Genomic DNA, 88,402 nt, shown 5'->3' with positions numbered 1-88,402 from the left:
CGGGAGAGGGGCTTGAGCAAACAGCCCAGGCCCTGCCATACAACCAATGACCAGCACCCGCCAAGAACAACGCGTGTTGCAACTGTCGATCGCGGCAACCATCGTTGTCGCTGCGATCGGCTTCTCCGGCGGCATGCTGGCGCGCTCACAGGCCATCCTGTTCGACGGCATCTACAGTCTGGTCGACGTCGCACTGACGCTGGTGGCGTTGGCGGTGCTGCGACTGATGGCCAACGAACAGAGCCCTCGCTTTCAATACGGCTTCTGGCATCTGGAACCCATGGTGGAGGCGCTGGGTGGTGCCATTCTCAGCTTGGCCTGCGTTTACGCGCTGGCCAATGCGGTCATCGGTTTCAGTGACGGCGGCCACGACGCCCGGCTTGGTCCAGGACTCGCATGGGCCGCACTGCTGGTCGTGGTGGATCTGGCCATGGCGATATGGATCGGCCGACATGCGCGGAAGCTGCAATCGGGGCTGCTGGCGCTGGATGCGCGCGCGTGGTTGTTGACGGGCCTGATGAGCCTGGCCGTGGTGCTGTCCTTTGTCATCGCCCTGGCGCTGCGCGGTGGTGCGCATGAACACTGGATCCCCTACATGGACCCGCTGGTGCTGGCCTGCATCAGCCTGGCCGCCCTGCCAGTGCCGCTGCGTGCGGCATGGAAGGCAGCACGCGAAGTGCTGCAGGTCGCCCCGGATGAGCTGGATCAACAGGTACAGACGGTGATGCAGCAGTTCATCGCCGAACATGGCTTCGAGGGCTTCACCAGCCATGTCGCCAAGATCGGGCGCATGCAGTTCATCGAGATCCACATCCTGACCAAACCGGAAACCCAGCTCGGCAGCATCGGCGATGTCGACCGGCTGCGCGATGACATCGCCACCCGACTGGATGCACGCTCGGGACGCTTCTGGCTCACCATCGACTTCACTTCCGATCCGGCGTGGACATGAGCCAACCTGCCCCGCAGAAGATGGGCCTGACCATGGCCACCATGCTGGTTGCCGGCAACATGATCGGTACCGGCGTGTTCCTGCTGCCCGCCAACCTGGCCACCGTGGGCAGCATCTCGTCGTTCGGCTGGCTGATCGCCACCGCCGGGGCCATCGCCCTTGGCCTGGTGTTCGCACGCCTGTCGCAGATCAATCCGCAACCCGGTGGCCCGTATGCCTATGCGCGCGACACCTTCGGCAACTACATCGGCTTTGTCAGCAACTACGCCTACTGGTTCGGCAACTGGATCGGCAACGTCGCCATTGCACTGGTGGTTACCGGCTATCTGAGCCATCTGTGGCCGTGGCTGGAAGGCATCTACCCGCGACTTGGCTTCACCCTGGCTGTGATCTGGCTGCTGAGCCTGGCCAATGCACGCGGCGCCCGTTGGATCGGCGCGCTGGAAACCGGCACCCTGCTGCTGGCGCTGATACCGATACTGAGCATCGCCATCGCCGGCTGGTGGTGGTTCGATGCGACCTTGTTCAAGACGGGCTGGAACGTCAGCGGCATGGAAGACAGCGCGGCCATTTCGCGCAGCGCCTCCATCGCGCTCTGGGCATTCATGGGGGTTGAAAGCGCCGCGGTGTCTGCGGATGTCATCGACAACCCCAAGCGCAACATTCCCCTGGCAACCCTGATGGGTCTGGCACTGGCAGCGGTGATCTACATCAGCTGCTCGCTGGTGATCATGGGCATCGTGCCGATGGAACAGCTGCGTGATTCTTCGGCCCCGTTTGCCGATGTCGCCCAGCTCATGGTCGGTCCGTGGGGCGTGGTGGTGATCGCCCTGTGCGCGATCTTCAAATCCATCGGAGCCCTCGGTGGCTGGATGCTGCTGGTCGGGCAATCGGCAAAGGCGGCGGCCGAGGATGGCCTGTTCCCCCGCGTGTTCTGCAAGCTCAACCGCCATGGCATGCCCGGCACCGGGCTGATGATCGTGGCCGTGTTGATGAGCCTGCTGCTGTTTGTCACGTCCTCACCGACGTTGGCACGGCAGTTCGACCAGCTGACCAACATCGCGGTGTTGCTGACCATCATCCCCTACCTGTTTTCAGCCGGCGCCCTCGCCGCCACCACGCTGGAACGCAACGAAACCGGCCTGCTGCGCGCCGGCTGCCTACTCACTGCCGCCGGTGCCGTGGCCTATTGCCTGTACGCCCTACTCGGCGCCGACGCCCAGTTGCTGGCCTATGCCACGGTGGCCCTGCTGTTCAGCGCGGCGCTGTACCCGTTCTTCCGGCAGCGGATGCTGGACGCGGCCAAGGGCGGGTGACTGCGGTCCAGTCCGCCCCTGCTCGTGCACTTCGTACTGCGGGGGACCTGCCCCTACAATGTCGCCTTTATGGCAGCGCTCCTGCCCGGCAATCGAAGTGGAAACCGCGTGACCGAGAAAAAGCCCGAACACACCCCGTTGATGAAGCAGTTCTTCGCAGCCAAGGCCGATTACCCCGACCTGCTGCTGCTCTTCCGGATGGGCGATTTCTACGAGTTGTTCTATGACGATGCGCGCAAGGCCGCGCGCCTGCTGGATATCACCCTGACCCAGCGTGGCAGTTCCGGTGGCGCGCCGATCCCGATGGCCGGTGTGCCGGTACATGCCTATGAGGGCTACCTGGCACGGCTGGTCGCGCTGGGTGAATCGGTGGCGATCTGCGAACAGATCGGCGACCCGGCGCTGGCCAAGGGTCTGGTCGAGCGCAAGGTGGTGCGCATCGTCACCCCGGGCACCGTCACCGACGAAGCCCTGCTGGACGAGCGCCGCGACACCCTGCTGATGGCGCTGTCACGCAACAAGGCCGGCTACGGTCTGGCTTGGGCCGACCTGGCCGGTGGCCGCTTCCTGGTCAACGAAGTCGACAGCGACGACGCGCTGGAAGCCGAGCTGGCACGCCTGGAGCCGGCCGAGCTGCTGATGCCCGACGAAGAAGAGTGGCCGGAATTCCTGCGTCAGCGCGTTGGCGTGCGCCGTCGCGCGCCGTGGTTGTTCGATGCCGACAGCGGCCGTCGCCAGTTGCTGAACTTCTTCAAACTGCACGACCTCAGCGGTTTCGGTCTTGACGACAAGCCACGCGCCACCGCCGCCGCCGGTGCCCTGCTCGGTTACGTCGAGGAAACCCAGAAACAGCGCCTGCCGCACCTGACTTCCATCGCGATGGAAAATGCCGGTGAGGCGATCGCGATGAACGCGGCCACGCGCCGTCACCTGGAACTGGATACGCGGGTTGACGGCGATACCCGCAACACGCTGCTCGGCGTGCTCGACAGCACCGTCTCGCCGATGGGCGGACGCCTGCTGCGCCGCTGGCTGCACCGTCCGCTGCGCCTGCGCAACGTGCTGCAGCAACGGCATCATGCGGTCGCCACACTGATTGATCGCGGCACCGATGCGGATCTACGCGAAAGCTTCCGCGCGCTCGGCGACATCGAACGCATCCTCACCCGCATGGCGTTGCGCTCGGCACGCCCGCGCGACTTCTCCACCCTGCGTGATGGTTTGGCGTTGCTGCCGGCGATCACCGAACAATTGCAGCCGCTGGATTCCCCTCGCCTGCAGCAGCTGCGCGCCGAACTGGGTTCGCATGATGAAAGCGCCCATCTGCTGGCCAGCGCGATTGCCGAGCAACCGCCGCTGAAGTTGTCTGACGGCGGTGTGATCGCCGAAGGCTATGACGCAGAGCTGGACGAACTGCGGCGCCTGTCCACGCATGCCGACCAGTTCCTGATCGACCTGGAACAGCGCGAGCGCGAGGCCAGTGGCATCGCCACGTTGAAGGTCGGCTACAACCGCGTCCACGGTTACTACATTGAAATCAGCAAGGGCCAGGCCGACAAGGCGCCGGTGCATTACACCCGCCGGCAGACGCTGACCAATGCCGAGCGCTACATCACCGAGGAACTGAAGAGCTTCGAGGACAAGGTATTGTCCGCGCGCGAGCGTTCGCTGAGTCGTGAAAAACTGTTGTACGAAGGGCTGCTCGACATCATTGCCGAGCACCTGGAACCGCTCAAGCGTTGTGCGGCCGGCCTGAGTGAACTCGACGTATTGGCAGCATTCGCCGAACGCGCGCAGGCGCTGGACTGGTCACAGCCACAGTTGCAGGAAGCGCCCTGCCTGCGTATCGAACGTGGCCGCCACCCGGTGGTGGAAGCCGTACGCGATGCGCCGTTCGAGCCGAACGACATCGACCTGCATCCGGACCGCCGCATGCTGGTCATCACCGGCCCGAACATGGGCGGTAAATCGACCTACATGCGCCAGAACGCCTTGATCGTGCTGCTGGCGCACATCGGCAGCTTCGTGCCGGCCAGCCGCGCGGTGATCGGCCCGATCGACCGCATCCTGACCCGCATTGGTGCGGGTGACGATCTGGCCAAGGGCCAGTCCACCTTCATGGTGGAAATGGCCGAGACCAGTTACATCCTGCACCACGCCACTGCGCACTCGCTGGTGTTGATGGATGAAATCGGCCGCGGCACATCCACTTATGACGGCCTGGCATTGGCCGATGCGGTGGCACGTCACCTGGCGTACCAGAACCGCTGCTACACGCTGTTTGCCACGCACTACTTCGAGTTGACCGCCTTGGCGGATGAAAGCCACGAAGGCGGCGCCAGCGGCATCGCCAACGTGCATCTGGATGCGGTGGAACATGGCGAGAGCCTGGTGTTCATGCATGCCGTGAAGGATGGCCCGGCCAACCGCAGCTTCGGCCTGCAGGTGGCTGCCCTGGCTGGCTTGCCGCGCTCCACCGTGGCCCAGGCGCGACGTCGCCTGGCCGAGTTGGAACAACGTGGTGGCGAGACTCAGAGCGCTGCGATGGCACCACAGGCATTGGATGCGCCACAACAGTTTGGTTTGTTCGCTGCGCCAAGCTCGGCCGCATTGGACGCGCTGCAGGCGATCGACCCGGATGAGCTGACGCCCAAGCAGGCGTTGGAAGCGTTGTATCGCGTGAAGTCTTTGCTGTAACGAAATGCCGAGGGCCGCGAAAGCGGCCCTCGGTGCGTCCAGACGAGCTTCGCGCCCGAGGCCACTCCTAGCAGACGGGCTCAGGCTGCACGGGCGGTCACCAGCGCATCATCCAGCTCACCCGCACGCACCGACGCCGGTCGCTGCAGATGGACTGCGCAGTAATCGGTGAACACCGGCTTGGCCTCAAGCTCGCCGACGCGCATGTAGTAGCTCAGGAAGGAGGCCATATACAGATCGGCGACGGTGAAGCCATCGCCGACCAGATAGCGCTTGCCGGCCACCGCCGTTTCCAATGTGTGCATCAGATCCTCGACGGTGCCATAACCCGCTTCCATTGGCGGTGCCAGCGAGCCATGACGACGATCGGTGACGAAAGCCTCCAGCGGCCCGGCCGCAAACAACACCCAGCGGTAGCAGGCACCGCGCTCGGCGCTGCCCACCGGCGGCAACAACCCCTTCCAGGGTGCCAGATCCGCAAGATGCAGGCAGATCGCTGCGTTCTCGGTAATGACCGTACTACCCTGCAGCAACGCTGGGACCTTGCCCATGGGATTGAGCGCCAGGTACTGCGCGGACTTCATGCTGGTGCCGTACTCCAGTATCACCGCGTCGTAGCGCAGGCCCGTTTCCTCGAGCATCCAACGCGTGATGCGCCCGCGCGATTGCGGATGGGTATGGAACGTTAGCGTGTCGGACATGTCAGGCACCTGCGTTGTAAGGAGCCTGCAGTGTGCGCAGGGGCTGCTGACAGCTGCTGTCAGCAGTGAGGCTTCAAGCGTCGGTGATGCATTGCGCACGCCAGCGCTTCAACAACTGATGACGCTGCGCCGGATAACGTTGCGCCGTGTCTTCCAGTGCCACCAGGCGGTCGGCGCGGAAGTGACGGAAATCGCCGCGCATCTCGCACCACGCCGCCAGCAAGCGGACCTCACTCAGAAACGCCATTGCAAATGGCCAGATCACCCGCTCGCTGCTTTGTCCTGCGGCGTCGCGGTACTGAATGCGTACAGTGTTGCCCGCGCGGATCGCGCGACGCAGTGTCGGCAACCATGGCTCGGGTTTGACGGCATGCCATTTCGGCGCGAACAACGCGCTGGTTTCCACCTGCAGGCGCAAGGTCTCCGGCAGCACGCCGGTCACGCGTTCCAAGGCGGCATTGGCGGCGGCCGCCAGTTCGGGGTCCGCGTGCGATGCCACCCAGCGCGTCCCCAGCACGATGGCTTCCAGTTCCTCGGCCGAGAACATCATCTGCGGCAACAGGAAACCGGCGCGCAGTTGATAGCCGATGCCCGGGTCGCCGGCGATATCCGCGCCCTGCCCGCGCAATGCATCGATGTCGCGGTACACCGTGCGCAGGCTCACCCCAAGGCGCTCGGCAAGCTGTGCGCCGCGCACGGGCTTGCGACGACGGCGTAGTTCATCCAGCAGATGCAGCAAGCGGGTGGCGCGTTGGGTCATTGGGAGAACCGCAGTTCGTGGGCACGCAGCATAACGGGCGAGCCGCATGGTCCGCCGTTCGGGCTTGATGACAGCAAGGCTGTCGCAACGGGAAACATTGCTTATTCATCCCGGGCCATTCAATAGGCAAACCCTATGGATGCGAGCAGATCATTCGATTAGGCATTTCACCTATTCATGCCTACAGTCGGTTCAAGATAGACCCCTGAGCCAGCTGGAGCCAGCCATGAGCAGCAACGACAAGCCAACCTGCCCGTATCACACCGCGCCCTCGCCCGAGCAGGCCGCCCAAGCACAGCGCGACACCAGCACTACGCCAAAGCAGAAGCAGGGCGATGCACCGGTGACGCCGATGACCACCGCCTTTGGCGCGCCAGTGGTGGACAACCAGAACAGCAAGACCGCCGGCCCGCGCGGGCCGCTGCTGATGGAAGACGTGTGGCTGCTGGAGAAGCTGGCCAACCTCAACCGCGAGATCATTCCCGAGCGGCGCATGCACGCCAAGGGTTCCGGCGCGTTCGGCACCTTCACCGTGACCCACGACATCAGCAAGTACACCCGCGCCAAGCTGTTCTCGGCGGTGGGCAAGCAGACCGAGATGTTCGCCCGCTTCACCACCGTGGCCGGCGAGCGCGGCGCGGCCGATGCCGAGCGCGACATCCGTGGCTTCGCACTGAAGTTCTACACCGAGGAAGGCAACTGGGACCTGGTGGGCAACAACACCCCGGTGTTTTTCCTGCGTGACCCGCGCAAGTTCGGCGACCTCAACAAGGCGGTCAAGCGCGACCCGCACACCAACCTGCGCAGCGCACGCAACAACTGGGATTTCTGGACGCTGCTGCCCGAGGCCTTGATGCAGGTGACCGTGGTGATGAGCGACCGCGGCATCCCGCGCAGCTTCCGTCACATGCACGGTTTTGGTTCGCACACCTACAGCTTCACCAACAACGACGGTGAGCGCTTCTGGGTGAAGTTCCATTTCCACAGCCAGCAGGGCATCGAAGCGTTGACTGATGCTCAGGCCGAAGTGCTGGTGGGCAAGGACCGCGAAAGCCATGGGCGTGATCTGTTCAAGGCCATCGAGCGCGGCGAGTTCCCGAAGTGGAAGCTGTTCGTGCAGGTCATGCCGGAGCTGGAAGCGGAGACCTATCGCATCCATCCGTTCGACCTGACCAAGGTGTGGCCCAAGAGCGACTACCCGCTGATCGAAGTAGGCGAGTTCGTGCTCAACCGCAACCCGGACAACTGGTACCAGGACGTGGAGCAGTCGGCATTCGCACCGAGCAATCTGGTGCCGGGCATCGGCCCGTCGCCGGACAAGATGCTGCAGGCGCGCCTGTTCGCCTACACCGATGCACAGCGTTACCGCCTGGGCGTCAATCACCACCAGATTCCGGTGAACGCCGCACGTTGCCCGGTACACAGCAATCACCGCGACGGCACCATGCGCGTGGACGGCAACTACGGCGGCCTGCCGCATTACGAGCCCAACAGCTATGGCCAGTGGCAGGAACAACCGCAGTTCCGTGAGCCGGCATTGAAGATCCGTGGCGATGCCGACTTCTGGAATTTCCGCGAAGACGACAACGACTACTTCAGCCAGCCCGGCGCGCTGTTCCGCAGCTACAACGCCGAGCAGAAGCAGCGCCTGTTCGACAACACCGCCCGTGCTCTGGGCGACGCGCCGGACTTCATCAAGCAGCGCCACATGGACAACTGCAACAAGGCCGATCCCGCCTACGGTGCCGGCATCGCCGCCGCGCTGCAGAAGCTGGCCTCCTCGGCGGCACCGGCAGATCCGTTCGCACCGCCGCCGCATCCGGGCAGCGATTTCCCCGCCGCCACACCCGGCGCCGAGGACATCGAGCTCTGATTCACCGGCCCCGCCTACAAAGCGGGGCTTGCTGGTTCCATCAACGCCCGGGGTGCACGCGATGCATCCCGGGCGTTGATGTCAGGCTCCACGCAAACACCCTTCCCAGAGTTAACATCCCGCTCTGCCACCCATTGCAAGGAATCCAGAACATGAGCCTGACCGACGACCTCCTCTCCCAGCTGCAGGGTGCGCCCCTGCAACAGGTTTCCCAGCAACTGGGCATCGACCCGCAGCAGGCATCCGGTGCGGTCAGTGCGGCACTGCCCTTGTTGATGGGCGCCCTGGGCAACAACGCGGCGCAGCCGCAGGGTGCGCAGGCGCTGCTGGGCGCGTTGCAGACCAACCACAGCGGGCTGGATATCAGCAGCGTGCTGGGTGCGGTACTCGGAGGTGGTGGTGGTAATCCGGCTGCCAACGGCGCCGGCATTCTCGGTCATATCTTTGGCGGCAATGAAACCCGTGCTGAAACCGGCCTGGCCCAGGCCACCGGCCTGAGCCCGAGCAGTTCAAGCCAGTTGCTGAAGATCCTGGCCCCGATCGTGATGGCCTTCCTGGCGCAGCGCATGGCCAGCGGTGGCAGCCAGACCGATGCAGGCGGCCTGGCACAGATCCTGGGTCAGGAAAAGCAGCAGGTCACCCAGGCCGGCGGCATCGGTGGCGGCCTGCTGGGCAGCGTGCTGGACCAGGATGGTGACGGCCAGTTCGGCGTCGGCGATCTGATCAAGCTCGGTAGCGGCCTGCTGGGCAGCGGAAAGCGCTGAGTCCAGCGCTACGTGTTTCAAGCCTGACGAAAACGCCACCCTTGCGGTGGCGTTTTTTCTAGCGGCAACGGATGCAATGCCGAGCCATGCCCGGCATGAGGCTGTACAGGAAATGCTCCTTGCCGAGCTTGGCTCGGCACTACTGCTGTCGCGTTCTTTCCATGCGCTGCCTGAGATCACAGACATTGCCTGTATCTGTCGAATCCCGGCTTCGCGGCCAAGGCCGCTCCTGCGAATTACAACGCGTCCAGATCACCCAACGCGCGGATCAGGCGGCGGGCACGCTTGTCGGGTTTGTGTTCCGGTGCGCGGTAGCCGGTGCGTTCGGCCGCACGGCGCAATCTCACCTCCTCACGCGCCTTCTGCGATGATTCGCTTTCCTCGTACAGCGCCTGCGCGACCGGCGCCGAGCCGCGTGTTTCGCTCAAGCCGCTGACGCGCAGCTCAAACACTTCCTCACCGCGCTGCACGCGCATGGCATCGCCGATGCGGATCGCACGCGAGGATTTGGGACGCTGCCCTTCGACCTCCACCTTGCCGGTGTCCACCGCCTGTTTGGCCAGGCTGCGGGTCTTGAAGAAACGTGCGGCCCACAGCCATACATCAAGACGAATGCTGGGGACGGGTACGGCTTCTTGGTTCATCGTATTCCTGTTGTCTCCGTTCAAAACGCCGCGCACCAAGGGTTGCCGGGATGCATACCAATGGTCGGCGCCGTCACCTGCAAGATGCTAGTGTGCCTGCCTCGTTTAAAAACAGCGGCATCCAATGTCGAAAGCCAGCCAAGCCCGCTCCCTCACCGAAGGTCCGATCGGGCGCAGCCTGCTGCTGTTCTCGCTGCCTATTCTCGCCGGCAACATGGCGCAGTCGCTGAATGGGTCGGTCAATGCGATCTGGGTAGGCAAGTTCCTCGGCGAGGCGGCACTGACCGCCACGGCCAACGCCAACAACATCATGTTTTTCCTGATCGGTTCGGTGTTCGGCATCGGCATGGCCGCCACCATCCTGATCGGCCAGTCCATCGGCGCCAAGGATCTGCCGCAGGCACGTCGGGTGATGGGCACCAGCGCGACCTTCTTCATCGGGCTGTCGGTGGTGATCGCGGTGGCCGGCTGGTTCCTGTCGCACCGGCTGTTGCTGGCGATGGGCACACCGGCCGAATCACTGCCAATGGCCGACGCCTACCTGAAGGTGATATTCCTCGGCATGCCGCTGATCTACGCGTTCGCCTTCCTGACCGCGGCCCTGCGTGGTGCGGGTGATGCACGCACGCCGTTCCGCTTCCTGCTGCTGTCGGTGCTGCTGGATATCGGCATCAATCCCTTGTTGATCTTCGGCCTGGGCCCGTTCCCGGAACTGGGCGTGGCCGGTGCGGCGTGGGCAACCTTCTTCGCACAGGGCCTGGCGCTGGCGGCGATGCTGCTGTACCTGCGCAACAAACGCCACATGCTGTGGCTGGGGCGCAAGGATGCAGCGCTGCTGAAGATCGACCCGGTGATCCTCAAGGCACTGGTCATCAAGGGCGTGCCGATGGGCTTGCAGATGGTGGTGATCTCGCTGGCGATGATCATGATGATCTCCATGGTCAACGCCTACGGCGTGGCGACCGCCTCGGCTTACGGCGCCGCCCTGCAGCTGTGGACCTACGTGCAGATGCCGGCGATGGCCATTGGTGCGGCCTGCTCCTCGATGGCCGCACAGAATGTGGGTGCCGGCCGCTGGGACCGCGTGCATGCCACCGCACGCACCGGCGTGCTGTTCAACTTCCTGCTGACCGGGGCGCTGATCGCACCGATCATCCTGCTTGATCGCAGCACGTTGGCGCTGTTCCTGCCCGGCGACAGCCCGGCGCTGGAAATCGGCCGCCACCTCAACCACATCTCGGTGTGGTCGTTCCTGTTCTTCGGCGTGACCTTCGTGGTGTCGGGTGTGGTCCGTTCGACCGGTGCGGTGGTACCGCCGCTGTTGATCCTGGCAGTGGCGATGTGGGGCATCCGCGTGCCGTTCGCCAAACTGCTGCAACCAGAGTTTGGCGTGGACGCAATCTGGTGGAGTTTCCCGGTGAGCGCGTTCTGCTCGATGCTGATGGTGATGGCCTATTACCGCTGGGGTAACTGGCGCAAGGCCAAGATGCTGGACAGGCACGCGACCGACACGCTGGCCACGCCAGCGGAGGTGCCCTCCACGCCCCCCTCACCCGTGGCGGATGCCAATCCGGAAGTGGAGGCTGGTGTTGATGAGGTGGCTGAGAGCGCTGTCCGGCGTTAGTGCACGAGCGCTACCGCTCCGCAACCCTCGCCTTGCCATCGGCAAAGGGAGGGGGCAAAAGCATGCCCTCCCCCTGGGATAGCGCTTTAGTACTTCCCGTCGAACGCGAAGATCGGCTTGCGCTGCTGCCACAGGCCCTTGGTGAAGTCCGGGAACTCCAGGGTCTGGAAGCTGTTGGCGATGGACTGTTCGGACAACGGAGTGATCGCACTCCAGGTCACTGCATCGTAGATGTCGATGGGCATCGGCGCCCTGGCCTTCAGCGCCTCGACAAAGGCGTGGATCACGAACCAGTCCATGCCGCCATGGCCGGCGCTGGCAGCGGTGTCGGCATGCTGCTTCCACAGCGGATGCTCGTACTGGTCCTGGTAGGTCTTGAACTCTTCCCACTGGTGCGGCGGGCTGCGGCCTTCGATGTGGATGCCGTGGTTGACGTCCATCCACAGGCCCTTGGTGCCCTGCACGCGGAAGCCCATCGAGTACGGGCGCGGCAGCGAGGTGTCGTGCTGCAGCAGGATGGTCTCGCCGTTCTCGCAGGCCAGCGTGGTGGTGACGATGTCACCCAGCTTGAAGTTTACCTTGGTGCTGGGATGCGTGGTGCCGCCGCTCTTGGCCACGGTGTACTCATGCAGGCCGCGCGCCTTGCTGGCAAACGCATTGATATGGGTGAAGCGATTGCCGCGATTGATGCCGGTGTACATCGCGCACGGGCCGATGCCGTGGCTGGGATACAACTCTCCATTGCGCTGCACCGAGTGCTCGGTGCGCCAGCGTGCTTCCGACCAACCCTTGGCGCCGAACTCCACGCCACTGTCGTAGGGATGCTCCGGCGTGCCGTCGTTGAACTTAACCCCGCGCAGATCGTGCTGGTAGCCTCCCTGCAGGTGCACCAGTTCGCCGAACAGACCTTCGCGCACCATCTGCAATGCAGCCATCACATCGCGGCGATAGCAGACGTTCTCCAGCAGCATGTACGGCGTACCGGTGCTGAGCTGGGTGTTGAGTACATCCCAATGGTCCTGCAGGGTAATACCGGCAACCACTTCGCAACCCACCGCGACCTTGGCCTGCATCGCGGCAATCGCCATCGGTGCATGCAGTTCCCATGGGGTGGCGATGATCACGCCATCCAGGCCACGCTGCTCCAGCAGGCGCTTCCAGGCATTCATGTCACGGTCTGCGCCGTAGGCTTGCGGTGCAGGTTTGCCGGCCTTGGCCACCATGTCCATGGCGCGGCCGAGCATGATCGGCTCGATGTCGCACACGGCAACCACTTCCACGTCATCGCGGCGCACCAGTTCCTTCAGCAATACCAGACCGCGCATGCCGGTGCCGATCACACCCAGGCGCACCTTGCGGCCACGTGCCCAAGCCGGCGTGTTCGGCAGCAGGCTGGTGGCGGCCAGGGCCGCGCTGGCCATGATGAATTCCCTACGCTTCATTGTGTTTCCTCTTTCAGGGGTCGTGCCGGTCATGGCAGGCGTGCCGCGACCGTGCTGACGGTGTCACTGTCTTCCCCCTCATGCAATGCATGAGGGGGAAGCGCTGCTGCGGTGGATCAGAACTTGTAGGTGGCGGTCACGCTGTAGATGCGACCGAAGTTGTTGGCGTAGCCGGCGAAGTTCATCCAGTCGTTCGGATCGTAGAACGGCAGGCGGTTGAACAGGTTCTTCACGGTCACGCCGACGCTCAGCTTCTCGATCGGACGCCAGTTCACGCTCAGGTTGGCCGTCCACCACGCCGGTGCGCCGCCGCAATGGCCGGGGGCCAGGTCGAGGTAGCTGCCGGTGCAGGTCTCGGCGTTGTTGTCCTGCGCATCGATGCGGTCATAGGCCCACTTGGTGCCACCAACATAGTTGACGTAGAAGCCGGTATCCCACTTGCCATACGTCCAATTGGTGTTGAACGTGGCGCGTACCTTGGGGTTGTTGTAGTAGCCAACCAGGTTGCCGTAGTACCAGCCGTCACCGTTGTCGGAGTTGTACATGTTGCGGTTGGCGATGGTAGCTGCCACGCCGATGTTCAGACGGCCCCATTCGCCCAGGTCGAAGCGGCTGCGCAGATCCACATCGAAGCCATCGATCAGGGTGCGGCCACGGTTGCTGTACTGGCCGATCACGCTGGCCACGTTGCCGATGCTATAGCCCGGCAAGGTACCCGGACAGGTCACGCCGCTGGCCGGATCACTGCACATGGCAGCCAGTGCCGCCAGATTGGACTTGTCGGATTCGGTGATCGGGAAGCGGGTCATCGAGTCGATGTCCTCTTCCTTGCTGTAATCCGGCGCGACGATCTCGTCGCGGCGGTAGACGAACCAGTAGTCGGCCGACACCGACAGCCAGTCGGTCGGTTCCAGCACGAAGCCCAGCGTCGCGATCTTCGCCTTTTCCGGCTTCAGGTCCTGGTTTGGCTGGGTCATGCGTGCCACGTTGCGACTGCAATCACTGTTCCACAGGCTGTTGCCGAGATCCTGATCGACGCCGCGGTTGGACTGCCGCAACAGACCAGCGATCGCATTGGTTTCCGCGCAACGGACTTCATCGCGGTAACCACCGATCTGCGCATACACGCCACCACTGCCGGCCTCGGCCAGACTGGGTGCACGGAAGCCTTCCGAATAGGTACCGCGCAGCATCAACTGTGGCAGGGCCTGGTACTTCAGGCCGATCTTCGGTGCCGCGTTGGCGCTGAAGCCGGGGTACTTGTCCAGGCGCAGCGCCAGATCCATTTCCAGCTTGTCGGTGAGCGGTGCAACGGCTTCGGCGAACAGCGCATAGGTGTTGCGCTTGCCGTCGAACCACGAGCCGCCCTGCTGGGTGATCAGGCCATTGGCGGCATCCGGGTTGCCCGGTGTGTAGAAGGTCTCGCGGGTGGCATTGAAGCCGAACGCCGCGCGCACTTCGCCGGCCGGCATGTTGAACAGCGGGCCCTCGATCTTGCCGTCCAGGGTGTGCAGGCGCGTCCACGACTCGATGTCGAAGGTGGGGAAGGCTTCGCGGATCAGCGCCGCATTGGCTTCACTGATCTCGCCGAACTTGTAGGCCGGGTGATCGGAGATGATGACGCGACCGGTGCCCGGATCGATGGTGTACGGACCGAAGGCTTTCTCGAAGCCCTTCAGGTTGACGTTGGTGGTCTGGTAGGTGACAGAGTGCGAGCCGGCGGTCGCGAACGCCGTTTCCCAGTTCCAGTCGCCGGCAGCACCACGCAGACCTGCCACCACACGGTAGCTGTCATCGGTATTGCGCTGGCCGAAGTGGCCACCGCCGACGTCCTGCAACAGGTAACCCAAACCGACCACACCACCCATCATCGCCTTCAGCTCCGGGCTGGCGTGGTTGTATTCGTTGTTCGGGCCCAGCCACGGGGTCAGGAACTGATTGACCGTGTTGCCGGTGTTACGCGAGAACCAGCTCTGCGGATTGCCGGTGGTGGTGCCGTAGGCACGCGGCGTACCGCCATTGGCATGCAGATCGATGTCGGTATAGGTGACTTCGGCAAACGCCTCGGTGCTGTCATTGAGCTGGTAGTGGCCATTGACGTAAGCGGTGACGCGCTTGGAATCCGCGCCGCCGTTGATCTGCCGGTTCATCCAGGTCTGCCAGATGCAACGGGTACCGCTGCTGACCTGCAGCACGTTGTTGCAGCCCGGTGCTGCCTCATCCCTGCGCGCACCGGTGACCGGATCGATGGCGTAGTAATAGCCCGGGTTGAACACGCCCGGCGCACTGCCGGTGTCCAGTCGCAGATTCTTGATGTAGTCCGGATTGTTGACGTAGAACTGGCCCGGATTCTTGAGGTACCACTCGCTGTCCGGGATGCCATCACGTTCATAGAGATTGACGCTGGCATAGACGTTGTAGCCGTCCTCAGCCATGTCGCCGAAGCCGCCGGTGACGCTGGCCTGCTTTTCGCCGAAGGAATCAAAGCGCGAGGCGGTGTCCCAGGTGCCGCTGACTTCCAGCCCCTGGTAGCTGCTCTTGGTGATTACGTTGATGACGCCGGCCACCGCGTCGGTACCGTAGACGGCCGAGGCGCCATCGGTCAGCACTTCCATGCGCTCGATGACGGCGGCGGGAATGGCATCGATGTTGACGAACTGGGTCTGGAAGCCCGCCGGTGCGCCGTAGTACGACAGGCGACGGCCGTTCAACAGCACCAGCGTGCCCTGCGCACCGAGGCCACGCAGGTTGGCCTGCGAAGCGCCGTCCGAACCGGTGAACAGCGACTTGGAATCGACCTGCCCCGGTCGCGCTGCAGGCAGATTGTCGAGCACCTGCAACAGCGTGCGCGCGCCCATGTTCTCGACGTCCTGCTTGCTGATCACCTGCACCGGCGATGCGGTTTCCACATCGGTACGGCGGATGTTGGAACCGGTGACCTCGATGCGGGACAGCTCGGTGGTCTTGTCCTTTTCCTTTTCAGCCTTGTCCTGCGCGAACGCAGGTGCGGCGATGGCGAACAACACGCTGGCAACAGCCAACGATAACGGGGCTGGCAAACAGCGTTTGGCACTGCGATTGGCGGGCAACATCGGGTTCTCTCCTGGCAAGGTCACGCAAAAAGGAAACAATTGGCGGGGCAAAGCGATCCCGGCCCGCGCCCCCTGAGAGCGCAGTCGGTGTGTTGCGGGGGAGCAGCGGTGTTACGAGGTGGCGGTCATCGGGCGACGAATTCGGCGCTGTCGCCCTCCTCGCCGATCAGCACGGCGTTGGCCCAGTTGCCACAAACCTGGGAGGGTTGCTTGCCCTGCGCACCCAGCGTGCGCAGGCTCAGATGGGTTAGACCGCGAACATCCAGCTCCGGCTTGACCACGCCCGGGGCTTTCACCAGGCCGCTGTCATACAGCAGGCGGTCGTCACCCCATACCTGGAACTGCATGCCGCCAGCCTGGCGGCATTGGTCATCGATGCCCAGGTCAGCGCGCAGCAGCTTCCAATGTCCCTTCATGGTCAGATCAATGCGACTACTCGCGCCGACACCCAGTCCGCGACGGAACTGCAGGCCGTTCATGCGCATCGGCACATCGGCACTGAACGCACGATCGGCGTGGACCGATGCGGCCAGCGCGGCCGGCAGCGGCAGTTGGGAGAGGAACTGCTGCTGCGCCGGCCGCTCGGCCGCTTGCTGCTCAAGGATATGGAAAGTGGACAACGCAATCGGGCCAACATCACGCGGCTGCAATGCATCCACCGCACGCGCGGCATTGCCCTGCGCAGCGGTCACCATCGGATCGTTGGCCGCAGCACCGTCACCGTCCGGGTTCTGCACGCTGAGCACGCGGAAGCGCAGCAGGCGGCCAGCGTGTGCCGGGAAGTCGATGCGCTGCACGCCTTCCTTCAGCTGTAGATGGCCACGTGCAATCGGCTCACCCCACTCGCCGTTGCTGTCGCCCATGTAGATTTCATAGTCACGGACCTGGCCGTGCTTCCAGTGCTTGTCGTTGCGTGGCGCCAGTTCGATGCCGTCGATCAACTTGCGCTCGCCAAAGCCGACCACCCACTCGTGCGCACCGGTACGGATGGCTTGATTGCGCACACTGCGGAACCACGTCGATGGATCATCGTCGAAGGCGTTTTCCAGCGGATGGCCCGATTCTTCGGCAGGCCGGTTGACCACCAGCAGGCTGTCCGACGGCAGTGCGCGCCCCAGTTCCGGCGCGGCCGGGAACACGTCATCGGCCAATGCTGCGGCCACCGGGAAGTCCAGCTGCAGTTGCAGCGGCTGGCGGATGTCCTGCGTGGCAGTACGTACATGCAGCGTGCCCTGACGCTCGGTCGCATCGAAGTACCAACCTTCCGCCGCGCCCTGCAAGGCAGCAGCATCGGTCAGTTGCGTCAGGGCACGCCCATCCACCTGCACCGCGCGCGGCGCCTGTCGGTTCAACACACGCAGGCCGTAGCGCCGCTGTGGCAGCTGCCCTTGGTACTGGCCCTGCACCGCGTCGATGTGCACCTGCACTTGGCCGCTGCCCTGCGCCGGCGCCTGCACACGGACCTGCTGCGTGCTCGATTCGCCCTTCTGGTAACGGCGCGTGTTGCCGTCATCCTCATACAGCGTGTAGCTGGATTCACCCTGCGGATAAAGATCGAACGTCACTTCATCCAGCGGTTTTTCACCGTCGAACAGCATGCCCGGATACATCGGCACGATTGCGCCGGCGCGCACGAACACTGGAAGCGTCGCCAGTTCCACCTTGCGGTCCAACTGGCGGCCAGCCGCCGGTGCCTGCACATGACGGCCATCCCAGTAGTCGTACCAGCCGCCAGCCGGCAGATGGATATCGCGACGCCAGCCACGGCTCGCGGCTTGGCTGCGGTAGACCGGCGCAACGAGCAGGTCGCGGCCGAGCAGGAACTGGTACTTGTAGGTCTCATCCTGCGCGTGCGGATCCTGCGGGTAATCCCACATCAGTCCACGCACCGGCGGCGCGCCGCTCTGCGCGGCGTCATGCACCAGGCCGTACATGTACGGCGTCAGGCGCATCTTCAACTTGAGGTAATCGCGGTTGATCGAACGATAGGGTTCGTCGAACCACCACGGGTGCTTGCGCGCATTCGACGACCAGCCAGACATGCCCATCAGCACCGGCGTGAACGTTTTCCACTGCAGGTCGCGGGTGAAGGTTTCCGCGCTGCCGCCGAAGATCGCATCCACGTCGCCGCTGGCGTAGGCCATGCCGGACAAACCAGAACCCACCAGGGTCGGCACGTGCCAGCGGATGTAATCCCAGCTGCTGCTCTGGTCGCCGGTCCATGCCACCGCATAACGCTGGATGCCGGCCCAGCCCATCACCGTCCACAGGAACGGGCGTGAGTCGGAGTTGTCGAGGATGCCGTTGAACGCCTGTTGATTGGCGTCCATCGCGAACTGATACCCCTGACCGGTCCAGGCCACGTCCAGCTTCTGCACGCGGCTGCCGGCCTTGCCCACTTCCCAGGCGATCTTGTCGACGCCGTTCTCGGTCCACAAACCGGTTTTGAAGCCGTACTTGGCCAGCCCCTGCGCGGTTTCCGGCAACTGCTTGTAGCCGCAGCCATAGCCATCGTTGGGCAGGATCCAGCCGCCCGGCATGTCGTACTCGCGGTACTTCGCCGCGACGCTGTCGACCACATCCGGCGTGGTGCCGGTAGGGCCGTCGCTCCAGCCTTCCGGCACGCTGCCCGGCTTCTTGATGTTGTCGCCGTCGTTGTAGCAATCGGCATCGCCGTAGGACAGCGCCCAGCGCGCGACCATGTTCGGGCGGCCAGTCAGCTGCGTGTAGCGCTCCAACAGGCGCTGCAGATCGGGGCCGACGAAATAGTAGGCATCGAAGCGGTCTTCACGATGCAGCAACGTGGCCTGGTCCGGCTGGCGCAGGTCATAGCTGCCGTCGCTCCACGTATTGCGCAACATGCCCCAGCCGCGGGAACTGAGCAGCATCGGCGCCGGGCTCGGGCGGTCGCCCTCTTCCCAGCCACCGGAATACGACACCTCCAGCTCGCGGCCCTTGAACTGGAAGCGACCATTCTGCTGGCCGCCGCCGTAGAACGCTTCATCGGCCTGCGAGGACAACACCTGCACGCTTTGTTCGGCATCCAGATCCAGCGGCTGCAGTTCCTGCCACATCGGTACGCCGCGCTCACCGTCCAACCGCTCCAGGCGCAACTGCAGTGGCTGCCGCTGCACGTGCAGTACCAGCGACGGCGTACGCACGCGGATTTCGGCGGCGTCTTCTTCCAGCTGCGCCTGCACCGACTGTGCCGGTTGCGGCAGCACGATGGGCGCGGCCTTGTTGCCGGGGCCAGTGAGCTTGCCCTTGCGACCGGCCTGCACATGCACGATGTCGTTGGCCAGCACATCGATGCGCAGCGTGGTGCCGGCATCGGTGAGCAGCTCCCAACCGCGTACGCCGTCCTTGCCGTCACTGGAAGCCACCGAGCGCAGATTGCCCACCGGCTCGGCCCGGGCAGGCAAAGCCGGCAGCAACAGCGTCGATAGCAGGGCCAGCAGCAGCGGCGAACGACGATTGTGGTTATGCACTTTGTCCCCTGGCCCGTTCATCAGGCATTTCGAAATGCGGTTGCGGCCGACTCTAGGGCAGCAAATCGAAAGATGTCAACAAAATGAAAGCAAAAAGTAAGAAGGATTTCTTGCAATCGAAAGATGCTGCATGGCACCACTTTCCATTGCCCCGAAAATTGGCTATTCACCTGCTGCGAAAGGGTTTTACGAGAAACCTTTCGTTCGTGCCAGGGTTCACAGCAGGATAGAGGCTTCGCTCAATTTCTTTTCTTTTGCTTTCGATATTTGACATTCCGAAAGAAAACGAAGATGGTTCGCAGGCACAACAGGAACCAAGAATGGATCTCACTCTGCTTTCCGACCGGTCCAGCTGGCAGCAGCTGGGCGGCACCGATACCGCCACCGAAATCGCCCAGCAACCCCAGCTGTGGGAAACCCTGGCCAGCAACCTCGCCGACGACTGCACGCGCGTGCAGGCTTTTCTGGGCGAACGCCTGAATGATCCGCGGCAACGCGTGTTGTTCACCGGCGCCGGCAGCTCCGGCTTCATCGCCGAGATGGTGGCCGACACGATCAATGCGCAGTGGCCGGCCGAGGTGCGCGTCGTGCACACCACCAGCCTGCTTACGCACCCGGCGCTGTACCTGCAGCGCGACCGCCCGACCCTGCTGGTGTCGTTCGGCCGCAGCGGTTCCAGCCCGGAAAGCGTGGCAGCGGTGGAGCGCGTGCGCGCCGACGTGGACGACGCCCGCTTCCTCGACATCACCTGCAATGCCGACGGTGAGCTTGCACGCCGTGGCGCGGGTCGCGATGACACCTGCACGCTGCTGATGCCACCGGCCAGCTGTGACCGTGCCTTCGCCATGACCAGCAGCCTCACCTGCATGCTGCTGTCCGCACTTGCGGTGTTCGACCGCGCGCCGTGGGACGAACGCCTTGCACGTCTGCAGCAGGTTGCAGCGCTGGCACGCACCGGCATCGGCCAGTGGGATGCTGCCGTGGCGGCACTGGCGCGCGAACCTTTCAGCCGCGTGATCTATCTGGGCAGCGGCCCGCATGAAGCGCTGGCACGCGAAGCCGCGTTGAAGGTGCTGGAGCTCACCGCCGGGCGCGTGCTGGCCATCGCCAACACCCCGCTGGGTTTCCGCCATGGGCCCAAGTCCACGCTCAACAGCCAGACCCTGGTCATCGTATTCCGCAGCGTGCAGCCGCTGGCGCGCCGTTACGAACAGGACCTGCTCGAAGAACTGCGCAGCGATGGCGTGGCAGGCAAGGTGCTGTCGATCGGCCCGCAGTCGGACATCGGCGCCGACGACTACACCCTGCCGGTACCGGCCATCGAAGACAGCTGGCTGGCGCCGGTGTGGCTGACGTTCGCGCAGTTGTATGCGCTGCAGCGCTCGGCCTCGATGGGCCTGACCCCGGACAACCCGTTCCCCGACGGCACCGTCAACCGTGTCGTCAAAGGCGTGACCATCCACCATGACTGAGCCCACGCCACACGCCTGTTACGGCATCGACATCGGCGGCACCAAGATTGAACTGGTGGCCTGCGATGCCGCATTGCAGGTGACGTGGCGCAAGCGCATCGCCACGCCGCAGGGTGACTACACCGCATTCCTGCAGGCGGTGGAGGAACTGGTTGCAAGCGCCGATGCCGAACGCGGCAACGCTGCCGCATCCATCGGCATCGCCCTGCCCGGCGTGCGCGACCGCCGCAGTGGGCGCCAGCTCAGCGCCAACGTTCCGGCGCTCACCGGCCAGTGCGTGGCGCAGGATCTACAGGCACGCCTGCAACGCCCCCTGCGCTTCGGCAACGACCTGCAGTGCTTTGCCTTGTCCGAAGCACACGGCGGTGCGGCCGATGGCTATGCCAGCATGTTCGGCGCCATCCTCGGCACCGGCGCGGGCGGCGGCTACTGCGTACAGGGCCGGCTGATCAGCGGCTTCAACGGCCTGGCCGGTGAATGGGGCCACTGGAGCGTGCCGGCCAATCTGCTGCAACGCCATGGCCTGCCGTTGCTCGACTGCGGCTGTGGCCTGCGTGGTTGCGTGGAGCGCTATGTCTCCGGCAGCGGTGTGTCGATGATCGAACGCCACCTCGGCGGTCACGCCAACAATGCCAGCGATGTCATCGCCCTGGCCGAGGCCGGTGATGCGCGCGCACGACAAGCCCTGGACATCCACCGCGATCTGCTCGGCCACAGCTTCGCCGCATTGATCCTGGCACTGGACCCGCATGTGATCGTGCTCGGCGGCGGTCTGTCGCAGTACGCACCGCTGTACCAGCAGTTGCCGGCTGCCATTGCCACCCATCTATTTGCAGGCGTGGAAGTACCGCCCATCGTGCCGCCGCGTTTCGGTGATGCCGGTGGCGCACGCGGTGCCGCCCTGCTTGCCTGCCAACCCGCTTTTTCCTGACTTCCGGGAGTTCGTCATGTCCTCGCTGCAATCCCTGCTCACCGCCCATCGCCTCGGCCAGAATGTCGGCCTGTACAGCGTCTGCTGCAGCAACGAGCAGGTGCTGCGCGCCGCCATGCAGGTCGCCGCGCGCTACGGCACGGTGCTGCTGATCGAGGCCACGTCCAACCAGGTGGATCAGTTCGGCGGCTACACCGGCATGACGCCGCCGCAGTACCGCGACTATGTGCAGACGCTGGCCGACGAAGAAGGCTTCCCGCACGAACGGCTGATCCTGGGCGGCGACCATCTCGGCCCCAATGCCTGGCAGAAGCAGCCCGCCGCCGAGGCGATGGCCAATGCACGCGTGCTGATCGAAGCCTATGTCGCTGCCGGCTTCAACAAGATCCATCTGGACTGCAGCATGTCCTGCGCCGACGACCCGACGCCGTTGCCCGACGCCATCGTCGCCGCACGCTCGGCGGAATTGGCTGTCATCGCCGAGCGCACCGCCGCCGCCCACAACCTCCCGCTGCCGCTGTATGTGATCGGCACCGAAGTGCCGATTCCCGGTGGCGAGGCATCGCTCGAAGGCGGCCTGGCCGTCACCACGCCGGCTGCCGCCGCGCAGACGCTGGCCATCCATCAGCAGGCGTTCGATACCCCGGACCTGCGCGATGCATGGCAGCGCGTGATCGCCATGGTGGTGCAGCCCGGCGTGGACTTCGACCACAGCAGCGTGCACGACTACGACGCAGCAGCGGCATCCACGCTGGCCGACTTCCTGGAGCAGCAACCGCGCATCGTGTTTGAAGCGCACTCCACCGACTACCAGCGCGAATCCGGCCTGCACGCGTTGGTGCGCGATCACTTCGCCATTCTCAAGGTCGGCCCGGCAGCGACCTTCGCCTACCGCGAAGCACTGTTCGCACTGGCCGCGATCGAAGCGGAACTGTTGCCGGCAGCGCAGTGCTCGCAGCTGCCGCAGGTGCTTGAGCAAGTGATGACCGCGCAGCCGAAGTACTGGCAGGCGCACTATCACGGCGACGACGCCACGCTGCGCCTGCTGCGTTCCTACGCCTTCAGCGACCGCTGCCGTTACTACTGGGGCGAGCCGGCACTGCTGCAGGCCGTGCAGACTTTGTTCGCCAATCTCGAACAGCACGCACCGCCGCTGGTACTGCTCAGCCAGTACCTGCCCGAGCAGTTCCGCGCGGTGCGCGCCGGCCAACTGGTCAATACGCCGGCGGCGCTGGTACAGCACCATATCGGCCTGTGTCTGGGCGAGTACGCGCGGGCCTGCAGCGCCAACCTCGCAGGCGCTCGCAAACAAAACGAAAGCTCACAAGCTTCCGTTCTTGCGAACGGTTAATCTCCTCTTTCATTCCACAGAGAGAGAGAAGAGATGGCCATGCGCAATACACGCTCCCGCCGCCAGCAGATCCTGCAGCTCCTGATCGAACAGGGCACGGTGCAGGTCGCCGAGCTGGTCGAACGGTTTGGCGTGTCGGCAGTGACCATCCGTACCGATCTGGGCCAGATCGAAATCCAGGGCCTTGCCACCCGCACCCACGGCGGTGCGACCCTGGTACGGATGCCACCGCTGGAGCAGGACATCCATGAAAAGGACGCGCTGAACCTGTCGCTGAAGGAATCCATCGGCATGCGCGCCGCGCTGCAGGTGCATGCCGGCGAAAACATCATCATCGACTCCGGCTCCACCACCATGACCCTGGCCCGCCATCTGCACGGGCACCGCGATGTCACGGTGATGACCAACGGCCTCAACATCGCCTGGGAGCTGGCCAATGCTCCCGGCGTCAACGTGCTGCTGACCGGCGGCCTGCTGCGCAAGCAGTCGCTGTCGCTGCAGGGCAGCCAGGCCGAAGCCAGCCTCACCTCCTACAGTTTCGACACCCTGTTCCTCGGCGTGGATGGGCTGGACCTGCAGTTCGGCCTCACCACCCACGACGAAGGCGAAGCCCGTCTCAACCACCGCATGGTCGAGCGCGCACGGCGCATCGTGGTGCTGACCGACGCCTCCAAGTTCGGCCGGGTCAGCCTGCACCGCATCGCCCGCCTGGACCAGATCCACGCCATCATCACCGACCCCGGCATCGATGCTGCCACCCGCGAGGGCCTGCAGCAGCAGGGGATCGAGGTGATCATCGCCGAGCCGCCACCGCCATGACCGACACCCGCTCCCTGCACGGCCGCATCCTCACTCCGCTGGGGTGGCGTCGCGGCCATGTTCACTTCGACCAGCACATCCAATCACTGGACGTCGAAGACCACGCCGGCGATGCCACCCAGCTGCCGGTGATCCTGCCCGGCTTCATCGACCTGCATGTGCACGGCGGTGCCGGCGTTGATCTGATGCAGGGGGGCGAGGTCGCCCGCACCATCGCCCGCACCCACGCCCGCCACGGCACCACCACGCTGCTTGGCACCACCATGACCGCCGCGTTCGAGGAAATCGAAAACGCACTGCGCGGCCTGGCCCAGGTGATCACCACACCGGATGCGGACGCCGCGCAGATCATCGGCGTGCACCTGGAAGGCCCCTTCATCAGCCCGCAACGGCTTGGCGCACAACCACCACGCACACTGGAAGCGACGTTGGAATCGGTGCAGCACCTGCATGCCCTGGCACCGATCAAGGTGCTGACCATCGCCCCGGAAATCGGCCAGCATGCCGCGCTGATTCCGGCACTGGCAGCGATGGGCATCCGCGTGCAGGTCGGTCACAGCGCCGGTACCTACGAAGATGGCGTGGCCGCGCTGCAGGCGGGTGCCAGCGGCTTTACCCACCTGTTCAACGGCATGACCGGGGTCGATCACCGTACTCCCGGCATCGCCGCCGCCGCGTTGGCGCATGCGCAGTACGCAGAACTGATTCCCGACCTGCAGCACGTGCATCCCGGCGTGATCCGCATGGCGGTACGCGCCATTCCGCGTCTGTACGCCGTCACCGATGCCACCGCCGCCACCGGTATGCCCGACGGCGAATACGCGCTGGGCGAACAACGTGTGCACAAATGCCTGGGCTGCGTGCGCCTGTCCAGCGGCTCGCTGGCCGGCAGCGCGCTGACCATGGATCAGGCGCTGCGCAATCTGGTCGACGTCGGACTGGAACTGGCTGACGCATCGCATCGTGTTTCCACCTTCCCCGCCGATTACCTCGGGCTGGAAGACCGTGGCCGCATCGCCCCGGGGCTGCGCGCGGACCTGGTGGTGCTGAGTCCCGACCTGCAGCTGCAACAGGTGTGGATCAACGGCCATCCGGTCGATCTGCACGCACCGCATCGCTGATCCCGCACGCGCTTCACCCACGCGCCTTCCTGCTGCACCCGCGCTTCATTCTGGAACGAGCCGATGACCGACTCTGCCTTCGCCACGCCTGCCGCCGATGCCGCTCCCCGCTGGCCGGTCCGCTACCTGCTTTTCATCGCCGGCCTCGGTGGCCTGCTGTACGGCATCGACATCGGCATCATCGCCGGCGCCCTGCCCTACCTCGAAGCCACCGCCAGCCATGCCTGGCAGTTGAGCAGCCAGCAACTTGGCTTCGTGGTCGCGGCGGTGCTGCTGGGCAGCGTGTTGTCGTCGCTGTTCGCGGGCCTGATCGCCGACCTCATCGGCCGGCGCGGCGCGATGCTGCTGGCTGGCGTGCTGTTTACCGCCAGCATCCCGGTCATGGCGCTGGCTTCGGGCTACACACCGCTGCTGCTCGGGCGCCTGCTGCAGGGCATCAGCGGCGGACTGATCGGCGTCGTGGTGCCACTGTATCTGGCCGAAGTGCTTGCACCCGAACGTCGCGGCCGTGGCGCTGCGATGTTCCAGCTGCTGTTGACCATCGGCCTGGTGCTGGCCGCACTGATCGGCCTGTACCACGCGCATGCAGTGGATGCCGCCGCCGACACCGTGCGCAACATGCCATTGGTGCAACAGGCGCAGGAACTGTTCGCGGTCAAGGACCATGCATGGCGCACCATCTTCTGGAGCTGCCTGCTGCCGGGTGTGATGTTCTGCGTGGGCGTGCTGTGGTTGTCCGAATCACCGCGCTGGCTGGTGCAGCGCGGCCGCATCGATGCCGCCCGACAGAGTCTGCAGCGCACGCTGCCGGCAACGCAGGTGGAAAGCACGTTGCAGCAGATCCAGGCACCAGTCGCCGCGCAGGCCGATGGCAAGCGTGACCGTTTGTTCAGCCGCCGCTACATGGTGCCGTTCCTGCTGGCCTGCGTGATCCTGGCCTGCACCCAGGCCACCGGCATCAACTCGATCCTGGCTTACGCGGTCAACATCCTCAACCAGGCCGGCCTGCCAGGCTCCGCCGCCAACAGCGCCGACGTCGCCATCAAGCTGCTCAATGCATTGATGACCGTCGCCGCGTTGCTGCTGGTGGACCGCAAGGGTCGCAAGTTCCTGTTGATGCTCGGCAGCGGCGGCATCTGTCTGGCCCTGCTCGCCCCGGCAATGTTGTTCTTCAAGGCCGAACAAGGCCGCGCGGACGTGCAGCCACTGCTGCAGCATGCCGTGCTTGATGATCGCCTGCAGCTGGATCTGGACGCCGCCCAATGGCAGCGACTGGCCGGTGCGCGCATGCACGGCCAACAGCCGCTGCAGCTGACGCTTTCCTATTCCTATGGTGGCTTCAGCGACGTGCGTTCGCTGCGCAGCGACAACGCCAGTGATCATCAGTTGAACCTCCAGCGCGACGCCACCGTGCGAGCTGACAGTGTCATCGGCAGCTTCTTCCGCCGCCTGCACCTGAATCCCTTCCCGGATCCGGCCGTGGCGGCGGATGCGCCACTGAAAATCGAACAGGCCTGGATCGGCCCGGTGCCGACGCCCGCACATGGCTGGGCAGTCGCTGCGTGCATCCTGGTGTTCGTCGCGTTCTTCGCCGTCGGCCCCGGTGTCTGCGTGTGGCTGGCCCTGTCCGAACTGATGCCCAACCGCATCCGCTCCAATGGCATGAGCATTGCGCTGTTGATCAACCAGTTCGTCTCCACCACGATCGCCGCCGTGTTCCTGCCCACCGTCGGCCATTACGGCTACGCCAGCATGTTCCTGTTCTGGGCCGGCTGTACTTTCGTGTTCTTCCTGGTCGCAGCGTTCTGGATGCCGGAGACCAAGGGCAAGACGCTGGAACAGATCGAAGCGCATTTCCGCTGAGCGGTTAGAAGCACGCCCTCATCCGCCCCTCTGGGGCACCTTCCCCCGCGCGCGGGAGAAGGGATGCAAGAGCAGTTGGCTGCTTGCGGCGCGATTCCGGCGCAGAGCCCCGGGCCGGGCGACGTCAGTGCACAGAAATGCCCGACACCCCCTTCTCCCGCAAGCGGGAGAAGGTGCCCCGAAGGGACGGATGAGGGGAAGGTGCAAAGCACCGCAGCTCTGGTCTTTCAAACTCCCAGAATCACCATGCTCCAAACGCAAACAGCCGCCCAAAGGCGGCCAAACTGATCGCGGGAAGCATCCTGCGCGAACCCCAGATCATTCATGCGCGCAGAGAAGCCGAATCCAGCCCGTCCCCTGCCTACGGGGTAACGGGCATGCGACTTACAAGTCAGGGCCCCGTACATTACTGAACACCGCGCACGCTGTGCCTGGCCGGCGGGCGGCCCCAAGGAAGCGATGGGGAAGCGGCCCAAAACACTGCAGCCCTCGCCCTCCAACCCCCAAACGCAAAACGGCCGCCCGGAGGCGGCCGTTCTTTGCAGACAGGCAAGAAGCCTGTCGGCGGGCTTACTCGGCAGCAGCAGCGTTTGCTGCGGCCTTGGCGGCCAGACGAGCAGCCTTGGCCTGCTGAGCAGCGGCCAGATCTTCCTTGATGCGAGCAGCCTTGCCTTCCAGGCCACGCAGGTAGTACAGCTTACCGGCGCGAACCTTACCGCGGCGCTTCACTTCAACCGAGTCGATCACGGCGCTGTGGGTCTGGAAAACGCGCTCGACGCCGTAGCCGTGCGAGATCTTGCGCACGGTGAAAGCGGAGTTCAGGCCGGCATTCTTGGTGCCGATCACGACGCCTTCATATGCCTGCAGACGCTCGCGGCTGCCTTCCTTCACCTTCACATTCACCACGACGATGTCGCCCTGGCTGAACTTCGGCAGTTCGCGGGTGACCTGGGCGGATTCAAACTCCGCGACGATGGACTTGTTCAGCTTGCTCATTGGATTACACCGATTTGTTCGGGTGGGCGTGTCATTCGACAGCGGAATCTCATGCAGTCACCGAATTGCGCTGCACGTTTATTGTTTTGTTTCCAACGCCAACCACAAAGGGCTGACGGGAACTCGCAATTCTAGCCTATTGATCGCCCTTGGCGCCAGTAGCTGCTTGATCAGCCTCAGCCAGCGCTTCGCGGGCTTCCGCCAGCAGCTTGCGGTCGGCCTTGCCCAACCCCGCCTCATCCAGCAGGTCAGGCCGGCGCAGCGCGGTGCGCAGCAGGGATTGCTGGCGGCGCCAGCGCGCGATCGCGGCGTGATTGCCCGACCGCAGTACATCCGGCACGTCCCCCAGCGCGTGGCTGGATGGCTGGCTGTAATGCGGGCAATCCAGCAGGCCGTCACCCTCGAAGCTGTCCTGAACCGCGGATTCAGCATCGTTCAGGGCCCCCTCCTGCAAGCGGGTAACCGCATCGATGATCACCGCCGCGCCCAGCTCGCCCCCGGACAGGACGTAATCCCCCAGGGAAATCTCTTCGTCCACCTCGGACGCCAGGAAGCGCTCATCCACGCCTTCATAGCGGCCGCACAGCAGGATCATCCGTGGCAACGCGGCCAGTTCCCGGACCTTGGCCTGGGTCAACGGCCGCCCCTGCGGGCTCAGATAGATCAGCGGCGCCGGCTGCGGATCGGCCGCACGCGCGGCGGCCAGCGCGGCGCGCAACGGCTCGATCAGCATCACCATGCCGGGACCACCGCCGAACGGACGGTCATCCACCCGCCGGTAGTTGCCCTCGGCGAAATCACGCGGGTTCCAGCCATGCAGCTCCAGCAGACCCCGCTCCTGCGCGCGGCCAACCACGCCCAGCGCAGCAGACTGGGCGAGGAATTCCGGAAATAGACTGATGACGTCGACGCGCACCGGGTTTAGAACTCCGGATCCCAATCGACCACGATCAGATTGGCGTCGAAATCGACCGACTTGACGAAGTCGCCCATCACGAACGGCACCATGCGCTCGCGGTCACCCCGCACCACCAGCACATCGTTGGAGCCGGTACTGAACAGGTGCGAAGCCTGGCCAAGCTTCACGCCGTCCACGGTCTGCACGTCCAAGCCTTCAAGATCGACCCAGTAGTACTCATCGGGATTCGGCGGCGGCAGCGCGCTGCGGGCGATGTAGATCTCGGTGCCGCGCATCGACTCGACCACATCGCGGTCGGTCACGTCCGGAAACGTGGCCACCAGATGCTTGCCCGAATCGCGGCCACGCACGCCCGAAATCTCGGATTCCTGCCCTGCGGGAGTGCGCAGAATCCAAGGTTGGTATTTGAAAATGGCGGAACGCGGCTCGGTCCAGGACTCGAGCTTGAGTTCGCCGCGCACACCAAAAGCGCCGGCAACCCTGCCAAGCAGGATCCGGCGCTCGGAATCTTTCTTCATATCGGAAACCGTCGGGCCGCGCTTGCGCGCGGCCCGTCAGGATCAGGCCGCGACGGCCTGGGCCTTGGTCGCTTCCTTGTACAGGTTGCGAACCTTGTCGGTCAGCTGGGCGCCATTGGCAACCCACTTGTCGACAGCGGCGATGTCCAGCACGATGCGCTGCTCTGCACCCTGGGCGACCGGGTTGTAGTAGCCGACGCGCTCGATGTTGCGGCCGTCACGGGCGCTACGGACGTCGGTCACGATGATGTGGTAGAACGGACGCTTCTTGGCGCCGCCGCGGGTCAGTCGAATCTTGACCATGGTGGTTTTTCCTCTATTGCCCAGTCGCCAGGATGGCGCGGTAAGCCGGCGATTATAGCGACGCCCAAGACCCATTCCAACCCCGCCGCCGCCCGCCAAGCTGAACATGGTGGTGGTTCCGGGTGCCTGCAGTCCCGTGAATCCCGTGATCTGCCTCCATTGCCACAGGCAAGGGGCGGCTCGGGGAGAGGCCGCTGATTGCTTCCACACCCCGGAAATCACCGCCCCCGACTTTACGTCTGAAGCTCCTGCCAGGGCGTCTGGCCCAATGCCTGCTGCAACAACTGCAGCAGCCGGTCCGACTGCTCAAAGCGCGCCGCGTCAATCCGAGCCACCGGCCACAGCCCCGTGGCATTGCACGCCACAGCGCCGCCGAAGCGCGACAAGGCATCCACGCCGATCTCGCACGACGTATGCGGCTGACCCAACCGATCCAGTCCGGCGATCAGCAATCGCTCGGCAACACCCCGCAGCGCGGCTGCCTGCGGCCACACCACCTGCGCCCCATCCCAGAACGCCAGATTCCAGGTACTGCCCTCGCTCACCCTCCCAGCTTCATCGACGAACACCACATCGTCGAACCCCTCGCGCATGGCATGGCGACGGTGATGGAACAACGGAAACGTGCCGACATGCTTGATATGCGCCAGCTCACGCTGATAGCGCAGCGACATCACCGCGCGCGCCGTCGCCGGCGGCGCGACCGGTGCAGCGATGCCGACCAGCACATCCACCGGCACCGCATGCAGCGGCTGGCGGAAATCAAACGCGCGCGAAAAAACCGTGATGCGCACCGAAGCATCGCGCATGTCGCATTGCGCCAGCGCATCGTTCAACCACACGCACAACTGCGCGCCGTCCAGCGTCGTGTCGAACAACTCATGCGTGGCCTGCTGCAGACGCTGCAGGTGCAACGCCCATCCCTGCGCCGCGCCATTGCGCACCTGCAAGGAAGTGAAATGCCCGTAGTTGACCAGAGCCGCTCCCAGCGCGGCAGCATCGGCCGGCTGTCCGTTGCAGAACAAGCGGCTCATGACAACGCCTGCGCCTGCGCCCACATCGACCGCATGATTTCAGCGGCAGGGGCGCGACGCGCCAGCCATGCCGACTGCCCAGCCCACGCCTGCATCGCATCCAGATGATCGGCAGCATTTGCGTCGCGGCGCATGCCGGCGGTAAGCCCCCGCTGCACGGGATACGGGCGCGGTTGCGGCGCATCAGCGGCTTCGGCCGCACGCACATACGGCGTATCCAGCGCCCGCCCCAGACGACCACTGAAAACCCGCGTGGCGCGCGTTCCTTCCGGTTCGGCATCGGCCAATGCGTGCCGCCAGACCTGCGGGATATCGGATTCATCCGCGGCAAGAAATGCGGTACCCACCTGCACTGCACTGGCGCCGAGCAACAGCGCCGCCGCAACGCCGCGGCCATCGGCAATGCCACCGGCGGCAATCACCGGCACCTGCAGCTTGTCGGCCAGGCGCGGCAGCAGCGCGAACAACCCACTCATCTGCAGTTCGGCCTTCGCTGCGTCGAACGCACCACGATGACCGCCGGCCTCCATGCCCTGCGCAACCACAGCATCCGCTCCGGCAGCCTGTGCCTGCAGCGCTTCATCCAGCGTGGTGGCGCAGGCAAACCAGGCAATGCCCGCGGCTTTCAAGCGCTGCACCTGTGCTGCGGAAAACACCCCCATGATGGTCGAGGCCACGGCGGGCCGCGCGTGGATCAGCGCATCGAGCTGGGCATCGAAATCGGCCGGACCGGCATCACCGGCAGTGGCCGGCACCTGCGGCCCCCACTGTCCGAGGAACTCACGGGTAGCCGCCTCGGCGGCGGCATCGCGCAGCGGTGGCGGATCGGGCACCCACAGGTTTATCTGAGCAGGGCCATGCGACTGCGCCCTGAAAGCCTCCATCCACTGCCCGATCTGCTCCGCCGTGGACAGCACTGCCCCCATCGCGCCCATGCTGCCGGCATTGGCAAGCGCGGCTGACAACGGCACCGGGCAGGCGCCCGCCATCGGCGCCAGCAGGATGGGGAGCTCAACGCCAAAGCGTTCGCAGAACGCCTTGGCCCGAGAGGAAATGGCAGGGGTATGCATGGCGGTCGGATTGCCGCCGGGGCTTGCCCTGCTCAGCGAAGCGAGAGGGCGTAGGAACGCACCAGCTGGCTGTCCATCTCTTCGTTGAAAGTGAAGTTCACATACTGGGCGCCATCGGCTGCGAAATCCACATCCACCCGCGAGCGCCCGATCTCGGTGCCCGCCTCATCCAGCGCACGCGCCATGAAGGCGCCTTTGTAGGGTTTGGTGGCGACCACGTAGACCGACGCATCCTTTGACCCCATGCCGCGACTCTTGCCCAGCGTCACGGTCATGCCATTGCCCGCGACCGACGGGTCAACGTCCAGCTTCAGCGACATGCGCTTGTCCACGCCCTCGCCCAGGCCGGCGACGAAGTCCGTGGCCGTGCCGCTGATCGCGCTGCCCGCCTTCTGCGACAGTGAGCGATCTTCGCCACATGCGGTGAGAGCCAACATCACGGCTACCAGGCAAATTCCTTTCTTCATGCGCATTTTTCCATCCACTGGTTTGAGTTCAATTGCCTGATCAACGGAACGGCAGACCACCCTTGCCACCCATGGCGCCGAGCATGCCCTTCATGTTGCGCATCATGCCCTTCATGCCACCGCCGGCAAGCTTGCTCATCATCTTCTCCATCTGCATGTACTGCTTCATCAGCTTGTTGACGTCAGCCGGCTGAGTGCCGGAGCCGCGGGCGATGCGGGCGCGGCGCGAACCATTGAGCAGGCCCGGGTTGCGACGCTCCTTCTTGGTCATCGAGCCGATGATGGCAATCATGCGCGGCACTTCCTTGCTCTGCGTGGCCTGCTGCTTGAGGTGCTCGGGGATCTGCCCCAGCCCCGGCAGCTTGTCCATCAGGCCGCCAATGCCACCCATGTTCTGCATCTGCTCAAGCTGGTCACGCATGTCGTTCAAGTCGAACTTCTTGCCCTTGGCGACCTTCTCGGCCAGCTTCTGCGCCTTGTCCTTGTCGACCTGCTGCTCGACCTGCTCCACCAGCGACAGCACGTCGCCCATGTCGAGGATGCGGCTGGCCACACGCTCGGGGTGGAACACATCCAGCCCGTCGACCTTTTCACCGGTACCGGTGAACTTGATCGGCTTGCCGGTGATGTAGCGCACGCTCAGCGCGGCACCGCCACGGGCGTCACCGTCGGTCTTGGTCAGCACCACGCCGGTCAGCGGCAGCGCTTCGCCGAAGGCCTTGGCGGTGTTGGCGGCGTCCTGGCCGGTCATCGCATCGACCACGAACAACGTCTCGGCCGGGTTGACCGCTGCGTGCAGGGCCTTGATCTCGGCCATCATCGCTTCGTCGATGGCCAGTCGGCCTGCCGTATCGACCAGCAGCACGTCGACAAAGGACTTGCGCGCGTCATCAATGGCAGCACGGACGATGTCCACCGGCTTCTGCTCGGCGGTCGACGGGAAGAACAGCACGCCGACCTGATCGGCCAGGGTCTTCAGCTGTTCGATGGCGGCCGGGCGATAGACGTCGGCCGACACCACCATCACCTTCTTCTTGCGCTTTTCCTTCAGGTGCTTGGCCAGCTTGCCGACCGTGGTCGTCTTGCCCGCACCCTGCAGGCCTGCCATCAGGATGATGGCCGGTGCCGGCACATTGAGGTTCAGGTCGGTGGCCTGCGAACCCATCACCGCGGTCAGCTCATCGCGCACGACCTTGATCAGCGCCTGGCCCGGGGTCAGCGACTTGAGCACTTCCTGGCCAACGGCGCGGATCTTGATCTTCTCCACCAGCGCCTGCACCACCGGCAGGGCCACATCGGCCTCAAGCAGGGCGATGCGGACTTCGCGGGTTGCCTCGCGGATGTTTTCCTCGGTCAGGCGGCCGCGCCCACGCAGACGCTCGATGGTGCCGGAAAGGCGCTGGGTCAGTGACTCAAACATGCGATGGGACCTGCGGAAATCGTGGAAACAGAGAAGGCAAGTATAACGGGCGGCCCCGCTGCCCGCCGGTTCACATCGCCAGCGGCAGGCCCGTGTGCGAAACTCACGCGATGACAATCGTTCTCATCGCCGCATTCCTGTATCTGCTGGCCACCGCCCTGCTGGTGCGCGCCCTGACGGCTGACCGCTCGCCGCCGCCGCGCCTCTGGCTGTTGCCCGCAGTGGCTGCGGCACTGTTGCACGGCGGTTACCACCTGCTGGTGGCAATGCGGACCGAAGGCGGCCCGGACATGCACTTCTTCGCCGCGCTGTCTCTGGTCGGCCTCGGCATGAGCGTGCTGACCGCACTGGTAGGCGCGCGCGGACGCATGGCGGCGCTGGGCGTGGTGGTGTTCCCGATGGCCGCCATCCTGCTGTTGACCTACCACGGCTACGGCCATGAGCCGAGCAAGCTGCTGGGCTGGCGGCTGGCCACCCACGCATGGCTGGCGCTGCTGGCCTACGCCACGCTGAGCATCGCCGCACTGCTGGCGATCATGCTGTGGCTGCAGGAGCGCGCATTGCGCCAGCGTGATTTCCGCCCTTGGCTACGAGCACTGCCGCCGCTGAGCGATCTGGAAACACTGCTGTTCCGCACCATCGCCGTCGGCTTCAGCCTGCTGACGCTGACCCTGCTGACCGGCGTGCTGTTCGTTGATGACCTGCTGGCGCAGAAGCTGGTGCACAAGACCGTCCTCAGCGTGCTGTCGTGGATCGTGTTCGGCACGCTGCTGATCGGCCGCCGCCGGTATGGCTGGCGTGGCAGCAAAGCCGTGCACTGGACCTTGAGCGCAATGGCGCTGTTGCTGCTGGCGTTCTTCGGCAGCCGATTCGTGATTGAGCTGGTACTGGGCAGCAACTAAGCCATGGCCTCGTCGTGCCGAGCCATGCTCGGCACGAAACATTCCCGGCAAAGTCCCCGGCTGAGTGTGGCTCCGCTCCACCGCCTATTCGGCGGCCGCCTCCAGCGCCTCGGACAACCGCTCCACCGCGATCACTTCCATACCCTTCACCGAGCCGGTCTTGGGCGCATTGGCCTTGGGCACGATGGCGCGCTTGAAACCATGCGTGGCCGCCTCGCGCAAGCGGTCCTCACCATTGGGCACCGGGCGGATCTCGCCGGACAGGCCGACCTCACCGAAGGCGATCGTCTTCTCGGCCAGCGGCCGGTCCTGCAGCGAGGACAGCACCGCCAGCAGCACCGGCAGATCCACCGCCGTCTCCTGCACGCGGATGCCGCCGACCACATTGACGAACACGTCCTGGTCGCCGACCACCACGCCGCCGTGACGGTGCAGCACCGCCAGCAACATCGCCAGGCGATTCTGCTCCAGCCCCACCGCAACCCGACGCGGGTTGGACAACGGTGATGAATCCACCAGCGCCTGCACTTCCACCAACAGCGGACGGGTTCCTTCGCGGGTGACCATCACACAGCTGCCGGGCTGCCGCGTACTACCGCCGGACAGAAAGATCGCCGACGGGTTGGGAACTTCCTTCAGGCCCTTGTCGCCCATGGCGAACACGCCCAGTTCGTTGACCGCACCAAAGCGGTTCTTGAACGCACGCAGCACCCGGAAACGGCTGCCGCTCTCACCTTCGAAGTACAGCACCGCATCGACCATGTGCTCCAGCACGCGCGGACCGGCAATGCCCCCCTCCTTGGTGACGTGGCCCACCAGGAACACGGCGGTGCCGGTCTCCTTGGCAAAGCGCACCAGGCGTGCAGCACTCTCGCGCACCTGGCTCACCGAGCCCGGCGCGGCGGTGACGGATTCGGTCCACAGCGTCTGCACCGAATCGGCCACGATCAACTTCGGCCGCGCACTGGCGGCATGCTGCAGGATGTTTTCAACCCCGGTTTCGGCCAGGCCATTGAGGCCCTCCAACGGCAGATCCAGGCGCACCGCGCGGCCGGCCACCTGCGCCAGCGACTCCTCACCGGTCACATACAACACCGGCAAGGTGCTGGCCATCTTTGCCACCGCCTGCAGCAGCAGCGTGGATTTGCCAATGCCCGGATCGCCACCGACCAGCACCACCGCACCTTCCACCAGGCCGCCACCCAGCACACGGTCGAACTCGCCGATGCCGGTCGATACGCGCAGGTGTTCGGTCTGCTGTACATCCTTCAACGCGGTGATCTTGGGTGCATCGACCTTGCCTGCCCAACCACTGCGACGCGAGGCCGGCGACTTCGCGGCGGCAGCACTTTCCAGCACGATTTCACTGAGCACGTTCCAGGCGCCGCATTCGGTGCACTGGCCCTGCCACTTGCTGTATTCGGCACCACATTCCGTGCAGACGTAAGCGCTGCTTCGGGTCTTGGCCATGGAGGTTCCTGCCTGCGGGGAACCGCAGGATAGCCGAGCGCGGTCGCAACGGCTGCGACCGTGCGCCGGCGATTCAGCCCTGTGCGGCGCGGGCGGCGATCATCGCCCGGTACTGGCGCGGCGCCATGCCCACTTCGGCCTTGAACTTGCGGGTGAACGCACTCTGGTCACTGAAACCACATGCCTGACCGATACTGGCCACGCTTTCATCGCCATGCAGCAGATGCAGCGCGATCTGGATGCGCAGCCGGGTAAGCACCTGCTGCGGGGTCATCTGGAACACCTTGCGGAACGAACGCTCCAGCTTGGACAGCGAGAATCCGGTGATGTCCAGCAGCGTCTGCATGCGCACGTTTTCAGCGTAATGCGTGTTGAGATAATCCAATGCCAGCCGCAACGGTTCGTACTGCGATTCCAGTCCACCGCGCTGGCCAAGGTCACGGGAAATACCGATCAGTCCGACCACGCTGCCATCTTCGATGATCGGACGCTTGCAGGTCAGGCACCAGCCGGGCTGCTGGTTGGCGAGCAACTGCAGCTCCATGACGTTCTCGATCACTTCACCGGCCAGCACCCGTGCGTCCTGCTCGACATAGGCCTCACTCATGCCAGCCGGGTACAGCTCATCGGCACGCTTGCCGATGACTTCGCCGCGTGACTTCACCCCCAGCCGGTGCATCATCGTCAGATTGACGTGCGTATAGCGCCCCTGCATGTCCTTGGCGAAGAACAGCACGCTGGGAATGGCATTGAACAGGGCTTCGATTTCGGCGGGGTCGATTCGCATCAGGTCAATCAGGCTGGCGGCAGGATGAAACGCCGGCCCATTCTAGCCAGCACCGGGGTCTCCCTGCCCCGGCCATTGGTCTGGGTGCGCCCGTGGCTGCTCGTGACAACCCGAACCACTCGGCCAGCCTTGAATCACGCGCGGAGTCTATCGCCCGCACCCCGCCCCCCGGGCAACGGGCAACGTGCTCTACATCGGGACATGATTCTGCTCGACAGCCGACCCGACAAAGCAAAGCCCCGCCGAAGCGGGGCCTTGTTTCAATCATTGATTGCAGCAACGGCTGCGATCAGCCCCACGGATCCTGCAGGACCATGGTGTGGTCGCGGTCCGGACCGGTCGACACGATCGAGATCGGGCAGCCTGCCAGTTCTTCCAGCGCGCGCAGGTAAGCACGGGCGGCCGGCGGCAGCTTGTCCCACTCGGTGACGCCGTGGGTGTTCTCGCTCCAGCCCGGGAACTCCAGGTACACGGGGGTGCACTCTTCCCAGCCCTGCGCATCCAGCGGTGCGTACTCGGTACGCTTGCCGCGGTATTCGTAGGCGATGCAGATCTTGAGCTTTTCCATGCCATCGAGCACGTCGAGCTTGGTGATGCACAGGCCGGAAATACCGTTGATGGCGACAGCGCGCTTCAGCGCGACGATATCCATCCAGCCGCAGCGACGCGGACGGCCGGTCGAAGCACCGTACTCGGCGCCACGGTCACGGATGCCCTGGCCGACTTCGTCGTCCAGCTCGGTCGGGAACGGACCACCGCCAACGCGGGTGGCGTAGGCCTTGGCGATACCCAGCACGTAGTCGATCGCGTCGGCGCCGACACCGGCACCGGCCAGCGCGCCGCCGACGGTGGTGTTGGAGCTGGTGACGTACGGATAGGTGCCGTGGTCGATGTCCAGCAGCGCGCCCTGCGCACCTTCGAACAGCACGCGCTTGCCCTGCTTGCGCAGGTCATGGCAGATGCCGGCAACGTCGGACTTCATCGGCTCGACGTACTCGCCGAAGGCCAGCGCTTCCTTGTAAACGGTGTCGAAATCCACCGCTTCCACGCCCAGGTACTTGGTCAGCACGAAGTTGTGGTAATCCAGCGCGGCACGCAGCTTTTCAGCCAGCTGTTCCGGGTAATGCAGGTCGGCCACGCGGATGCCGCGACGCGCCACCTTGTCTTCATAGGCCGGGCCGATGCCGCGACCGGTGGTGCCGATGGCCTTGCCGCCGGCGGCCTTCTCGCGGGCCTGATCCAGCGCGATGTGGTACGGCATGATCAGCGGCGCGGCCGGGGAGATCTTCAGGCGCGAACGCACTTCAACGCCAGCCGTTTCCAGCTCTTCGATTTCCTTGCACAGGGCGGCCGGGGAAATCACCACGCCATTGCCGATCAGGCACAGCGCGTCATCGCGCAGGATGCCGGACGGAATCAGGTGCAGGACGGTCTTCTTGCCGTTGATGACCAGCGTATGGCCCGCGTTGTGGCCCCCCTGGAAACGGACCACTGCGCCGATTTCTTCGGTCAGCAGATCGACGATCTTGCCCTTGCCTTCATCGCCCCACTGGGCGCCGAGAACAACAACTGATTGACCCATGACGGGTAACTCCTGATTTTTTTGCTGCGGCCATCGGGGCCGCGGACGGGGCCGTGCACTGCCCCTGCTCCGCCATCATGGATGCCCCATCGGGGAGCGTCCGGCAAACGTCAGGGCCATACACGGAAAAAGCCGAACGGGACGCTCTGCTAGGAGCTCACCCGACCGGCTTTTGTGGATTATCCGGGTTTTGCCTGACGGCTACCACCCCTTGGGGTTCAGCCCCCCGGAGCCGGTGGCCGCGCGTTCAGTGGCGTGACCACCACAGCGCCGCCAGCCCGGCAGCCAGCACCAGCGCGCCCATTTTCCGCAGCGACGATGCGGGCAGCTCCAGCATCTGCGACGCCATCCGCTTCCAGGCCAGTGGCGTGGCGAACAGGAACAGACCTTCAAGTACGGCGGCGAGGCAGAGCGCGGAAAGGAAATCTTTCATCGGAGAAAAGCAACGTAGAGGACGGGAAGTAATGGACGTTGACTCTCCCCTCCTGTGTCTGCGGGCCAACAGCCCGGCGGGACCTGCGGGCTGCACGGTGCAGCCACGTAGAGGGGGAGACACATGGATCTGGTGGGCCGAGGGAGCACACGGAACTTTGCGACCCGCTCAAAAACAAAACCCCTCCCCCGGTTGCGGGAGAGGGGCTTTGAGCAACAGCCGAGCAACGATCAGACAACCGGTAACCGGATGATCAACGATCGCTCTTCATGTACTGCAGGAACGGGTCATTCTTGTCGAGCACGATCACGCCGTTGCCATCGGTCATCGAGCCACGGTAGGCCTCAAGGCTGCGATAGAACGAATAGAACGCCGGGTCGGCCGAACCGGCCTTGCCGTAGATCGCAGCCGCCTGGGCATCGCCTTCACCGCGCAGCTGCTGGGCATCACGCTCGGCCTCGGCCACGATGACCGTGCTTTCGCGGTCAGCCTGGGCACGAATGGTCAACGATTGCTCCTCGCCTTCGGCACGCAGCTTGGCGGCCTCCTGCTTACGCTGGGCGCGCATGCGCTCGTAGACATCGGTGATCACCTGACTGTCGGTCGGCAGGTCGATCTGCTTGATGCGCAGGTCGACGATCTGCATGCCCAGCGTCTGGATGGCCTCGTTGATGCTCTTCAGCTGCCCGGCGATCAGCTCGCCACGGTCACCGGACACCAGCGCCTGCAAGGTGCGCGAGTTGATCTGGTTACGCAGCGAGTCGGTGATGATCGGCGCCAGGCGGGCGTTGACCACCTTGCTGTCACCACCGGTGGCACGGTAGTACGCACGCACATCGGAGATGTACCCGATGGCGAAGAAGTCAACGCTGACGTCCTTCTGCTCGGCGGTGAAGTAACGCGCCGGGGCAGTGTCCAGTACCTGCAGGCGACGGTCGAACACACGCACCGATTCCACCAGCGGCACCTTGAAGTGCAGACCCGGCTTGATATCCGCGCGCACCACCTTGCCCAGGTTCAGCACCATCGCTGTCTGGTCTTCACGCACCACGTAGACCGAGCCCAGCAGGCCCAGCAGCACCACGACCAGCAGGCCGATTCCAAGAGAATTTTTCATCGGCCAGCCTCCTCACGATTTGCCGAGCGCGAGACCGAACGGTCCGGGTTGCGGATGCTGTCGGTGGTTGCGGGCAATGCCGGCACCACCATGTCGGGGGTCAGCTGCGGAGCGTTGCCGGTGGACTTCGCATCGGCCGGCATCGGCACGTAGATCAACTGGCGACCATCGCCACCGATGACCTTGCGGTTTTCCGACAGCACCTGCTGCACGGTTTCCAGCCACAGACGCTTGCGGGTGACTTCCGGCGCGTTCTTGTATTCGGCCTGCAACAGGCTGAAGCGGCGCGCATCACCCTCGGAGCGGGCGACGATGGCCTGCTTGTAACCTTCCGCGGTGGTACGGGCACGCGAGGCCTGGCCGCGCGCTTCCGGCACCACCTTGGCGGCATAAGCCTGGGCTTCGTTGATCAGGCGCTCCTTGACCTGCTGGGCACCGTTGACCTCGTCGAAGGCCGGCTTCACTTCTTCCGGCGGACGCGCGTCGGGCAGGGTCAGGCCGGTCACGCTCAAACCGGTGTTGTAGGCCTTCAGCGAGGCCTGCAGACGCTGCTCGGCAACCACGGCCAGCGGGCCACGATTGTTGAGCACGGTGTTCAGATCGGCACGGCCCACCTGCTCACGCACGGCGCTCTGCGCGGACTGCTCGAGCATCTGGTCACCATCAACCGTACCGAACAGGTACAGACGCGGATCATCGACCCGGTACTGCACGTTCAGTGCGACGTTGACGATGTTCTCGTCACGCGTCAGCACCGGCACGTTGCTGCTGAAGGTCTTGATCTGGGTAGCGTTGACCTTGATCACCGATTCCAGCGGCCACGGCAGCTTGAAGTTCGGGCCCGGCTGCAGGATCCGCGAGTACTCGCCGAAGCGCAGCACCACACCACGCTGCTGTTCGCCGATCAGCTGGAAGCTGGAGAACAACACCAGCAGGGCCAGTGCAACCAGCACCCAACGCCAGATGCCGCCATCAAACAGGTCGCGCAACGGCCCGGGCAGACCACCGCCCCAACCACCACCATTGCCGCCGCGTGGCTTGCGGGGCGCACGATTGTCGTCCCCACTGTTGCCGCCGGGTGTATTCCAGGCCATGCATGCTCCATCTGTAAGGGCCGGTGTGCGGGTCGCTCCCCGCCCTGTCCGGCCATCAATCGAATCCCGATTCTAACAAGGGAGTCTCTGAACAAGTTCAGAGGTTCCGCAATCGGCGGGAGTTTCCCGCTGATCGGTTAAGCCTGCGTGTGATCCACCCAGGCCGGTCCGGTGCGCGCCGGGCCAGCGGAATCCCGACAAGTCCCATCATGGCCCTGTCCACACTAGTAATAGGGGCAGACCTGCCGTTTCCCAACCGTTATCGTTGGATGTCCCCGTTCCAATGCAGGTTGCCGCATGTCCACTTCCCCCTCGTTCTCCGCTTTCCGCATCCACAATGACGACGCCGGCTACCGCAGCGGGCTGGAGCAGGTGACGCTGGACCAGCTCAGCCCCGGCGAAGTGGTGATCCGCGCCAGCTGGTCCTCGGTCAACTACAAGGACGCGCTGGCCGGCACCGGCAAGGGCAAGATCCTGCGCCGCTTCCCACTGATCGGCGGCATCGATGTGGCCGGTGAAGTGGTCGCCTCCAGCGATCCGGCCTTCCATGAGGGAGACAAGGTACTGACCACCGGCTGCGGGCTGAGCGAAACCCGTGACGGCGGCTACAGCCAGTATGTCCGGCTGGAGTCGAAGTGGGTCATTCCCCTGCCCGCCGGCCTGTCCCTGCGCGAAGCCATGATCCTGGGCACCGCCGGCTTCACCGCCGCCCTGGCCCTGTTCCGCATGAAGGAGAACCGCCAGACACCCGCGCACGGCCCCTTGGCGGTGACCGGTGCCACCGGCGGCGTCGGCTCACTGGCGGTGGACATCTTCAGCCGTGCCGGATTCGAGGTGCATGCCATCAGTGGCAAGGCCGAAGCCGCGGACTACCTGACCACCATCGGCGCCAGCCAGGTGCTGGGCCGCGATGCGCTTGGCACCACCCGGCCGATGGAGTCGGCCCGTTTCGGCGGCGGACTGGACAACGTCGGCGGGCCGATGCTGACCAGCCTGCTGGCGCAGACCTCGCCCTACGGCAACGTCGCTTCGGCCGGCCTTGCCGCCGCTGCCGAACTGGACATGACCGTGATGCCGTTCATCATCCGCGGCGTGTCGCTGCTGGGCGTGGCCTCGGCCGGCACCGCACGCGATGTGCGCGAACAGGTCTGGCAGCTGCTGGGCAGCGACTGGAAGCCGCGCCACCTGGACACCATCTGTACCCGCGAAGTCAGCCTGGGCGAGCTGCCCGGAGTTTTTGAAACCATGCTGAGCGGCAGATCCTTCGGCCGCACTGTCGTAAGAGTTGATTGACGTCGATCACGCCGCGCCATGGACGTGACGCACAACGCTTCACGTTCAGGGCGGGCCGGCACTACACTCGCCAGCATCTTGGGGAAACAGGATATTGGGGAAACAACATGGCACGCATCCTGATCGTCGACGATTCGCCCTCGCAGTTGATGGGCATCCTGCGCATCGTTGAAAAACTGGGGCACGAAACCTTTACCGCCACCGATGGCGCCTCCGGGGTGGAGGCCGCCAAATCGGTGTTGCCGGATCTGATCCTGATGGATGTGGTGATGCCCAACCTCAACGGCTTCCAGGCCACGCGTACGCTCAAGCGCGAGGCCACCACCCAGCACATTCCGGTGATCCTGGTGACCACCAAGGATCAGGACACCGACCGCCTGTGGGGCATGCGCCAGGGCGCCAAGGCCTACATCACCAAGCCGTTCACCGAGGACGACTTGTCCGAAGTCATCGCACAGGTATTCAGCGCAGAAGCGCCACCGGCCGCCTGATCGGCCGACGGCGTGCATACCGGGCAACACCGCCGGCACAAACGACAACCACAAAAAAAGCGGCGCAAGCGCCGCTTTTTTCGTACCACGCCTGGCTGGGATCAGCCGGCCTTGGCAACTGCCTTCTTCGCCACAGCCTTCTTGGCCGGCGCCTTGGCGACAGTCTTCTTGGCGACCGGCGCAGCTGCGCCCACGGCCACCTTGCTCACCGTATGCGAACGCGAATTGCCGTAGCTGGCGTTGTAACGCTTGCCCTTGGCGGTCTTACGGTCACCCTTACCCATGTCGTCAACTCCTTAGTTTGAAATCAGATTGCCCCGTGCTGACACGGGTTTGGCGAGGCCGCGATGAGCGCCCCCGCGCATGAAGTGGTACAGCCTAGCATGCGCCCTCAATGCGCGCAGCTGGCGTCGTGAACGTGGCGGTGATTCAAGCGCAGATTCAGCACATGCGCGAGCCCGACCAGCACCCCGCCCAAGGTCATCACCACCGCGTGCGGTACCTGTGAATGGTGCAATTCGGCATGCAGCAGCCCGGCCCACAGCAGCACCAATCCCGGCACCAGCAAGGCCAGCGCCAGCAGTGCGCGGTGCCGGTAATAGCCCCAGATCAGGCTTGCCAGACCCAGCAATGTCACAAAGATCACCACGCCCGCCTCGACGCTGTCGCTCAGCCAGAACGACAACCCCAGCGACGGGGCAATGGCAAGCAGCGCCGGCAACACCGCGCAATGCACGGCACACAGCAGGGAACCCGTGGCTCCGAAACGGTCGAGGAACTGGCGTAGTGAGGTCGGCAGGGGCATGACTTCCAGCAGGGTCGGCGAATCGTTATGGAATAATATAACATAATCACCGATCCGAGCCGAACCACCTGCTGCCTCCCCCACTTCGCCTCCGGTTCAGCACGCCCACCAAGTGATACACAGTAACAACGAGGACACTCTTCAATGCATGCACTCCCCCGTCGTTTCAATCGTCATCTCCTTTTCGTCGCGCTGACCGCCGCCCTGCCTGGCATCGCCATTGCAGCGGACAACGACGATGCCGCAAAGAGCCACCACCTGACCGAGCTGTCGGCGGTCAAGGTCACCGCCTCGCCGTTGCAGGGTCCAGCCGAATCGCTGGCGCGCCCGGTCGACGTGCTGGCCGGTGAACGCCTGGACGAGCAGAAGTCCGGCACGCTCGGCGATACCGTAGCCAAGCTGCCCGGCGTGCAGAGCACCTTCTTCGGCCCCGGCGTGGGTCGCCCGATCATCCGGGGCCAGGAAGGCCCGCGCGTGCAGGTGCTGTCCAACGGCGTCGGCAACATGGATGCCTCCACCGTCAGCGCCGACCATGCCACCAGCATCGAGCCGTTCCTGGCCGACCAAATCGAAGTGCTGAAGGGCCCCGCGACGCTGCTGTTCGGCAGCGGCGCCATCGGAGGCGCGGTGAACGTGGTCGATGGCCGCATCGCCAGCGAGATTCCGGACCGTCCGCTCAGCGGCCGTGCCGAACTGCGTGGCAACTCGGTCAACGACGAGCGCAGCGGCATGTTCCGTCTGGATGGCGTCAATGGAAACTGGGTGTTGCATGTGGATGGCCTGGTGCGCAATGGCGATGACTACCGCATTCCCGGCTACGCGGTGATCGACGGCCTGGAAGATCACGATGGACACGACCATGGCGACGCTGATGCCGACGAGCCGCGCCGCGGCCGACTGGACAACAGCTCGGTGCGCACTCGCGCGGGTGGCTTGGGCGCCACCTGGCTGGGTGAAGGTGGCTACTTCGGGGTTTCCGCCGGCACCTATCGCACCAACTACGGCATTCCCAATGGCGCGCATGTGCATGCCGATGACGACCATGGTCATGACCACGATCATGATCACGGCGATGAGGAGGAAGGTGGCGAGCACGATGTCCGCATCGACATGGTGCAGAACCGCTTCGACATGAAGGCCGGTATCTACAACCCGACCGCGTTCCTGAAGAACATCAATCTGCGCGCCGGCTACACCGATTACGAACACACCGAGCTGGAAGGCGGCACACCGTCCACGCGCTTCACCAATCGCGGCATCGAAACCCGCCTGGAAGCCGTGCAGCAGCAGATCGGCGGCTGGGATGGTGCATTCGGCCTGCAGATCAGCAACGGTGATTTCGGTGCCAAGGGCGAGGAAGCCTTCGTGCCCGACACCGGTACCCGCAGCGCGGGCCTGTTCGTGCTGCAGGAAAAGCAGTTCGGCCCGTTCAAACTTGAACTCGGCGCGCGTCACGAACAGATCAAGCTCGACCCGGTCGGCGACTACCGCGCACGCACGTTCGATGCCACCAACCTGTCCGCAGCCGGTATCTGGAAGCTCAACGAGTCGGTTGACCTGCGCTTCGGCATCGACAGCTCCGAGCGCGCTCCGACCAACGAAGAGCTGTACGCAGCCGGCGCGCATATCGCCACACGCTCACTGGAGATCGGCGATGCGAACCTGAAAACCGAACGCGGGCAGCGTGCGGAACTCGGCATCCACACCCACAGCGACCGCCTGGACTTCACCGCTGCGATCTACCAGACCAAGTTCAAGGACTTCATCTACCTGGCCGACACCGGCGTGGTCGAGTCGCTGCCGGTACGACTGTGGACGCAGCAGGACGCCACCTTCAAGGGCGCCGAGGCCGAGGCCACCGTGCACCTGTTTGAAGGTGCAGCGGGCGACTGGGATCTGCGCGTGTTTGGCGACTACGTGAAGGCCGAACTCGATGGCAGCGGCAGCCGCGCCGCCGACATCGCGGTGCCGCATGGTGATCACAACCACAACTACACGGTGGAGCTGGCCAACGGGGGATACCTGCCGCGCATCTCGCCGGCGCGTGCAGGCGCGGACCTGCGCTGGTCACGGGATGGTTGGCGCGCCTCGGTGGGCGCGGTGCGTTACAGCAGCCAGAAGGATGTCGCACAGAACGAGGAGCCCAGCAGTGGCTACACGCTGGTCGACGCGCACATGGCCTACCGCTGGGATCGCAATGGCAGCAACAGCTACGAAGTGTTCCTGGACGGCAGCAACCTGACCAACCGTGAGGCCCGCCCGCATACCTCGCTGCTGCGTGATTACTCGCCACTGCCGGGCCGTGGCGTGGCGTTTGGTATTCGCGCCTGGTTCTGATCGGCTCCGGGTGACTGTCTGAAAACCGCCCCTCTCCCCGCTGGGAAGAGGGGCGGTTGCGTATCCGTACTCCTGGCCCGCCACCCAGCACTTGCGCACTTCCCTCGGCAGTCAGCGTTCCATTTACGGCGCCCTAAATGAGTGCATATACACATAAAATCGGCAGCGTCATTTACCGGAAGCTCCGATGGACACGCTCAGCCCCTGCACCTGCTTCCAGTTACGCCGCGCTTCCCGCCTGACATCGCAGGTTTACGACCGCCACCTCGCAGCCGCCGAGCTCAGCCTCAATGCCTATTCGATCCTGCGCCGGGCACGCGAGCCACGCCCACTTGGTGCGTTGGCCGAGGCGCTGGGCATGGATCGCACAACCCTTACCCGCAACCTGAAGCCGCTGGTCGCCGCCGGCCTGCTGTCATCGCAACCCGGCGAGGATCCACGCCAGCGCCAGGTGCATCTCACCGCGCTGGGAAAGCGCCGCCTGCAGAAGGCGCGACCGCTGTGGCAGCAGGCACAGGATGAGATCGAAACGATCTTCGGCGGTGCGGACGTCGCAGCGCTCAACCAGCAACTCGAAGCGCTGAGCCTCGCGCTGGAAGCGGAGAGCCGCGCATGAGCACGACGCCCTTGGCGCGCACACCCTGGGGCCTGCTGCTGGCCGCATCAGCCATCCTGATGGTCACGATGGGCGTACGCCAGACCAGTGGCCTGTTGATCGATCCCATCAATGCCTCCACCGGATTGAGCATCGCCCAGATCAGCTTTTCGCTGGCGATCGGCCAGTTCGTCTGGGGTGCCGTGCAGCCGTTGTTCGGTGCGCTGGCAGATCAACGCGGGCCATTGCCTGTGCTGGTAAGTGGCGGTGTGCTGCTTGCCGTCGGCCTTGTCGCCGCGACGATGATGCCAAGCACCTGGGGGCTCAATCTCAGCTTCGGCCTGTTGATGGCTGCCGGTGCCGGCGCTGGCAGTTTTTCGGTATTGATCGGTGCCAGCAGCTGGCGCATTCCCGCGCACAAGCGTTCGATGGCGGCGGGCATCATCAACGCGGGTGGCTCGCTGGGCCAGTTCCTGTTCGCGCCGCTGGTACAGCTGCTGCTTACCGCGTTCGGCTGGGTGCGCACGCTGTATGCGCTGGCGGTGATCGTGCTGCTGTCGTTGCCATTGGCATGGCCGCTGCGCAAACGCGCCCCGCGCGCGGAAGCCGGGCTGGGCGAGGAAAGCCTCAGGCTGCAGCTGCGCAAAGCGCTGCGCGAGCGCAGCTACTGGTGCCTGCACCTGGGCTTTTTCACCTGCGGCGTGCATATCGCTTTTCTGGTGACGCACCTGCCCAGTGAGATCGCCATGTGCGGCCTTTCACCGACGGTGTCGTCGATTTCCATCGCACTGATTGGCCTGTTCAACGTTGCCGGCAGCCTGACCATCGGCGCGTTGGGCGAGCGCTTCCGCATGAAGTGGCTGCTGTTCTGGATGTACCTGAGCCGCGCGGTGCTGATTGCGGTGTACCTGGTTTCGCCGCCAACACCGACTACGTTCTATGTCTTTGCAGCGGCCCTGGGTTTCACCTGGTTGGCGACCGTGCCGCCCACGGCGGGCCTGGTCGGCAAGCTGTTCGGGCCGCGCCACATGGGCACGCTGTTCGGCCTGACCCTGCTCTCGCACCAAATCGGTGGCTTCTTCGGTGCGTGGTTGGGCGGCGTGGCGCTGGAATATGGCGGCGATTACAGCTGGATGTGGTACGGCGACATGGCATTGGCGGTTGTCGCAGCCCTGGTCAACCTGCCCATCCGCGAGGCGCCGGTAACGCGCGCGGCAGCCGTCAACAACTGAACCGTACAGAAGTCTCAACGGCTGTTTCAGAACGCGCTGGTTGAAATCGGACATTTTTGTCCGGATCATGTTGGCATGACTTCAACCCGCTCCGACGCCGCCGCGCGCCGCGCCCTGCTGCTGGACGCGGCCGATGCCGTGTTCGGCGAACACGGCATCACCGCCCCACTGGATCTGGTGGTCGAGCGTGCCGGTGTCGGCCGCGCCACGCTGTACCGCAACTTCCCGGATCGGGCCTCGCTGGTCGGCGCCATGCTGGAACGCACCGTCAAACGACTGGAGGACCACCTGGTCGAACTGGGTGATCGTGACGACGCCTTTTTCGAGGTCATCGATGGCATGGCCGCGCGTATCGTCGAATCCCCTGCCCTGGCTGACTATTGGCGTGCAGTGGACCAGGACAGCCCGGCCATCAGCACCGCGCGTCAACACATCCTGCAGTTGATGGAGCCGGCCCTGTTGCGCGCCAAGGCCGCCGGCCTGTGCCGACAGGACATGCAATTGGTTGATGTGTCGCTGATCTCCAGCATGCTGGGGGCAGCATTGCGCGGGCGCACCCGCGCCGAGCGTGCCGTACTCGCCCGCCGCGCATTGCAGCTGCTGCGTCCGGGCCTGGCCGAACCGGCGGCCGGGCAATGACCATGAAGCCGCTCAAGCCCATTCCGGATTGGGAAGACCACGAAAAACCCACCCTCCCTGGTGGCGCATCCATGCCCTGGCATCCGCCGCATCGGCGTGCCGCCTACGCGCTGATCGCGATACTGGTAGCGCTCACCGGTGGGCTGGGCAATGCGCTCATCAGCGCCAATCTGCCATTGATCACCGGGCAGATGGGGCTGCAGGCCACCGAGGCCAGTTGGCTGGTCGCGGCGTACTTGATGGTCAATGTCAGCGCCAACTTGCTGGTATTCAAATTCCGCCAGGAATATGGCCTGTTGCTGTTCGCCGAAATCGGGCTGGGCGTATACGCGGCATTGGCGGTGCTGCATCTGTTCGTCGGCAGCCTTGCCACCACCTTGCTGGTACGCGCCGGCAGCGGCTTTGCCGGCGCCGCCTGCACCACGCTGGGCGTGCTGTACATGCTACAGGCACTACCGCGCAAATACGTGGGGCAGATGCTGGTAGTAGGCATGAGTCTGTCGATGCTGGCCACGCCGGTTGCCTGGCTGATTTCCTCCGGCCTGCTGGACCGCGGTGAATGGCAGAACCTGTATCTGTTCGAGGCCGGTCTGGCGCTGTGCGCGTTTGCTGCCGTGGTGCTGCTGAAGTTGCCTCCGGGCATCCAGATCAAGGCCTTTGAACGCACCGACTTCCTCACCTTCGCCCTGCTCGCGCCGGGCTTGGCGCTGATCGTCGTGGTGCTCAACCAGGGCTTCCTGCGCTGGTGGTTCGACACACCGTGGCTGGGCTGGGCGCTTGCCGGCGCGGTGGTGCTGCTGGCCACCGGGCTGTGCATCGAACAACAGCGGCGCAACCCGCTACTGCAGGTGCGCTGGCTGCTGGGCCCGACGATGCTGCGTTTCATCGTTGGCGCGTTCCTGATCCGCTTCCTGACCAACGAGCAGAACTACGGCATGGTCACCATGATGCGCACGCTCGGCATGGGGCCTGACCAGATGGCGCCGCTGTTCGGCGTGATTCTGTGCGGCGTGCTGGTGGGCATCACCATCAGTGCGCTGACCTTCGGGCCAAAGGCACTGATCCCGCAGCTGTTGGCTTCGATCATCCTGCTTGGCAGCGCGGCATTCCTGGATCAGCACCGCACCAGCATGGACAGGCCGATGGACTTTGCCCTGAGCCAGTTTCTGGCTGCCGTTGGCAGTGGCATGTTCATGGGCCCGCTGATGTTGATCGGCATACAGCAGGCACTGGCACGCGGGCTGGATCACATCGTGTCGTTCGTCGTGATCCTGTCACTGACCCAGAACTTCGCCAGTCTCACCGGCTCTGCGCTGCTGGGCAGCTACCAGCTGCACCGTGAGCATGTGTATTCAACCGGGCTGGTCAGCCATGTCAACGCGGCCGACCCGCAGGTCGCGCAACGTCTGCAACAACAGCAGCAAAGTTACTCGCGCCTGATCACCGACCCGGTGCAACTCAAGGCGCAGGGCAACGCCGCACTCGCCGCGACAGCCAAGCGTGAAGCCAATGTCCGCGCGTTCAATGACGTGTTCGCGCTCAGCGGCTGGATCGCCATCGGCTTTCTCAGCTGGCTGCTGCTGGAAGTGATGTCCCGCGATCCACGCGTCAAACAATTCCTCCGGCCCCGGAAGGCCGCTACATCCTCGAACCGAGGCTCCCCATGAGCGACAACACCGACACCCCCACCACCGAAACTCCGGTAGCCGTGTCCAAGTACAACCGCCCCAGCCGCGTCAGCGTGGTGGTGATGATCGTGATCGCGCTGATCGGGCTGACCCTGATCCTGCGCGCGTGGCAGCTGTGGCCGTTCAACAGCAGCACCATGCACACCGACAACGCCTATGTGCGCGGCCAGGTCACCGTGCTGGCGCCACAGGTCAACGGCTATGTCACCGACGTGCTGGTCAAGGATTTCGACTACGTCAAGCAAGGCCAACCGCTGCTGCAGATCGATCAGCGCATCTACCGGCAGCACGTGCAGCAGGCCGAAGCCGCGCTGGCTGATGCCCGGGCGCAACTGGCCAACTCCGACCAGAGCCAGGCGCAGAACCGTGCGCAGATCGCGTCGGCCCAGGCCAATCTCTCCGCTGGCCGTGCGCAGCAGCAACAGAGCCAGACCGAACTGCACCGCTACGAGCAACTGGCTGCCCAGCAACTGGTGTCCAACAGTGATCGCGACAAGCTGCGCGCCAGCGTGCAGTCCTCCAACGCCAGCGTGGCGCAATCGCAGGCCTCCATCCAGATCGCCAAGGAAAACCTCACCGCCACGCAGGTGTCACGCCGCGGGCTGGAAGCCAAGGTCGCCAACGCCGAAGCGGCGCTGAAGCTGGCGCAGATCGACCTGGACAACACGGTGATCAAGGCGCCTCGTGATGGCCAGGTTTCCGAGGCTTCGGTGCGCCTGGGCCAGTACGTCACCGCCGGCAGTCAATTGCTGTTCCTGGTGCCGGACAACCTGTGGGTTGTCGCCAACTTCAAGGAGGGCCAGACCTGGAACATGGAGATCGGCCAACCGGCAACCTTCACTGTTGATGCGTTCAAGGGCAGGAAACTGCACGGACGGATCCAACAGATCGCGCCGGCCACCGGCTCGGAGTTCTCGGTGCTCAAGCCCGACAATGCCAGCGGCAACTTCACCAAGGTGGTGCAGCGCCTGCCGATCCGGATCGCCATCGATCCGGGCCAGGCATTGGCCTCTCGCCTGCGTCCCGGCATGTCGGTCATCGTGCAGGTGGATACCGCCGCCACGCCGCAGCCAGTCGCATCGAACTGAGCCTGCACAGGCCTGGATATCCCGCCAGAGCAAGCATGGCGCATCCCGAGCGTTCCGTAGACGGTGGCGCCTCGTCACCGCCATCTCGGCGAATTTCCGGCAGGTTGCGCCATTCACGGATGCGCTGCGCCAACCGGGAAAGCGCAGCGCGAATGCCACTGCCGGTGCCGCCCCTGCGTACTGCGACGATCTTTCCACGTCCGCTTCGCCGTGGTTAGGCTAGGCTCTCCGGATCGCTTATGGTTCCGGAGAATCCCGATGAGATTGCAGCTGACCGTTTCGGTCCTGGCCGCATTGATGGTCAACGCAGCCGCACACGCCGATACGCTGTATGCCGGCGGCCCGATCATCACCATGAACGACCGTCAGCCACAGGCTGAAGCCGTGGTGGTCCGCGACGGCAGCATCGCCTTCGTCGGTACCCGCAAAGCCGCGCGTGCCTTCAGCCCGGATGCGCGACTGGTAGATCTGCAAGGACAGACCCTGACCCCCGGCTTCATCGATGCCCATGGGCATGTGTCCGGCGTGGGCCTGCAGGCACTGTCGGCCAACCTGCTGCCGGCGCCCGATGGCGAGGGCAATTCCATTCCGGCGCTGCAGAAGATCATGCGTGAGTTCCGCGCACATCCGACCACGCCCGAGGGCTACAAGGTGCTGATCGGCTTCGGCTACGACGATTCGCAACTGGCCGAACAGCGTCATCCCACCCGCCAGGACCTGGATGCAATCGCCACCGACATCCCGATCATCCTGATGCACCAGTCGGGTCATCTCGGCGCCTACAACAGCAAGGCACTGGAACTGGCCGGCATCAACGCCGACACACCCAATCCTCCCGGCGGCGTGATCCGCCGCGAACCGGGCAGCAATATTCCCGATGGTGTGCTTGAAGAAAGCGCGCACAACCTCGCGCTGGCCAAGCTGATGCCGGCGATGACCCTGGAACAATCGCTGGCCATGCTCGAAGCCGGGCAGGCGCTGTACATGAAGTACGGCTACACCACCGCGCAGGATGGCAAGACCGACGCTGGCACCCTGCAACTGCTACCGCTGGCAGCCAAGGCCGGCAAGCTGAAGATCGATGTGGTGGCCTATCCCGATATCGAAGTTGCCCTTCACAACCCGGCAATGCAGGGCCCCCTGTATGGCCTGAACTACACCGATCACTTCCGCATCGGCGGAGTGAAAATCAGTCTGGACGGCTCACCGCAGGGCAAGACCGCATGGCTGAGCAAGCCGTACTACAAGGTTCCGGAAGGTGAGAAGCCGGACTATGCCGGCTACCCGGCGTTCCCCGATGCCAAGGTCAACGACCTGATCAGCCAGGCCTGGGGCCACGGCTGGCAGGTGCTGGCCCATGCCAACGGTGACGCCGCGATTGACCAGCTCATCCACGCGGTTGCCGCTGCCGAAGCCGCGCATCCTGACAAGCACCTGATGCCGGTGCTGATTCACGGGCAGACCCTGCGCAGGGATCAGGTGGCTGAAATCCGCAAGCTCGGCATCTTCCCGTCGCTGTTCCCGATGCACACCTATTACTGGGGCGATTGGCACCGCGAGTCGGTGCTGGGCCCGGAGCGCGCCGAGAACATCTCACCCACGCGTTGGGTGCTGGATGCCGGCATGAAGTTCACCTCGCATCACGATGCACCGGTGGTGTTCCCGGATTCGATGCGTGTGCTGGACGCCACCGTCAACCGCACCACGCGCAGCGGCTACATCCTCGGCCCGGATCAGCGGGTGACGCCGGAACAGGCCATGAAGTCGATCACCTTGTGGGCAGCCGAGCAGTACTCGGAACAGGCCAGCAAAGGCTCGATTGAAGTGGGCAAGCGTGCGGACCTGGTGGTGCTGTCGGACAACCCGCTGACCATCGCCCGCCTGCAGCTGCATACGATCAAGGTGCTGCAGACCATCAAGGATGGCGAAGTGGTTTACAGCTCTGAACCATCGCCGTAGCGGCCTGCGTTTACAGGAACGGCCTCGACCGCGAAGCTGACGGTTCTCCCAGCGCAGGAACAACCGCCATCCAACATTGTCAGATGGCAAGCTGCATACATCGTAAGCGGCAGCGGCTTCGCGGCTGATGCCGCTCCTGCAAAAGCCTGACGTCCTGGCATTGGGCACAAAAAAGCCGCGCTATGCGCGGCTTTTCTTCGTGCAGCGAATCAAACCCTCACCCGGCGCAGTTCGCACACAACCCGTGCACTTCCAGCGTCTGCGCCTGCGGTTTGAAACCCAGCTCCTTGGCGCGGGTTTCCAGCTGTCGGACGATGTCACGGTCTTCCAGCTCCACCGCGCTGTGGCACCGGTCGCAGATCAGGAACGGCACCGAGTGCTGGTTGCTGCTGGGATGGTGGCAGGCGACGAACGAGTTGACCGATGACAGCTTGTGCACGAAGCCGTTGGCCATCAGGAAATCCAGCGCGCGGTAAACCGTCGGCGGGGCGTCGGCACCGACGCCCTTGCCTTCACGCACCCACTCCAGCAGCTCGTAGGCTTTGACCGGCTTGCCCGCCTCGGCGATCAGGCGCAGCACGTTGGCGCGGATCGGGGTCAGCCGCAGTCCGCGCTCACGGCACACCCGTTCGACCACCGCGACAAAGTCCGCCGCGTCCTGGACGTGGTGGTGCGGGGCGGTACAGGAGTGTGTGTCGGTCATGTCTACCTCGGGATCAGGCCGTTGGGATCTTGATGAGTGCGGCGTCGATGCGTTTCAAGGCCTCGTCGCGGCCCGCCAGATATACGGTATGGGAAATGTCAGGACTGACCTGGGTACCGGTGATGGCCACGCGCAGCGGCTGCGCCACCTTGCCCATGCCCATTTCCAGCTGTGTGGCGGTGTCATGCAACGCAGCCGACACGCTTTCGGCGGTCCATTCCGGCAGCGCAGCCAGCAGCTCGCGGGCCTTGGCCAGCGGCGCATCGGTACCGGGCTTGAAATGCTTGGCCACGGCAGCCTCGTCGTATTCGGTCAGCGGCGTGTACCAGACCACCGCCTTCTCGGCCATTTCCTTCAGCGTCTGCACGCGCTCGCGCAGGGCGATGACCACGTCCACCGGCGCCGGGCCCGCAGCAACCTCCAGGCCCAGCTTTTCCAGCTGGTAAACCAACTGCGGGGCGATGGCCGCCGGATCTTCGCTCTTCAGGAAGTGCTGGTTCACCCAGCCCAGCTTGGCCATGTCCAGGCGCGCGGCCTTGGAGTTGCAGTTGGTCACGTCGAACAGGTCGATCAGCTCCTGGCGGGTGAAGATCTCCTGGTCACCGTGCGACCAGCCCAGGCGGGCCAGGTAGCTCAGCAGCGCTTCGGGCAGGTAGCCGGCGTCCTTGTACTGCATGACATCGGCCGCGCCGGTGCGCTTGGACAGCTTGGCGCCCTGCTCGTCCAGGATCATCGGCATGTGGCCGAACTTCGGCACCGGGGCGCCGATGGCTTCGTACAGGTTGATCTGGCGCGGAGTGTTGTTGATGTGGTCATCGCCGCGGATGACCTCATTGATCTTCATGTCCCAATCGTCCACCACCACCGCGAAGTTGTAGGTGGGGTAACCGTCCGGACGGAAGATGACCATGTCATCCAGCTCGCTGTTGGCGATTTCGATCTTGCCCTTGATCAGGTCGTCGAACACCACGGTGCCGTCGAGCGGATTCTTGAAGCGGATGACGCGGTTCGGGTCGTCCCTGTAAGCCAGCTTCAGCTCGCGGGCAGCGCCGTTGTAGCGCGGCTTTTCCTGCTTGGCCATCGCCGCTTCGCGCATCGCGTCCAGCTCTTCCCGGGTCTCATAGGCGTAGTAGGCCTTGCCGTCGGCGATCAGCTGCTCGGCCACTTCCTTGTAGCGGGCGACGCGCTCGGTCTGGTAGATCGGGCCTTCGTCATAGCCCAGGCCCAGCCATTCCATCGCCTCCAGGATGGCATCGATGGCCGCCTGGGTGCTGCGCTCACGGTCGGTGTCTTCGATGCGCAGCACGAACTCGCCGCCACGGTGACGGGCCTCCAGCCAGCAGTAAAGCGCAGTGCGGGCGCCACCAATGTGCAGGTAGCCGGTGGGACTGGGGGCAAAACGAGTGCGAACGGTCATGACAGGCGCAGAAGTGGGAATCGCGGCATTTTACCCCTTCGCCCGCATTGACGCCGTGGCAAGGCCTGAAGCCCCTCTCCCGCTTGCGGGAGAGGGCTTGGGGTGAGGGCAGCTTTGGCTCTGGCTTTGGCCTTCGCCTCACCGGGCCCCTTCCGCAGCGACGGAGCCCGCAGATAAGCCCCCACGGGGCGGCACACACGGATGTGCGTCGTTTCTCGACGAGACCAGGTAGCTCGCTCCCCGAAGGGAAGCGAAGGCCTGTGATTTTGATCTTGTTGTTGCAACTGCTGCTCATGAGAGACCAAGGCGCCAGCAACAACAAAAGCCAAAGCCCCCCTTCGGCCCTTCGGGCACCTTCCCCCAGCACGCGGGAGAAGGGACTCATCAAGCATCTACTTGCTCTGCCCCAAAAGCAGAAGGGCCGCAACGCGGCCCTTCCTTCAAGCAAATGCAGCTAACTCATTTCTCCAACAACGGCTTGCGCGGGAAATTACCCTCACGCATCGCCGCGTTGTAGACGAACGAGGCCACGATCGCCGCCGCCTGCTTCAGATCCTCGGCTTCAGCGTGATCCCAGGTATCCAGGTGGCTGTGGTGGACATTGCTGAAGTAGTCCAGACGGTCCTGGATGAACTGGAAGCCCGGCAGGCCCACGCGGTCATAGCTGATGTGGTCGGTGCTGCCGGTGTTGCGGGTGGCCACCGTGGTGGCGCCCACATCGTTGAACGGCTTCAACCATGCCTCGAAGATCGGCATCGCCGCCATGTTTTCCTGCGCGTAGATGCCACGGAAGCGGCCCGAGCCGTTGTCCATGTTGAAGTACACCTGGAACTTGTCGTAATCACGCAGCTTCTGCAGCGCACCGGTCGGTTCGCGCAGCGATGCCGGCAGCGCCTTCTGCGCCGCGTCGGTCGGTTCCGGGTAATGTGCGAAGTGCTGGGCCACGTAGGCCTGCGAGCCGATCAGGCCCTGCTCCTCGCCACTCCACAGCGCCACGCGGATGGTGCGCTTGGGCTTGGCACCCACCGCCTTGAGGATGCGCATGGCTTCCATCATCACCGCCACGCCGGCGGCGTTGTCGGCCGCACCGGTGCCGGTGTGCCAGGAGTCCATGTGCGCGCCCAGCATCACGATCTCGTCGGCCTTGCTGCTGCCACGGATCTCGGCCAACGTGTTGTGACCGGGCTGATTGGTGTCGTCGGTGAAGCGTGCATCCACGTTCACGCGCAGGCGTACGGCCTGCTTGTCCTTCAGCGCGCGCACCAGTGGGTTGAAGTGCTCGGCGATCATCGCCAGTTCCGGGATGCCCACCGATTCACCGGCCTTGCGCGAGCCACCGCCGGCCACGCGGATGATGCCGTTGTCCCAGCCACTGATGCTGATCGCGGCCAAGGCACCTTCCTCGATGAAGAAGGCATTGGTGGCGCGGGCCAGTTCCTGACGCTCGTTGAATTCCTTGACCCGCTTGGCGCGATCTTCTTCGGCGGTCTTGGGAATGGCGAATTCCTGCAGGCCTTCCAGCGAAGTGGCGTCGTGACGGTGCGAATCAGCCTCGGTGCCACGCTTGTATTCGCGCGCGTCGCCCAGCAGCAGGATCTTGCCGCGCAGCTTGCCCTTGTACTGCTCCATGTCGGCCAGCTTCTTGATCTCGACCTGGATCAGCTCACCTTCGACCGGACCATTGGTACCCGGTGTCCACGCCTTGGGCAGCGCATGCAGCGGCTGCACGCGCTCGGACAGCATCTCGACACTGGACGAAGAGAATTCCCAACCGCGGCCGAAGTCCTCGAACGCTTCGTCGTGCACATTGGTCAGGCCCCAGGCGTTGAAGCGCTCGCGGCTCCAGCGGTTGGCCTTGGCCATCGCCGGGGAGTTGCTCAGGCGCGGCCCGATGTTCTCGGTGAGATGGCTGAAGGTATCCATCACCTGCGAACGGTGGAAGGCCTCCTGACGGATCTTGCCCACCATGTCCAGATCCACCTGCTCGGCGGCGTAGGCCGGAGCACCCACGGCCAAGCCCATGCACAAGGCCAACAAACCACGCTTGATCACCAGTATTCCCCCGGGCACTCGGCCGACAACGACAAAGGCCCGAGTCTAGCCAGACGCACCCATCATCCGAGTCGGCCAATGGTCATGGTTGGGCCGAATCAGCCTCAGTCTGTGCACTGCTGCCCTATCCGCTCCGCTCAATTCAACCACCCATAAACCACCAACCGCTCCACCGGTAGCACCGCCAACCACGCACGCCGATCCCGCGAGCCGGCGAAGTACGCCGAGCCGTTCCAATCCGTCCCCGCATCGCGCGGAACCCCCTGTTCCGCTGGATGGTCACGAACTCCCTCCAGCACCACACGTTGCCACTGCCCGTAATGTGCAGGCAGCGCCCGCTGCAATCCCGCACGCGCCACATGCGCCTGTTCGAAAAACGCCAATCCCTGCCGCTGGATCGCGACCGCCGTCTGCCCGGCCAATCGCAACACGATGACGCCCTGCGTGTCGCAGTCAAACACGCTGCCCAGCAACACACCTTCCACCTGCCCCGGCGACGTGCCGAAATGCAACAAGCCACTGGTTTGGATCTGCGCGGGCAGCAGCCGTTGTGCCCGGCGGTGGATCGATACCCGATTCATATCCTGGTTCCTCCCGAAGCAGCGGGGTGGCCTGGGCCACCCCGCATCGGTTACGGCAATGTCGGGGGCGCGGCCGGCTTGGCGGCGGAGCGGCTGCTCAGCTCGTACCAATCCACCTTGCGGGTGATCCACATGATCACGGCCAGGATGCCGAACAGCAGCAGCGAGCCCATCAGCAACGCGTTGTTCTCCGAAGCCAGCAACATGTACAGCACGCCGTAAAGCAGGGTCAGCATGGTCGAGAAACCCAAGCCGTACTTCCAGCTGCGCAGCACACCGCTCAGGTAGAAGCCCTGCAGGCCGATACATGCCGCCGCCGATATCAGATACGCCTGCCAGAACGCGATCTGCTCGGACAGACTCACCAGCAGCAGGAAGAAGATCGCCAGCGCCAATCCGACCAGCAGGTACTGCAACGGGTGGATCTTGAGCTGCTTGATCAGCTCGAACAGCGCGAAGCCCACAAAGGTCAGCAGCACGAACAGGATGCCGTACTTGGTGGCGCGGTCGGCCTGGGTATAGACGTCCACCGGATCCACCAGCGCGACATTCAACGACTCGACACTGCCGCCGACGCCACGAATGTTCTTGAGCAGCTGCGCCTGTGCTGCCGATGCCAGCGAGGACACCGCCCATTGGGCCTTGAAGCCACTGTCATCGATGGTCCGTTCATTGGGCAGGAAACTGCCGCCGAACAAGGGGTGCGGCCACGGCGAATCCAGCGACACGCGGGTGTCGTCGCCCACCGGCACCACCGACAACGAACGGGTGCCATCGAGCACGAACTCCAGCTCGACCTTGCTGCCCTCACGCAACACGCCCTGGCTGATGTCCACCAACTGCGTCAATGGCGCATGCAGGCCCTTGGAGGTTTCTTCCAGCACGCCTGAGCCGGACTGCAGCGGTACCGCACGGCCATCGACACGCAGATTGGGCGTACCCACCAGCCCGCGCACGTCGGCGATACCCAACGCCAGGTAGGGGCGCTCGTAGGTACGTCCGGGCACCGCGGCGTAGTTGGTGCCGGCAAACTCGGCCTGCAGCTTGGCCTGCCAGCTGTAGACCGGGACCTTGAACAGGCCGACATGGCGTTCGTCCGGGCGCATCTTGCCCTGTACGCTCAGGCGCGTCGGCATCTGCAGGTCATAGCCGTGCTCGGTACGCAGTTCGGTCTTGCGCTGCGTGCTGCCCTCCACTTCCACTTCGACTTCGCGCGTCTGCTTCCACGGCAGCACGCGTACCGGCCCGATCAGCGTCTGCTCACCGGCCCGGCTCTGCGCGACCCGCTCGACGGCCTGGTCACGATAGCGCTCGCGCTCGTTGATGGTGCTGCGGATCAGCAACAGGGGAATCAACAACAACAGCGCCAGCCCGCCGACGATGGCGAAGCGCAACAGCAGTTTCAGGGAAGTCATGTCACGTCCTCGTGTGGTAACCGAGGCACAGCTTCCCCCCGCCCGGTGAGCAGGGTTTGTGGCGAATTTGAAGCGAATGTGAAGTCAGGCCAGCGGCAGCACCAGGCTTGCCTCGGCGCCCCCGTCGGGATGGTTGCGCAACTGCGCGCGGCCGCCGTGCAGGCGCGCGACCTCCGCCACGAACGGCAGCCCCAGGCCGCTGCTGCGCTGCCCACTGCGCGGCCGTGACAACGAATAGAAACGCTCGAAAACCCGCTCCTGCGCGTACTCCGGCACGCCGGGGCCGGCATCACGCAGACTTACCGTCCAGCCTTCGCCATCGTGTTGCAGGTTCAACACGATGCGCCCGCCTTCGGGCGAGAACGCGATGGCGTTGTCCAGCAGGTTGGACAACGCCTGCCGCAGCAGGAACGCATCGCCCTGCAGCAAGGCACGCTCGGGCATGCGGCTCTCCAACTGCAGACGCGCAGCCTGCAGGCTCGGGCCGGCGTCATCGGCCAGCGCGCGGCACAGCGCGACCAGATCCACCTCGCCGCGCTTCTGCAGCCAACCGTGCTGCTCCACTTCGGCCAGCCGCAACAGCTGATCGATGGTTTCGGTCAGGCGCCGCTCCTGCTGCACGATGTTGCCGGCGAAGCGTTGCCGCTCGGCCTCGGGCAGCGGCTCCTGCAGCAGCTCGGCGGCGCCACGGATGGCAGCCAGCGGGCTCTTCATTTCGTGCGTCAGTGATTGCACGTACTGCTCGACATACGCCTTGCCTTCCAGCTTGCGGCGCATGGTTTCCAGCGCCTGGCCGAGGTCACCGATCTCATCACGGCGACGTGGCGGTGGTGGCACCGGCTCGCCCGCACTCACTGCCTTGGCATAGCGGCTCAGGCTGCCAATGCCGCGCGACAGCCACCAGGTCATCAACAGGCCGATCAACGCCGACAGGCCGATCAGCCACGTACCACGCGCGATGATGGCGCGCTGGCTGGCAGCGATGAATGGATCGATGGTGTCGTTGGGCTGCGACAGGGTCAACACGCCGATCAAGGTGCGGCCGTCGGCCGGATCGTAGACCGGTGCGGCGACGTGCATCACGGTGGAGGTTTCATCGCCGGGCTTTTCCGCGCTGGAGCGTGCCCCATACTCGCCGCGCAGTGTCTTGTAGACATCGTTCCAGCGTGAGTTGTCGCGCCCCACATCCTGCCCGCGCGAGTCGTAGATCACGATGCCCTTGGCATCGGTGATGGTCACCCGGTACTCGACACTGCGCTTGGGGAAGCGCCATACCATCGCCTTGGGGTCGCGCCGCTGCGCGGTGGCCATCTGCGCGGCGAAGGTACCTTCGGCGATGCGCCCGGCCTTCAGGTCCGGCGCGGCGATCACCGCCAGCACGTTGGCCGCATCCACCAGCGTGGATTCCATGGCCTGGCGCACACCGGGCTTCACCTCGTTGACGAACACACGCATCACGAAGAACGCGGCGATGCCAACGATCAGGAAGAACCCCAGAAAGATCTTGAGCCCCAGCCGCATTACAGCTCCAGCGCGTAGCCCACACCGCGATGGGTGCGGATGGGGTCCTCCTGCGCACCGGCCGCACGCAGCTTGGCCCGCAGGGTTTTGACGTGGGTATCGACGGTACGGTCGGTACTGTCGCTGGCATGGTCCCAGCCACGCTCCATCAACTGCGCCCGGCTCAGGATCGCCCCCGGCCGTTGCAGCAGCGCGGCAAGCAGCGCGTACTCGTAGCGGGTGAGGTCCAGCAGCGCGTCCTGGTAACGGATACGCCTGCCCTCTTCATCAATGGCGAAGCGACCGCACGAGCGCCAGCCGACGGCAGCCACCGTTGGCGGCGAAGCCGCGGTACCGGCCCCACGACGCAGCCGGGCGCGTACCCGGGCGACCATTTCACGCGGCGAGAACGGCTTGGTCACATAGTCGTCGGCGCCCAGCTCCAGCCCCAGCACCCGGTCGAACTCGTCATTGCGGGCGGTCAGGAAGATCACCGGTACCTGGCTGAAGGTGCGCAGTTGCCGGCACACCTCGAACCCGCCCAGGTCGGGCAGGCCCACATCCAGCACCACCACGTCGGCCCCCTCGTCGCGCAGGCGCTCCAGGGCTTCGCGGCCCAGCCCACAGTGGCTGGCGGCGTAGCCTTCGCTGCGCAGGGCGTACAGGAGGGTATCGGCAATGGCGGTCTCGTCTTCGACGACGAGCACCCGGGCTGGCTGGTCTGACATGCCGCCAGCATAGCCGCCGCCCGGGCACCCCCGTACACTTCGCCGATGAACTATCGCCACGCCTTCCACGCCGGTAACCACGCCGACGTGCTCAAGCATGTCGTCATGCTCGCCATGATCGACGCGCTCAAGCGCAAAGAATCCCCCTTCTTCGTCCTGGATACCCATGCAGGACGCGGCCGTTACCTGCTCTCGGCCGAGGAAAGCCGCAAGACCGCCGAGGCCGACCTGGGCATCCTGCAGCTGATGTCCACGCCTGCGCTGCCAGAGGTGGTCGAGCAGTACCTGCGCGCCGTGCAGGCCGACAACCCGGTCGGCGCCCTGGTGTCCTATCCGGGCTCGCCGCTGCTGGCCGCGCGCGCCCTGCGCGAGCAGGACCGCATGGCCGCCTGCGAGCTGCAGAAGGACGAAGCCGCCGCGCTCAAGGAACTGTTCGCCCACGACCGCCGCGTGCAGGTATTCGCCGGCAATGGCTATGACAGCATCCGGGCCCTGCTCCCGCCCAAGTCCGGCGCCGACAAGATCGGCCGGGCGCTGGTGCTGATCGACCCGCCCTACGAGTCGCAGGACGCCGAGTACCCGCAGATCATCGCCACGCTGCGTGAAATCCTCACCCGCATGCCGCAGGCCCAGGTCGCGGTCTGGTATCCCATCAAGCAGCGTCGCAGCCTGCAGCAGTTCTTCCGCAAGGCCACCCACCTGCCGGCCAAATCCGTGCTGGTAGCTGAACTGCTGGTCAGGCCCGATGACTCGCCCCTGCGTCTGAATGGCAGCGGCATGTTATTGGTCAACACCCCCTGGCAATTCGACAAGATCTTGTCCCCGGCGCTGCCCACCCTGAAGAAGCATCTGGGCGAAGCAGGCGCTTCCACCCGCCTGGAATGGCTGAAGATGCCCGAGTGACGCCCGCCGCCAGCGGTCATGACTCCGCGTTGAAGAACGTTCACAGTATTTAGGCGGGCGGATGACAGAATCCGGTGACTTTGGAGGAACCGTAGTCATGGCTACCCGTAATCGCATGCCGCCCTGGCATGAACATTTCAAGGCACCCAGCGGCCGCGAACTGCTTATCCGCCCCATCCGTCCGGAGGACGGGCCTCCGTTGCAGGGCGCATTTGCCCTGTTCGGGCCGGAAGAGGTGCGTGACAAGTTCCTGCAGTCGGTGGAAGCACTGTCGGATGAGACCGCGCAGCGGCTCACCCACCCCAACCCCAAGACCGAGATCGCCCTGGTAGCCGCCGAACCGCTGCCACCGGGTGAAGCCGTGGTCGGCGCGGTCGCCCGCGCCTCCATCATTCCGGGCACCCGTGACGCCGAATACGCCATCCTGGTCAGTCGCTTCCTGGCCGGACAGGGCCTGGGCCGGCAGTTGATGCGCAAGCTGGTGAAGTGGGCGCGCGGCAAGTACCTGGACCGTCTGTACGGCGACATTGCCGAGCAGAACGAGCCGATGCTGCAACTGGCCGCTTCGCTGGGCTTCAAGCAGGTGCCACATCCCAGTGGCACGCCGGGTCTGGTGCGGATGGTGCTGGAACTCGCGTCCTGAGGCGGAAGCAAGTGGACAGGCATGCGTGGTGACCGGAAGCGTCGGTTTCGGCATTGTTCCTGACAACGCCGCCTCCCCACGCCGCCACACCCGCCATCATCAAGAGCAGAAGCAGGGACACCTGCTTCTGCTCTTGTCGTTTGTGCCCTTCCGCTGCCCGGGCTGAACGCAGAGGAGTGCGAGGCGGGAGAAAGCGCTGACTTCGGTGCTGTTCGGGGCAGTTTCCACTCCCGTCTCCCATACACACCGCACGACAATGCAACCAAGCCCTCCTTCGCTCCTGGCGCCGGTCATCCCTCACTCCTCCCCGCCCGCCCCTGCCCCAAAAGCCGCATCTGGTAAAATTGGCGGCTAATGTCTGCCTACCACTACCCCTCTCCGCCGCTGCCCCGTTCGGGCCAGCTTCGCGCCTGGTGGCGCGCCCCGGCTTCCACGACCGCGCTGGCGTGGCATGTGGCGCAGGCTGCGCAGGCACATGGCAAGCCGCTGTTGCTGGTCACCCGTGACAACCAGAGCGCGCACCAGACCGTTGCCGATCTGCAGACACTGCTTGGCACCGACGCCAATGCACTGCCGGTGGTGCCGTTCCCGGATTGGGAAACACTGCCCTACGACCAGTTCAGCCCGCACCCGGACATCATTTCGCAGCGCCTGGCTGCCCTGCACCGCCTGCCCACGCTGACGCGTGGCATCGTCGTGGTGCCGGTGCAGACGCTGCTGCAGCGGTTGGCACCGCTGAGTTTCATCGTCGGTGGCAGCTTCGACCTGAAGGTCGGCCAGCGCCTGGACATGGACGCGGAAAAGCGCCGACTGGAAAGCGCCGGCTACCGCAATGTGGCGCAGGTGCTGGACCCGGGTGACTTCGCGGTGCGTGGTGGCCTGCTCGACGTCTACCCGATGGGTGCCGACGCGCCGCTGCGCATCGAGCTGCTGGACGAGGACATCGACTCGATCCGCGCGTTCGACCCCGAATCGCAGCGTTCGCTGGACAAAGTATCGGCCGTGAAAATGCTGCCCGGCCGCGAGGTACCGGTGGACGATGCCAGCCTGGCCAAGGTACTGACCACGCTGCGCGAACGGTTCGATGTGGACACGCGCCGCAGCCCGCTCTATCAGGATCTGAAAGCCGGCGTGCTGCCTTCGGGCATCGAGTACTTCCTGCCGTTGTTCTTCGACAGGACCGCGACGCTGTTCGACTACCTGCCCGAAGGCTTCCTGACGGTGGTCGGCACCGGTGTGGCCGAGGCATCCGATGCGTTCTGGCTGCAGACCAGCAGCCGCTACGAACAACGCCGCCATGACATCGAACGGCCGCTGCTGCCGCCGGATGAGATCTACCAGTCACCGGACAGCCTGCGCGAGCAGTTCAACAAGCAGCCGCGCGTGGAAGTGTGGCCGGCCGATCATCCGCGCATCGACGAAGCGCAGCCGCTGGGCGACCAGCCGCTGCCACCGCTGCCGGTCGCGGCCAAGGACGCGCCGGCCGGACAGGCGCTGAAATCCTTCCTGGAACACTACCCCGGCCGCGTGCTGATCGCCGCCGATTCGCCGGGCCGCCGCGAGGCGCTGCTGGAAGTGCTGCAGGCAGCGGATCTGCGGCCGCCGGTGATTGCGGATTTCAATGCATTCATCCCTTCCCCCCTCAGGGCAAAGGGACCCGACGGGTCGGATGGGGCCAAGCGCACCCCAGCCCCTCTGCCCGACGGAGAGGGACTCGTCAAATTCGCCATCACCGTGGCACCGCTGGACGATGGCTTTGCCATCACCGAGCCGCCGATGGCGGTGCTTACCGAGCGCCAGCTGTTCCCCGAGCGCGCGGGTCATGCGCGGCGCACGCGCCGGGCCGGTCGTGAACCGGAAGCCATCATCCGTGACCTGGGCGAGTTGACCGAAGGCGCGCCCATCGTCCACGAAGATCACGGTGTCGGTCGCTACCGGGGTCTGATCGCGATGGACGTCGGCGGCATGCCCGGCGAGTTCCTGGAGATCGAATACGCCAAGGGCGACCGCCTGTATGTGCCGGTCGCGCAGCTGCACCTGATCAGCCGCTACTCCGGCGCGTCGCCGGAAACCGCGCCGCTGCATTCGCTCGGTGGCGAGCAATGGACCAAGGCCAAGCGCAAGGCCGCCGAGAAGGTCCGCGACGTTGCAGCCGAGTTGCTGGAAATCCAGGCGCGACGCCAGGCCCGCGCCGGTCTGGCGCTGGACATCGACCGCGCCATGTACGAACCCTTTGCCGCCGGCTTCCCGTTCGAGGAAACCACCGACCAGCTGGCCGCGATCGAAGCGACGCTGCGTGACCTGCAGTCCAGCCAGCCGATGGACCGCGTGGTCTGCGGCGATGTGGGCTTCGGCAAGACCGAAGTCGCCGTGCGTGCGGCCTTTGCCGCTGCCAGCGGCGGCAAGCAGGTGGCGGTGCTGGTGCCGACCACGCTGCTGGCCGAACAGCATTACCGCAACTTCCGCGACCGTTTCGCCGATTACCCGCTCAAGGTGGAAGTGCTGTCGCGCTTCAAGAGCACCAAGGAAATCAAAGCCGAGCTGGAAAAGGTGGCCGAAGGCACGATCGATGTGATCATCGGTACGCACCGCTTGCTGCAGCCGGACGTGAAGTTCAAGGATCTGGGCCTGGTCATCGTCGATGAGGAACAACGTTTCGGTGTGCGCCAGAAGGAAGCGTTGAAGGCGATGCGTGCCAATGTGCATCTGCTCACGCTCACCGCCACGCCCATTCCGCGCACGCTCAACATGGCCATGGCCGGGCTGCGTGACCTGTCGATCATCGCCACCCCGCCGCCGAACCGGCTGGCGGTCAAGACCTTCATCACCGCCTGGGACAACGCCCAGCTGCGTGAGGCGTTCCAGCGTGAGTTGTCGCGCGGTGGCCAGCTGTACTTCCTGCACAACGATGTGGAAAGCATGGGCCGCATGCAGCGCGAGCTGTCCGAGCTGGTGCCTGAAGCACGCATCGGCGTGGCGCACGGGCAGATGCCCGAACGCGAGCTGGAAAAGGTGATGCTGGATTTCCAGAAGCAGCGTTTCAACGTGCTGCTGGCCAGTACGATCATCGAATCGGGCATCGACATCCCCAACGCCAACACCATCATCATCAACCGGGCCGACAAGTTCGGCCTGGCCCAGCTGCATCAGCTGCGTGGCCGCGTGGGGCGCTCGCACCACCGTGCCTACGCCTACCTGGTGGTGCCGCCGGACAAGCGTTCGATCAGCGCAGACGCGCACAAACGCCTGGAAGCCATCGCCTCGATGGACGAGCTGGGCGCCGGTTTCACCCTGGCCACGCACGATCTTGAAATCCGTGGCGCGGGCGAACTGCTGGGCGAAGACCAGAGCGGGCAGATGGCCGAGGTCGGCTTCAGCCTGTACACCGAGTTGCTGGAACGCGCGGTACGGTCGATCAAGGCCGGCAGGCTGCCGGACCTGGACGCCGGCGACGAACCGCGCGGTGCCGAGGTGGAACTGCATGTGCCGGCATTGATTCCGAACGACTACCTGCCCGATGTACACACGCGACTGACGCTGTACAAGCGCATTTCCAGCGCCCGCGACAGCATCGCGCTGCGTGAGCTGCAGGTGGAGATGATCGACCGCTTCGGCCTGTTGCCGGATCCGGTGAAGCACCTGTTCGCGATTGCCGAACTCAAGCTGCAGGCCAACGAGCTGGGCATCCGCAAACTGGAGCTGGGTGAAAATGGTGGCCGCATCGTGTTCGAGAGCAAGCCCAACATCGATCCGATGGCGGTGATCCAGCTCATCCAGAAGCAGCCCAAGCTCTACCAGATGGACGGCCCGGACAAGCTGCGCATCAAGCATCCATTGCCGGAAAGCGCAGACCGCTTCAATGCGGCACGCGCGTTGCTGACCACCTTGCGCCCTTGAGTAGCTGAACGAAAGATTTCGTGACGTTTGCGTGAAAACGAGGGCGCGCCGAGAATGCGCGCCCTCGCCTATCATCAGCGAGCCTCTTCAAGGCAGTACCTCTCATGTCACCCATTTCCACGCCCACCGGGTTGTCCATTCCTCCCCGGGACGATTCCTGCACGATTACGGTCCTGGCCGCCGCGCTCGACCAGCGCGACAGCTACACCGATCACCACTGCGACCGTGTTTCGCAGCTGGCCCGTGCCATGGGTCAGCGCTGTGGCCTGCCGGAAGAACGCCTGGAGCACCTGGTACTGGCCGCACGCTTCCACGACGTCGGCAAGATCGGCATCCGCGATGACGTGCTGCTGTATCCGGGCAAGCTGGACGAAGACAAGCGTTCGGTCATGCGTACCCACCCGGATCGCGGTGCCGCCCTGTTCAATGCCACCGGCCGCGAGGATGCGCAGCAGGTGGCCACGCTGATCCGTCATCACCACGAAGCCTGGGATGGCAGCGGTTATCCGCACGGCCTGCAGGGCGAGGAAATTCCGATGGGTGCGCGCATCCTCACCATCGTCGACGGGTATGACGCGATGACCTCGCTGCGCCCCTACCGTGCACCGATGTCGAGCGAAGCCACCCTCGACATTCTTGGCAAGCAGCGCGGACGCCTGATCGACCCGCGTCTGTTCGACGAATTCCTGGGGCTGCTGCACACGGGTGGAAGCGCCATCTGAGGCTGTCAGCGATTGCCGAGGCTCCCAACCTGAGCGCTCACGTCCAACTGCGGATATACGATTGATATATGATTCGTATATTCCTTGATCTGGACCAGCCATGGGCATCGTGAACATCGACGACGAGCTGCACGACAACATCCGCAAGGCCAGTTCGGTTTCTGGTCGTTCCATCAATGCCCAGGCCGGCTTCTGGATCAAGATCGGCATGCTGTGCGAGTTGAATCCGCAGCTCAGCTTCCACGAGATCGTTGTCCGCGAACTCACCGCTGCAGGCGTGCGCCCGGCAGCATTGGCGGCCGCCGAATCATGATCAAGCAGCCCCACGAACTGGCACTCATGGCCGAATCCGGTCGCTTGCTCGCCTCGGTGTTCGAGGCGCTGGACCAACTGCCACTGGAAGGCATGACCACGCTGCAGGTCAACGACTGGGTCGAGCGCTTCATCGTGCATGAGCTGAAGGCCCGTCCTGCCAGCAAGGGCCAGTACGGTTTCGAATATGTGCTCAACAGCTCCATCGACAACGTCGTTTGCCACGGCGTGCCGTCCGCCTCGGACACCCTGCGCAACGGGAGCATCGTCAATCTCGACATCACCCTGGAGAAGAATGGCTACATCGCAGACTCCAGCAAGATGTACCCGATCGGCGAGGTCAGCCATCAAGCCAAGCGTCTGGTGAACAGCACCCGCGACGCCATGTGGAAAGGCATCGCGACGGTGCGACCCGGAGCAACGCTCGGTGACATCGGCTTCGCCATCCAGCGCCACGCCAAGGACTGCGGCTATACGGTGGTCAAGGAATACTGCGGGCACGGCATCGGCCGTGAGATGCACGAGGATCCGCAGGTGCTGCACTACGGCCGACGCGGCACCGGGCTGGTGCTGCAGGCGGGCATGACATTCACCATCGAGCCGATGATCAACCAGGGCCGCGCCGCCATCGACAGCAGCGACGACGGCTGGACGGTCACCACCCGCGACGGAAAGCTATCCGCGCAATGCGAGCACACGGTGGAAGTGACCGAGGATGGCGTGCGGGTTCTGACGTTGCGGCAAGAAGAGCGGGCATTGCTGGCAACGCTTCCGGGGAGCGTCCAGTAATCAGTCGCCGCGCCTTCGCGGGGATCGTGGTCGCGCACTGTTGATCGGCACTGGGTGAAGCGCTATTGCACCACCCGGAACCGAACGCGCGTCCACGCGCCGTCTTCGGCCAAGGCAGTGAGCGTGTGTTCACCGGCTTCATCGAAGTCACGCGTGAACACGCGCGAGCCGCGCGTCTGCGCTATCCAGCGCCCATCCAGCAACCACTCGATCGACGACTCGCTGCCCAGCGCGCGCAGCTGCAGACGCGGCCCGTGTGTCGCGCCAGGTGGACGCGCCAGCGTCGCCTTGTCGTTGAGCCCCTGGATATGCAGCACACCGTCGGACTGATGCCCGTCGGCGGCGCAGTCCGGCGCCAACGATGGCAGTTGCTGCGCCTGCCGCTGCGCGACCGACAACCACGGTGATGCCAGCGCCGGCCAGCGTGCGATCTCGCGGTCTTCGCGCTGTTCGTGCCCTTCGCAGCCAGCCGAAATCCGCTGCCCACTCTTTGCATCCACCTGGAAACGCACCCTGCCCGCCTGCCACAGACGCGCGTCGCGTTCCGGAAACGTTGGCGGTATCACGCCATCCAGCACCATTGCCGGGAAGCGCCGCTGGCACATGGCCGGCGGCGTCTGCTCGGCAGCGATGCCCAGCGGCCAACAGATATCCACTTCCGTGACGCTGGCCGGCACGGTTTGTGCGGTGCTGTCGTTGCCCTGTCGCGGCAGACTGTCGATCACTTCGAACATCAGCGGCAATGCGGTCACCGCGCCGTACTGGCCCGGCAACGGTGTGCCATCCGGCCGGCCGACCCACACGCCCACGGTGTAGTGGCGCGTGCTGCCGATCGCCCAGGCGTCGCGGTAGCCATAGCTGGTGCCGGTCTTCCAGGCGACGTGGGGACGACTGCCGGTGTCGAACGTACCCACGCCGTAGCCCGGACGGGGATTGGACTGGAGGATCTCACGCACGATCCACGCCGCGCCGTCGGACATCATCCGCCGCTCGATGCGCGGGTCCTGCGGCGTATAACGCACGCGGCCGGCGATGCCGCCACGGTTGAGCGAGGCGAACGCACCTACCAGCCCTTCAAGCCGGGCGCCGGTGCCGCCAAGGATCACCGCCAGATTGGGTTGCGCGCCATGTGGGAACTTCAGGGTGACACCGGCATTGGCAAGCCGCGCGGTGAAACGCGCCGGCCCGACGCGGTCCAGCAGGTCCACTACCGGGACGTTCAACGACAGGCGCAACGCACTGGCTGCCCCCACCGGGCCATTGAACGCCGCATCGAAGTTGCCCGGGCGATAACCACCGAAGCTCTGCGGTGCATCCATCAACAGGCTTTCCGAATGGATCAGCCCATCCTCCAGCGCCATGCCGTAGAGGAACGGTTTGAGCGTGGAACCGGGTGAACGCCAGGCCTGCACCATGTCCACATGGCCCAGCCGCGCCTTGTCGCCGAACGCCACCGAGCCGACATAGGCGCGGGCTTCCAGCGTGGTGTTGTCCATCACCAGCAACGCCGCGGAGGTGCGCTCGGGAAGCTGCGAAAAATACGAGGAAACACGTTCTTCCAGCGTGCGCTGCAGACCACTGTCGATGGTGGTCTGGATATGCGCCACCCTGGGCTGCTGGCTGCGCAGGCGCTGCGCAAGCAAGGCCGCATACAGCGGCTGCTTCAGCGACCGCGCCACCACCGGTTCGATGCGCGCGTCGGCGACCTCGTCTGCCGGCCATGCTCCCAGCTCGGCCATGCGTGCCAGCACCTTGTCGCGGGCACGTTGCGCCGCTTCGGGATGGCGGTCCGGGCGCAGCCGGCTCGGCGACTGCGGCAGCACCGCCAACAAGGCGGCTTCGGCCTGCGACAGATGCGCGGCGGATTTGCCCAGATACGCCCAGCTGGCCGCTTCCACGCCTTCGATGGTGCCGCCGTACGGGGCACGTTCCAGGTACAGATCCAGAATCTCGCGCTTGCTCAGGTGCACTTCCAGCTGCACCGCACGCAGCAGCTGCTTGAGCTTTCCCCACGGGGTCCGCGTGTGCGGATCAAGAATGCGTGCCACCTGCATGGTGAGCGTGGAGCCCCCGGACACGATGCGTCGCTCCAGCAGCCATTGTTTTCCCGCACGCAGCAGCGCCCATGGGTTGACCCCCGGATGTCGCCAGAACCAGCGGTCTTCGTAGGTAAGCAACGCCTGCAGATACAACGGCGACACCGTCTTGGCGTCGGCCGGATAGCGCCACACACCCTCGGCATCGGCGAAGGCACGCAGCGGCGTGCCATCGCTGGCAACCACCAGCGTACTGGTATCACGCCACTTGGGCAGTGGTGGCGGGAACGACAGGTCGAGGACGAGCAACAGGGTGAGGAGTGCGGCAGCTCCCCAGCGCAGGTGGCGAAGCGTGAGAGCGGCGCGCAGGCGGATGCCTGCGTTCTTCAGCCATTGGACGCGCGTGTTCACTGCTGTCTGCTCTTCAATCGTCGTCTTCAATCGCCGTCTTCAATCGTCGTTCAATCCGCTTCGCTGCTGAAGTCACTGCTACGCAGCGCACACGTCATCTGCGGATTAGTGTGGGAGCGACCTCGATCACGAAGTCGGCCGGGGTCACAGCAACGGCAGTGAAAGCAATGCATGCATTCCGGTTGCGGAAGCAAGGCCCGCTTCGCGGCTGAAGCCGCTCCTGCGCAGCGCCCACAAACCCTTCCCTACGTCTTCAACGCAAGGAAGGGGCCAGAGGCACGCCTCCGGTCAGGGCTGCACCACCGTGATGGTTGTGGGATTGGAACGCCCCACACCGCGCAGGTCGGGGCGGTACATGTCCTCGACCAGCGGCGGCGGCACGGTGTAGGTGCCCGGCGTTACCGCGCGCACCAGGTAGAACACGTGCGCCTGGTTGCCGCGCGACAGATTCAACGCCGCCACGTAACGATCATCACGGAACTCCTCATGCTTGACGTCGGCCGCGCGTGAGCGATCGCTGATCTCCACGCCATCCACCACCACGTCGGCCCACTGCTTGGCATCGCCCAGGTTGAAGTTCTCGATCTCCAGGCCAGCCGGCAACAGATCGGTCACCAGTGCATCGGGCATCCTGGTGCCGGCGGTGATGCTCAGCCGCACGATCAGGGCTTCGCCTTCCTTCAATGGACGCGGCGACCACGGCTTGCCATCGGTGCCGTACCAGCTACGTTCGATGCCGATATGGGTGCTGTCCGGTGCCGGTGCCTGACGCGGAACACCTGCCACTTCCAGGCTGGCAAACATCGGCGCCTCGCCCTGTGGCGAGAAACGCACGCCCTGCGCCAACTGCGCCATGTCGAACACGCGTGCGAACACCTTGCGTGCCTCGATGCTCTCAACCTTCTCACCGACCGCCAGTTCACCAGACACCAGCTTCTTCTGGTTGGCCATCAACGCCTTGCCCAGACGGGCCAGCGCAACCTGCTCCTGGGTACTCAACCACAGCCAACCGCGGTTGCGACGCGCATCCATCTCGCGCCCCAGGGTGATCACGCGCGCGTCGTACTCCGGCTTGGCCAGGCCGCGCTCGTGCAGCAACGCGATCATCAACGCATCGTCACGCAGCGGACTGCCGTAGTCACCGAAGTACTCCGGGCGATCCGTCATGGGTTTGGCAAAGCCGGCCGCAATCGCTGCCTGGCCGCGCTTGCTGTCGCCCTGCAGCGACAACGCCACGCCCAGATGCACCAGCGACAGGCCCGTCAGCGCCTTGCTGCGCTCGTTGTCCCACAACGTGCGCAGCGTACCCAGGGGCGCCCGGTTGACCCGCGCCAACACATAGCCGGAGTACGCCTGGTTGGCGAACTTCAGCGAGTCACGGCGGTCCTGGCCATAGAACTGGTTGCCGCCGCTGAGCAGGTCTTCACTGATGCGGTTCAACGACTTCTGCAGCACGTTGTCCGGGACAGCGAAACCGGCGTCCTTGGCATCCAGCAGGAACTCGGCGATGTACGGCGTCAGTGCCGGGTTGATGTAGTCGTCGTCGCCCCACATCGAGAAGTTGCCGTTGGCCACCTGCATCGATGCCAGCCGCCCGAACGCGCCTTCCATGCGTTCGTTGCGCGCCTTGGCATCCAGGCCGTCGGCACCGAGCATGGTCGAGGTGGCCTGGTCGAGCATCAGCGCGGCATAGCCCTTGCTGGTGGTCTGTTCGGCGCAGCCATACGGATAGTTCAACGCACCCTGCAGCGCCGAGGCGAATGGAATCGGTGGCAAGGCACTGACCAGCATGCGTGCATTGACCGAGCCGGCCATCAGGCCACTGGCAAAGTTGCTGTCCAGTGTGACCGGCGCCAACGGGTCCAGCGTGCGCGTCTGTGAACGCAGTACCTGCGGCCACGCCGCGCGCACCGGCAGGTCGTAACGGCGGTCCACCTTGAAGCCGTTGCCATCCACCCGCACCCGCACCTTGGCCACGCTGTAGCCTTCCTGCGCACTCAACGGGAAGCTCAGGGTGCTCTTGGCGTCGGCGGCCAACTGCACCTTGCGCGTGGATTCACCGATACCCAGCGGGCCTTCGCCGTCCACCCGCACCGCGAACTCGCCGGGTTTACCGGTGAAGTTCTGTACGTCCAGGGTGACGGTGCTGCGGTCGCCCGGGGCCATCACCCGCGGCATGCTGGCCTCGGCCAGGATCGGCGCGCGCACCAGCGTTTCCACGTCGCGGTTGCCGTAGCGGTCGTCGGTGTAAACCATCGCCGATACGCGCAGCGTGCCGTTGAAGTCCGGCACCTGCAGGTTGACCCGCGCATTGCCCTTGGCATCCAGCGCCACCGGCCCGGAGAACAGATCAACGGTCTGCACCCGCGCGGTCGGGCGCTTGGCCTGCGGCAGCGCCGCCAATGCCATGTCGCCGCCGAACTTCAGCTTGCCGTTGTTGCCCTCGAAGCTCTCGATCACCCGCCCATAGATGTCATACGCGTCCACGCCCAGACGCCGCTGGGCGAAGAAGTGCGCCGGCGCATCCGGCACCGCGAAACGGGTGATGTTGAGAATGCCAACATCCACCGCGGACACGGTGACATGCGCCTGCTTGCCGGCCAGTTCAGGCGCGCTGACCGTCACCGCCATCGGCTGTTCCGGTCGCATCTGCTTGGGCGCGATCAGGCCCACCGCGATGCGGCGGTCACTGCGGTCCATCGGTACATGCACCACACCTACCGCGCGTGCCGGGGTGATCTTGCTCGGCGCACTGCCACCACGGAACACAAGTGCAGTGACATAGACGTCATGCCGCTCCCAATCGGCGGTGACCGGGATTTCAAAGGTGCTGCCCGGCTTGGCGTCGATGTCCTGCACATAGAGCATGCGGTCGCTTTCGACCATCAGCAGGCCACGGCCGGCATGCGGCGGTGTCACCGTCACCTTGAGCGTGTCACCGGCACGGTAGGCGGTCTTGTCCAACGCCACCTTGACCTTGTCCGGGCGTGCATCCAGGCCGCGGTTGTCGTCATCCCAGCTCCAGCCAGCGCGGAACGGATACCGCGTGGTCAGGCCGGTGCCCGGATCGAACACGTCCACACGGTACTCGCCCCACTCGACCGGAAAATCAAACTTGGCCGAGGTGGTACCGGCGTCGAGCGTGCGGGTTTCCTTGTTCTCGAAACGGCGGGTGAAGTCGTAGTCCCAGCTGTTGTCGGTATAGGTCCAGTGGTAGTCGCGCAGCTCACGCACCAGGGTGATCTTCAAACCCTTGGCCGGCTGCGGCCTGCCCTCGGCATCCACGCGCATCAACTCGAAACGCGCATTGGCGTTGGCATCGGCACCATCGGCATCATTGAACAACGGACGCACCGCCACCAGTGCCTGGGCCGGCCACACCACGCGCTTGAGCGTGCGGGTGACGGTTCGCCCACCGGTTTCGTACACGCTGCCGGACACCAGCGCCGACACCGTCGTGCCCTTGCCCGTGTCGGCCGGCAGGGCCACATCCTCACGCAGCTTGCCGTCGGCCGGCAGTTTGGTGTCGATCACGTCGTTGGCTTCGCGCGGCAGCTGTACCGTCGGGTCGCCGAAGAACCAGCCCGGCATCGATTCGACCGGGTGCTGCTCCACCGCCAACGCCAGACGTGCGGTGAAACGGTTGCCGTCGGCCGGCGCGCCATACAGGTAAGCCGCATCGGCCTGCAGCTTGAACGGCTCCCCCGGCTTGATCGTCTTCTGGGCGCTGTCCAGGTCCAGCTTCATGCGCTCGGGCAGGAACTCCTCGATCCGCAGGGTCATGCCCTGCACGGCCTCCTTGCTGCCCGGGTCGGTGCGGAACTCCACCTGCCAGCGGCCGGTCGGCGCTTCCACCGGAATGGTCTGCTCGAACGAGAAATAGCCCTGTTCGCCCGGCTGCAGGCGCGTTTCGCGGAAGGTCTTGCCATCCGGTTGCTTGAGCCGCAGGAACACCGGCTGCCCGCCCGTCGCCGGCCCCGGAAGCTTCTTGCCATCGTTGTCGCGCAGCACCGCAGACACACGCACGGTTTCACCCGGGCGGTACAGATCACGACCGGACCAGGCAAACACATCGAAATTGGCATTCTGGCGCCCGGCCACCGCGAACTCGCTCAGGTCCAGGGCCGGCTGGTTGAACGGCAGCATCGTGGTGTCGCTGCCGTTGGATGCCACCAGCACATGCGCCGCATCGAGCGTGTAGTTCAGCAGCGCGTTGCCGTTGGCGTCGGTCTGCCCGCGCAGCACCACTTCGCCCTTGCCGTCGATGACCTTCAGCTCCACCTTCTTGGCAGGCGCGCCATTGGCCAGCGAGGCGGTGTGCACGAACAGCTTGTCCTTGTAGGCACGCGTGTGCAGTCCGATATCACTGACGGTGAAGAATGCGGTGTCGAACTCGCCCTCGAAGCTGCCGGTGCGCTTCATCACCGCGAAGTACAGCCCGGGCTGCTGCAGCTCCTTCACTTCCTGGATCGGCAGGTACGTCAACACGCGCTCGTTCTGCTTGCCACCGAGCACAAAGCGGTTCACGTACACCGGCTCGGCAAGCTTGGACAGGGGCGTGCGTTCGCTGTACTCGCTGTCCAGTTCCCAGCTGCCACGGCGACCGCCGCGCTGGTACTGGCTGAAGAAGGTGGGCAGGTCTTTCTCGCGCACGCGCAGGAACTCGACATCCACCTCCGGCACGTTCACCGACACCACCGGCAGGCCGCGGCTGTCCTTGGACGGCAGCACGCTGCCCTGCGAGGCAAAGCCCACCGCAGGATCCAGCTCACCGGTGAACACCTTCTGCCGCACCTCGGTGCCCAGCCGGTTGCCGTCAGCGGCAAGCAGGTCGGGTGAGATGATCAGCGTGTATTCCTTGGCCGCCTCCACATAGGGATAGCGCAGGGTCTTGCCGTCGTCGGACAGTGACCAGCTGCTTTGATCGGTGCCGACCTTTTCCTCGAAGCGCAGCAGCTTGTCGAAGTCCTGCGTACCTACCAGTGGCCGCGAGAACTCGACGGCCAATGCCAGGCCATCACCGCGCTGCTGATCGGGCCAGGCGCGCAACATGGCGAAGCCCTTGACCTCCTCCTGCTTGGCCACGATGGCCTCGCCCGTGGCGCCGGGCAGCTGACCGGTTTCATTCCGTTTGCATCCTGCAACCAGGGCCAACGCCGCAAAAGCGACCGCCGCCCACCGCATACGCACCGACTTCCTGTATTCCATGGTGTCCTCCAGCAGATGGCGCGGAGTATACCCAGCCATCGGTAAACACCTTGCGCACACCTCGACATTCCAGGGGATGCTGCGTCCTCCAGGGCCGCACGAGGCATGTCATTGGCGATCCGTCGCCTGCTGACGCCGTCTGCGTCCAAACCGCAGCGCATCAGCGGAAGCCGCGCACAAAAAAACGCCGGTGCAAGCACCGGCGTTTTTCTTCAACTCAACTGATGCGCGTGAATTACTTGACGCTGACCAGCTTGATCTCGAACTGCACAGCCACGTTCGGCGGGAACGGGGTACGCGGGTCGGCACCGTAAGCCTTGTCCGGCGGCAGGGTGACTTCCCACTTGGCGCCTGCCGGCATCTGCAGCAGGGTTTCGCGCATGGCAGCCATCTCGACTTCGCTCAACTTGATCGACGGAATCGACTGGGCCGGACGCGCTTCGGTCGGACGCTGGCCGTACGGGAACGGACCGGCAACTTCCAGGGCAACGTTGCTGGCCTGGGTCGGCTTGGCGCCGCTGCCGGCTTCGATCACGCGGTACTGCACGCCACCGGCCAGGCTCTGCACGCCCGGCTTGGCCTTGTTGGCGGCCAGGAACTGGTCGCTACGGGTTTTGTTATCAGCAGCCGCCTTGTCGTACTCGGCCTTGGCAGCCTGGGCACGGCCCTGCTCACGGCGCTGGAAGGCTTCGACGGCGGGCTTGAGCTGGTCGGCGGTGATGGCCGGCTGCTTCTTGGCGTAGGCGTCCTGCAGGCCCTTCACTACCGAAGCAATGTCCAACTGTTCGCCACGACCGGTGAGCTCGGCAAGGTTGTTGCCGTAGTCGTAACCAAAGTAATAGCTCAGCTTGCCCTTCTCGGACGAGACGTCCTGGGCGAATGCGGTGCCGGTCAGGGCCAGAGCGGCCACGGCGACCGCGATAGAACGCAACTTCATCAAACAGTTCTCCAGGAAGGGTGTCTCAGGGGCAACCATGCCGCATGAGGCGACGGGTTAGGATAGCCGTCACAAAGGCTGTCCGCCACTGACGACGCAAGCTCAGACACGCATGGTCAGACAATAGTTCCAGCATCACTTTTTTTTAACTTTTCCAGGAGTTCCACTGCATGTCCGAGGCACCGGTTTCAATCAGCACCCGTGATGGCATCCGCACTCTTACGGTGCAGCGCCCGGAAAAGCTCAACGCCTTGAATCGACAGACATTGGAGTCGCTGGACGCGGCCTTTGCCGATGCCGCCCAGGCCGATGAGGTACGGGTGGTGGTGCTGACCGGAGCCGGCCCCAAGGCCTTCGTGGCCGGTGCCGACATTGCCGAGATGAACGGATTGACCCCGGTTCAGGGGCGTGACTTTTCGCTGATCGGCCAACGCCTGATGCGCCGGATCGAACGCCTGAACAAGCCGGTGATCGCCATGGTCAACGGTTTTGCGCTGGGCGGCGGCATGGAACTGGCCATGGCCTGCCACCTGCGCATCGCCGCCGACAGTGCCAAGGTCGGCCAGCCGGAGATCAACCTGGGCCTGCTGCCGGGCTTCGGTGGTACCCAGCGCCTGCTGCGCCTGGCCGGCCGTGCCGCCGCGCTGGAACTGTGCCTGCTGGGCGCACCGATTGACGCGGCGCGTGCCCAGCAACTGGGGCTGCTCAACCGCGTGGTGCCGGCCGCTGAACTGGAAGCGGAAACCCTGAAGGTCGCCACGCAACTGGCGAATGCCGCACCGCTGGCGCTGCGCGGCATCCTCGACGCGATCAACGTCGGTGGCGAATGCGGCATCGAAGAAGGCCTGGAATACGAAAGCGCGCAGTTCGGCCTGGCCTTCTCCACCGAGGACATGCGCGAAGGCACCCGCGCTTTCCTCGAACGCCGCACGCCGGAATTCAAGAACCGCTGAGTCACGACCCTGATGTCTGCCGTTTCCGTTTCAGCGCAACAGTTGTTGCAGTTCGTGCTTGATGACGACTTGGACGCCGCCGTGCGTGCAGGATTGATGGACTTCATCGCCTCGCCGGCCGAAACCACGTTGTCGCCCGCACAGTCGCAGCAACTGCTCGCTGCCCAGCAGCATCTGCGCAGCGCTTGGGCCGCACGCGAGCGCCACCGCGCACGCGATGCGCGACTGGCGCGGCGTGCCGCCGAGCGCGAAGCGCGTCGTGCACCGCCACCGGTGGCCGACAGCAAACCTGCCCTGCCCTCGGCGGCGGCGGCCATCCTTGCCCGTGCCAAGGCACGCGCCGCGGAGAAGCCGTCGTCATGAGTGCCGCCGCCGTCAGCAAAGCCGCGACCAAGAAGGCCGCGGTGAAGAAAGCTGCAGTGAAGAAAACCACTGCAAAGAAAGCCACGGGCGTCGTGAAGAAGCCGGCGGCCACACGCGCCAGTACGCGCATGAGCCGCGAGGAAGTGCGTGAGATGTTCACGCGCCTGCGCGAACTCAATCCACACCCGAAGACCGAACTGGAGTACAGCTCGCCATTCGAGTTGCTGGTCGCGGTCGCGTTGTCTGCACAGGCCACCGACGTGGGCGTCAACAAGGCCACGCGCAAGCTGTTCCCGGTGGCCAACACCGCCCAGGCCATTCTTGCCCTGGGCGAAGAAGGACTGAAGCGTTACATCGCGACCATTGGCCTGTTCAATGCCAAGGCCAAGAACGTAATCGCCGCGTGCGCGATCCTGGTGGAGAAGTACGGCGGCGAGGTTCCCGCCGACCGCGCGGCACTGGAAGCCCTGCCCGGCGTTGGCCGCAAGACCGCCAACGTGGTGCTCAACACCGCCTTCGGCCAGCCAACGATGGCGGTGGACACGCATATCTTCCGCGTCGGCAACCGTACCGGGCTGGCCCCGGGCAAGGATGTGCGTGCGGTGGAGGATGGCCTGCTCAAGGTGATTCCCGATGAATTCCTGCTCGACGCCCATCATTGGCTGATCCTGCACGGCCGCTATGTGTGCAAGGCACGCAAACCGGATTGTCCTCAGTGCGTGATCCGCGATCTGTGTCATTTCAGGGACAAGACAGTCGCCTGACGCGGCAACATCGCCGCCCCCAAATAAAGCGGCACAGTCCCCGGTTGCGGGCCGGTTGATCCTGCACGGCCACCATCCGTGCACGGCGCGCAAACCGGATCGTCCTACGTGTGTGACCCGTGATCGGCGGTCACATTTCGAAGTCAGGACAACAGACGTCCGAGCGCCACCGACTGCCATCTCTACGACACCTGCCGGTAACAGCCCACGTGTTCACTACGTGGGCATGGGTGTACCGGGGGAAAAGTTAGTCGCCGGACTGTCACATTTACGCAATCTTTACGCCCTAGCCTTCGCAGCATCCTCAACCTGCCTGCAAGGCCATCCACCCATGAAACTGCATCGCCAACTTCTTACTGCAGCCGTTGCGGCGGCGCTGTTTGTGCCGGCCGCCCACGCTGAAGTCGCCATCGACGTCATCGGCGGTTCCGAAATCACCTTCGAAGGCCTGGTGCAGGCTGACGGCAACTGGTTCGACAACGACAAGGCCGACCTCAACGGTGTCGCCAAGAACGGCAAGGACAGCGAGTTCGAGCTGCGTCGCGCCGAGCTGGTGCTCAAGGGCAAGGGCCCGGGCAACGTGGAATGGGTGGTCGGTTATGACGCCAAGGCCGACAAGTTCCTGGACACCAACGTCAAGTACAAGCTGGGTGGCAACGCCAACCACTTCTTCCAGGCCGGCCAGTACAAGCAGCCCAACAGCCTGGAAGAACTGTCCAGCACCAAGAACAACGATTTCATCTCCAAGGCCACGGTCACCAACACCTATGCGGTGGCCCGCCGCCTCGGTGTGGGCTATGGCTTCGGTGACAGCAACTGGTCGGTCAACGCCTCGGCCTTCGGCCGCGAGCTGACCCGCGACCTGGCCCATGGCAGCGGCTACGGCGTGCGCGGCACGTTCGCCCCGATCAATGAGAAGGGCAACATCCTGCATCTCGGCCTGAGCTACGTCGATTACGACACCGACGCGGACCTGCTGCGTCTGCGCGCACGCCCGAACGCCGACCTGGCCACCGTGCGCCTGGTCGACAGCGGCGACCTGAAGGACACCGACCGCCTCAGCACCGTCGGTGCCGAAGCCATGTACGTGCGCGGCCCGTTCAAGGCCCAGGGCGAGTACTACAGCTCCAAGGCCAAGCGTTACGACCACAGCAACTACACCACCGATGGCTTCTATGTCAGCGGCGTGTGGAATGTCACCGGCGAGACCTGGGGTTACAAGGGCGGCACCCCGAGCCTGGGCCTGCCGGATGAGCCGGGCCGTGGCATGTGGCAGCTGGCCGCGCGTTTCGACCACATCGATCTGAACGATGGCGGCCTCGCGGCCAACCCGGTCGCCGGACGTCCGCCGATCGTGGACGGCGTGCTGGGCGGCAAGATGGACATCTGGACCGTCGGCGCCAACTGGTACTGGCGTTCGAACTTCAAGGCCTCGATGAACTACGTGATGGTCGACAGCAAGAAGTACAGCTCCAGCGCGCGCACCTTCGTGAGCGACAAGCCGAACATCCTGGAAGCGCGTCTGCAGTTCTTCTGGTAAGCCTTGGTTGCATGCAACAGCACGGACGCCCCGCAAGGGGCGTTCTTTGTTTGTGCCTTCAGCGGCACGGGCAGCAGCGCGAAATGGGCAGCACCTCGGTGCTTCCAATCCGCCTCCCTGCGCCAACGGCGCAATGGCCTGCACGGAGATCAGGCTATGCAGCACGATGGCTGACACGGGCGATCCGTGCATGCGGCACCGGCATACAGGCGAATGGATCGAGCAGCACGCTATCCTCACCTCCGCTATTCAAAGGATTGACCCATGCGCCTCGCCCTGTTGATGCTGCTCGCCCTTCCCATCACCGCCCTGGCCCAGGACTGCGGCGCCGACAGTGCCGAACGCATCCGCCAGGCCTATGCACAACGGCCGGCGGGCGCACTACCGCTCCCGGCAGGCACACCGCTCAATGCCGAGCGGGGCAGCTGCCGTGTGTGGCCGGCGGACACGACACTGACCTTGATGGCCGTGCCCGTACTTGGCCCGGAAGAGGAAAACGGCGCCTACCAGGACGGCGATCTGGATCTGCTGGTGGTGGATACCGCCACGCTGCGCCCGCGTGCCACCCTGCGCCTTCCCGGCATGATGAGCAGCGACGCCATCCGCAGCGAGGAGGTGAGCCTGGATACCGCGCGCTACCGACTTTCGGCCGACGTGCGCGCGTTCGGCGTGCGTATCGGCCGCAGCGGCTCCTCGCAACCCAACCCGTTCAACGACACCCGCCTGCAGCTGTTCGTGCTGGACAAGGACCGGATAGAGCCGGTGACCGGGCAGATCGTGGTCGCCCGTTTTGGCGGCGAATGGGATACCCGCTGTGCGGGTGAGTTCCATCAGCTCAGCCGCACCGTGGAGATCGGCCCCACGCCTGCGCAGGGCTTCGCCGAGCTGCGCGTGCACGAACGCAGCGCCGCCATCCTCAATCATGAGGATGCCGCGGGCGAATGCGTCGAGGAGCGCCGCAACCTGCCCGAGCAACGCTACCTGCTGCGTCCGCAGGGCCGTCATTACCCGCTGCCGAAGACGATCGAAGCCACCTTCTGAGTGGATTTCAGCTGTCATCGCAACGTCATATGACAGACGCTGCATTGTCATCAAATGGTTATGGAATAGGCGCCGGGCGGACCTACCGCACCTCTACCTCCAGGAGCCATTCGTGATCCACGCCATCAAATCGCGCGCCGTCGTTGCCATCCTCGCCGCGTCGTCCGTGTTTGCTGCCAACGCCTCCGACGTTACCGGCGCCGGCGCTTCCTTCATCTACCCGGTCATGTCCAAGTGGTCGGCCGACTACAGCACCGCGACCGGCAAGCGGGTGAACTACCAGTCGATCGGTTCGGGCGGCGGTATTGCCCAGATCAAGGCCAACACCGTGGATTTCGGCTCGTCCGACGCGCCGCTGCGCCCGGAAGAACTGGCCTCGGCCGGCCTGGTGCAGTTCCCGTCGGTGATCGGCGGCGTGGTGCCGGTGCTCAACGTTGCCGGCGTCGAAGCCGGTGCGATGAAGCTGGACGGCCCGACCCTGGCCAACATCTTCCTGGGCAAGATCACCAAGTGGAATGACCCGGCCATCGTCGCGCTCAACGCCGGCCTGGCACTGCCCGACGCCAAGATCACCGTCGTGCATCGTTCCGATGGCTCGGGCACCACCTTCAACTTCGTCAACTACCTGTCCAAGGTCAACAACGACTGGAAGACCAGCGTAGGTGAAGGCACCAGCGTCCAGTGGCCGGTAGGCATCGGCGGCAAGGGCAATGAAGGCGTGGCCGCTTACGTCAAGCAGATCAAGGGCTCGATCGGTTACGTCGAGTTCTCCTACGCCCTGCAGAACCGCCTGACCTTCTCGCGCATGAAGAATGCCGCCGGCAACTTCGTGCAGCCGCGCGACGAGAGCTTCTCGGCCGCTGCCGCCAGCGCCGACTGGGCCAACGCCCGCGACTTCTACCTGGTGATGACCAATGCGCCGGGCGAGCAGTCCTGGCCGATCACCGCCACCAACTTCATCCTGATGCGCAAGCAGCCCAAGACCGCTGAAGGTGCCAAGGCGGCGGTCGAGTACTTCCGCTGGATCTACGCCAACGGCGATGCCCAGGCCCGTCAGCTGGACTACGTGCCGCTGCCCGATCCGCTGGTCCGCCAGATCGAAACCTACTGGCAGCAGAACCTGGCTTACTGAGTGTAGAGACGCCGAGTCCCTCTCCCTCGTCGCCTCAGGCGCGGATCAAGTGATCCGCGCCATTTTTTTGATCGGGGCCGTGCGCCACGGCAGCTGCGCCAGCGAACGCCCTGGTCGGGACACCCCGGCACGGCCAGCCCCTCGCTTCCGCATTGATTCCGTTGGCCTTTTCAGATTCTTTTAACGATGTAATCAGGTTGTAACAAAAACATCATTTCATAGCCTCATCCGCTGGCCCTGCCGGCATTTTCCCCGCTATGGAGTGACCCATGAAGTTGCACACGACCGGTCTTGCCGCCCTTTCCCTGGCCATTGCCCTGGGCCTGTCGGCCTGCGGTGGCGCTGGCAACCAGGCTGCTTCGACCCCGGAAAATGCCGCTGCCGGCGCACCGGGCGCCGCTGACAAGCTGACCGCAGAAATCTCCGGCGCCGGCGCTTCGTTCATCTTCCCGCTGGTGTCCAAGTGGTCGGCTGACTACAACGCCGCCACCGGCGCCAAGATCAATTACCAGTCCATCGGCTCGGGTGGCGGCATCGCCCAGATCAAGGCAGGCACCGTTGACTTTGGTTCCTCGGACAAGCCGCTCTCCTCCGAAGAGCTGGCGCAGGCCGGTCTCGGCCAGTTCCCGTCGGCCATCGGCGGCGTGGTGCCGGTGGTGAACCTTGAAGGTCTGCAGCCGGGCCAGCTGCGTCTGAGCGGCACCCTGCTGGCGGACATCTTCCTGGGCAAGATCAAGCAGTGGAATGACAAGGCCATCGCCGAAGCCAATCCGGGCGTGGCCCTGCCCGATGCCAAGATCACCCTGGTGCACCGCTCCGACGGTTCCGGCACCACCTTCAACTTCTCCAACTACCTGTCCAAGGTGAGCGGCGAGTGGAAGGACAAGGTCGGCGAAGGCACCTCGGTGCAGTGGCCCGACGGCGTCGGCGGCAAGGGCAATGAAGGCGTCGCCTCGTACGTGCAGCAGATCAAGGGCTCGATCGGCTACGTCGAACTGGCCTACGCACTGCAGAACAACATGCCGTACGCCTCGATGCAGAACGCCGCCGGCACCTGGGTGCAGCCGACCGCCGAGACCTTCGCCGCCGCTGCCGCCAGCGCCGACTGGGCCAATGCCAAGGACTTCAACCTGGTCATCACCAATGCCCCGGGCGCCAATGCATGGCCGATCACCGCCACCAACTTCATGCTGATGCACAAGCAGCCGAAGGATGCCAAGCGCAGCGCCGACACCCGCGCGTTCTTCAAGTGGGCATTCGAGAACGGCCAGACGCAGGCCAACGAACTGCACTACGTGCCGCTGCCGGCGGAACTGGTAACGCAGATCGAAAGCTACTGGGCTGCCGAGTTCAAGTGACGCGATGAGGCGGGTGTGCCGCTGGCGCACCCGCCTCTGTCATCACATCCCCCGCGCAGGCGGGGATCGGACCTGCTTCTTCCGCGCTTGCTGTTGACGTTGAAGCCACAAGCAACCGCAACCGTGATGTACCGGCACTCGCCGGTTGAAATCCCCCGCTTCGGCGGGAATGACGGTTCTCCCCTCTTCAACGAGGGACTGATGTTTCCCCGCTTCCCCCTTGGGCCCACGCCGCTGCCATGAATGCCATCGCACCGCCTCTCTCTACGCCCTCATCGCGTGACCTGCGCGACGCCCGCAACGACCGACTGTTCCGCTGGTTCCTTATCGCCACCGTGATCTTCGTGCTGGTCGCCCTGGCCAGCGCCGCGCTGTCGATGCTGTGGGGTGGTCGTCATGCCCTGCAGCAACAGGGGCTCAGCTTCTTCTATTCCTCCGACTGGAATCCGGTCGAGAACAAGTTCGGCGCGCTGGCGCCGATCTACGGCACCATCGTCACCGCCGTCATCGCCATGCTGATCGCCGTGCCGGTCAGTTTCGGCATCGCCTTCTTCCTGACCGAGGTTGCACCGCGCTGGCTGCGTGGCCCGGTCGGCACCGCCATCGAACTGCTGGCCGGCATTCCTTCGATCATCTACGGCATGTGGGGCCTGTTCGTACTGGTGCCGGTGATGACGGAATACGTCACACCGTTCCTCAACGAAACGCTCGGCCAATGGCCGGTGATCGGCATCTTCTTCCAGGGCCCGCCGCTGGGCATCGGCATGCTCACGGCCGGCTTCGTGTTGGCCATCATGGTCATCCCGTTCATCTCCTCGGTGATGCGCGAAGTGTTCCTCACGGTACCTACCCGCCTGAAGGAATCGGCCTACGCGCTGGGCTCGACCAAGTGGGAAGTTAGCTGGGACATCGTGCTGCCCTACACGCGCTCGGCCGTCATCGGCGGCGTGTTCCTGGGCCTGGGCCGTGCACTGGGCGAGACGATGGCGGTGGCCTTCGTGATCGGCAACAGCGTGCGCCTGTCGCCCTCGCTGCTGGAACCGGGCACCACCATCGCCGCGCTGATCGCCAATGATTTCGGTGAAGCCACGGAAACCTATCGCTCGGCATTGCTGCTGCTTGGCTTCGTGCTGTTCATCGTCACCTTCGTGGTGCTGGCCATCGCCCGCCTGATGTTGATGCGTCTGTCCCGCAAGGAGGGCAACTGATGTCCACCACATCCGATTCGCTGTACCTGCGTCGCCGCATAGGCAACGTGGTGGCACTGGTCCTGTCCTGCGCCACCGCGCTGTTCGGCCTGTTCTTCCTCGGCTGGATCCTGTGGACGCTGCTGTCCAAGGGCCTGCCCGGCATCAACCTCAACCTGTTCACCAAGATGACGCCGCCACCGATGCAGGAAGGCGGCCTGCTCAACGCCTTCTTCGGCAGTGCGGTGATGTGCGCCCTGGCAATCGGCATCGGCACGCCGCTGGGCGTGGCAGCCGGCACCTGGCTGGCCGAGTATGGCAATGCCCGCAAGGCCGGCACGGTGGTGCGCTTCGTCAACGACATCCTGCTCTCGGCACCCTCGATCGTGCTCGGCCTGTTCGTCTACACCCTGTATGTGATGCAGACCGGCGGCCAGTTCTCCGCGTTCGCCGGTGCGCTGTCGCTGGCCTTCATCGTGCTGCCGGTGGTGATCCGCACCACCGATGAAATGCTGCGGCTGGTACCGGTGCAGATGCGCGAAGCAGCACTGGCACTGGGCGTACCGCAGTGGAAGGTGATCATGCAGGTGCTCTATCGCAGCGCGATGGCCGGCATCGTCACCGGCATCCTGCTTGCCCTGGCCCGCATCTCCGGCGAAACCGCACCGCTGCTGTTCACCGCTTTCGGCAACCAGTACTGGAACTCCAACGTGTTCCAGCCGATGGCCTCGGTGCCGGTGGTGATGAACCAGTTCGCCGGCAGCCCTTACGAATCGTGGCAGGTACTGGCCTGGGCCGGCGCACTCGTGCTGACCGTGTTCGTGCTGCTGGTAAGCCTCTCCGCGCGCGGCCTGCTGCTGCGCAACCGCATTTCGAACGACTGACCTCAAACGATTGATTGCCATGGACCTTGCCATGAACGACCTCACCAATGCCGTGCCGATGCAGCGCATCAATGTGCCCTCTTCCGCGCAGGAACTGCTGACGCCGGCGCCGGTCAAGCTCGCTGCCCGCGGACTGGATTTCTACTACGACAAGTACCACGCGTTGAAGAGCATCAACCTGGAAATCCCCGAAAAACGCGTCACCGCGTTGATCGGCCCTTCCGGTTGCGGCAAGTCCACGCTGCTGCGCATCTTCAACCGCATCTACGCGCTGTATCCCAAGCTGGAAGCGCGCGGTGAAGTGCTGCTGGACGGCGAGAACATCCTGTCGCCGAAGTACCCGATGAACCGCCTGCGCAGCAAGGTCGGCATGGTGTTCCAGAAGCCGGTGCCGTTCCCGATGACCATCTTCGAGAACGTCGCCTACGGCATCCGCCACCACGAGAAACTGTCCAAGGTCGACATGCGCGACCGCGTCGAGCAGGCCCTGCGCCAGGGTGCGCTGTGGGACGAGGTGAAGGACAAGCTCAACCAGAGCGCGCTGGGCCTGTCCGGTGGCCAGCAGCAGCGCCTGTGCATCGCCCGCGCCGTGGCACTGCGCCCGGACGTGCTGCTGCTCGATGAACCGACCTCGGCGCTGGACCCCATCTCCACCAGCCGTATCGAACAGCTGATCGAAGAGCTGAAGAACGACTACACCATCGCCATCGTCACCCACAACATGCAGCAGGCCGCGCGCGTATCCGACTACACCGCCTTCATGTACCTGGGCGACCTGATCGAACACGACCGCACCGAAGTGATCTTCTCCAACCCTTCCAAACAGCAGACCGAGGATTACATCACCGGCCGCTTCGGTTGATGTGCGGCGGCGCAGCGCCGAGCCCATGCGGCGCGCCGTGGTTCTGCTTCAAACCTTGTCTCCACCACACCTTCCAGTGAGCATTCCATGAATCTCCCCAACGACCACATCGTCAAGAGCTATGACGAAGAGCAGCAGCGTCTGGTGGCCGAAATCCTGCGCATGGGCGAAATGTCCGTGGCCCAGCTGGAAGCGGCGCTGGATGTGATCGAGCGACGCGACGAGAAGGCCGCACAGCGCATCGTCGCCAACGACGACGCCATCGACCAGCTCGAACAGCAGATCAGCCATGACGTGATGCGCCTGGCGCTGCGCGGGCCGATGGCCCGCGATCTGCGCGAGATCCTCGCCGGCCTGCGCATCCCCGCCGATATCGAGCGTATTGGTGACTACGCCGCCAACGTCGCCAAGCGTTCGATCGCGCTGGTGTCGGTGCCGCCGCTGCCGCAGATCCAGGGCCTGCGCGCACTGGGCCGTCTGGCCGCCATCCAGGTGCGCGGCGCGATGGAGGCTTACCGCAACAACGATGTGGAAGCCGCGCTCAAGCTGCGCCAGGACGATGCCCGCCTGGACGCGCAGTACACCGCGCTGTTCCGCGAGCTGCTCACCTACATGATGGAAGACCCGCGCAACATCACCCCGTGCACGCACCTGTTGTTCATGGCCAAGAACCTGGAGCGCATCGGCGACCATGCCACCAACATCGCCGAGAACGTGTGGTTCCTGGTCAAGGGCGAAGAGCCGCTGCCGCCGCGTGAAAAGCGCGATGAAACCAGCAGCCTGGATCACGCCTGACGGGCGTCATCGCAGCCACAATTCCCGGCATGCCGGAGTTAGGTAACAGAACAGGCCCGCAAGGGCCTGTTCCTGTTTGGGTGACGCGCTGAAAGCTCCCCTTCCCCAACCCCCATTACC

General features: G+C 64.7%; 72 protein-coding genes. 40 read left to right on the top strand and 32 right to left on the bottom strand.

From position 1 onward, the window contains the following. The first annotated feature begins 73 nt into the window (after positions 1-73). The 3 genes from ABB26_RS16395 to mutS all read left to right on the top strand — a co-directional run bounded on the left by ABB26_RS16395 (position 74) and on the right by mutS (position 4,965). Positions 74-952 (top strand): cation diffusion facilitator family transporter, encoded by an 879-nt coding sequence (locus ABB26_RS16395; RefSeq protein WP_245626251.1) that lies wholly within the window; start codon positions 74-76, stop codon positions 950-952. Beyond that, a complete protein-coding gene (locus ABB26_RS16390; protein ID WP_057635785.1) occupies positions 949-2,268 on the top strand; it encodes an amino acid permease in 1,320 nt (439 codons plus the stop codon). The genes ABB26_RS16395 and ABB26_RS16390 overlap by 4 nt, the downstream gene beginning before the upstream one ends. A 141-nt stretch (positions 2,269-2,409) precedes the next feature. After that, positions 2,410-4,965: a DNA mismatch repair protein MutS gene (gene mutS, locus ABB26_RS16385; protein ID WP_245626252.1), complete on the top strand. Its 2,556-nt coding sequence runs from the start codon at positions 2,410-2,412 to the stop codon at positions 4,963-4,965. A gap of 80 nt (positions 4,966-5,045) precedes the next feature. Here mutS and ABB26_RS16380 read toward each other — a convergent pair whose 3' ends face one another. After that, on the bottom strand, positions 5,046-5,666 hold the full coding sequence (locus tag ABB26_RS16380; protein WP_057635783.1) for a glutathione S-transferase family protein: 621 nt from the start codon (positions 5,664-5,666) through the stop codon (positions 5,046-5,048). 73 nt (positions 5,667-5,739) lie between these two features. Beyond that, positions 5,740-6,426 carry a helix-turn-helix transcriptional regulator gene (locus ABB26_RS16375; RefSeq protein WP_057635782.1) on the bottom strand — a complete coding sequence of 229 codons (687 nt, stop codon included), beginning with the start codon at positions 6,424-6,426 and terminating at the stop codon, positions 5,740-5,742. 226 nt (positions 6,427-6,652) lie between these two features. On the opposite strand from ABB26_RS16375, the gene ABB26_RS16370 reads away from it, so the two are divergent. Together ABB26_RS16370 and ABB26_RS16365 are read left to right on the top strand one after the other, a co-directional pair. Beyond that, entirely contained in the window at positions 6,653-8,299 is a 1,647-nt protein-coding gene (locus ABB26_RS16370) for a catalase (RefSeq protein WP_425477271.1), read from the top strand. 152 nt (positions 8,300-8,451) lie between these two features. Continuing rightward, positions 8,452-9,063, top strand: a complete 612-nt coding sequence (locus ABB26_RS16365) for a DUF937 domain-containing protein (RefSeq protein WP_057635781.1) — start codon at positions 8,452-8,454, stop codon at positions 9,061-9,063. Between the two features lie 236 nt (positions 9,064-9,299). On the opposite strand, the gene ABB26_RS16360 is transcribed toward ABB26_RS16365, so the two are convergent. Beyond that, positions 9,300-9,707, bottom strand: coding sequence for an RNA-binding S4 domain-containing protein (locus tag ABB26_RS16360; protein WP_057635780.1), 408 nt, complete (start codon positions 9,705-9,707; stop codon positions 9,300-9,302). A gap of 124 nt (positions 9,708-9,831) precedes the next feature. On the opposite strand from ABB26_RS16360, the gene ABB26_RS16355 reads away from it, so the two are divergent. Next, complete coding sequence (locus ABB26_RS16355) at positions 9,832-11,331, top strand: MATE family efflux transporter (protein ID WP_057635779.1); 1,500 nt, start codon at positions 9,832-9,834, stop codon at positions 11,329-11,331. Between the two features lie 86 nt (positions 11,332-11,417). Here the strand turns inward: ABB26_RS16355 and ABB26_RS16350 are convergent, their stop codons facing one another. From ABB26_RS16350 to ABB26_RS16340, 3 genes are all read right to left on the bottom strand, one after another. Continuing rightward, positions 11,418-12,773: a Gfo/Idh/MocA family protein gene (locus ABB26_RS16350; protein WP_057635778.1), complete on the bottom strand. Its 1,356-nt coding sequence runs from the start codon at positions 12,771-12,773 to the stop codon at positions 11,418-11,420. A gap of 116 nt (positions 12,774-12,889) precedes the next feature. Continuing rightward, the gene (locus tag ABB26_RS16345; protein WP_057635777.1) at positions 12,890-15,865 is read right to left on the bottom strand and encodes a TonB-dependent receptor plug domain-containing protein; all 2,976 of its coding nucleotides are present in this window, start codon (positions 15,863-15,865) and stop codon (positions 12,890-12,892) included. Between the two features lie 125 nt (positions 15,866-15,990). Further along, positions 15,991-19,353, bottom strand: a complete 3,363-nt coding sequence (locus ABB26_RS16340) for a TIM-barrel domain-containing protein (RefSeq protein WP_057635793.1) — start codon at positions 19,351-19,353, stop codon at positions 15,991-15,993. 130 nt (positions 19,354-19,483) lie between these two features. Here ABB26_RS16340 and ABB26_RS19205 point away from each other — a divergent pair, with 130 nt between their 5' ends. From ABB26_RS19205 to ABB26_RS16310, 7 genes are all read left to right on the top strand, one after another. Further along, the gene (locus tag ABB26_RS19205) at positions 19,484-19,624 is read left to right on the top strand and encodes a hypothetical protein (protein WP_161809068.1); all 141 of its coding nucleotides are present in this window, start codon (positions 19,484-19,486) and stop codon (positions 19,622-19,624) included. 49 nt (positions 19,625-19,673) lie between these two features. Next, positions 19,674-20,825 carry an SIS domain-containing protein gene (locus ABB26_RS16335; RefSeq protein ID WP_057635776.1) on the top strand — a complete coding sequence of 384 codons (1,152 nt, stop codon included), beginning with the start codon at positions 19,674-19,676 and terminating at the stop codon, positions 20,823-20,825. Continuing rightward, on the top strand, positions 20,818-21,756 hold the full coding sequence (locus tag ABB26_RS16330) for an ROK family protein (RefSeq protein WP_057635775.1): 939 nt from the start codon (positions 20,818-20,820) through the stop codon (positions 21,754-21,756). The genes ABB26_RS16335 and ABB26_RS16330 overlap by 8 nt, the downstream gene beginning before the upstream one ends. Positions 21,757-21,772: 16 nt before the next feature. Then, positions 21,773-23,107 carry a D-tagatose-bisphosphate aldolase, class II, non-catalytic subunit gene (locus ABB26_RS16325; RefSeq protein WP_057635792.1) on the top strand — a complete coding sequence of 445 codons (1,335 nt, stop codon included), beginning with the start codon at positions 21,773-21,775 and terminating at the stop codon, positions 23,105-23,107. A 39-nt stretch (positions 23,108-23,146) separates the two neighbouring features. Next, positions 23,147-23,926 carry a DeoR family transcriptional regulator gene (locus ABB26_RS16320; RefSeq protein WP_057635791.1) on the top strand — a complete coding sequence of 260 codons (780 nt, stop codon included), beginning with the start codon at positions 23,147-23,149 and terminating at the stop codon, positions 23,924-23,926. After that, positions 23,923-25,047, top strand: coding sequence for an N-acetylglucosamine-6-phosphate deacetylase (gene nagA / locus ABB26_RS16315; RefSeq protein ID WP_057635774.1), 1,125 nt, complete (start codon positions 23,923-23,925; stop codon positions 25,045-25,047). The genes ABB26_RS16320 and nagA overlap by 4 nt, the downstream gene beginning before the upstream one ends. A gap of 63 nt (positions 25,048-25,110) precedes the next feature. Further along, a complete protein-coding gene (locus ABB26_RS16310) occupies positions 25,111-26,910 on the top strand; it encodes an MFS transporter (protein WP_057635773.1) in 1,800 nt (599 codons plus the stop codon). A 570-nt stretch (positions 26,911-27,480) separates the two neighbouring features. Here the strand turns inward: ABB26_RS16310 and rplS are convergent. The 8 genes from rplS to ffh all read right to left on the bottom strand — a co-directional run bounded on the left by rplS (position 27,481) and on the right by ffh (position 33,637). Next, positions 27,481-27,906: a 50S ribosomal protein L19 gene (gene rplS, locus ABB26_RS16305; RefSeq protein WP_057635772.1), complete on the bottom strand. Its 426-nt coding sequence runs from the start codon at positions 27,904-27,906 to the stop codon at positions 27,481-27,483. 136 nt (positions 27,907-28,042) lie between these two features. Beyond that, positions 28,043-28,822 (bottom strand): tRNA (guanosine(37)-N1)-methyltransferase TrmD, encoded by a 780-nt coding sequence (gene trmD, locus ABB26_RS16300; RefSeq protein ID WP_057635771.1) that lies wholly within the window; start codon positions 28,820-28,822, stop codon positions 28,043-28,045. Positions 28,823-28,827: 5 nt separating this feature from the next. After that, positions 28,828-29,343, bottom strand: coding sequence for a ribosome maturation factor RimM (gene rimM / locus ABB26_RS16295; protein WP_057635770.1), 516 nt, complete (start codon positions 29,341-29,343; stop codon positions 28,828-28,830). A 42-nt stretch (positions 29,344-29,385) separates the two neighbouring features. After that, positions 29,386-29,646: a 30S ribosomal protein S16 gene (gene rpsP / locus ABB26_RS16290; protein WP_057635769.1), complete on the bottom strand. Its 261-nt coding sequence runs from the start codon at positions 29,644-29,646 to the stop codon at positions 29,386-29,388. 233 nt (positions 29,647-29,879) lie between these two features. Further along, the gene (locus ABB26_RS16285; RefSeq protein ID WP_057635768.1) at positions 29,880-30,680 is read right to left on the bottom strand and encodes an aminotransferase class IV; all 801 of its coding nucleotides are present in this window, start codon (positions 30,678-30,680) and stop codon (positions 29,880-29,882) included. Then, positions 30,677-31,750, bottom strand: a complete 1,074-nt coding sequence (locus ABB26_RS16280; protein ID WP_057635767.1) for an NAD(P)H-dependent flavin oxidoreductase — start codon at positions 31,748-31,750, stop codon at positions 30,677-30,679. The genes ABB26_RS16285 and ABB26_RS16280 overlap by 4 nt, the downstream gene beginning before the upstream one ends. Positions 31,751-31,782: 32 nt before the next feature. Continuing rightward, a complete protein-coding gene (locus tag ABB26_RS16275) occupies positions 31,783-32,217 on the bottom strand; it encodes a hypothetical protein (RefSeq protein WP_152982719.1) in 435 nt (144 codons plus the stop codon). 40 nt (positions 32,218-32,257) lie between these two features. Next, positions 32,258-33,637: a signal recognition particle protein gene (gene ffh, locus ABB26_RS16270; RefSeq protein WP_057635765.1), complete on the bottom strand. Its 1,380-nt coding sequence runs from the start codon at positions 33,635-33,637 to the stop codon at positions 32,258-32,260. Positions 33,638-33,747: 110 nt separating this feature from the next. Here ffh and ABB26_RS16265 point away from each other — a divergent pair, with 110 nt between their 5' ends. Further along, positions 33,748-34,539, top strand: coding sequence for a cytochrome C assembly family protein (locus ABB26_RS16265; protein WP_057635764.1), 792 nt, complete (start codon positions 33,748-33,750; stop codon positions 34,537-34,539). 84 nt (positions 34,540-34,623) lie between these two features. Here ABB26_RS16265 and radA read toward each other — a convergent pair whose 3' ends face one another. From radA to hflK, 6 genes are all read right to left on the bottom strand, one after another. Then, positions 34,624-36,009 carry a DNA repair protein RadA gene (radA, locus tag ABB26_RS16260; RefSeq protein WP_057635763.1) on the bottom strand — a complete coding sequence of 462 codons (1,386 nt, stop codon included), beginning with the start codon at positions 36,007-36,009 and terminating at the stop codon, positions 34,624-34,626. 73 nt (positions 36,010-36,082) lie between these two features. Next, positions 36,083-36,796, bottom strand: a complete 714-nt coding sequence (locus ABB26_RS16255) for an AraC family transcriptional regulator (protein ID WP_057635762.1) — start codon at positions 36,794-36,796, stop codon at positions 36,083-36,085. A gap of 289 nt (positions 36,797-37,085) precedes the next feature. Then, positions 37,086-38,378, bottom strand: a complete 1,293-nt coding sequence (locus ABB26_RS16250) for an adenylosuccinate synthase (RefSeq protein ID WP_057635761.1) — start codon at positions 38,376-38,378, stop codon at positions 37,086-37,088. 247 nt (positions 38,379-38,625) lie between these two features. Further along, positions 38,626-38,811, bottom strand: coding sequence for a DUF2065 domain-containing protein (locus tag ABB26_RS16245; RefSeq protein WP_057635760.1), 186 nt, complete (start codon positions 38,809-38,811; stop codon positions 38,626-38,628). 253 nt (positions 38,812-39,064) lie between these two features. After that, on the bottom strand, positions 39,065-39,928 hold the full coding sequence (gene hflC / locus ABB26_RS16240; protein WP_057635759.1) for a protease modulator HflC: 864 nt from the start codon (positions 39,926-39,928) through the stop codon (positions 39,065-39,067). Continuing rightward, positions 39,925-41,022 carry an FtsH protease activity modulator HflK gene (hflK, locus tag ABB26_RS16235; RefSeq protein ID WP_057635758.1) on the bottom strand — a complete coding sequence of 366 codons (1,098 nt, stop codon included), beginning with the start codon at positions 41,020-41,022 and terminating at the stop codon, positions 39,925-39,927. Before hflK ends, hflC begins: the two co-directional genes overlap by 4 nt. Before the next feature lie 297 nt (positions 41,023-41,319). On the opposite strand from hflK, the gene ABB26_RS16230 reads away from it, so the two are divergent. Together ABB26_RS16230 and pilH are read left to right on the top strand one after the other, a co-directional pair. Next, a complete protein-coding gene (locus tag ABB26_RS16230; protein ID WP_057635757.1) occupies positions 41,320-42,315 on the top strand; it encodes a YhdH/YhfP family quinone oxidoreductase in 996 nt (331 codons plus the stop codon). 107 nt (positions 42,316-42,422) lie between these two features. Next, positions 42,423-42,806 (top strand): twitching motility response regulator PilH, encoded by a 384-nt coding sequence (pilH, locus tag ABB26_RS16225; RefSeq protein WP_057635756.1) that lies wholly within the window; start codon positions 42,423-42,425, stop codon positions 42,804-42,806. Between the two features lie 101 nt (positions 42,807-42,907). Here pilH and ABB26_RS16220 read toward each other — a convergent pair whose 3' ends face one another. Together ABB26_RS16220 and ABB26_RS16215 are read right to left on the bottom strand one after the other, a co-directional pair. Then, the gene (locus tag ABB26_RS16220; RefSeq protein WP_057635755.1) at positions 42,908-43,090 is read right to left on the bottom strand and encodes a 30S ribosomal protein THX; all 183 of its coding nucleotides are present in this window, start codon (positions 43,088-43,090) and stop codon (positions 42,908-42,910) included. Between the two features lie 107 nt (positions 43,091-43,197). After that, entirely contained in the window at positions 43,198-43,611 is a 414-nt protein-coding gene (locus ABB26_RS16215; RefSeq protein ID WP_057635754.1) for a MerC domain-containing protein, read from the bottom strand. Positions 43,612-43,755: 144 nt separating this feature from the next. Between ABB26_RS16215 and ABB26_RS16210 the strand changes: the two genes are divergently transcribed. The 7 genes from ABB26_RS16210 to ABB26_RS16180 all read left to right on the top strand — a co-directional run bounded on the left by ABB26_RS16210 (position 43,756) and on the right by ABB26_RS16180 (position 53,149). After that, entirely contained in the window at positions 43,756-45,948 is a 2,193-nt protein-coding gene (locus ABB26_RS16210) for a TonB-dependent receptor (RefSeq protein ID WP_057635753.1), read from the top strand. Positions 45,949-46,135: 187 nt separating this feature from the next. Then, a complete protein-coding gene (locus ABB26_RS16205; RefSeq protein ID WP_057635752.1) occupies positions 46,136-46,564 on the top strand; it encodes a MarR family winged helix-turn-helix transcriptional regulator in 429 nt (142 codons plus the stop codon). Next, positions 46,561-47,775 carry an MFS transporter gene (locus tag ABB26_RS16200; protein WP_057635751.1) on the top strand — a complete coding sequence of 405 codons (1,215 nt, stop codon included), beginning with the start codon at positions 46,561-46,563 and terminating at the stop codon, positions 47,773-47,775. The genes ABB26_RS16205 and ABB26_RS16200 overlap by 4 nt, the downstream gene beginning before the upstream one ends. A gap of 75 nt (positions 47,776-47,850) precedes the next feature. Continuing rightward, positions 47,851-48,414 (top strand): TetR/AcrR family transcriptional regulator, encoded by a 564-nt coding sequence (locus ABB26_RS16195; RefSeq protein WP_057635750.1) that lies wholly within the window; start codon positions 47,851-47,853, stop codon positions 48,412-48,414. 2 nt (positions 48,415-48,416) lie between these two features. Continuing rightward, on the top strand, positions 48,417-50,081 hold the full coding sequence (locus ABB26_RS16190) for an MFS transporter (RefSeq protein ID WP_245626250.1): 1,665 nt from the start codon (positions 48,417-48,419) through the stop codon (positions 50,079-50,081). Further along, positions 50,078-51,190 (top strand): HlyD family secretion protein, encoded by a 1,113-nt coding sequence (locus ABB26_RS16185; protein WP_057635748.1) that lies wholly within the window; start codon positions 50,078-50,080, stop codon positions 51,188-51,190. The genes ABB26_RS16190 and ABB26_RS16185 overlap by 4 nt, the downstream gene beginning before the upstream one ends. Before the next feature lie 258 nt (positions 51,191-51,448). Next, positions 51,449-53,149 (top strand): amidohydrolase, encoded by a 1,701-nt coding sequence (locus ABB26_RS16180; RefSeq protein ID WP_057635747.1) that lies wholly within the window; start codon positions 51,449-51,451, stop codon positions 53,147-53,149. Positions 53,150-53,366: 217 nt separating this feature from the next. Here the strand turns inward: ABB26_RS16180 and ABB26_RS16175 are convergent, their stop codons facing one another. The 7 genes from ABB26_RS16175 to creB form a co-directional block, all read right to left on the bottom strand. Beyond that, positions 53,367-53,852: a Fur family transcriptional regulator gene (locus ABB26_RS16175; protein WP_057635746.1), complete on the bottom strand. Its 486-nt coding sequence runs from the start codon at positions 53,850-53,852 to the stop codon at positions 53,367-53,369. 13 nt (positions 53,853-53,865) lie between these two features. Next, positions 53,866-55,269 carry a glutamate--tRNA ligase gene (gltX, locus tag ABB26_RS16170; RefSeq protein ID WP_057635745.1) on the bottom strand — a complete coding sequence of 468 codons (1,404 nt, stop codon included), beginning with the start codon at positions 55,267-55,269 and terminating at the stop codon, positions 53,866-53,868. Between the two features lie 459 nt (positions 55,270-55,728). Beyond that, positions 55,729-57,321: a M20/M25/M40 family metallo-hydrolase gene (locus ABB26_RS16165; protein ID WP_057635744.1), complete on the bottom strand. Its 1,593-nt coding sequence runs from the start codon at positions 57,319-57,321 to the stop codon at positions 55,729-55,731. A gap of 137 nt (positions 57,322-57,458) precedes the next feature. Next, positions 57,459-57,902 carry a hypothetical protein gene (locus ABB26_RS16160; protein WP_057635743.1) on the bottom strand — a complete coding sequence of 148 codons (444 nt, stop codon included), beginning with the start codon at positions 57,900-57,902 and terminating at the stop codon, positions 57,459-57,461. A gap of 50 nt (positions 57,903-57,952) precedes the next feature. Continuing rightward, positions 57,953-59,317 carry a cell envelope integrity protein CreD gene (gene creD / locus ABB26_RS16155; RefSeq protein WP_057635742.1) on the bottom strand — a complete coding sequence of 455 codons (1,365 nt, stop codon included), beginning with the start codon at positions 59,315-59,317 and terminating at the stop codon, positions 57,953-57,955. An 84-nt stretch (positions 59,318-59,401) separates the two neighbouring features. After that, positions 59,402-60,838 carry a two-component system sensor histidine kinase CreC gene (gene creC, locus ABB26_RS16150; protein ID WP_057635741.1) on the bottom strand — a complete coding sequence of 479 codons (1,437 nt, stop codon included), beginning with the start codon at positions 60,836-60,838 and terminating at the stop codon, positions 59,402-59,404. After that, entirely contained in the window at positions 60,838-61,545 is a 708-nt protein-coding gene (creB, locus tag ABB26_RS16145; protein ID WP_057635740.1) for a two-component system response regulator CreB, read from the bottom strand. Before creB ends, creC begins: the two co-directional genes overlap by 1 nt. A gap of 45 nt (positions 61,546-61,590) precedes the next feature. On the opposite strand from creB, the gene ABB26_RS16140 reads away from it, so the two are divergent. The 6 genes from ABB26_RS16140 (at position 61,591) to map (ending at position 68,811) form a co-directional block, all read left to right on the top strand. Then, on the top strand, positions 61,591-62,448 hold the full coding sequence (locus ABB26_RS16140) for a 23S rRNA (adenine(2030)-N(6))-methyltransferase RlmJ (RefSeq protein WP_057635739.1): 858 nt from the start codon (positions 61,591-61,593) through the stop codon (positions 62,446-62,448). 97 nt (positions 62,449-62,545) lie between these two features. After that, positions 62,546-63,091, top strand: a complete 546-nt coding sequence (locus ABB26_RS16135; protein WP_057635738.1) for a GNAT family N-acetyltransferase — start codon at positions 62,546-62,548, stop codon at positions 63,089-63,091. A 354-nt stretch (positions 63,092-63,445) separates the two neighbouring features. Further along, a complete protein-coding gene (mfd, locus tag ABB26_RS16130) occupies positions 63,446-66,988 on the top strand; it encodes a transcription-repair coupling factor (RefSeq protein ID WP_057635737.1) in 3,543 nt (1,180 codons plus the stop codon). Between the two features lie 104 nt (positions 66,989-67,092). Beyond that, positions 67,093-67,710 carry an HD-GYP domain-containing protein gene (locus ABB26_RS16125; RefSeq protein WP_057635736.1) on the top strand — a complete coding sequence of 206 codons (618 nt, stop codon included), beginning with the start codon at positions 67,093-67,095 and terminating at the stop codon, positions 67,708-67,710. A 100-nt stretch (positions 67,711-67,810) separates the two neighbouring features. Further along, entirely contained in the window at positions 67,811-68,023 is a 213-nt protein-coding gene (locus ABB26_RS16120) for a ParD-like family protein (protein ID WP_057635735.1), read from the top strand. Continuing rightward, a complete protein-coding gene (map, locus tag ABB26_RS16115; RefSeq protein WP_057635734.1) occupies positions 68,020-68,811 on the top strand; it encodes a type I methionyl aminopeptidase in 792 nt (263 codons plus the stop codon). The genes ABB26_RS16120 and map overlap by 4 nt, the downstream gene beginning before the upstream one ends. A gap of 62 nt (positions 68,812-68,873) precedes the next feature. Here the strand turns inward: map and pbpC are convergent, their stop codons facing one another. The 3 genes from pbpC to ABB26_RS16100 form a co-directional block, all read right to left on the bottom strand. Next, entirely contained in the window at positions 68,874-71,237 is a 2,364-nt protein-coding gene (gene pbpC, locus ABB26_RS16110; RefSeq protein WP_057635790.1) for a penicillin-binding protein 1C, read from the bottom strand. Between the two features lie 309 nt (positions 71,238-71,546). Beyond that, complete coding sequence (locus tag ABB26_RS16105; protein ID WP_083490888.1) at positions 71,547-76,466, bottom strand: alpha-2-macroglobulin family protein; 4,920 nt, start codon at positions 76,464-76,466, stop codon at positions 71,547-71,549. Between the two features lie 235 nt (positions 76,467-76,701). Beyond that, entirely contained in the window at positions 76,702-77,403 is a 702-nt protein-coding gene (locus ABB26_RS16100; RefSeq protein ID WP_057635733.1) for an FKBP-type peptidyl-prolyl cis-trans isomerase N-terminal domain-containing protein, read from the bottom strand. A gap of 170 nt (positions 77,404-77,573) precedes the next feature. Here ABB26_RS16100 and ABB26_RS16095 point away from each other — a divergent pair, with 170 nt between their 5' ends. The 11 genes from ABB26_RS16095 (at position 77,574) to phoU (ending at position 88,282) form a co-directional block, all read left to right on the top strand. Then, complete coding sequence (locus tag ABB26_RS16095; protein ID WP_057635732.1) at positions 77,574-78,356, top strand: enoyl-CoA hydratase/isomerase family protein; 783 nt, start codon at positions 77,574-77,576, stop codon at positions 78,354-78,356. Between the two features lie 12 nt (positions 78,357-78,368). Next, entirely contained in the window at positions 78,369-78,719 is a 351-nt protein-coding gene (locus ABB26_RS16090; RefSeq protein ID WP_057635731.1) for a hypothetical protein, read from the top strand. A 128-nt stretch (positions 78,720-78,847) separates the two neighbouring features. Further along, entirely contained in the window at positions 78,848-79,483 is a 636-nt protein-coding gene (gene nth / locus ABB26_RS16085) for an endonuclease III (protein ID WP_152982720.1), read from the top strand. 331 nt (positions 79,484-79,814) lie between these two features. Beyond that, entirely contained in the window at positions 79,815-81,023 is a 1,209-nt protein-coding gene (locus ABB26_RS16080) for an OprO/OprP family phosphate-selective porin (RefSeq protein WP_057635730.1), read from the top strand. A gap of 264 nt (positions 81,024-81,287) precedes the next feature. Continuing rightward, positions 81,288-82,064, top strand: a complete 777-nt coding sequence (locus ABB26_RS16075; protein ID WP_057635729.1) for a PA3715 family protein — start codon at positions 81,288-81,290, stop codon at positions 82,062-82,064. Positions 82,065-82,176: 112 nt separating this feature from the next. Further along, positions 82,177-83,196 (top strand): phosphate ABC transporter substrate-binding protein PstS, encoded by a 1,020-nt coding sequence (gene pstS, locus ABB26_RS16070; protein ID WP_057635728.1) that lies wholly within the window; start codon positions 82,177-82,179, stop codon positions 83,194-83,196. Between the two features lie 269 nt (positions 83,197-83,465). Beyond that, positions 83,466-84,554: a phosphate ABC transporter substrate-binding protein PstS gene (gene pstS, locus ABB26_RS16065; protein ID WP_057635727.1), complete on the top strand. Its 1,089-nt coding sequence runs from the start codon at positions 83,466-83,468 to the stop codon at positions 84,552-84,554. 239 nt (positions 84,555-84,793) lie between these two features. Beyond that, a complete protein-coding gene (gene pstC, locus ABB26_RS16060; protein WP_057635726.1) occupies positions 84,794-85,762 on the top strand; it encodes a phosphate ABC transporter permease subunit PstC in 969 nt (322 codons plus the stop codon). Next, on the top strand, positions 85,762-86,625 hold the full coding sequence (pstA, locus tag ABB26_RS16055; protein ID WP_057635725.1) for a phosphate ABC transporter permease PstA: 864 nt from the start codon (positions 85,762-85,764) through the stop codon (positions 86,623-86,625). The genes pstC and pstA overlap by 1 nt, the downstream gene beginning before the upstream one ends. 31 nt (positions 86,626-86,656) lie before the next feature. Then, positions 86,657-87,487 (top strand): phosphate ABC transporter ATP-binding protein PstB, encoded by an 831-nt coding sequence (gene pstB, locus ABB26_RS16050; RefSeq protein WP_057635787.1) that lies wholly within the window; start codon positions 86,657-86,659, stop codon positions 87,485-87,487. Between the two features lie 87 nt (positions 87,488-87,574). Continuing rightward, positions 87,575-88,282, top strand: coding sequence for a phosphate signaling complex protein PhoU (gene phoU, locus ABB26_RS16045; protein ID WP_057635724.1), 708 nt, complete (start codon positions 87,575-87,577; stop codon positions 88,280-88,282). Positions 88,283-88,402: the final 120 nt, after the last annotated feature.

This window comes from Stenotrophomonas humi (assembly GCF_001431415.1).
Taxonomy (GTDB): Bacteria; Pseudomonadota; Gammaproteobacteria; order Xanthomonadales; family Xanthomonadaceae; genus Stenotrophomonas; species Stenotrophomonas humi.
Note: the sequence above shows the minus strand (reverse complement) of the source record. Positions and strands in the feature narration are given on the sequence as shown.

What these genes read in the sequence shown, in the direction of transcription:
- ABB26_RS16285 (WP_057635768.1), bottom strand. Translation starts at nt 30,680, where the DNA reads ATGAGCCGCTTGTTCTGCAACGGACAGCCGGCCGATGCTGCCGCGCTG.
- mutS (WP_245626252.1), top strand. Translation starts at nt 2,410, where the DNA reads ATGAAGCAGTTCTTCGCAGCCAAGGCCGATTACCCCGACCTGCTGCTG.
- ABB26_RS16360 (WP_057635780.1), bottom strand. Translation starts at nt 9,707, where the DNA reads ATGAACCAAGAAGCCGTACCCGTCCCCAGCATTCGTCTTGATGTATGG.
- phoU (WP_057635724.1), top strand. Translation starts at nt 87,575, where the DNA reads ATGAATCTCCCCAACGACCACATCGTCAAGAGCTATGACGAAGAGCAG.
- ABB26_RS16245 (WP_057635760.1), bottom strand. Translation starts at nt 38,811, where the DNA reads ATGAAAGATTTCCTTTCCGCGCTCTGCCTCGCCGCCGTACTTGAAGGT.
- map (WP_057635734.1), top strand. Translation starts at nt 68,020, where the DNA reads ATGATCAAGCAGCCCCACGAACTGGCACTCATGGCCGAATCCGGTCGC.
- rpsP (WP_057635769.1), bottom strand. Translation starts at nt 29,646, where the DNA reads ATGGTCAAGATTCGACTGACCCGCGGCGGCGCCAAGAAGCGTCCGTTC.
- ABB26_RS16275 (WP_152982719.1), bottom strand. Translation starts at nt 32,217, where the DNA reads ATGAAGAAAGGAATTTGCCTGGTAGCCGTGATGTTGGCTCTCACCGCA.
- ABB26_RS16265 (WP_057635764.1), top strand. Translation starts at nt 33,748, where the DNA reads ATGACAATCGTTCTCATCGCCGCATTCCTGTATCTGCTGGCCACCGCC.
- ABB26_RS16075 (WP_057635729.1), top strand. Translation starts at nt 81,288, where the DNA reads ATGCGCCTCGCCCTGTTGATGCTGCTCGCCCTTCCCATCACCGCCCTG.
- ABB26_RS16095 (WP_057635732.1), top strand. Translation starts at nt 77,574, where the DNA reads ATGTCCGAGGCACCGGTTTCAATCAGCACCCGTGATGGCATCCGCACT.
- ABB26_RS16080 (WP_057635730.1), top strand. Translation starts at nt 79,815, where the DNA reads ATGAAACTGCATCGCCAACTTCTTACTGCAGCCGTTGCGGCGGCGCTG.
- ABB26_RS16230 (WP_057635757.1), top strand. Translation starts at nt 41,320, where the DNA reads ATGTCCACTTCCCCCTCGTTCTCCGCTTTCCGCATCCACAATGACGAC.
- pstB (WP_057635787.1), top strand. Translation starts at nt 86,657, where the DNA reads ATGAACGACCTCACCAATGCCGTGCCGATGCAGCGCATCAATGTGCCC.
- ABB26_RS16120 (WP_057635735.1), top strand. Translation starts at nt 67,811, where the DNA reads ATGGGCATCGTGAACATCGACGACGAGCTGCACGACAACATCCGCAAG.
- pilH (WP_057635756.1), top strand. Translation starts at nt 42,423, where the DNA reads ATGGCACGCATCCTGATCGTCGACGATTCGCCCTCGCAGTTGATGGGC.
- ABB26_RS16090 (WP_057635731.1), top strand. Translation starts at nt 78,369, where the DNA reads ATGTCTGCCGTTTCCGTTTCAGCGCAACAGTTGTTGCAGTTCGTGCTT.
- ABB26_RS16390 (WP_057635785.1), top strand. Translation starts at nt 949, where the DNA reads ATGAGCCAACCTGCCCCGCAGAAGATGGGCCTGACCATGGCCACCATG.
- ABB26_RS16380 (WP_057635783.1), bottom strand. Translation starts at nt 5,666, where the DNA reads ATGTCCGACACGCTAACGTTCCATACCCATCCGCAATCGCGCGGGCGC.
- ABB26_RS16330 (WP_057635775.1), top strand. Translation starts at nt 20,818, where the DNA reads ATGACTGAGCCCACGCCACACGCCTGTTACGGCATCGACATCGGCGGC.
- creC (WP_057635741.1), bottom strand. Translation starts at nt 60,838, where the DNA reads ATGCGGCTGGGGCTCAAGATCTTTCTGGGGTTCTTCCTGATCGTTGGC.
- ABB26_RS16100 (WP_057635733.1), bottom strand. Translation starts at nt 77,403, where the DNA reads ATGAAGTTGCGTTCTATCGCGGTCGCCGTGGCCGCTCTGGCCCTGACC.
- ABB26_RS16105 (WP_083490888.1), bottom strand. Translation starts at nt 76,466, where the DNA reads ATGGAATACAGGAAGTCGGTGCGTATGCGGTGGGCGGCGGTCGCTTTT.
- hflK (WP_057635758.1), bottom strand. Translation starts at nt 41,022, where the DNA reads ATGGCCTGGAATACACCCGGCGGCAACAGTGGGGACGACAATCGTGCG.
- pstS (WP_057635727.1), top strand. Translation starts at nt 83,466, where the DNA reads ATGAAGTTGCACACGACCGGTCTTGCCGCCCTTTCCCTGGCCATTGCC.
- ABB26_RS16365 (WP_057635781.1), top strand. Translation starts at nt 8,452, where the DNA reads ATGAGCCTGACCGACGACCTCCTCTCCCAGCTGCAGGGTGCGCCCCTG.
- ABB26_RS16195 (WP_057635750.1), top strand. Translation starts at nt 47,851, where the DNA reads ATGACTTCAACCCGCTCCGACGCCGCCGCGCGCCGCGCCCTGCTGCTG.
- ABB26_RS19205 (WP_161809068.1), top strand. Translation starts at nt 19,484, where the DNA reads ATGGCACCACTTTCCATTGCCCCGAAAATTGGCTATTCACCTGCTGCG.
- gltX (WP_057635745.1), bottom strand. Translation starts at nt 55,269, where the DNA reads ATGACCGTTCGCACTCGTTTTGCCCCCAGTCCCACCGGCTACCTGCAC.
- ABB26_RS16250 (WP_057635761.1), bottom strand. Translation starts at nt 38,378, where the DNA reads ATGGGTCAATCAGTTGTTGTTCTCGGCGCCCAGTGGGGCGATGAAGGC.
- ABB26_RS16335 (WP_057635776.1), top strand. Translation starts at nt 19,674, where the DNA reads ATGGATCTCACTCTGCTTTCCGACCGGTCCAGCTGGCAGCAGCTGGGC.
- hflC (WP_057635759.1), bottom strand. Translation starts at nt 39,928, where the DNA reads ATGAAAAATTCTCTTGGAATCGGCCTGCTGGTCGTGGTGCTGCTGGGC.
- ABB26_RS16125 (WP_057635736.1), top strand. Translation starts at nt 67,093, where the DNA reads ATGTCACCCATTTCCACGCCCACCGGGTTGTCCATTCCTCCCCGGGAC.
- ABB26_RS16140 (WP_057635739.1), top strand. Translation starts at nt 61,591, where the DNA reads ATGAACTATCGCCACGCCTTCCACGCCGGTAACCACGCCGACGTGCTC.
- ABB26_RS16215 (WP_057635754.1), bottom strand. Translation starts at nt 43,611, where the DNA reads ATGCCCCTGCCGACCTCACTACGCCAGTTCCTCGACCGTTTCGGAGCC.
- ABB26_RS16185 (WP_057635748.1), top strand. Translation starts at nt 50,078, where the DNA reads ATGAGCGACAACACCGACACCCCCACCACCGAAACTCCGGTAGCCGTG.
- ABB26_RS16255 (WP_057635762.1), bottom strand. Translation starts at nt 36,796, where the DNA reads ATGCGAATCGACCCCGCCGAAATCGAAGCCCTGTTCAATGCCATTCCC.
- ABB26_RS16205 (WP_057635752.1), top strand. Translation starts at nt 46,136, where the DNA reads ATGGACACGCTCAGCCCCTGCACCTGCTTCCAGTTACGCCGCGCTTCC.
- nagA (WP_057635774.1), top strand. Translation starts at nt 23,923, where the DNA reads ATGACCGACACCCGCTCCCTGCACGGCCGCATCCTCACTCCGCTGGGG.
- ABB26_RS16370 (WP_425477271.1), top strand. Translation starts at nt 6,653, where the DNA reads ATGAGCAGCAACGACAAGCCAACCTGCCCGTATCACACCGCGCCCTCG.
- radA (WP_057635763.1), bottom strand. Translation starts at nt 36,009, where the DNA reads ATGGCCAAGACCCGAAGCAGCGCTTACGTCTGCACGGAATGTGGTGCC.
- ABB26_RS16350 (WP_057635778.1), bottom strand. Translation starts at nt 12,773, where the DNA reads ATGAAGCGTAGGGAATTCATCATGGCCAGCGCGGCCCTGGCCGCCACC.
- ABB26_RS16135 (WP_057635738.1), top strand. Translation starts at nt 62,546, where the DNA reads ATGGCTACCCGTAATCGCATGCCGCCCTGGCATGAACATTTCAAGGCA.
- mfd (WP_057635737.1), top strand. Translation starts at nt 63,446, where the DNA reads ATGTCTGCCTACCACTACCCCTCTCCGCCGCTGCCCCGTTCGGGCCAG.
- ffh (WP_057635765.1), bottom strand. Translation starts at nt 33,637, where the DNA reads ATGTTTGAGTCACTGACCCAGCGCCTTTCCGGCACCATCGAGCGTCTG.
- ABB26_RS16280 (WP_057635767.1), bottom strand. Translation starts at nt 31,750, where the DNA reads ATGCATACCCCTGCCATTTCCTCTCGGGCCAAGGCGTTCTGCGAACGC.
- rimM (WP_057635770.1), bottom strand. Translation starts at nt 29,343, where the DNA reads ATGAAGAAAGATTCCGAGCGCCGGATCCTGCTTGGCAGGGTTGCCGGC.
- pstC (WP_057635726.1), top strand. Translation starts at nt 84,794, where the DNA reads ATGAATGCCATCGCACCGCCTCTCTCTACGCCCTCATCGCGTGACCTG.
- ABB26_RS16320 (WP_057635791.1), top strand. Translation starts at nt 23,147, where the DNA reads ATGCGCAATACACGCTCCCGCCGCCAGCAGATCCTGCAGCTCCTGATC.
- ABB26_RS16345 (WP_057635777.1), bottom strand. Translation starts at nt 15,865, where the DNA reads ATGTTGCCCGCCAATCGCAGTGCCAAACGCTGTTTGCCAGCCCCGTTA.
- rplS (WP_057635772.1), bottom strand. Translation starts at nt 27,906, where the DNA reads ATGAGCAAGCTGAACAAGTCCATCGTCGCGGAGTTTGAATCCGCCCAG.
- creD (WP_057635742.1), bottom strand. Translation starts at nt 59,317, where the DNA reads ATGACTTCCCTGAAACTGCTGTTGCGCTTCGCCATCGTCGGCGGGCTG.
- ABB26_RS16220 (WP_057635755.1), bottom strand. Translation starts at nt 43,090, where the DNA reads ATGGGTAAGGGTGACCGTAAGACCGCCAAGGGCAAGCGTTACAACGCC.
- ABB26_RS16160 (WP_057635743.1), bottom strand. Translation starts at nt 57,902, where the DNA reads ATGAATCGGGTATCGATCCACCGCCGGGCACAACGGCTGCTGCCCGCG.
- ABB26_RS16355 (WP_057635779.1), top strand. Translation starts at nt 9,832, where the DNA reads ATGTCGAAAGCCAGCCAAGCCCGCTCCCTCACCGAAGGTCCGATCGGG.
- ABB26_RS16375 (WP_057635782.1), bottom strand. Translation starts at nt 6,426, where the DNA reads ATGACCCAACGCGCCACCCGCTTGCTGCATCTGCTGGATGAACTACGC.
- ABB26_RS16190 (WP_245626250.1), top strand. Translation starts at nt 48,417, where the DNA reads ATGAAGCCGCTCAAGCCCATTCCGGATTGGGAAGACCACGAAAAACCC.
- ABB26_RS16325 (WP_057635792.1), top strand. Translation starts at nt 21,773, where the DNA reads ATGTCCTCGCTGCAATCCCTGCTCACCGCCCATCGCCTCGGCCAGAAT.
- ABB26_RS16310 (WP_057635773.1), top strand. Translation starts at nt 25,111, where the DNA reads ATGACCGACTCTGCCTTCGCCACGCCTGCCGCCGATGCCGCTCCCCGC.
- creB (WP_057635740.1), bottom strand. Translation starts at nt 61,545, where the DNA reads ATGTCAGACCAGCCAGCCCGGGTGCTCGTCGTCGAAGACGAGACCGCC.
- ABB26_RS16200 (WP_057635751.1), top strand. Translation starts at nt 46,561, where the DNA reads ATGAGCACGACGCCCTTGGCGCGCACACCCTGGGGCCTGCTGCTGGCC.
- nth (WP_152982720.1), top strand. Translation starts at nt 78,848, where the DNA reads ATGAGCCGCGAGGAAGTGCGTGAGATGTTCACGCGCCTGCGCGAACTC.
- ABB26_RS16210 (WP_057635753.1), top strand. Translation starts at nt 43,756, where the DNA reads ATGCATGCACTCCCCCGTCGTTTCAATCGTCATCTCCTTTTCGTCGCG.
- ABB26_RS16175 (WP_057635746.1), bottom strand. Translation starts at nt 53,852, where the DNA reads ATGACCGACACACACTCCTGTACCGCCCCGCACCACCACGTCCAGGAC.
- ABB26_RS16180 (WP_057635747.1), top strand. Translation starts at nt 51,449, where the DNA reads ATGAGATTGCAGCTGACCGTTTCGGTCCTGGCCGCATTGATGGTCAAC.
- pstA (WP_057635725.1), top strand. Translation starts at nt 85,762, where the DNA reads ATGTCCACCACATCCGATTCGCTGTACCTGCGTCGCCGCATAGGCAAC.